The organism is Cognatilysobacter bugurensis (assembly GCF_014652095.1).
Lineage (GTDB): Bacteria > Pseudomonadota > Gammaproteobacteria > Xanthomonadales > Xanthomonadaceae > Cognatilysobacter > Cognatilysobacter bugurensis.
Genome location: NZ_BMYD01000001.1, coordinates 980811 through 1094780, shown reverse-complemented (window position 1 = coordinate 1094780; position 113970 = coordinate 980811). Strand labels below are relative to the sequence as shown.

Here is a 113970-nt window from a genome sequence, read left to right as displayed (position 1 = left end):
GGACTTCGATTTCTCGAGCGCGGACCTGCTGTACCGCAATGCCGACGAAGACGAATCGCTCACTCGCTTCGAAACCACGACGCAGGAGTTTCGGCTGACCGGTTCGACCGATGAGGTCGACTGGATGGTGGGTGCGTTCTATTCGGACGAGGACCTGCGCCGCAACGAGACCTATCGCATCGGCAGCGCCTATGAACCGTATTTCTCGACCGCGCTGCTCGCCCTGATCAACCCGGCGCTGGCCGCGTCGCCGACGGCCGCGACCTTCCTCTCGCAGACGACCGGCCGGCCGTTCGGCACCGCGTTCGTCGGTTTCGGCGCGAACGACCGCTATCTGCAGAACGCGAAGTCGACCGCGCTGTTCACCAACAACACCTGGCGTGCGACCGAGGCGCTCGACGTCACGTTCGGCCTGCGTTACACGATCGAGGACAAGCAACTCGATTCGGCGTACAGCAACCCGAACGGCGGCCTCGGCTGCGCGTCCTACTTCGGCCCGAACGGGCAGGTCAGCCCGGCTGCGATCGGGCGTATCGCGGCGGCGCTCATCGGGCGCGGCGTGCCGTTCACGACTTATCCGGCAGCCCAGCAGCAAGCGATCATCAGCAACATCGTCGGTTTCAGCTGCCTGCCGTGGGCCAACCCGCTGCATAACGGCCGCATGAGCCGGCAGGAGCGCGAGGAAAAGGAGTGGTCAGGCACGCTCAAGGCGGCCTATCGCTGGAACGAGCAGCTGATGACCTACGCCTCGGCCGCGCGCGGTTACAAGGCCGGCGGTTTCAACCTCGATCGCGTCCAGTCCAACAACGGGCTGTCCAGCGGCGGCCAGGGCATCGTGCCGGTCAACGACACCTCGTTCCCAGGTGAGTTCGTCGACAGCTTCGAGCTCGGCGCCAAAACGACCTGGGCCGACGGCGACCTGCTGCTCAACGCCACGCTGTTCCACCAGACCTACTCGGGCTTCCAGCTCAACAGCTTCCTGGGTACGAGCTTCGTCGTTCGTTCGATTCCCGAGGTGGTGTCGAAGGGCATCGACACCGACCTGCTGTGGCAGCCGATGCGCGGGCTGCTCCTGCAGGGCGGCGTGACCTACGCCGACACCCGCTACGGCGACGAAGTGCCGGGCGGGGATTTCGTCGCTCCGGCCGGCAACCTGTACAAGCTGCCCGGCAGCCAGATCAGCTTCGCACCGTACTGGTCGAGCTCGGCATCGGTGACGTACGAGCGCCGCTTCGGCGCCGACCTCCTGGCGCGTTTCAACATCGCCGCGAAGTACATGTCCGAGCACAACACGGGCTCGGACCTCGACGACGAGAAGCGCCAGGAGGCGTACACGCTGGTCAACGCGCGCATCGGCTTCGGGGCGCGCGATCGCAGCTGGGGCGTGGAGTTCTGGGCCCAGAACCTTTTCGACACCGAGTACGTGCAGGTCGGCTTCGATGCGCCGCTCCAGAACGTGTCGCCGGCCCCCGGCAACCCGTTCAATTCGTACAACGCGTTCCTCGGTGCCCCGCGCACCTACGGCGTGACGCTGCGCCTGCGGTATTGAACCGGGTCGAAGGATGCCAGCGGCTATAGTGTCGCGATGACGCTTCCTTCCGATGCCGACCTCCGCCACCTCGCCGAACGCCTCGGCCAGGTGGCTGTGGCCCGCCACGACACCGTCGTAACTGCCGAGAGCTGCACGGGCGGCTGGATCGGCAAGACGCTCACCGATATCACCGGCAGTTCCGTGTGGTTCGACTGCAGCCTCGTTGCGTACAGCTACGAGGCCAAGCAGGCGCTACTGGGCGTCAACCCGCATACGCTCGAGCAGCACGGCGCGGTGAGTCGCGAAACCGCCGTGGAGATGGTCTCGGGAGCGCTCGTGCATTCGGGCGCCACGCTAGCGGTTGCGGTGACCGGCATCGCAGGGCCGGGCGGCGGGACAGCCGACAAGCCGGTCGGGACGGTCTGGGTCGCGTGGAAGCGCCGCGGCGGCTACCCGCGGGCGGAAGTCTTCCACTTCGACGGCGACCGCGAGGCGGTGCGGCGCGCGACGGTCGCGACTGCGCTGGAAGGGCTCATCGAGCTCAGCACCTGACGAAAGCGGTTGCCCGACGACGGCGTTAGTAGTATTACTACTAACATGAGCCTGACAGACACCCAGCGCGCGATTCTCGACCTGATCGCCGAGCGCATCGAGCACGACGGCGCGCCGCCGTCGCAGACCGAGATCGCCGAGGCATTCGGCTTCAGCAGCGTGCGCGCGGCGCAGTACCACCTTCAGGCACTGGAGCATGCGGGCATGATTCGGCGCGTGCCCGGACAGGCGCGCGGCATCCGCCTCGTCCAGTCTCCGGCGCGCGTGGCTGCGAACGACGACGCGCTCCGCCTTCCGGTGCTCGGCCGGGTGGCGGCGGGATTGCCGATCGGCGCAGGGGCGGATGGCATCGACCCCGACGATTACATCCTGCTCGATAAGAACTGCTTCGCGCCGGCGCCGGATTACCTGTTGAAGGTGAAGGGCGACTCGATGCGCGACGAAGGCATCTTCGACGGCGACCTCATCGGCGTTCACCGCACGCGCGACGCGCGCTCGGGGCAGATCGTCGTCGCGCGGATCGACGAGGAAATCACCGTGAAGCTGCTGAAGATCGCGCGCGACCGCATCCGCTTGCTGCCCCGCAACCCCGACTTCGCCCCGATCGAGGTCCAGCCAGGGCAGGAGTTCGAGATCGAAGGGCTGTACTGCGGTCTGGTCCGCCCCAACCGTTGATCGACGGCAAATCCCACGCGCCGCATGGGCTTTTTCCGACCGGCCGATGCGAGTTGGCCGGCTCCCGGCTGAATCGGATTGCCCTTAAGTTAGTCCCCGCACGGCGCGTCTCAGACCTTGCGATATCGGCTCGATAGAGTGCGCTTCGCCAACCCGTTGAACTGAGGAAACACAAGAATGGACGAGAACAAGAAGCGCGCCTTGCAGGCCGCCCTGGGCCAGATCGAGAAGCAGTTCGGCAAGGGTTCGGTCATGCGCATGGGCGATCGCGTCGTCGAGGCCGCCGAGGTCATCGGCACCGGCTCGCTCATGCTCGATATCGCACTCGGCATCGGCGGCCTGCCGAAGGGTCGCGTGGTCGAGATCTACGGACCGGAGTCCTCCGGTAAGACGACCCTGACGCTTCAGGCGATCGCCGAGTGCCAGAAGAATGGCGGCACTGCGGCATTCATCGACGCCGAGCACGCGCTCGACCCGATCTATGCCGCCAAGCTCGGCGTGAACGTCGACGATCTCCTGCTGAGCCAGCCGGACACCGGCGAGCAGGCGCTCGAGATTGCCGACATGCTCGTGCGTTCAGCAGCCGTGGACATGGTCGTGGTCGACTCTGTTGCGGCGCTGACGCCAAAGGCTGAAATCGAAGGCGAGATGGGCGACCAGCTGCCGGGCCTCCAGGCCCGCCTGATGAGCCAGGCACTGCGCAAGCTGACCGGCAACATCAAGCGTTCGAACACGCTGGTGATCTTCATCAATCAGCTGCGCATGAAGATCGGCATCATGATGCCGGGCCAGAGCCCGGAGGTCACCACGGGCGGCAATGCGCTGAAGTTCTATGCCTCGGTGCGCCTCGACATCCGCCGGATCGGTGCGATCAAGAAGGGCGACGAGATCATCGGCAACCAGACCCGCATCAAGGTCGTCAAGAACAAGATGGCGCCTCCGTTCAAGCAGGTCATCACCGAGATCCTGTACGGCGAGGGCATCTCCCGCGAGGGCGAGCTGATCGACATGGGCGTCGATGCCAAGCTCGTCGAGAAGGCGGGTGCGTGGTACAGCTGCGACGGTGAGCGCATCGGTCAGGGTAAGGAGAACGCCCGTCAGTACCTCAAGGACAACCCGGCGATGGCTCAGAAGCTGGAAGCGGCGTTGCGCGAGAAGTTCGTACCGGCCGAGGCGGGCCGTGACGAAGACACCGCGGGCGCTGACGCCTGAGGCATGGCAGCAAAGCGGATGTCGCACGATGACCTCGCGCGATGACAGCAACGGCGACGGTCGGGACAACCCCGGCCGTCGCCGTGTTCGTTCCGAGCCGACGCCGACACAGCGTGCGATTGGCCTGCTGACCCGGCGCGAGCATTCGCGCAAGGAGCTCGCGCGCAAGCTAACCGCGCGCGGCGTCGAGGCCCACGACGCGAAAGCGGCTGTCGATCGGCTGGCCGAGGACGGCTGGCAGGACGATGCCCGCTTTGCCGAAAGCCTGGTGCGCGCGCGCGTGAGTTCCGGCCACGGGCCGATCCGCATCCGTGCCGAACTCGGCACGCACGGGCTCGATCGCGACGCGGTCGCGGCGGCACTCGATACCTTCGAAGGCGACTGGGCCGAGGTCGCTCGTGACCTCGTGCGCCGCCGCTACGGCGCGGCCATTGCCGACGATCCTGCGTTGCGGCGTAAGGCTGCGGACTTCCTGATCCGCCGCGGGTTCGACGGCGACTGCGTGCGGGCAGCCTGCCGCGTCGACGTGGACGCGTAGGGCCGTTTATCGATCCGGAGCGCCGCGCCGGAAGTCGGTCGCGGGGCGCGTCCTGCTAGGCTAGAGGGCCCTTTACGCAGCCCGTGGTGATCCTTGATCGCCGGGGCGCCGCGTCGCCACCGCCTTCGACTTCCGCACGCATGAAAACCACCTCCGAGATCCGTCGCGAATTCCTCGATTTCTTCCGCGACAAGGGGCACACGATCGTGCCGTCCGCGCCGTTGGTCCCGGCAAATGACCCGACCTTGCTGTTCACCAACTCGGGCATGGTGCAGTTCAAGAACGTCTTCCTCGGCAGCGAGAAGCCCGGCTACGTGCGCGCGGCCGACGTGCAGCGCTGCCTGCGGGCCGGGGGCAAGCACAACGACCTCGATCAGGTCGGCTACACCGCGCGCCACCACACGTTCTTCGAGATGCTCGGCAACTGGTCGTTCGGGGATTACTTCAAGAAGGACGCGATCGCCTGGGCCTGGGAGCTGCTGACACAGGTGTGGAAGCTGCCGCCGGAGCGGCTCGTCGTGACGATCTACCAGACGGACGATGAAGCGTTCGATATCTGGCACAACGACATTGGCCTGCCGCCCGAGCGGATCATCCGCATCGGCGACAACAAGGGCGCGCCATTCGCGTCGGACAACTTTTGGCAGATGGCGGACACCGGCCCGTGCGGCCCGTGCACCGAGATCTTCTATGACCACGGCGACCACATCGCCGGCGGCCTGCCCGGCTCGCCCGACGAGGACGGCGACCGTTACATCGAGATCTGGAACAACGTTTTCATGCAGTTCGACCGCCAGCCCGACGGCACGCTGGTGCCGCTGCCGGCGCCGTGCGTCGACACGGGCATGGGCCTCGAGCGTCTTGCGGCGGTGCTGCAGGGCGTGCACGGCAACTACGAGATCGACCTGTTCCGGCACCTCGTTGCGAAGGCCGGCGAGTTCACGTCGACGGCCGACCTCGACAACAAGTCCCTGCGCGTCATCGCAGATCACATCCGTGCCTGCAGCTTCCTGATCGTCGACGGCGTATTGCCGAGCAACGAAGGCCGCGGCTACGTGCTGCGCCGGATCATCCGTCGTGCATTGCGCCACGGCTGGATGCTCGGCCAGAAGCAGCCGTTCTTCCACCGCATGGTCGAGCCCCTCATCGAAGCAATGGGCGACGCCTATCCAGAACTCACGCAGAAGCGTGAGTTCGTCGAGCGCGCGCTGCTCGCGGAGGAGGAGCGCTTCGCCGAGACGCTCGACGCGGGCATGCGCATCTTCGATGAGGTCGCGGCGCGGAGCGGCGAGGTCATCCCTGGCGTTGATGCCTTCCGCCTCTATGACACGTACGGTTTTCCGGTCGACCTCACTGCCGACATCGCGCGCGAGCGCGGGTTGACGGTCGACATGGCCGGGTTCGACGAGGCGATGGCGCGCCAGCGCGAGACCGCGCGGGCGTCGGGCAAGTTCGCGAATGCGACGACGCTGCCAGCCGAACTCGCCGCACAGCTGCCCCCGACGCAGTTCCTCGGTTACGACCGCATCCGCGAGGAGGGGCTTCAGGTGCTCGCGCTGCTCCGCGACGGCCGGCCGGTTGCGCGCATCGAGGCCGGAGACGACGCCGTCGTCATCCTCGACCGCACGCCGTTCTACGCCGAAAGCGGCGGCCAGGTGGGCGACGCGGGCGAGCTTGACGGGCTCGACACCCGGTTCGCCGTGCGCGACACACTGAAGTTTGCCGGCCAGTTCCACGGTCACATTGGCCGTCTCGAGGCCGGCGCGCTGTCGCTTGGCGATCGAGTGCACGGCGACATCGACGATAGGCGCCGCGCCGCGATCGTCCTCAACCATTCGGCGACCCACCTGCTGCACGCGGCCCTGCGCGACGTGCTGGGGACGCACGTGGTCCAGAAGGGCTCGCTCGTTGCACCGGAGCGTCTGCGCTTCGACTTCGCCCACTTCCAGCCCATGACAGACGCGGAGCTTGCCGAAGTCGAGCGACGCGTCAACGAGGAAGTCCGTGCGAACCACGGCGCGGAGGTCCATCACATGGACATGCAGCAGGCGCTCGACTTCGGGGCGCTTGCGCTGTTCGGCGAAAAGTACGGCGATCAGGTGCGCGTGCTGCGCCTCGGCGGCGCATCGACCGAGCTCTGCGGCGGCACGCACGTGTCGCGCACGGGCGACATCGGTCTTTTCAAGATTGTTTCGGAAGGCGGCGTGTCCGCAGGCGTCCGGCGTATAGAAGCCGTAACCGGGCAGGGCGCGCTCGACCATGTCGCAAGCGCTGAGGCGCGCCTTCGCGAGGCCGCGCATCTGGTTGGTGCGAGCCCCGGCGACGTGGCAGACAAGCTGCGCAGCGTGCTCGACCGTCAGAAGAAGCTCGAGCGCGAGCTGGAAGCGCTGAAGGCGAAGGCCGCATCAGGCGCAACGTCGAGCCTCGCGGATTCGGCCGTCGATGTCGGCGGCATGCGGGTGCTCGCAGCGCGCATCGAAGGCCTCGATGCAAAGTCGCTGCGCGACGCACTGGACCGCCTCAAGCAGCAACTCGGTGACGCGGTCGTGGTACTGGCGGGCGCGTCCGACGGAAAAGCGGCGCTGGTCGCTGGCGTGAGTGGATCCGCGCTCGGCAAGGTCAAGGCCGGCGAGCTGCTGGCGCATGTCGCAGGGCAGATCAATGGTAAGAGCGGCGGCCGCCCGGACATGGCCCAGGGAGGAGGCGAAGACAGTCCAGCGCTCGCGCGTGCTCTTTCAGACGTGCCCGGCTGGGTGCGCGACCGCCTCGGCTGAGCGAACGGCCTCTTCAGGCAAGCGAAAGCGCGACGTTTTCGCTTGCGACGTCGGTCCCCGGCTCGTTAAGATGGCAGACGGTCTTTTACCAATCAGGAGACGTCGTCGCAATGCGACGATGTCGCGGCCGGCAGGGGATCCTGTCGGCATCAGGAGGTTGTCATGTTGATCTTGACGCGTCGCGTCGGCGAGACCCTCATGATCGGCGACTCGGTGACCGTCACCGTGCTCGGCGTCAAGGGTAATCAGGTGCGCATCGGCATCACCGCGCCGAAGGACGTCGCCGTCCATCGCGAGGAAATCTATCAGCGTATCCAGCGTGCCGGCGAGGCACCGACTGGGAGCGCGCCGGAAAACGGCGGCGGCTGAAGATAAGGTTTGCCGCGAGTGGGGTGAGCCGTTATGCTTCCCGCCCGCAGTGCTTCGTGCGGAGAGTTGCCCGAGAGGCTGAAGGGGCTCCCCTGCTAAGGGAGTATAGGGTCAAAAGCTCTATCGAGGGTTCGAATCCCTCACTCTCCGCCAGTTGTTCCGGCCGCGTAGAAACGGTTTGCGGCGTTCGATGGAATGTGTCGAATACAACGACACCACGTCGAAAAAAGTAAGAAAGGGATTGACGGATTTTTCTCAGTTCTTCATAATTTTTTGACAACGCGCCCGTAGCTCAGCTGGATAGAGCACCAGGCTACGAACTTGGGGGTCGGAGGTTCGAATCCTTCCGGGCGCGCCAAAATAAGCAGAGAAGCCGACGCTAACCCGTCGGCTTTTTTGTTTTTCACGATCGGTTGTTGGCCGTTGCTTTCTGTAACGGCGGGGAAGCGATTGCGATGCGGTGCCGCGCTCGCTTCGCGCCTTTAACGCGCCGAATCATCGGAAGCGTGCGCGGCGGCGCGCCTGCTCGAGGTGCCTTCGCGACCGAACGGACCGCTGCGACCGCTGCCTCGGCGCGACCCACAGGATTCGCCGCTCGTCGTGCGGCGTCATGGAGACGAGACTCGCGTGGTATCGCCGGGCGTCGTGCGCGGACGACTCGCGACCGCGTCCCGCAGCACACCTCTACGCCGACACTTCACGTGCTGCGCGGTATTTCTGGGGCTTGTTCTGCAATCGGACCGCACAACATGGCGAAGCACGACGGCACCGGCGCAACCTCGGGCGGGAAGCGCTCGTCATCCGGCCGCGCCGAACGCGCACGGGGAGAGAAGCCGACGGTGAAGCATGTGGTACGTCGCGCTGAAGGCAGCCTGCCAAAGGCACTCATGAGCCGCTTCTCAGACGCGAACCTGCTCACCCAATCGGCTGCGCTGGCCTATTACTCGTTACTGTCGCTTGCGCCGTTGCTGCTGCTGGTGTTGTGGATCACCGCGTCCCTGATGCCGAGCGCACAGGAGTCACTCATGCAGCAGATCGGCCAACTCGTGGGCGCCGAGGCGGAGGGGCTCGCTCGCACGATCGTGGACAACGCGGAGAAACAGCCGGGCACGGGCTCGATCGCGGGCATCTGGAGCACTGTGCTGCTCTTTTTGGGCGCGACGGTTGTGTTCGGTCAGCTGCAGGAAGCGCTGAACCGTATTTTCCGCACTGATTCGGACGAGCTCACTGGGATCATGGCGCTGCTTCGCAAGCGCGCGTTTTCGCTGGGCCTTGTGTTCGCGCTGGGCTTCCTGCTGCTCGTTTCGATGACGCTGAACACCGTGTTGCAGGTCGCCTTCTCGCACATGGAGTGGCTGCTTCCGCTAGTTGGCGGCTTGGTCACTTTCGTCGTGTACACGCTCGCGTTCGCGCTGATGTATCACTACGTGCCGGACCGCGAGGTCGGCTGGCGGCACGCGATCGGCGGAGGCGCGGTGACGGCACTGCTGTTCGTGATTGGCCGGGCGGCGATCGGCTGGTACCTCCAGCGCGCGGACCCGGGCTCGGCATACGGCTCGATGGGTACGCTCGTGATCACGATCGTCTGGGTGTACTACGCTGGCCTCATCGTTTTCATCGGCGCCCTTCTGACCGCAGTCGTGGACGAGCGGCTGAACGCGCGACACGAGCATGAGCCCGCGTAAGCGGACGCCTTGAGCCCATTCGGCCCACGGCCCGAGACGCCTAGGGCGACCGCGGCACCTCCGCGACGCGGGGGATGCGGCGTTTCAGAGCGTCGTTCGTGTCCTAATCGCGAGCGACGGTTCATCACGAGCGCTCAGGCTCGGACTGGACTCAACGAATTCGCGTCTCGCAGCTGAATCAACGCCTTCACGGGCGTCCGCCCTGCGAGGCCATTCGCGTTCTCAAGAGTGCAGGCCGTACGTCGAAGTGTATCGATCGCCGCCGCGTGTCTGGAACGTGAATTACGGAGCCGTCGATGAAGTCGCAGGTCGCGAGTCGCAAAGTACATCTGGTTCGAATGCTGTGGATGTCTGAGTTTGTGCTGCTGGTCATCGCAGCGATGCTCGGCGCTTCGCTGCGGTTCCTCAACGACCCCGAGGGCTACGCGGTCTTCTACAACAACACCCCGGCCCGCATGTTGATCCCCGCGATCTTCATCACGGTGTCGATGGCGGCATTCGGCCTGTACCAGGCTCACGACCGGCACAACCGGATCGACTTCTACCTCAGGTTGTTCCTGTCGTTCGCCTTCGGCACCATCGCGCTGCTGGTGCTGTACTACCTCGTTCCACGCGTCTACATCGGCCGCACAGTGCTGGCGCTTTCGCTCGCGATCGGCATGATCGGCGTCATGGCGCTGCGGACGGTCTCGCAGCACTTCCTGCGCAGCGCGGCGTTCAAGCGTCGGGTGCTGGTGTACGGAGCGGGGCGCAATGCCGATCTGATCAACAGCCGCATGCGTCGCCGGTCGGACCGGCAGTCATTCGTGATCGTCGGCTTCGTGCCGGTGTCCGGCCAGGAAGTCTGCGTCCCGGCACATCTGCGGACGAAGGTGACTGAGAGCGTGTGCAAGCTTGCAGACACGCTGCAGATCGACGAGGTTGTTGTGGCCCCCGACGAGCGCCGCGGCGGCTTGCCGATGGACGAGCTGCTGGAATGCGCGCAGAAGGGCGTGTCGGTGGTCGACCTGTCGACCTTTTTCGAGCGCGAGGCCGGCATGGTCACGCTGAGCGTGGCAGACCCGTCCTGGCTCGCGTTTTCGGGCGGCTTCGACCAGTCGGCCGTGCGTCGCCTCACGAAGCGCTTCTTCGATCTGCTGGCCGCTGGCTCCATGCTCCTCGTCGCATGGCCCGCAATGCTCGTCGTCGCGCTGCTCGTAAAGCTCGAATCTAAGGGGCCGGTGTTCTACAAGCAGGTCCGCGTCGGTGAGCAGGGCCAGCATTTCGAGGTCATCAAGTTCCGCAGCATGCGCGTCGACGCTGAAAAAGACGGGGTTGCCCAGTGGGCAACCAAGAACGACGACCGCACGACGCGCGTGGGTCGCGTGATCCGTGCGACGCGCCTTGACGAGCTGCCGCAGTTGTTCAATGTCTTGCGTGGCGACATGAGCTTTGTCGGTCCGCGTCCGGAACGTCCGCAGTTCGTCGAAATGCTCAGTCGTGAGGTGCGTTACTACAACGTGCGCCACTGCGTGAAGCCCGGCCTGACCGGCTGGGCCCAGCTGCGCTACCCGTACGGCGCATCGGTGCGCGACGCAGAAGAAAAGCTCACGTTCGACCTGTTCTACATCAAGAACCGCGGCCTTGTGTTCGACCTGATGATCCTGCTGCAGACGGTCGAGGTGGTGCTCTTCCGGCGCGGTGCTCGCTGAGGGCGGGGCGGATTGCCAGGTGGTAGATACGCAGACGGCGCCTGAGGGCGCCGTCGTCGTTTGAGTTCATCGGAGGTCGTGCCGCACAGGAGTGTCGTGCCGCAGCCGCGATCAAAGCAGGCGGCTGACTTCCCAGAGCGCGAGCAACAGGCCCAGCGTCACGATGATGACCACCAGGCGCAGGGTCACGGTGGACTGGCGCTCGGGCGGCGAAGGATCGCTGGACGGCGCGATCTGAAGCGCCGGCCGCATGGCCGTCATCATCGGATTGTGCGCGTGCGAAATGTGTACGCCCGGGTGCGCCGGGCTCGGGGCGTGGTGATTCCCGGACACCCGCGGCGATGCGCCTGGCATGCGCCCGTAGCGGCGGTGAAACCGTGTGACCGCGACATAGGTCGACACCAGTTCGCGCAGCATGGCCTGACCCTCGACGGTCGCAGGTTCGCGGCCGCTGCGGTCCGGATGCAGCTCGGCGATGCGGCGCATGTATGCGCTGCGGAACTCCTCCAGGCTGCAGTCAGGACGCAGGTCCAGCTGCGAATACACGAGCGAAAAATCGGCCTTCATCAATCGTCCTCAAGCACGCCCATCGTAACCGGGGCCCGTCGTCGGGTTGCTAACCCGAACCCATGGCCGCCTGTTACGAATGCCGCCGTTCATTCAAACGCACGAAGCGGCCAATGCCGGCAGCGGTTGAGACAAGTTGTGTGTTCGACGTGGCTCATCCGGATTGCACATGGATCCAGACAGCCAGCGGATCGCGGTTGGACAGGCGCGGATCGCTGACGCGCGAGCCGCGGTCGCCGTCGAAATGCTTCCGTTCTGGCCTGTACAGGCGGCCATCGACGTCTAGTGGACAGTGTCAAAGAGCCGCCGGCGATCGATGCCTAGGCTCTTCCGTTACACGCTCTGCGGCGGTGTGCGTCGCCTTCCCTTTGCTCTACGACGAATCCCGACTTGAGCCCGATCCAGTACGAACTTCGCACGCGGCCGCATGCGGCCGTCCGCCGTGTGCCCGCTTGCTGGGTGCGCGGAGCTGAGGCAAACCACGCAGCGCGTGCACCGTCGTGGAGAAGTCGCGGGCCTGCTGCGGGCCTGCCCGGCACCCCGGCGATTGCAGATGGGCGTTGGCAGGCCGCGGCTCGGCCAACCCCAGGGGCCTCCCGGTCATCGGTTGCCCAACCGAACTCGCGCGAACGCACTGAGGCGATGCATTCCCGATGAGCATTCCTGAAGAAAAAGCCCGGGTCGCGGCGAGCAGCCAAGCCCCGGGGGCGCCCGCGCGCGAAGCCCGAAAGCCGCCTAGCGTCGGCACCCATTACATGCGGTACTCGGTCGGCAGCCTGCTCGTCATGGTCGCGGGCTTCGTGTCGTTCCCCATTCTGACCCGCCTGCTCGACAACACCGAATACGGTGTCCTCGGCTACTACAACACTTGGGTGCTCATCGCGATCGCGCTCGCGAAGCTCGGTGGGCAGCACGCGATCATCCGCTTCTACCCCCACAACGCGGACCGCGACACCTACACCCACTTCAGCACGAACCTCGTCGTTCTGCCGATGCTGCTCTCGTTCACCCTGTGGGGAACGGTGACGGCGGGACTGCTCTTCTGGGAGTGGAGCGGACGGCACACGTTCTCATCGGTGTTCTGGTGCGTCGTGCTGCTGACGCCGGTCCTCGTCATGGGCAGTTTCGTGCAGATGGTCGTGCGCGCAAGCGAGCGCTCGGGGATCGTGATGGCCACGCGCGTATCGCAGCGCTGGCTCGAACTCGGTTTCGGCGTCGCGTTCGTCATCTTCATCGAGCGCACCGCGCTGTCGGTCTTCCAGGGGCGGCTCGCAGCGGCCGCGCTGCTGCTTGCGTACTTCACTTGGTGGTCGTTCCGGCACCTGCGTTTTTCACGCAGCATGGTCGACCGGGCCGCAATCGTTGGGGCACTGGCGTACGGCATGCCGCTGATGGTCAATGAGTTCGCGGCGATGGGCCTGGCCGCGTCGGACCGCATCCTCATCAAGGAAATCACCGGCGACTTCGCCGCGGTCGGTATCTACACGATCGGCTATGCGCTGGCTCAGCAGATCAACCTCTTCATGCATGCGGCGCTGTCCGAAGCGTTCGTGCCCGTCGCCAATCGCACGTACGGCAGCGGGGGCGACGAGGCAGTTCGCGATCTCAAGGGGCGCATGCTGCTGCCGATTGCGTATGCGTCCATCGGCATCGCCACGATGGTGCTCGCCATCGGGCAGGAGGCGATCGTCGCGCTCGCAGGCGCGGACAAGGCGGCGTCCGGCGCGGTGTTCGTGATTACCGGCACCGTGATGGCGCTCTATCCACTGTTCGACATCTCGAGCTACGGCCTGCTGCTGCAGAAACGCTCGAAGACGGTGTTGATGATCACCGTCGCGGCTGCTTCGTTGAGCATCGCGACGAATCTCGTGCTAATCCCGCGCTTGGGTTACATGGGCGCTGCGTGGGCGACCGTGGTCACGTACGGCGCCCTGTGGAGCTTGAACTTCATCCTCTGCCCGCGCGGGCTGCGGCGCTTGCCGGACGCGCGCACGCTTGTCACGGCGCTAGGCTGCGCCACCGTGCTGCTCGCGCTGATCTGGGCCACGGACCTGTTCGGAGTGCAGAGCGCCTGGGGCCGCGTGTTCGTCGGCGGTGGGCTGTTTATCGCGCTCTATGCGCTGCCCGTGTGGCTGTTCGATTCGCGTCTGCGTGCGATCTTGCCGCGCTTCCGACGCGGCGGCATTTGACCGGTCGCGCTGCGCAATCGCGTCTTTCCGGTCGAGCGGTGCGTAGATCGGCGTCGACGTCGTCGTAACTCCCCTCTGCACATCCTCATCCGATTCACCTGAACTCTTTTGACGGCGACCGCCCGATGCCCTTGCCCCGCCCGATCTCCCGCGTCTACGTGCGCTTCCAATTCGCCATGCGCCGCGTCGTCGGCGTAGGCCGGGTCGAGAAGATCCGCTACCTGCTCAAGCACGGCCACCTGCCGCGCCTGCATGCGCCGCGCACGCTCACCGAGAAAATTTTCGCGCGCAAGCTGCTGCATGGGCATGACCCGCGCTTCCCGATCATTGCCGACAAGGTCGACGCGCGTCAGTGGGTCGCCGAGCGCATTGGCGACGAGTACCTCGTGCCCGCGCACGGTGTGTACGAGTACGACGAGCTCGAAAAGATGGAGATCGTGCCCGGGCAGGTCATCAAGTGCGCAAACCGCAGCGGCGGCGTGTACTTCGCGACCGAAGAGCTCGCACGTGACCGCCAAGCGTTCATTGCCAAACTTCGCAAGGACCTGGACTTCGATTTCGCGAGCTGGACCGGTGAGCCGTGGTACGCGCGCATCCCCAAGCGCGTCCTCATCGAGCAGTCGCTCGTCGACGATCGTGGCCAGGTGCCGGTCGACTACAAGTTCTTCGTGTTCGACGGCGAAGTGAAGAGCGTGCAGATCCACATCGACCGGTTTGGCGACCACAAGCGCGCGATGTTCGACCGCGCGTGGAATCTGATTCCGCTCGGCAACGCGATCCCCGAACAGCTGCCGCCGCCGCCGAAGCGCTATGCCGAGATGGTCAAGATCGCAGAGACGCTCGGGCGCGAATTCGACTTCATCCGCGTCGACCTGTTCGAGATCGAGGGTGAGCGCATCTACTTCGGCGAACTGACGCTGGCACCGGGCTCCGGCCTGACGCAGCTCGATCCGCTCGATTACGACGCGGTGTTCGGCCGGTACTGGAACGTCGACCCGGCGCACGTCGTCGAAGCCGCCGCGAACGGCTCGACCCAGAACGACGAAAGGCAGCTTCAGGTCAAAGCCTGAAGCTGCCTCTGCAGCGTCCGCGAGCGGATCGCTGGCTGAGCGGGCGGTGCGCCCCGCGATTACTTCACCGAGAACGTCGTCGATCCGGAGGCGCTCAGCTCACCGATCGTCGCCGTCGTGCGCAGCTTGTACGTGCCGATCGAGCTCAGGCCCGTGCCGCTGACGAACGACGCCTTGGCGTAGCCTTGGCTGTTGCTCGTGCCCTTGAGCACGATCTCGCTGATCCCGTCGGGCTTGAGGGCGCCGAAGCGCACCGCCGCACCGGAGACCGGCTTGCCGTCCTTGAGCACGCGCGCAGTCATCGAAACCGTCTGGCCGGCCGAGTAGGTCGTCTTGTTCGTGACGACCGAGTTCGTGAGGATGTCGCCGACCTGGAACGTGCTGGTGGCCGAGCTCGTGAGATCGCCGTACGCGGCCTGTGCGGTCAGACGGTACCGGCCGATCCAGGTCGAACCGGTGCCGGAGACGAACGACGCCTTTGCATAGCCGTACGTGTCGGTCGTCGCCCGCAACACGATCTCGCTGATCCCGTCGGGCTTGAGGGTGCCGAAGCGCACCGCCGCGCCGCGCAGCGGCTTGCTGTCGAGCAGCACGCGCGCCGTCATCGTGACCGTCTCACCGGGCAGGTACGCCGTCTTGTTCGTGTTGACCGTGCCGGTCATCGTCGGTGCAACCACCTTCTCGATGACCTTGACGCTGTACACCGACGACGCGCTCGCCGTGTGCACCGCGCCCGCTGCGCTGCTCGAGCCGACGCCGATGCCGTAGGTGCCTGCCGTTGCGGTGCCGGACGAGGTGACTTGCAGCGTAGCCGTCGTGCTGGCACCCGGCGCCAGCGTTACGCTCGTTGCGCTCAGTAGGCCGGTCCAGCCGGTCGGCACCGTGCGGGCGAGGGCAAAGGCCGAGGTCGTGCACGCCGCGCTGTCGTTGTTCTGCAACGAGATCGTGTACGTGTTCGTCGTGCCGGGAACCACTTCGGTCGTCGGGCCGGTGAGGGTCATGGTCGGTGCAGCGGCGACGCAGACCGGTGCCAGAACGTTATAGGCACTCGACGCGGTTGCCACGTGCACCGCGCCAGCGGCGCTGCTCGAGCTGACGGCGACCCCGTAGGCACCGGTCGTGGCTGTCGTCGCGGACGTGACCTGCAGTGTGGCGGTCGTGCTCGCGCCCGGCGCCAGCGTCACGGCCGGGGTGCTGAGCGTGCCCGTCCAACCGGCCGGAACTGTGCCTGCGAGCCCAATTGCCGTGCTCGCGCATGCAGCGCTGTCGTTGTTCTTGACCGACACCGTGTAGGTGCTCGAGGTGCCCGGTGCGACCTGGGCCGTCGGACCGACGAGGGTCATCGTCGGTGCCGCGGCGACGCACACCGGCGCCAGCACTTCGTAGACAGTCGACGCGCTTGCCGTATGCACCGCGCCCGCGGCGCTGCTCGTGCCGACGCCCACGCCGTAGCTGCCGGTCGTCGCCGTACCCGCCGAGGTGACCTGCAACGTGGCGGTCGTGCTCGCGCCCGGCGCCAACGTCACGGCCGCCGCGCTGAGCGTGCCCGTCCAACCGGCCGGCACGGTGCGAGCGAGCGCGAAGTTCGTGTTCGAGCACTCGGCCGAGTCGTTGTTCTTGACGGAGATCGTGTAGGTGTTCGTGGTGCCCGGCGCCACCTGGCCCGTCGGGCCCGCGACCGTCATCGTCGGAGCGACCGGACTGCAGACCGGCGGGGGCGCAACCTGCCATTCGTATGCGCCGATGTCGCTCTTGACGCCGGACGGACGCGGCTGGACGAGGAAGTCGTTGGTGACGTCGGCGAGCTGGCCCACCTTGTCGATCACCGGGCTGCCGTCCAGCGGGGTCGCGTCGAACGCGGCGAGCGTGATGTTCTTGAGCTTCGGATCCTGACCGCAGATCGAGCCCGTCGGGCAGGTGTTGTTCTTGACCTTCCACACGAGGTTGCCGGCCCAGGAGACGACCGCCGGCGCGTTGTTCGCGTAGTAGACCGAGCTCTGCATCGTGGCATCGTCCCAGCGCGGGAAGCCGACGAGGACGTTGTTCTCGATGCGGATCGTCGAGGTGCTGTCGCCCTCGTTCGCGCCGATCAGCACGCCGCCTTCGCCGGTGATCGCGTTGTGGCGCGCGACGATCTTGTCGTTGGAGGTGGGCACGAACTGCAGCGTGTTACCGCTCGCGCGGCAGTTGTCCGCTTCGAGCATGTAGTCACGACCGCGGAAGTACGCGCAGTTGCTGATGAGGACCGAGTTCTCGACGACGACGTTGCCGCGGATCTTGGCCTGGTTGCCGGCGTTGCCGACGGCATGCAGGCGACGCACGACCACGGTGGTGGTGTCTTCGCCGTCCATGTAGCGCAGGTCGAGGCCGTCGGACGTGTTGTGGTGGATGAAGCTGTCCTCGATCAGCCACTGGCCGCCCGTGTAGTAGGTGCCGATGCCGTCGCCATAGCCGCCGGTCTGCTGCGCCCAGCACGCCCAGGTGGCGCCCGTCTGCCAGCGCTCGCCGCAACCGTTCCACGCCACTTCGACGTTACGCAGGACCATGGAGCCGGAGTTGCTGCTCGCGGTGCCGCCGACGCTGCCGTCCCAGCCGGCCTTGCCGTTCTTGTTGATGCGAACGCGTTCGATGAGCCAGTTCGACAGCGCGCCGGTGTTCATGCCCATGTGCGCAAGACCGTGGATGTTGAGGTCGTGCAGCCACACGTTGCTGGAGTTGGTCGCGTACAGGCCGACTCGCGCGTAGTTCGTACCGAGCACGCAGTTGGCTTCGGTCGCGGTGTGCGAGTACACGCAGTCGTTGCGGTCGGTGACCTCGAGGTTGCCGATCTCGATGTTCGAGCGGTCCTGAAGGTTGATGATGCGGCTCGTGTTGACCGCGCCCCACAACACCGGCGTGGTCCCGGCCTTCCCGAGGATGCGCGTCTTGGTCGTGGCCGACGGGCCCGACGGTGGCGCCGCCATGTAGCAGCTCGAGCCGCCGCAGCTGCCGGCGCCCGGTGCACCCTGGCCCATCATGTAGCTGCCGCCGCCGATGATCAGCGTGTCACCGCCGGCAATGCGCGGCGTGCCGCCCGGCGGCAGTGCAAAGAAGGGGTGCTTCCACGCGCAGTTCAGCGCGGTGCCCGTGCCCGGGTAGGCGGCATCGGAGCGGCCGTTGCACTGGTTTGCGTCGCCACCGTCGGCGCGGACGTAGAACGTCGCGGCCGAGGCGGTCGCCGAAGCGGCGAGACCCATCGGGATCAGAAGGGCGGCGAGCAAGGTGTTGCGATGCAGGGGGGACATCGGAAGCTCCACAAGAGTTCGTTCGCAGGGCAGGCGCGGTGGCCTGCGCTGTTGGTGCGACGGACTCTATGGAGCGATGACACGGGCTTTTGTGGGACGGTTCACATATGCCGTCCACCTATGGAGTTTTCATCTTCAAAAGCGGGCGTCGATCAAATAACGCGCCGGGATGGCAAGCATCCGAGTTGTTCGCTGTCACAAAAACGACGTGACGCGCACCTCGAAAAGCCGGGCGGTGCGCGACCAATGCGACAAAACGAAGTTGAAAAGCAGAATGGAGCGGCGGTTTGTGTCGCGCCGCGGCAGGTCTTGACGAACCGAGATTTCAGTCGCCGTGTCGCGGATCAATCACGCGACGTGGAGCCCGCCGTCCCATTCATTCGGCGCTGCAGATCACGCGCGACACGTGACGGTGCTCCCACCTTGTCTGCCCATGCGCTCCCCGCGCGGGGCGTGGCGTCGAACTTCGACAGCGTCGAGTTCGTGAGCTGGGGATCGCGGTTGCACTCGCTGTTGCCCGGGCAGCCGATGCCCTTGACCTGCCAGACGAGGTTGTCGGCCCAGCTCACTTCGGCCGGGGCCTCGTTCGCGTAGTAGGCCGAGCTGCGCACGCCGGGCTTGCGGAACGTGGGCGCGCCCACGAGCACGTTGTTCTGCAAGCGGATGCGCGCACTGGAGTCGCCTTCGTTCGCGCCGATGAGCGCGCCGCCTTCGCCGGTGATCGTGTTGTTACCGACGTAGACGAGATCGCCCGGCGTCAGCACCAGCTGCAGTGCGTTCCCGCCAGCGCGGCAGTGGTCGCCGTCGAGCATGGGATCGCGGCGGCTCTTGAAGAAGGCGCAACGGCCGACCAATACGGAATCCTCGACGCGCGCGTTGCCGCGAATCTTGAGCTGGTTACCTGCATTCGCGATCGCATACAGCCGGCGCACGGTCACGCGCGTGGAATCCGCTCCGTCCATGTAGCGGAAGTCGAGACCGTCGGACGTGTTGTGGTGCACGTGCGCGTCTTCGATGAGCCAGTCGCCGCCGGTGGTCTGGGTGCCCAGCCCGTCGCCGTAGCCGCCGCTCTTCTGCGCCCAGCAGGCCCACGGCTCATCGGTGCGCCAGCGCTCGGCGCAGCCGTTCCAGCCGATCTCGACATCGCGCATCACGATGCGGCCGCTGTTGGAGCTCTTGCCTTTTCCGACGTTGCCGTCCCAGCCCGCGCGCCCATTCGCGTTGATCGCCACACGCTCGAGGGTCCAGTCGCGCAACGCACCAGCATTGATACCGGTGTGCGCGAGACCGTGGATGCGAAGGTCACGTAGAAGAACATTGCGCGAATTGCGCGCGTAGAGGCCGGTGCGCGCCCAGTCGCCGTGCGGGGGCTCGGTGCGGCAGGCCGCCCCCTTGTCCGAATGCCCAGCCGCGCAATCGCTGCGGTCTGTGATTTCGAGGCCCGCGATCTCGACGTTCGCGCTGTTGTCGAGATCGATGACGCGCCGCGCGCCGCCTGAGCCCCACAGGACCGGACGGGCGCCCTTCGCGGCGACGATGCGTGTCGGCCGCTGCGGGGACGGACCGCTCGGCACTGCACTCATGTGGCAGTTCGCGCCGACACAGCCGGCCGTGCCCGGCGCGCCTTCGCCCATCATGTATTCGCCCCGGCCAATCGACAGCGTGTCGCCGCCGTCGATGCGGGCGCGGCCCGCCGGCGGCAATGCGACAAACGGATGGCTCCATGCGCAGGCGCGATCGCGACTCGATCCGCGATGCGGTGCGTCGTGCTTGCCGTCGCACTGGTCAGCGTCGCCGCCATCGGGGCGCACGTAATACGTCGTGCCGCCACGTGCTGCTGCGGTCGCAGCGCGCGCGATCGGGGAATGATCGCGTGCCATGGCCGGGCGCGGCGAGGCGACCGCATCGAACATCCCAGGCGTTGAATCGGCGCGCGTCCAGGCTCGTTCGCCGACGCTCTCGTCGGGAAGCATGCGCGCGGCAACGAGGCCGAGCGCGATCAGCAACGCGAGCGCGCCGATCTCCCACACGGGCGACGGGCTGCAGTCGATGCGGCCGGCACGCAGGCCGCCCAACAGGGCGGCCCACTTCCGGCGCAGGGCGGTCATTCCATCCATGGCGACTCCGCGATCAGTTCTGGGGCAGTCGCGACGGACCGCCCAGACCCGGCATGGTACGCGCAGCCAGCGGGAACCGGTCGACGACTCGCGCCATCGGCCACATCGCGCTCGCGGGCACCGGCTCCTGTGCCGTCACCGCTGCTGCCTTGAGCACGCCGTAGCGCTCAACCAGGCCGCACAGGATCCAGAAGCTCGCCATGATCAGGCCTTCGTAGAACGGGCTGCCGTAGACGTTGCTCAATGCCATCGAGAACACGGTGATCTTGAAGCCCAGCGCGATCGCATGCCCCTCGGAGTCTCCCGGTGGAGATGCGCGCCTGACGAACTTGGAGATCGACCACATCCGCCACAGCAGCCAGAACACCACGAGCACGCCGATAAGGCCGAGTTCCGCCCAGATGAGCACGTAGGCGTTGTGCGCGTCGCGGCCGTGGTACTCGGGTGCGTAGTCCCCAATGTGCGTGGTGAACCGGCCCAGACCGACGCCGCCGGGGTTCTCCTTCCACATCTTGTACGCGCCGTCCCAGATCTCGAGGCGGCTCGAGGTGCTGTTATCGACCGTGGCAGCGCCGGTGGCATCGACGCGACGCGTTTCCTCGACGCGCTGCACCACGCTGGCCGGCAGGTAGCTCACGGTCGCCACGAGCAGAACGCTTGCGAGCAACGCGGCGGCGATGCTGCGATGCATGAGCAGGATCAGCAGGCCCAGCAGCGCGATGAGGTAGGACTGGCGCGAATAGGTCAGCAGGATCGCGCCGGCGAGCAACAGACAGCCGATGACGCACGCGACGCGCACCGCCTTGCGGCGGTCGAAGACCGCGATCGCGGCGAGCATCGGCAGGAACATCGCGTAGAACACGCCGGCACGGTTCGCCATGTTCGCGTCGCCGAACGGACCGGTGGCGCGCTGCGTCTCGACGTACTCGCCGATGCCGTACGACAGGCCCTGCGAGATGGCTTCGACTGCAGCGACGGCTGCGACGATCACGACGAGGGTGATGAGCTGCCGCGTGCGCGTGAGGTCCTGCTTGCAGTGACGGAACACGAAGTACAGAAGCGGATAGAAGATCGCGTTCTTCAGGCGCGTGACGTCCTCGAGCGGCGTCATCATTTCGCTCGGGCCGGCGGTGAAGTAACCGAGCCCGAGGATCGCGAAGAAGACCAGCAGCGGCGCGCCGAGCTTGGACGGCGGCTGGTGCCGGGGCGACGCGCTGCGCGTGCTGAAGAGCAGCACGACCAGCAACACGAGGAACAGCAGGTTGCTGAAGTTGAGGCCGGGAATGCCCGTGTCGAGCGACACGTGCAGGGCGTTCGGCAGCAGGACGATTGCAAGCGCGAGAAGCAGATAAAGCACGGTCACACCCCCTCGCGTGCGGTCGACATCGCCGCGTTCACCGGTATGCGTTTTCCGCGGTACAGCGTCAGGATCCGATCCAGGACGCTGTCGAGCCCGCAGGTTTGTTCAATCGTTGCGCGCGCCTGCACCCCGTACTCGCGCCGCTGCGCGGCGGTCTGGTCGGCCGCGGCGCGCAGGGCGGCGGTGAGGCCGGCCGTGTCCTCAGGGTCGAACAGCCAGCCGTTGACGCCGGGCTTGACCATGTCCTCGCTGCCGCTGATGCGGCTCGCGACCATCGGCAGACCGCTGGCCATGCATTCCAGCAGTGTGTTCGACAGGCCCTCGACGAGCGAAGGCAGCACGCCGATGTCGGCGTCGGCAATCAGCGCCTCGACGTCGTTGCGGTGCCCGGTGAATTCGACGCGGTTCTGCAGGTTCAATCGCGCCGCGTGTTCGCGCAGCGGTGCGTCCTGCGAGCCGCCGCCCACGATGCGCAGCTGCGCGCTTGGATGCGTCTTCAGCAGTTCGGCGAAGGCATCGAGCAGGCGGGGCAGGTTCTTGCAACGGATCAAGCGCCCGACGTACAGGAAACGGATTGGGCCTTCGGATGCGCGCTCGGACGGTCGGAAGCGGGTGACGTCGCAGGCGTTGGGCACGGCGGCGATGCGGTCGGCCGGGATCCCGCGCGCAGCAATGCCGCGGCAGATGCGCTGGCTGATCGCCTGCCAGGCGTTCGCGCGCTTCAGGCAGAAATACTGGAAGCGGCCGATCCAGTTCGGCTTCGGCGAGAGCGTGCCGGTTTCCAGCTCGGTCGCGCTCGCCACTTTCACAACCACCTGCGGTCCACGCAGGCGGCTGCCGAGCAGCGCAGCGACGGCACCGAGGCGACGGGGCGAGTGGACGTGCCAGACGTCGTAGTGATGCCGGTGCGCGTACAAGAACAGCGCAAGCCGGGCCATCAGCCACAGGCCGCCGATGAAGTGGATATTCGGGAACGGCAGCCGGAACGCGGGGGTGCCGTCGACGCGGGCGACGTTGCCGTTGCCGGCGGGCGGCACGACGGGAGCGAAGACCGTCACCCGGTGGCCGCGGGCTCGCAGCCCACGGGCCAGCGTGCGGACCTGCGCCTCGGTTCCGCCGCCCTGCAGCGGCGGGTAGCTGCTGTCGAGGATCATGAGCACATGCAGGCGGGGGCCGTCGGTCATGGACGGACCTCCCGCACGGAGACGGTGGCAACGGTGGTCGCGATCACGTGCGGCTGTCCTCGGCGGTGCGCGACACCAGGCCTGCGGACTGCTGCCAGGAGCGGTTGCGCTGGATGCAGCGCTCGTACACCGCAGTCGTGCGCGCGACGAGTGTCGGGATGCCATAGGTGGCGCTGACGTACTCGCGCCCAGCCTGTGCGATGCGTGCGCGCCGCTCCGGGTCGGCCACGAGTTCGGCAATGCGCTCGGCGAGCGCGGCCTCGTCGTCGCTCGGGAACAGAAGGCCCGTGCGCCCGTGGTCGATCAGCTCCGGGCTGCCGCCGACCGCGGAGGCGATCACGGGGCAGGCGGCCGCCATCGATTCGAGCAGCGAGTTCGACAGGCCTTCGTGGTGCGAGGGGAGCACCAGAAAGTCCGCCGACTGCATCAGGCGCGTCGCGTCGCTGCGCTCGCCCAGGAAGTGCAGGTCGTCGCGCACGCCCGCCGCGGTGGCGAGGCTCTCGACGTGACTGCGCAGCGGACCGTCGCCGGCAAGCGCCACCCACGGGCGGCGCGCCGGCTCGAGCAGCGCAAGCGCACGCACGAGGCAGTCCAGGTTTTTCTGCGGCACGAGGCGGCCGACGTAGAGGCAGAACGCGCGGCCTTCGGGCGCCCCAATCTCAGCGCGTAGGCGCTCCTGGTCGGCCTCTGGCAGTGGCGCCGGGATCTCAACCCCGTTCGGGATCGTGTCGAAAAACGCGTGCGCAACGCCGGTGTGCTTGGCGGTGGTGTGCGCGCCTGCTTCGGAATTCGCGATCACGCCCGCGCTGCGGGTGATCACGAAGCGCTTGATCGGCCAGTACCAACGGGGCTTGCTCACCTGCTGGTTGCGCTCGGAGGCGACGAGTGGCGTCGACACGCGTGCCATGGCCTTCGCGACCACGGCCCACAGCTCCGCCGTCAGCGAGAACGAATGCACGAGATCGTAGTTGCCATTGCGCAGCACCGCGGCGAACTGGCGCAGGAAGCGCGTGTCGATGCGGCCGCGCTTGGGCACCAGGTGGACCGGGATGCCCGCGTCCTTCAACCGCTCGATCAGGAACGAATGGTTGCGGAAGTACAGCAACTCGGGCTGCCAGCGCTCGCGATCGAGGCCGGTCAGGAGATGGACGATCTGGCGTTGGCTGCCGCCGACTTCCATTTCATCGATGACAACGAGCAACTTCTTAGGCGACATCGGCGGCGGCCTTCATCATGAGTCGGTGGAGCTTGCGGGCCTCGGTGCGCGCGTCGAACTGCTGCTCGACGCGGTCACGGGCCGCACGGGAGAAACGTTCGCGCAGCGCGCGATCGGACAGCAGGCGCTGCAATGCGTCGGCGAGCGCGGCGGGATCGCGCTCGCGCACGAGCAGACCGCCTTCGCCGTTCTCGATGAGCTCGGGAATGCCCGACGTCAGGCAGCTCACGACCGGACAGCCCGAGGCCATTGCCTCCATCAGCGCGACCGGGATGCCGTCGCGGCCGCCGTCGTCGGAGACCTGGCTCGGCAACGCGAACACGGCCGCTTCGTCCAACGAAGCGCGCACGACCTCCTGCGGCTGCGCACCGGCCAGCTCAACGCGCTTCTCGAGGCCCAGAGAGCGGATCAGCGTCTCCAACTCATCGCGCAGCGGGCCGTCGCCGATGATCCGGCAGCGGAACGCGGCGCCGCGCTGGTCGAGCAGTGCGAGCGCGCGGATCAGCGTGTCGAAGCCCTTGATCGGGTGCAGGCGCCCAGTAGCGACGATGAGGTCGTCGCTGCGGCCGCCGGGCTTCCAGTCGAGCATGTCGAGATCCACACCGCAGTGGACGACGCGAAGTTTGCGGTTGGCCTCGGACGATACGTGGCGCTGGAACCATTCGACGTTGTGCTGGGAGATGGTGATTGCCAGCGCAGAATCCTCGAGCTTCGTGCGCAGCAGATGGCGGTGCAGGAAGATGTCGTGCGCGTGCGAGGTGAACCCGAACGGCCTGTCGAGCACGCGGCCCAGTGCCCAGGCCACGGTGGACGGGTAGGTGGCCCAGTGCGCGTGGATCAGCTCAGGGTCGAAACTCCGCAGCCAGTGCAGGTGCTCCAGGCCGCGGCCAAACGCCACGAGTGACTTGAGCATCGAAACGGGCTCACGCCAGGTGCCTGCGACGATGCGCGCTGCAGCGCCGAGGATACGGCCCGGTCGCGCAAGCACCTCGCCCAACACGCGGCGCGTGGCCTGCATCGCCGGCTGCGGCCAGTGCACGCGATCAAGCATTGCCGCAGCGTCGGTCTGCACGAGTCCGTCAGAGCGATCCTTGAGCGACAGGATGCGGACGTCGACGCCGTCGTCAATCAGCGTGCGCACCTCGCGAACGATGAACGTCTCCGACCATGCGGGAAACGCGGAGACGATGTACAGCACGCGCCGCGGTGCGGCGGGTGCCACGCGCGGCACTCCGCTCGGCGGCTGGGACGATGGGGTGGAATCGAGCGACGGCTTCAGTTGGGCATTCATTGGGGTCATCAAGAGGGCGCACCGGGCGACGTGTCGTAAACGCCCAACTTTCGAAACGGCCTGCGCGCATGGGCGAGGACACGCAGCGTCGGAACGGAAGGCAGCGCGTTTGCGGAAATTCAGTGCGCCGTGACGCGATTTTCACGACGCAGTGACGATTGACTTGCGTCGGCCGCTGCGGCGGGCCGCACTCGAGATGCGGAATCGCAGGTCTCCGCGACGAACGCGCAGACGAATCGTCTTGCGCACATAACGAAAAACGCCGGGCAGTGCCCGGCGTTGTCGTTGTGCGTCAGGCGGCTCTACTCAACGCACAGGCGTCCAAGTAATGACCTTCTCACCGCGCAGGAAGCGCACGATGCTGATTGCCGATGCGAGGTTCGTCAGCAGGAAGTAGTACGGCTTTGCGAGCACGCGCGAGTGACCGAGCGTTCGCAGCTGCACGAACCCGAGGCCGCCCGCGATGATCGCGGCCACCTGCAATGCCAGCATCCACAGGTACCGGCCTTGCAGCGCCAGCCCGATGGTTGCGAGCAGCGCCGCGGTGCAGAACAGCGGCGACAGATACCGCAGCAGTTTGTGTGACCACAGCTGCCACGCAAACGCGCCGAATCGCATGGGGTTGAGGAACCGGCGCTGGGCGGCGAGGGCGGAGAGGCTTCGCAGCGTGACCCGCACGCGCATCGAGAGCTCCTGGTCAGGCCGGTCGAGCGTGTCCTCATAGCAGGTCGCGTTCGGCTCGAGCACCGTGCGCATGCCCTGTTCACGCACCACCATCGCGATGACGAAATCGCTGATGAGCTCGGGCGCGATCGGTCGATACGCGCTGCGACGCACGCCGTAGAGACACCCGCTCACGCCGATCAGCGAACCGAGCCGGCTTTCGGCCAGTCGGAGCGCCGTTTCGTAGCCCCAGTAGGACGTGCCGCCCTTACCGGTCGCGTCGTCCTGCTTGGCCACGTACGTGAGGCGGCCTGCCACGGCGCCCACTTCCGGATCATGGAAGTTGCGGGCGATCGCACGCAGTGCGTTCGACTCGAGGATCGTCGTCGCGTCGGTAAACACGAGAATTTCGCCAGTCGCGGCGGCGGCCGCCGCGTTCTGCGACCCGGTCTTGCCGACGCGTCCTTCGACGCGCAGCAGGCGGACATTCGGCGCCGTGTACTCGCGCACGATGCGGTCCGTGGCATCCGTCGAGCCGTCGGACGCGACGATGACATCGAGCTGATCGGGCGGGTAATCGAGTTCAAGCACGTTGCGGAGCTTTTCCGCGATGTGCGCTTCCTCGTTGTATGCCGTGATGATCAGCGTGATCGACGGCGTCCAGCCCCCCTGATCGACAGGGCGGCCGAACACCTTCCCGAACGCCATGGCGAGCACGGGGTAACCGGCGTAGATATACGCCAGGATCAGCAGGGAAGCCCAGAGCACGCTCTCGAGCATGGGAAAAACCTCATCAATGCGTAAGCGGCGTCGCCGGCGGAGCCGATGACGCCGTGCGGCGCTTGCGCGTCGCTTAGCGGCGGTAGCTCAAACTCACCATCACCGCGTTCTCGTCGTAGCTGCGGCCCAGCTCGGTGCTCTCGCGGGTGCGATGCTCCAGGTCCACGCGGCCGGTCCATTTGCGGGTGAACCGATGGCTGACGCCGATGCCTGCGGTCCAGTCCTCGTCCTCGCGGCCGCTGATCTGGTACTCGCGGCTCGAGTTCGCCCCGTATACCGACAACGTCGTGCGCGGCTTGAGCCGGTAATCCAGGTCCGCGATCACGCCGCTGCGGCGCTGGTCTTCGACAAAGCCTTCGACGTAGCTCATGCGCCGCTCGAACGGTGCGACGCGCAGATCCAGTCGGGCGCCGTCGTACGCATACCGGGCCCGCACGAGGCGTTCGCGGAACACGTTCGGCTCGACGATCGAATCCGAGGCACGGAAGTCGTTGAAGTCGCGCGTGCGGCGATCAAGACCGAAGTCGAGGTCCCGCGTGTTGATCAGGTAGTCCGCGGCATCGCTGAGCTGATGACGCACCGTGACCCCGAACACACTGCGAGCGGACGCACGCCAGTTGAGCGTGATGCGCCCGAGCGGGTAGGACTCTTCGAACTGTACGCCCGCGACCGGTGCGCGCCGCGACTCGAGCTTCGAATAGCCCAGGTCCACCTCGAGGTCGAGGCGACGACGGTCGGCGGCATACGACACATAGCCGTCGTACCGCCGGTAGTCGGCTGCGCGATTGGGCATGTCGAAGTCGACATCGAGGACTTCGGCGTTGACGCCGACGTTCGATGACGGGCTGAGCTCATGCAGCACACGCAGCGCGCCGCTGTAGCGCTGGCTGTCGAACTCCGGGCTTTCCTCGGCATAGCTGTCGATAAAGCGCAAATCGACCTGGCCGCGGGTGACGGGGCTGAAGCGGGCGTACAGCGTAGGGCCGGCCACGAACACGTTGACCTGTTGTTCGTTCGCAGGCGTGAAAGCCGAGAACTGGTTGACCGGCAGCAGGCTCAGCGAGTCCTGCACGACGAAGTCCAGGCGCTGCGGAATCACGCTCCAGTCCAGGCGGCCGTTGAAACGTCCGCGCACCTGGTCTTCAAACGTGTCGTCGATGTAGGTGCGGTACTCGACGTTGCCCTGAGCCGCCAGCCGCAAGCGGCTGCCAGCTTGTTCGGCGCTGAACCACAGGCGTGGGGCGACGACGGTGTCGCTGACCTCGTCCTGGTCCCGGCGCGCGATGTTGTCGCTGTGCTGTGCGGCCACGCCGACTTCGTAATCGACGTCGAACGCATTCGAGTGGCCCGGTACGACCGAGGCCAAGGCCAGGCACAGCGTGGTTTTCGCCAGGCCGGCGTAACGCCGCCGGCCCTGCGCGATCTCCTGCTTTTTCATTCGGTCACCTCAAACGTCTTCGTTGAAGACGACACCGGCGAACTTGTTGGGGTCGAAGTTCGCCGCGGCGCGCGCGATGTCTTCGGCACTGTCGCGTCCGTAGCCGGCGACGAGCACGACCACGTCGGCAATCTCCGACAGGATCCGCGCGTCCGGCGCGCCGCGGACGGCCGGGCCGTCCAGGAACAGGTAGCGGTCCGGGTAGCGGCTGCGCAGCGAGTCGATCAACAGCCGCATGCGGAACGACGAGAAGTACTCGGCGTGGCGCGTGGGGCGGCCGCCGGCCGGGATCAGGCGCAGGCGCGGCACGCCGGTTTCGTAGAGGATGTCCGACACGAGCGTGGCGGGATTCTCCAGGTAGCTCAGCAGGCCGCCGTTCTTGGCTTCGACGTGCATCGTGGTGTGCTGGCTCGGCTTGCGCAGGTCGCAGTCGACGAGCACGGCGCTCTTGGACTCGTCGAAGGCCACCGAAGCAGCCAGGTTGCGCGCGACGAAGCTCGCGCCGCTGCCGGGGCTCACCGGCACCACGAGGGTGACGATGTTCTGGTCACCGGCAACGGACAGCAGGCGCGTCCGGATGTCGCGGAACGCGTCGACCATCGGCTGCGCCGCTTCGTCGTCGGGCACGAGCAGCGCGTACTCGCGCATCTGCGCCGGCGTCAGCGCGGTGCTTTCCTGCACCTGCACGATGGAGCGGTCGGCCGGATACTGCTCGGCCACGCGGTCTTCGGATTTCGAAAGGGTATCGGGGCTGGTCATGGGCACGGCCTATCGAAGAATCATGGCGAGGGCATAGGCCACCGGCACGGCCAGCAGCAACAGGATCGCGAGCTTGTGCTGTTTGCCCTGCTTGCGCTGCGGCGCGGCCGAGTGGCGAGCCTTGGCGCCGGCCGGGATCGTGCCGAGGACGGGCAAGCCGGCCACCTGCTCGATCTGCGAGGCGGAGCGAACGCGCGGGTCGAAGCGCACCCAGCCGTACAACAGCAGCGCCGGGATCAGAACGGCGAGCAGCAGGCCGCCCGAAGCGAACTGGGTCAGGCTCATGCCCGTGGCTTTCATCGGCAGGTTTGCCGGCTCCTGCACACGGAAGTTGAGACCGCCCTTCTGCGCATCGAGGTTCATCGACAGGCGTGCGTTCTCACGACGCTCGAGGAGATCCTGGTACAGCGTGCGGTTCAGCTCGAAGTTACGGGTGAGATCGGCCAGTTCACCGCCGAGCGCCGCCACTTTCTGCAGGCGTGCGAGCTCTTTCTCGATGAGGTTCCGGCTTGCCGCGACGCGCGAGGCCGACGCCGAGCTCATGCTCTGCGCCTCCGCCATGCGGGTGCGCACGCCGCTGTACTCCGGGCTCGCCGCCATCGACGCGGACGATCCGACGGGAGCACCGCCGCCGCTGCGCATCTGCCGCTGCACATCGGCGATCTGGTTCTGGATGCGGACCATATCGGGATGGCGGTCGGTGACCGTGCCGGAGAGCTTGTCGCGCTCGGCCTGCAGCTCCATGAGGCGACCGCGGAGCGCATTTGGGCGCGCCTGGGTCGTGGCCATGGTGCTCTCACGCGAGAGGTGCGAGTTCCACACGCCCGCGCGGGTCTGCTGGTCGGCCAAGTCGAGCGTGGCGCGGTCCAACTCCGTCTGCAGCATGCTGATGCGCTGCGTGACGTCTTCCTGGTCGCCGAGCATCACTTCCGGATGCGCCTTGCGGTACGCGGCAAGCTTGTTTTCGGCGGACGTCAGGCGCTTGTGGTAGTCGCTCACCTGCGAGTCGAGGAAGCGGAAGGCCGAGCGGCTTTCGCGTTCCTTGGTGCGGTGGCTTTCCTCGATGACGAGGTCCGCGAACTTCTGCGCGATGAGCTGCGCCCGCTGCGGATCGGAATCGCTGTAGCGGATTTCGATCAGCTTGAGGTTCTTCTGCGGATTCTCGATCGACGTGCGCGCGGTGATCTGGTCGACGATCTGCGCACGTTCCTTCGGCGACGGGTTTTCTTCCAGCCAGCCGCCGAACTTGAGGATCTCGTTCATTACGCGGCTGCTGAAAGCGACCTCACGGGCAACCGCAGCGCGGTCGACCATGTTCGTCGGCGTCGTGCGGCCCTTGAGCAGCGGCTCGATGATGTTCGCCTCCTCGACCAGCAGCGTGGTCGAGGAGGTGTACATCTTCGGCGTGCTCAGGCCGATGGCCAGCACCACGAGCGCAATCGCCGCGAACACCGCGGCCAGCCAAACGGAACGGCGCTTGGCCTCCTTGGCGACCACGGGAAGCATCGCGACTGCAGCCGGGAGCCGGTTGTCCGACCCTCTCCATTCGACAAGTTGGGTATTCACGGTCATGCCTTCACTCAGAGGGTGCGTTCGGGAACGACGATCACGTCACCGGGAGCGACCTTGTAGTTCGAACCGAGATCGCCCTGGTTGAGCACGCTGTCGAGCCGGAGCTGATACGTGCCGGTGTTTTCGCCATTCTTGCGATGCAGGCTGGCGCGGTCAGAGGCGGCGAACTCGGTCGGGCCACCGGCAGCGAGCACGGCGTCGAGAACGGTCATGCCCTGGCGGTACGGGATCGACACCGGGGTGCGCACGGCGCCGGTCACGCGAACGCGCGACAGGTATTCGTGGCTGTTGAGCTCGGTGAGGATGACGGCGACCTGCGGGTCGACGACGTAGGTGCCGAGCTTCTTCTCGATGTCGTCGGCGACTTCGGACGGCGAGCGACCGCCGGCCTGGATGTCACCGACGAGCGGGACCGAGATCATGCCGTCCGGACGAACCGGGGCCTTGGTGCTGAGATCGGGATTGCGCCAGACCGAGACCTCAACGACGTCATCGACGCCGATGCGGTAGGCCTCATTCGTCATTGCCGACGAATCCGGCGGCGCCGAGGTATCGCCACCGGTGGTGGCGCATGCGGAAAGCAGAGCGGTAAGCGAGAGAGCGAGCAGGCCGGAGTGTTTCATGATAGGCGGGTCCTTTCCGACATTGGGGTGTGTCCGTTTGTTGAACGGGGCCCAAGCGGAAGGCCGGCCACCGGCCGAGCCTGCTCGTTAACTCAAACGTTATAAAACGCGCGATACCACTCCACGAAACGCGAAATACCCGTTTCGATCGTGGTTTGCGGGGTGTATCCGGTGTCGCGCTGGAGCGCGACCACGTCTGCGCAGGTGTCCGGCACGTCGCCCGGCTGCAGGGGCAGCAGGTTGAGCTCGGCTTTCTTCCCGAGTGCCGATTCGAGCACCTCGATGTAACGCATGAGCTCCACCGGCCGGTGGTTGCCGATGTTGTACACGCGGTACGGCGCGCTCGACGTCGCGGGCGTGGGGTTGAGCGGGTCGAACGTGGGGTCCGGCCCCGGCACGCGGTCCAGCGTGCGGATCACGCCCTCGACGATGTCGTCGATGTACGTGAAGTCACGCGAGTGCTTGCCGTGGTTGAACACGTCGATCGGCTTGCCCGCGATGATGTTGCGGGTGAACAGGAACAGCGCCATGTCCGGCCGGCCCCATGGGCCGTACACCGTGAAAAAGCGCAGGCCCGTCGTGGGCAGCCCGAACAGATGGCTGTACGTGTGCGCCATCAGCTCGTTCGATTTCTTGCTCGCCGCGTACAGGCTGACCGGGTGGTCGACGCTGTCCTCAACCGCAAACGGCAGCTTCTTGTTCGAGCCGTACACGGAACTCGACGATGCGTACACGAGGTGTTCGACGCCGTTGTGCCGGCACGCTTCGAGGATATGCAGGAAGCCGACGATGTTCGCGTCGATGTACGCACGCGGGTTTTCCAGCGAATACCGCACGCCCGCCTGGGCGGCGAGGTTGACCACCCGCTCAGGCTTGAAGTCCGCGAACACGCGATCGACCGCGTCGCGGTCCTCGAGCGACGCACGCTCGAAGCGGAATCGCTCGCGCGGAAGGAGGCGCGCCAGGCGCGCCTCCTTGAGCTTGGGATCGTAATAATCGTTGAGATTATCGAAGCCGAGCACCTCGTCGCCGCGTTCGAGCAGGCGTTCGCTGAGCTTGGATCCGATGAAGCCGGCTGCGCCGGTGACGAGAATGCGCATCGCGCGGGTTTACTCCTGGAAATGGATTACAAGCAGCCGTCGACGGTCTCGCGGCCGAGTGCGTGCTTGACGTCGAACAGCACCGCGTTCTCGGTGCCGAAGCGGCGGATGCCGTCGGAACCGAGCTTGACGAAGTCGCGGTGCGGCACGGCGAGGATGATCGCATCGTAGGCGCCTGCTTCGGGCTTCTCGACGAGGTCGAGGCCGTACTCGTGCTTGGCGAGCTTCGCGCTGACCCACGGGTCGTGCACGTCGACGTCGACGTTGAACGTCTGCAGCTCGTCGATGATGTCCACGACCTTGGTGTTGCGCAGGTCCGGGCAGTTTTCCTTGAACGCGAGGCCCAGGATCAGCACGCGCGCGCCGTTCGTGCGCTTGCCGCCGGCCATCAGCCGGATTACGCGCTGTGCGACGTGGCTGCCCATGCAGTCGTTGATGCGGCGACCGGCGAGGATCATCTCCGGGTGGTGGCCGATCTGCTGCGCCTTGTGGGTCAGGTAGTACGGGTCGACGCCGATGCAGTGACCGCCGACGAGGCCGGGACGGAACGGCAGGAAGTTCCACTTCGTGCCTGCGGCTTCCAGCACTTCATGGGTGTCCATGTCGAGCTTGTGGAAGATCAGCGCGAGCTCGTTGATCAGTGCGATGTTGACGTCGCGCTGGATGTTCTCGATGACCTTGGCCGCCTCGGCGACGCGGATGCTCGACGCCTTGTGGGTGCCGGCCTGGATGATGCGCGCATAGAGCGCATCGACAAACTCCGCAGCTTCCGAAGTCGAACCCGAGGTGACCTTCATGATCGTCTCGAGGCGGTGCTCGTGATCGCCCGGGTTGATGCGCTCCGGGCTGTAACCCGCGAAGAAGTCCTCGTTGAACGTGAGGCCGGACTCGCGCTCGAGGATCGGCACGCAGACTTCTTCGGTCGCGCCCGGGTACACGGTCGATTCGTAGATCGCGATCGCGCCCTTGCTGAGCGCGCGGCCGACAGTGCGGCTCGCGGACTCGAGCGGCGTGAGGTCCGGACGCTTGTACTCGTCGATCGGCGTGGGGACGGTCACGATGAAGACGTTGCACTGCTTGAGTGCTTCGACGTCGTGGGAGAACGTGAGCTTGTCGGCGGCGCGCAGGGCGTCGGGCGTCACTTCGAGCGTGTGGTCCTCGAAGCGCTGCAGCTCGGCGACGCGCTCGGCGTCGATGTCGAAACCGAGCGTCGGCAATTGACGGCCGAACGCGGCGGCGAGGGGAAGGCCGACATAGCCGAGGCCGATGACGGCAATGCGGATCTGGTCTTGCGATGGCAGCTGAGCTGTCATGATGGCGGAGGTCTCCAACGGGGTCGGTCGGGCGTAGGGCGTGCGAAAGCGGGCCGCGCGGCATGGACCGCGGGCGCCGTGCACGCGGCTTTCGCCCCTACAGGCTGTCGATACGTAGAATCCCGCCTCGACCGGCAAGCCCCGCACGATAGCCGGTCTCACCCGCGGCGTACGTTCATCCTGGGAACCTCTCAACGGACCTCGAAATGCGCATTCTCGTGACCGGCGGCGCCGGCTATATCGGCGCCCACACCTGCGTCGAGCTCGTCGAGCGCGGCCACGACGTCGTCATCGTGGACAACTTCGTCAACAGTTCGCGCGGCGTGATGGAGCGCCTGCAGACGCTCACCGGCCGCGATATCCCGGTCCACGAGGTCGACCTGCGGGACACCGATGCACTGCGCGCGATCCTGCAGGGCGGTGGTTTCGACGCCGTGATCCACTTCGCCGCGCTCAAGGCGGTCGGCGAATCGTGCGCGAAGCCGCTGCTGTATTTCGACAACAACATCGGCGGCACGATCTCGCTGTTGCAGGCCATGCAGGACGCCGGCGTGCGCCGCCTGGTCTTCAGCTCATCGGCCACCGTCTATGGCGATCCCGCCACGGTGCCGGTGCAGGAGGATGCGCCGCTGCAGGTCACCAACCCCTACGGCCGCACCAAGCTCGTGATGGAACAGCTGCTCGGCGACCTGTGCGAGTCCGACGAGTCCTTCCGCGTCGCGAACCTGCGCTATTTCAATCCGGTGGGCGCGCACCCGTCGGGCTTGATCGGCGAGGACCCGAGCGGCATTCCGAACAATCTGATGCCGTTCGTATGCCAGGTCGCGGTCGGTCGTCGCGAGAAGCTGCAGGTCTTCGGCGACGATTACCCCACGCCCGATGGCACCGGCGTGCGCGACTACATCCACGTCGTCGACCTCGCGCGTGCGCACGTCGATGCGCTCGAGTACCTGCGCCGCGAGGACCGCAGCGTGACCGTGAACCTGGGCACCGGCCGCGGCGTGAGCGTGCTCGACCTCGTCAATGCGTTCGCCAAGGCGAGCGGGCGCGAGATCCCGTACCAGATCGTGGCGCGTCGCCCGGGCGACGTCGCGGCGGTCTATGCCGACCCCGCGCTTGCGGAGCGGCTGCTCGGCTGGAAGGCGGAACTGGACGTCGATGCCATGTGCCGCGACGCGTGGCGCTGGCAGTCCAGCAACCCGAACGGTTACACCGAAGCGGCCTGAGCCGATGGGTCAAAGCCGGCTGCCGCAGGGGCGGCCGGTGACGCTCAGCGCGCGCCCGTGTCCAGCGACGCGACCAGTGCGCTGGCCACCGCGTCCGGCCGATCCATCCAGCCGAAATGGTCGCTGCGGGTGCCGAGCGCGGCATCGTCGAGCGTTGCCACCCGCGCTCGCGCCTGCGGCATCTTGATGAGAAGTGCCTGCAACGAAGAGCCGGGCGCGAGCCAGTCGCGTTGAAACACCACTCCCGTAGTGCACGCCGAGACGCGCGCGAGCGCCGGTTCCAGGTCCACATCGAGCCCGCGGGCGCCGTAGCGGCCGGACAGCGCGCTGCGCGACCAATCGCGCATCACGCCGCGCGCCTCGCGGCCGCCGAAGCCGATGCGCCGGCCGGGCAGGGCGCCGCACCGGTCCGCAAGCCACGGCAGCAACCGGTACGCAAACGGGAGCAGCCGACGCTGGGGAGCCGGAAACGCCCGCCAGTTCGGCGATCCGCTGGCGACGAGCCACAGCTGCGTCGCTTCGTGCGGCGCGAGGGCCAGCCGGCACGATGCAAGCTGACCGCCGAGACTGTGCCCGCCGATCACATGGACCGGCGATTGGGCTCCACTTCGCGCCAGTGACGCGTCGACAGCGCGCCGGCTCGCAGCGAGGTCGATCGTGAGCAGTTCGCGATAACCCCAGTTGCAGGACCGCCCGGCCCGTAGGCTGCTCGAGCCGTGTCCCCGCCATTCGTGGATAAACGTCACGACGCCTTGCTTCGCAAGCGCCGCAGCAAGCGGGCCGTAGTGCCGCGCTGCAACGCCGAGCGCCGGGAGCCACAGCAGCGCGGCGCGAGGCCGCGACACGTCATGGACGAGCAAATCCCAGCGGTGGCCGTCCGCAGCCTCCACGGGCAGCGGGTGCAGACCCGCGCCTTCAGTCACGTGGCGCCGCGCCGAAATGATCGAGCACGATGACGTCGCCAAGACCGGGGCGGTAACCGGCCAGAAGCGCTTCGTGCACGTAGTCCGCCGCCGAGCGGCAGGAATCGAGTAGGGCGGACCCGCGGCACAGCCGCGCCGCCACCGCTGAGGCGAGCGTGCAGCCAGTGCCGTGCGCGGAGACGTCGAGTCGCGCGTGGCTCATCGGGTGCACATCGCCGCGATCGTCGAGCAGGTCGAGGACATCGTTGCCGTCGTCCAGATGCCCGCCTTTCAGGAGCACTGCAGCCGGCCCCAGCGCACGAAGCGGCTCGAGCGCGGCACGCATGGCTTCGCGCGAATCGATGCGCGCGCCGAGCAACAGCTCCGCCTCGGGCAGGTTCGGCGTTGCAACCGTCGCGAGCGGCAGCAGATAGGTCCGCAGTGCGTCGAGCGCGTCCGCCTGGAGCAGCGCCGCACCGGAGGTCGCCACCATCACCGGGTCGAGCACCACGTGGGCAGGTCGGTATCGCTCGATCGCGTCGGCCACCGCGCGGATGACCTCCGCGTTGGCGAGCATCCCGAGCTTGACCGCGCGCACGTCGAAGTCCTCGAAGCACGCATCGATCTGTGCCCGCAGGAACCCCGTGTCGGGCACGTGCACGGCCGTGACGCCGCGCGTGTGCTGGGCCGTCAGCGCGGCAAGCGCGCTGAGGCCGTGCACGCGGTGTGCGGCGAAGGTCTTGAGGTCGGCCTGGATGCCCGCACCGCCGCCCGAGTCGGAACCCGCGATCGTGAGCGCACTGGCGACCCGTGCCGTCACAGCACTTCCGAAGCGAAATCCGCGAGTCGCGAACGCTCGCCGCGCCGCAGCGTGATGTGCGCGCTGTGCGCCCAGTTCTTGAACCGGTCCACCGCGTACGTCAGGCCTGACGTCGTCTCGGTGAGGTAGGGCGTGTCGATCTGCTCGACGTTGCCGAGGCACACGATCTTCGTGCCTGGACCGGCGCGCGTAATCAGCGTTTTCATCTGCTTCGGCGTGAGGTTCTGCGCCTCGTCGAGGATCAGCCAGCGGGCCAGGAACGTGCGGCCGCGCATGAAGTTCATCGAGCGGATCTTGATGCGGCTCGCGAGCAGGTCGTTCGTCGCTGCGCGGCCCCAGCTGCCGCCCTGCTGATCATGGGTGAGCACTTCGAGGTTGTCGGTCAGCGCGCCCATCCACGGCGTCATCTTTTCTTCCTCCGTGCCGGGCAGGAAGCCGATGTCCTCGCCGACGCTCACCGTCGCGCGGGTCATGATGATCTCGCGGTAACGCTGCTGGTCCATCGTCTGCGCGAGGCCTGCCGCGAGCGCGAGCAGCGTCTTGCCGGTGCCCGCCGTACCGAGCAGGGTCACGAAGTCGATCTCGGGATCCATGAGCGCATTGAGTGCGAAATTTTGTTCGCGGTTACGCGCAAGAACGCCCCACACTGCGTGCTTCTGGTCGCGGAAGTCGTCCACGATCTGCAGCGTCACGCGTGTCTCGGTGACCTTCGAAACCCGCAGTTCGGACTCCCCGTCGCCGGGCAGGTAGAGGAACTGGTTCGGATACCAGTCGTCGTCCTCGCGCGGCGTAATCTCATAGAAGGTGCGGCCGCGCTCCGTCCACGACTTCAGGTCCTTCCCGTAGCGCTGCCAGAAGTCCTCCGGCAGCTCGGTCACGCCGGTGTACAGCAGGCTGAAATCGTCGAGCGCGCGGTCGTTCTCGTAGTCCTCGGACTCGATGCCGGCGATCGTCGCCTTGATGCGCAGGTTGATGTCCTTGGATACGAACACCACCGGCACATCGGGCTGCTGCTCCTTGAGCGCGAGGATGGCGCCCAGGATGTGGTTGTCCGGAATCACCGCACCGAAGTGCTTGCCCGCGTCGAAGTCTTGCATCTGGAAGCGCAGGCGGCCCGCGCTCGGCGCACCGCGCAGCTGGATGCCCTGGGGCCGGTCCAGCGGGATGCCGCCCGCAATCGCGCCGGTGCCCGCCGCCTGCACGAGCTCATTGAGGAAGCGGCTCACCTGGCGGGCGTTGCGGCTCGCCTCCGATGTGCCTTTCTTGCCGTTGTCGAGCTCCTCGATCACCTGCATCGGCAGGTAGACGTCGTGCTCCTCGAAGCGGAACAGAGCGGTCGGGTCGTGCATGAGCACGTTGGTATCGAGGACGTAGATGCGCTTGCTGCGGGTCATGCGGACTCCTGGGTGGACGCACGGACAGACGGACACGGCGGTGCGGCCGCGGCCCGCGATGCGGGTCGGCCTTGCAACAGACAAACGGGGTGCATCACTTCGCGCGGACGCCCTTGAGCGTGTCGAGCACGGCCTGGGCATGTCCCGGGACCCTCACCGGCCGCCAGACATGCGCGATCGCGCCGTCGGGATCGATCAGGAACGTGCTGCGCTCGATGCCGAACACCTTTCGGCCGTACATGTTCTTCTCGCGGATCACGTCGAACGCCTGGCACAGGGACTCGTCCGTGTCGCTCGCCAGCGGAAAGGAAAAGCCCTGCTTCGCGCAGAAGTTCTGGTGCGAGCGCATCGAGTCGCGCGACACGCCGATGACGCTCGCGTCGAGGGCGTTGAACTCATCGAGACGCGCGTTGAAGTCCAGTCCTTCGGTCGTGCAGCCCGGCGTACTGTCCTTCGGATAGAAATACAGCACCAGCCAGCGGCCCCGGAAATCGGACAGGCGCGGCGTGGTGCCGTCGGAAAGGGCCAGCGTGAGGTCGGGGGCAAGCGCGCCGGTTTCGGGCATCGGTCTCGGGTCCAGCCAGCGGATCTGGCCTGTGCGGTCCCAGCTTGAACGCGCGCCCGTGTCGCTTGCAACCGCGCCGCGGCGACGCCGCAGCCCAAACGCCCTCAGAACTTCATCGGATCCATGATCGCGTCGAGGTTCAGGTGGTCGCAGAACTCGAGGAAATCGTCGCGCAGCGCGGCGATGTGCATGCTCGCCGGCACGCCGATCGTGATCTGCGCAGAGAACATGTCAGCGCCGGTCTGCATGGCGCGATACCGCGAGCAGTGCAGGCTTTCGATCGTGATCCCCTGGCGGTCGAAAAAGTCCGCGAGCTGGAAGAGGATCCCCGGCTTGTCGGCCGACACCACCTCGACGATGTAAGGCAACAAGTCCGACTGCAGTTCCTTCGACCCGGTGCGATACCAGTTGAGCTTGATGCCGTCTTCCCGCTCGAGCCGGCCGAGCATCGCCTCGAGCTTCGCGACCGAGTCCCAAGATCCGACCGCGAGCGCGGTGACCGACACGTCGCGGCCCACGGTCGCGAGGCGCGCATCGACGAGGTTGCAGCCGCTATCGGTGATGCGGCGGCTCACGGCGAGCAGCGGCGACGCCGGATGCGTGGTGTACGCATTGATCAGCAGATGGTTTTCGTTCGGCGACGGCCGGGAAGCGGAATCAGTCAAGGCGGCGCCTGCATCGTGATGTCGGCCGCGCGGCGACGCCGCGGCCAGTGAACAGCAGCCGGAGCACAGGCTGCGTGGGGGATGCAGCATACTTGCCGGTGGTTTTACGCCGCAAGTAACATCGGCCGCGCTTCAATGCCCGGCCGCGCGCTGCGCGGTACCTCTATATTTTCAGGATCCTCCCTTGCGAATCACCGGCAGCATCACCGCGCTGGCTACGCCGTTCGACGCCTCGGGCGAGCTCGATCTCGACGCCTGGCACCGCCACATTGCACTGCAACTCGAGCGCGGCACCGAGGCGCTCGTCATTGCCGGGTCGACCGGCGAAGCCGCAGCGCTGTTCGACGCCGAGTACGACACCCTGCTGCGCACGGCGGTCGAGATCGTTGCCGGTCGTGTGCCGGTGCTCGCCGGCACGGGCCTGTCGAGCACGCTCAAGACCATCGAGCTCACACGCCGCGCGGCCGCCCTTGGCGCCGACGCTGCGCTCGTCGTCACGCCACCGTATGTGCGTCCTACGCAGGCGGGGCTCGTGGCGCATTACTGCGCGGTCGCCGACGACGGCGCGTTGCCGGTCGTGCTCTACAACGTGCCCGGCCGTACCGGCACCGACATGCTGCCCGAGACCGTCGGCGCGCTCGCGTCGCATCCGCGCATCGTCGGCATCAAGGAGGCGCACACGGACGAGTCGCGCATGGATGCGCTGCTGGCATTCAAGTCCGCGGATTTCACCGTGCTCAGCGGCGACGATCCGACCGCGTGTCGCGCGATGCTCGCGGGCGCGGACGGCATTGTGTCGGTGGCGTCGAACGTCCTGCCCGCATCGTTCCGCCGCCTGTGCGAACTCGCGCGGGCCGAGCGCGAAGTCGACGCAACCGAATGGGACGCACGACTTGTGCCGGCGTGTACCTTCCTCGGTGTCGAGCCGAACCCGATCCCGGTCAAGGCACTTCTCGAGCGGCAGGGCATCGGCCGCGGCCTCCGCCTGCCGCTGACCTCGCTCTCCGACCGATATGCGGCCGAAGCCGCGCGCATCGACGAACTCGTGCGCGCGCTCGAGCGCGAATGCGTCGAATCCCCCGCGACCTGACGGCCGCCTCAGCAGGAGTTTCCGATGTCCACGACCTCTTCAGTTCCGCGCATCGCGGCGGCCCTCATCCTCGGCGGCCTCGTCGCGACGAGCGGCTGCAGCTGGTTCCGGAAGGGCGATGCGCTGTTCGCGAACGACCCGGCCAACCGCCCGCTCGAAGTCCCGCCCCCGCTGGAGCAGCCGCGCGCCGATGCGAACGTTGCCTCCGTCGGCGCTGTCGCGCCGGCCCGCAGCGCAGCGGTCCCCACCAATTCGGTCGGCTTCACGGTGCCCGGCTCACGTGACGCCGTGTTCGACCGCGTCGGCGAGGAGTTGGCGAAGGTCCCCGGGGTCGTCATCGTGAGCCGAGCGCAGGTGCTCGGCGCCTATGACGTGACGTACGAAGGCGCGAGCTTCCTCGTGCGCATCGCCGGCAGCGAAACCGGCTCGACGGTGAGCGCGGTCGACCCGCGCGGCGTCCCGGTCACCGGCGAGGCCGCGACCCGTCTGCTCGCCCAGCTCAAGGCCACGCTCGGCGGCAACTGACCGCGCCGGCTGCAGAGTGCAAAACGGGCGCTTCGGCGCCCGTTTTTTTGTCTCAGTGCCGGCTCAGCCCGGCGTTAGCGCTCGATGAGGTCGATCTTGCCCGGCTTGCCTTCCCATTCCTTCGCGTCGGGCAGCGGGTCCTTGCGGGTAGTCAGGACCGGCCACGCCTTCGCCAGCTCGGCGTTGAGCTGCACGAACGCCTCCTGGCCCGCGGGCACGTCGTCCTCGGGGTAGATCGCGTTGATCGGGCACTCCGGCTCGCACAAGGTGCAGTCGATGCACTCGTCCGGATCGATCACGAGGAAATTGGGACCCTCGTGGAAGCAATCGACCGGGCACACCTCCACGCAGTCGGTGTACTTGCACTTGACGCAGTTCTCGGTGACGACAAAGGGCATGGGCGCGTCCGGTGATGCAGGGCAATGGATAGTCTAACGGCTGCCTGAGGGCGCCCCAACCGCAAAGGCTGACCGCCCGGGCAACAAAAAAGCCCGCACGGGGTGCGGGCTTTTTGTGCGATCGCGCTTGAGGCGCAACCGCGTCATTGGCGCTCCCTACGGGATTCGAACCCGTGTTTTAGCCTTGAGAGGGCCACGTCCTAGGCCTCTAGACGAAGGGAGCAGGGTGCTGCTGAAAACCGCGCCGGACTCTCAACGTTACGCGGCTTGCTAGTATAGGGAGCGCCGTTGCCGCGAGCAACGGGTTTGACGTGCGCCCTCCACACTAAGAGACCGCGGCGACGCCGCTTCGATGCAGCCCGAACTCCACGACCAGACTCCCGTCCCCGTGCTCCGCGTGATCTCGCGCGACGGCCACAACGTGTCGCGCCGCGACATCAGCCCGAATGCCTTGCGCGTGCTCTATCGCCTGCGCGAGGCGGGCTTCGGCGCCTTCCTCGTCGGCGGCGCCGTTCGCGACCTGCTGATCGGCGGAAACCCGAAGGACTTCGACATCGCGACCGACGCGACGCCGGAGCAGGTGCGCGGGCTGTTCCGCAACTGCCGCCTGATCGGCCGCCGGTTCCGGCTCGCGCACGTTGTCTTCGGGCGCGAGATCATCGAGGTCGCGACGTTCCGGGCGAACACCGACAACGGCAGCGGCGAGCGGGAAACCCACGAGGACGGCCGCGTGTTGCGCGACAACGTCTATGGCTCGATCGAGGAGGACGCGGTCCGCCGCGACTTCACCGCGAACGCCCTTTACTACGCGATCGAGGACTTCTCGGTGCGCGACTTCGTCGGCGGCTTCGAGGACGTGCAGAACCGCCTGATGCGCCTGATCGGCGATCCGGAGACTCGTTACCGCGAGGATCCGGTGCGCATGCTGCGGGCGGTGCGCCTCGCCGCGAAGCTCGACTTCGAGATCGAGGCGGCCACCGCCGAGCCGCTGGTGCGCCTTGCGCCGTTGCTGTCCGAAAGCGCCCCCGCGCGCCTGTTCGAAGAGTGCCTCAAGCTGTTCCTGTCGGGCCATGCCGAAGCGAGCTTCATCGGGCTCGAACGTTTCGGCCTGCTCGGCGCGTTGTTCCCGGAAACCGCGGCTGCGCTGAGGTCGAACCGCAGTGGCGCACTGCGCCGGATGGTGCTCGAAGGGCTCCGCGGTACCGACTCGCGCGTTGCGAACGACGAGCCGGTGTCGCCGGCGTTCCTGTTCGCACTTTTGCTCTGGCCCGCGTACTGCCGCGCGTTGATGGCCTTGCAGGCCGGCGGCATGCAGCCGGTTGAGGCGCAGCGCCGCGCTGCCGACCAGGTCACGTTGCACCAGCTGTCGACGGTCGCGCTGCCGCGCCGCTTCTCGCTGCCGATGCAGGAAATCTGGCTGCTCCAGCCGCGTTTCTCATTGCGCCAGCGCAAGCGAGTGTTCCGCCTGCTGTCCCATCCGCGCTTCCGCGCGGCGTTCGATTTCCTTGTGCTGCGCCAGGCTGCGTCGAACGAGCATGCAGCCGACGTCGAGTTCTGGCGTGAGGCGCAGCTGCACCCGACCGAGACCGTCGCCGCGCACGAGCAGGAACATCCTGACGGGGAGACCGGCGAGGACGGCGCACCCCGTCGCCGCCGTCGCCGACGCCGCAGCAACGCGAAGCCCGCCGCCGAGTGAGCGAGCGCTGCTTCGTCGGGCTCGGCGCGAATCTCGGGAATGCCCCGGAGGCGGTGTTGGCTGCCATCGGCGCCATCGGGCGGCTGCCGGCAACCGCGGTGCTTCGCGCGTCGAGTCTGTACCGCACACCGGCGTGGGGCCTCACGGCGCAACCTGACTTCATCAACGCGGTCGTGATGCTCGACACCGCCCGCGAACCGCTAGCGCTGCTCGAGGACCTGCTCGCGATCGAACGCGACGCCGGTCGCGACCGCAGCTCGGCCACGCGTTGGGGGCCCCGTGCGCTCGACCTGGATCTGCTGCTCTACGGCGATCACACGATCGACGTGCCGGGCCTGCATGTGCCGCATCCCCACCTGCACGAGCGCGCATTCGTGCTGGTGCCGCTCGTCGAAATCGCACCCGATGCGCACATTCCAGGCGTCGGGCCGGCACGCGATTGCGCGGCCGCGATGGAAAGCGCCGGCATGCAGGCGCTAACGTATGGGGCTCCCTCCGCCTGAGCACCGGCGTCCGCGTCGGTGGGACCCATGTACGCCGCAACCCCCCGAGACAAGCCCTGGACGGTTCCAGCGCTCGCCGCCGCGAAGCGCGAAGGCCGCAAGCTCGCAATGCTGACTTGCTACGACGCGAGCTTCGCGCGCGCGCTTGAAGCTGGTGGCGTCGACCTCGTCCTCGTCGGCGATTCGCTGGGCATGGTCGTGCAGGGCCACCACAGCACGCTGCCGGTCACGGTCGATCACATCGCGTATCACGTCGCCTGCGTTGCACGCGGGATGTCGCGGCCCCTCCTGATCGCGGACCTGCCGTTCCAGGCTGACGCGACACCGCAGGTCGCGCTCGAGACCTCGACGCGCCTGCTGCAGGCCGGTGCCGCGATGGTCAAGCTCGAAGGCGCGGGCCATAAGCTCGAGGTGATCCGCTACCTCGTCGAGCGCGAGATTCCCGTTTGCGCCCACCTTGGGCTCACGCCGCAGTCGGTGCTCATGCTGGGCGGGTACAAGGTGCAGGGCCGCGAGGAGCACGCCGCGCAGCGTCTGCGCGACGACGCGCTCGCGGTGGAGCAGGCCGGCGCGGCGATGCTCGTGCTCGAGTGTGTGCCGAGCTCGCTTGCGACGGCCGTGACCTCCGCAGCGGGCATTCCGACAATCGGCATCGGCGCCGGTCCGCAGTGCGACGGGCAGGTGCTGGTGCTGCATGACCTGCTCGGGGTCGACAGCGGCCACCGGCGGCCGAAGTTCGTGAAGAACTTCCTGGACGGCGCGGGTTCCATTGCAGGCGCGGTGGAGGCATTCGTCTCGGCCGTGCACGAAGGGCGCTTCCCTGAGGCCTCACATTCGTATGAGTGAGTCCATGACCGTGCTTTCCATGAGCCGAAAGCCGGCTGTTCGGGCCGAGCAGCCGTGATCGAGATCGTCCGCGAGCTCGACGAGCTGCGTGCACAGGTGGGGGCATGGACCCGCGCCGGACTGCGTGTGGGCTTCGTGCCGACGATGGGCAACTTGCACCCGGGGCACCACTCGCTCGTGCGCATCGCCTGTGAACGAGCTGACCGCGTGGTCGCCAGCGTGTTCGTCAATCCGACCCAGTTCGGACCGCGCGAGGATTTCGCGCGCTACCCGCGCACCCCGCAAGCCGACGCGGACGGACTCGCGGCGGTCGGTTGCGACTTGGTGTGGATGCCGTCGGTTGAGACGATGTACCCCTTCGGGGCCACCGGCGCCGTGCGTGTGCAGGTGCCGGGCGTCACGGACGTGCTCGAAGGAGCGCACCGCCCCGGGCATTTCGATGGCGTGGCCACCGTCGTGGCGCGCCTGTTCAACCAGGTCCGCCCGGACATCGCGGTGTTCGGCCGCAAGGACTACCAGCAGTTCGCGGTGATCCAATACCTCGTGCGCGACCTGGCGTTTCCGGTCGAACTCGTCGGTGCGCAGACGCTGCGCGAAGCTGACGGGCTGGCGATGAGCTCGCGCAACCAGTACCTCACGGCCGACGAGCGTCCGCGCGCCGCGGAGATTCACCGCTGCCTGCAAGCCATGCGCGAGGGCGTCCTGGGCGGCGCGGAGGTCAGCGCGGTCGAGGCCGACGCGCGTCGTCGGCTGGAGTCGGCGGGCTACATCGTCGATTACGCCGCCGTGCGCACCGCGGGGCTGGCCGAGTTCGACGGCGCGCCGTCGGGCACTGCCGTGGCGCTGATCGCCGCTCGGCTGGGCACGACCCGGCTCATCGACAATCTCGAATTCGAGATCTGAACCCCGGTTTTCGCGACGCCGGACCCGATGTTGCACTGCGCCATGCGCTGGTAGACTTCGCGTGCGCGTCCGCATGCCGCGGACAGAGTCATCGACATGCTGCTGAACCTGCTCAAGGCCAAGATCCACCGCGCCACGGTCACCCACGCCGAGCTGCATTACGAAGGCTCGTGCGCAATCGACGGCCGCCTGCTCGACATCTCGGGCATCCGCGAGTACGAGCAGATCCACATCTGGAACGTCAACCAGGGCACGCGCTTCGTCACCTACGCGATCCGCGGTGAGGAAGGCAGCGGCGTGATCTCGGTCAACGGTGCTGCTGCGCACCTCGCGCAGCCGGGCGACCTCGTGATCATTGCCGCGTACGGCCAGTGCACCGAAGCCGAAGCCGCGACGTTCAAGCCGACGTGCGTCTACGTCGATCGGGACAACCGCCTGACGCACACCAATCACTCGATGCCTGCACAGGCCGCGTGATCATGCGCGGCATGGACGCCCGAACCCGTATCGATACCGTTGCCGCCGAGGCCCGCCGCCTCGGCGATTCCCGCATCTCCGACCTGGTTTCCGCCAAGCCGGCGCGCTCGCGCGAGTTCGCGCTTCGCGTCGGTCCGCTGTACGCGAACTTCGCGCGCCAGCGCTACGACCGCCAGGCGCTCGATGCCGTATTCGCCGCGTTCGAGGCCGCCGGTGGAACGCAAGCACTAAATGCGCTGTTCGATGGCGCCCAGGTCAACCCGACCGAGGCGCGCCCGGCTCTGCACACCGCGCTGCGCAGTGATCTTTCATCGAGTGACGTCGCCCGCAACGCGCATGCACAGGCGTGCGACGCACGCGCCGCGATGCGCCGGGTCGTCGAGCAGCTGCACTCGAGCGGCGTCACCGACGTCGTCAGCGTGGGTATCGGAGGCTCGGACCTCGGCCCGCGCCTCGCGGTCGATGCGCTCGCCGAAGCCGGCGCCTCGCCAGTGCGCGTGCACTTCCTGTCGAATGTCGACGGGCACGCTGCCAAGCGCGTGCTTGCCGGGCTCGATCCGGCGCGCACCGCGGTGCTGCTGATCTCGAAGAGCTTCGGCACGCAGGAAACGCTGCTCAACGGCCGCATCCTGCGCGAGTGGCTCGGCGACGGCGCGCGGCTGTACGCGATCTCCGCGAACGTCGAACGCGCCGCGAAGGAATTCTCGATCCCGCCGGAGCGCATCCTGCCGATGTGGGACTGGGTCGGCGGGCGGTACTCATTGTGGTCCGCAGTCGGCCTGCCGATCGCGCTGGCGATCGGCATGGATGGCTTCGAGCAACTGCTCGACGGCGCCGCCGAAATGGACGCGCACGTGCTGCGCACGCCGATGCGCGAGAACCTCGCGGCCTGGCACGCGGCTACCGCGATCTTCAACCGGAATGGCCTCGGCTTCGGCGCGCACGCGGTGCTGCCGTACGACGAGCGCCTGCGCCTGCTGCCGAACTATCTGCAGCAGCTGGTGATGGAAAGCCTCGGCAAGTCCGTGCAGGTCGACGGCTCGCCCGTCGCCGGGGACACCGTGCCGGTGTGGTGGGGCGGGGCAGGCACCGACACGCAGCACAGCTTCTTCCAGGCGCTGCACCAGGGCACCGAACCGGTGCCGTGCGACCTCATCGGCGTCGTGCAGCCCTCGCATGGGCACGAAGTGAACCATCGCGCGCTGCTGTCGAACCTGTTCGCGCAGGCCGAGGCATTCGCGAACGGACAGGCCAGCGACGATCCGCATCGCAGCTACGCCGGCAACCGCCCCAGCACGATGCTGCTGCTCGACGCGCTCACGCCGCACGCATTCGGCGCCTTGCTCGCGCTGTACGAGCACAGCGTCTACCTGCAGGGCGTGTTCTGGGGAATCAACCCGTTCGATCAGTTCGGCGTCGAGCTCGGCAAGCAGCTGGCCTCGACGCTGCTGCCTGTTCTCGAAGGCCGCGACGAAGCGCACGACAACGTAACCCGCGAACTCATTGCGCAGGTCGGCGCACGCAGTTGATCCACGCACGCGGCTTCTACCGCGTGCGTTACGCCTTAGCCGTCAGCCGGTCAGCGTGATCGCGAGGGCATCCTTCCTCGACGCATGCTGCGCGAGCGCCCATTCGACGTGCTCGCGTACGACTTCATCGTCGACGTCGCGACGCGACTTAAGAGCAGCGATGACGTCCGACGTCGTCGGCGCATTGCCGAGCGCGACCGCGATGTTGCGCAGCCAGCGCGCATAGCCACTGCGGCGGATCGCCGAGCCTTCGGTGCGCGAAAGGAACTCGTCCTCCGTCCACGCAAACAGTTCGGCGAGCGTCGCGCGGTCGAGGTCGTTGCGCGCGCGGAAGTCAGGCTCGTCGCTTCGCTTCGCGAACTTGTTCCACGGGCATACGAGTTGGCAGTCGTCACAGCCGAAGATGCGGTTGCCGATCAGCGGCCGCAACTCGGGATCGATCGCGCCTTCATGTTCGATCGTCAGGTACGAGATGCAGCGACGCGCATCGAGCCGATGCGGCGCGACGATCGCCTGGGTGGGGCAGACGTCGATGCAGCGCGCACAGGTGCCGCAATGCGCGGTCGCGGGCGCGTCGACCGGCAGCGGCACGTCCACGTAGATTTCGCCGAGGAAAAACCAGGAGCCGCCATCTCGATCGATGAGGCAGGTGTGCTTGCCGATCCAGCCAAGCCCCGCGTTGCGTGCGAGCGCACGCTCGAGCACGGGTGCGGAGTCGACGAACACGCGGTGCCCGAACGGACCGATCTCCTGGGCGATGCGGTCTGCAAGCCTCTGCAGGCGCTGGCGCATGAGCTTGTGGTAATCGCGGCCGAGTGCATAACGCGCCACATACGCGCGCTCGCCATCGTGCAGCGTATCCCATGCTTCGACGTCGTCGCGGCGCCCGTAATCGAGGCCGACCGAAATCACGCGCACGGTGCCGGGCAACAGTTCGGCGGGGCGGGCGCGCATCACGCCGTGTCGCGCCATCCACTCCATCGAACCGTAGAGGCCGTGCGCAAGCCAGTCGGCGAGGTGCGCTTCGTCATCCCGTAGATCCACGCCGCTGATGCCGCACCGCTGGAAGCCGAACTCGCCCGCAAGCGCGCGAATGCGGTGCGCAAGCGCGTGCGGGTCGGCCGGCGGCGGGTGGGCCGCGGCCGCGGGAGGGGCCGGAAGGTTCACGATCACGCAAGTATAAAATCGCGCGATGCCGTGCACCGCGCTCCCCGACGAGACCCCGCTGTTCGATTCAGCTGCGCTGCGCGCAGTTGAGCAGCGTGCCGCGCAGGCGACCGGTGACGCGTTCGAACTCATGCGTCGGGCGGGTCGCGCCGCATGGCGCGAACTGCTCGAGCACTGGCCGAAGGCGCGTCGCCTGCTCATCGTCTGCGGGCCCGGAAACAATGGCGGCGACGGTTACGTCCTGGCGACGCACGCGCAGCAGTCCGGGCGCGACGTCCGTGTTATCGCGTCAACCGACACGCCGCCGATTTCGGTGTTGGCCCGCGACGCCTGTCGGGCGTACGTCGCCGCAGGTGGGCGCGTTGGACCGTTCGACGGCGCGTTGCCCGAGGCCGATCTCGTCGTCGACGCGCTGTTCGGCATCGGGCTGTCTCGCGTGCCGGAAGGGCCGTCCGCCGCACTGATCGACGCGATGAACGCCCACGATGCGCCGGTGTTCGCACTCGACGTGCCGAGCGGCGTCGACGCCGAGCGCGGCAGTGCGCCTGCTGCGGCGGTCCGCGCGGCATGCACGCTTGAACTCATCGCATCCAAGGCCGGCCTGCGCACTGGCGCAGCGCTCGATTGCACCGGCGCCCTCGGGCTGGCGACGCTGGACACGGAGCCGTTCCTCGAGGGCCTGCTGCCGGTCGGCACCACGCTGGATGCGCGCTCGCTGGTGCGCTGGCTGCAGCCGCGTTCGCGAGACAGCCACAAGGGTCGACACGGCCGCGTCCTGTGCGTGGGCGGCGAGCGTGGTGGCGGTGGCGCGATCATGCTGTGCGCGGAGGCCGCGCTGCGGACCGGCGCGGGCCTTGTCGACGTCGCCACACGCGGCGCGCACATCGCAGCGTTGCTTGCACGCACGCCGGAAGCAATGGCGCATGCGTGCGACGACGTGGGCGCGCTGCGCCCATCCGTCGATGCAGCGGACTGCATTGCGATCGGCCCGGGGCTCGGGCAAGGCGAGTGGGGCCGCGCCCTGCTCGACTGCGCTCTCGACGCAGCGCGCCCGCTCGTGCTCGATGCCGATGCCCTCAATCTCCTCGTAGCGCGGCCGACGCCGTTGCCGCCCGACGCCATCATCACCCCGCATCCCGGCGAGGCCGCGCGCCTGCTCGGCACGGACACCATCGGCGTGCAGCGCGATCGCATTGCAGCAGCGCGCTCGCTCGTACACCGCTTCGGGTGCGTAGTAGTGCTGAAGGGCGCGGGCACGATTGTCGTCGCGCCAGACGCGCGGTTGCATGTGATCGCCGCGGGCAATCCCGGGCTCGCGGTCGGCGGCACCGGGGACGTGCTGACCGGCGTCATTGCGGCCTTGCGCGCGCAGGGGCTCGATGCGTTCGACGCCGCCGCCTGCGGCGCGCTCCTGCACGCCGTGGCGGGTGATTCCGCGGCCGCGGACGGCCAGCGCGGCCTGCGTGCGTCCGACCTGATGCCTTGGCTGCGCCGTCACTCCAACCCGGAACTCGCCCCATGACGTCGTTGTTCTTGGCCGATCCTGACGCCACCGATCGACTCGGCGCGGCCCTTGCCGAATCGCGACCGCCTCGCGCCGTCGTGCACCTGCTGGGCGATCTCGGCGCCGGTAAATCTTCGCTTGCACGCGCGATGCTGCGCGCCCTCGGCGTGGTCGGCACGGTGCGCAGCCCAACTTACACCCTGGTCGAGCGCTACCCGCTTGCAGAGGGGGGCGAAGCCTGGCACCTGGACCTGTACCGCATCGGCGACCCAGGTGAGCTGGAATTCCTCGGCCTCGACAGCGACGACGCAGCACTGTGGCTCGTCGAGTGGCCGGACCGCGGCGCAGGCGCGCTGCCGGTTGCGGACCTTGTCGTGCGCATGGAGGTTGAAGGAGGCGGCCGGCGCGCCACGTTGCACCCCTGTAACGCCTCCTCTGAAGCTTGGCTGACGCACTGTCGCTTTCACATGCCGACTCCTGAATGAGTTTTCAGGAATGCGCGCCAGGTAGCGGATTTGTAAGGAAAACCGCTTGCAATCGGGCAGGCCCGGTGCTTGACTGTGCCGCATGCGTGTGAAGGGGGCCACCGTCCAGAAATTCATGCTCGGCGCCGCGTTGATCGCGGGGCTGGCGTGGAACCTTACGCACGCCGCGGAGATCCGCGGCGTGCGCGTCGATGCGGGCGCGACCGGCACCCGCGCCGAAATCACGCTGGACCGCAGTGCCGAGTTCAAGGTGCTGCGCCTGCAGTCGCCCGACCGGCTCGCGGTCGACCTGCCCGAATCTTCGCTCGCGAAGAACCTGAAGCTGCCATCGGCCGCCGGGATCGTGCAGTCCGTGCGCAGCGGTGCACCTGCGGCAGGCACGGTGCGGATCGTGTTCGACCTTGCGCAGCCGGTCGCGGCACTGAAGCCTCGCATTGAACCTGCCGGCGACGGCGCCACGCTCGTCCTCGAGTGGCCCGGCGATGGAAAGACGGTAGCGATCAGCTCGGCGGTCGCCGCGGCTGCTGCCATATCCAACCAAGCTGTGACCGCGACGTCGGGCGAGCCTGTCCCCGTGCCGGCGCCGGCAGTGTCGGCGGCCTCGTCAATCGATCCAGCTCGCGCGTCGTCCGAAGCCACGAGCCGTTTGATCTCCGAGCTGATGGTGCGCGGTGCGAAGCCGGCCGAGCCTGCGCGTGCTGCGGACGCTGTTTCTTCAACGACTCCCGACGCAAAGCCCGCATCCCCCGAAGCCGGGCCCGCAACCGCGCCCGTCGCGTCCGCAGCCATCGGGGCGGCCTCAGTCGCTGCGTCGCCCGCGGCAGGCAGCGAAGCAACGGCCGCCGCGCAGACAGCGCCGACGGCGTCACCGCCGCCGGTCCCCGCTGTGTCGTCCCGTGCCGTGCGTCCACTCGTCATCGCGATCGACCCCGGCCACGGCGGGCAGGACCCCGGCGCGATCGGGCTGGATGGCAACCGCGAGAAAGACGTCACGCTTGCGATCGCGCGCGAGCTTGCGCGCCAGATCAATGCGACGCCCGGACTGAAGGCGTATCTCACGCGCGACGCCGACATGTTCCTGCCGCTCCCGCGTCGTGCGCAGCTCGCGCGGCAGGCTAAGGCGGACATGTTCATCTCGATCCACGCGGACGCCGCCGAGAACCGCGCGGCGCACGGCTCGTCGGTGTATGTGCTCTCGACGAAGGGCGCGTCCTCCCAGCGCGCGCGCTGGCTCGCCGACAAGGAAAACGCCTCGGACCTCATCGGCGGCGTCCGGCTAGCACAGGCCAGCGGCACGCTTGCCTCGGTGCTGCTCGACCTGACGCAGAGCGGGCACATGAAGGCGTCCGAAGACGCTGCGGCGCAGGTGCTTGCGGGGCTGAAACGGGTGGGTCGTAACCACAAGCCCAGCGTCGAGCGCGCGAACTTCGCGGTGCTGCGCACGTCCGACATGCCCGCGATGCTGGTCGAAACCGCCTTCATCTCGAACCCCGAAGAAGAGAAGCGTCTGGTCAACCCGGCGCACCAGAAAGCCCTTGCCGCTGCGGTGCTCGAAGGCATAAACGGATATTTCACGCGCCAGCCGCCGCCCGGCACGATGTACGCGATGCGTGCGGCCGCGCCGACCGGCGCTGCCGGCGGCAGTCCCTGATCGACGACGCGGGTTGCCGCGGGGGCGGCGGCCCGATTGCCGGCGCCGACCGCTATCATCCCCGCTGATCCTTCGCGACGGCGGCGCGTGCCCGCCGCGTCCGACGTGCCGATTCGTCCGCTTCCCGACACCCTCATCAATCAGATCGCAGCCGGCGAGGTCGTCGAGCGGCCGGCGTCCGTCGTCAAGGAGATCGTCGAGAACGCCCTCGACGCCGGCGCGCGACGCGTCGATATCGACCTCGAAGACGGCGGCACGCGCCTGATTCGCATCCGGGACGACGGCGGCGGGATCCCGCCCGGCGAACTGCCGCTCGCGATCCAACGGCACGCCACGAGCAAGATTGCTTCGCTCGACGACCTCGAGGGCGTCGCGACGCTCGGATTCCGGGGCGAGGCCTTGCCGTCGATCGCGTCGGTGAGTCGGTTCGCCATGACCTCGCGCTGCGACGGCGCCGACCACGGCACGCGCCTCGAGGTCGACGGCGGTCGCGTCGGCGAACTCGCGCCGCATCCGCATCCGCGCGGGACCACGGTCGAAGTGCGGGATTTATTCTTCAACGTGCCGGCGCGCCGCAAGTTCCTGCGCGCCGAGCGCACCGAGTTGGGCCACATCGAGGAGTGGTTGCGGCAGCTCGCGCTCTCGCGCCCCGACGTCGAGCTACGGGTGACGCACAACGGGCGCCCGTCGCGCCGTTGGAAAGGCGAGGGCACGTTGCTGACCGACGTGCGCCTGCACGAGGCGCTCGGCGAGGAGTTTGCGCGCAACGCGCTTGCCGTCGATCACGCCGCGGCCGGGCTGCGCCTGCACGGCTGGATCGGCCGGCCGGTCTACAACCGCGCGAGCGCGGACCAGCAGTACCTGTACGTCAATGGCCGGGCCGTGCGCGATCGAAGCGTGGCGCACGCGGTCAAGCAGGCGTATTCCGATGTGCTCTTCCACGGGCGGCAGCCCGCGTACGTACTGTTTCTGGAGCTCGATCCGCGCCGCGTCGACGTCAACGTGCACCCAGCGAAGCACGAGGTTCGATTCCGCGATGCGCGGCTCATCCACGATTTCGTGTTTCGCACGCTGCACGAGGCGCTCGCGGAGACGCGTGCGGGCATGGCGGGTGGGGAAGCCTTGCCCGCTGCCGTACCGCCGGGGCCCAGCATCTCCGGATCGCGATGGGGCCCGCCCGCACCCCAAGCGCCGCTCGGTCTGCAGGTCGCCGATGCACGCGCCGTTTACTCCGCCCTGTATGGTGCGCGCGAAGCGGAGGAATCGTCACCGAACGCGTTGGCTCCGTCGTGCCGCGTTCCAGAACCTGCCGGCTCGTCCACGACGCCGCCACTCGGCTTTGCGATCGCTCAGTTGCATGGCATCTACATCCTGGCCGAGACGGCGGACGGTCTGATCGTCGTCGACATGCACGCGGCGCATGAGCGGATCGGTTACGAGAAGCTCAAGACGGCTCACGACGGTGAAGGGCTGCGCTTGCAGCCGCTGCTCGTGCCGGCGACGTTGGCGGTGTCGGAACGCGAGGCGGAAACGGCCGAGCGCGAGAGCACGACGCTCGCGGCGCTCGGATTCGAAGTCACGCGCATGGGCCCGCAATCGTTGACGCTCCGGGCGGTTCCCGCGCTGCTCGCGCACGGCGACGTCGAAGCGCTGCTGCGCGATGTCCTCGCGGACCTGCGCGAGCACGGGGAATCGCGGCGGGTGCGTGAGGCGCGCGATGAGCTGCTGGCGACAATGGCGTGCCACGGCGCCGTGCGCGCGAACCGTCGCCTGAGCGTTCCGGAGATGAACGCCCTCCTGCGTGAAATGGAAGCCACTGAGCGGTCCGGTCAGTGCAACCACGGCCGGCCGACCTGGGCTCGTTTCTCGCTTGCGGAGATGGACCGCTGGTTCCTGCGCGGGCGTTGAAGCCATCCGCCGGGTGCGCTCGCGCTGAGGCTGTCCGGGCTCGGGCCATTCGCCGCGCCTATAGCGCGTGGTCGATTCCTTATCACTCCGATGCCCGCAGCGGCCACCGAGCGCCCACGTGTGACCACGCCAGCCCAAAACGAAAACAGGCCGGCATCTGCCGACCTGTTTCGTGTATCTGGTGGGCGGTGCAGGGTTCGAACCTGCGACCCTTGCCGTGTGAAGGCAATGCTCTACCGCTGAGCTAACCGCCCGAATGGGGCGCGAAGTATAGCGCACGCACGGCCGGGGCTGACAAGCGTTTGCAGCTTATGCGTCGTGCGGTGCGCGCGTCGGTTCGAGGGGTCGATCAGGCGCGGCGTCGGAGGCGTCCGGCTCCAGTGCGGGCACGCGCATCTGGAGCCAATGGCGCGGGAGCCCGGAGCGCGCGTTGAATCGGTATGCCGCGCCGAGCGCATCGGCTCGATCGCGAATGCTCTGCAGCCCGTGCCCGAGCCGCTCCGCAGGCACCTGGAGTTCGCCTGCGTGGTCGGTGATGCGCAGCGTCAGCGGGTTGCCGGTGTCGCCGCCTTCAAGCGCGATCTCGATCTGCAGGAATCCGCCGCAACCATGGCGCACGGCATTCGTCGCCGCCTCCTGCGCGATGCGATACAGCATCGTCGCGATGTCCGCAGGCACGCGCGGCACCGGGCCCCGAATCACGCAGTCGTAGCGCACGCCCGCGTTGCGCACCATCTCCGCGACCGGTCCGACGGTGAGTGCACGAACGAGGCCAAAGCGCGTGAGGCTCACCGGATGCAGATGGTTGATTGCGTCGCGCAGGTGGCCGTGCGCGGTGGTCACCAGGTTGCGGAGGTCTTCAAGCTGCTCGTCGATGTGGTCGTTCGACGTGCGCCGCTGAAGCAGACGCAGACGCGTCGCGATGGCTGTCATGTCCTGCCCGAGCGCATCGTGGAGTTCCGCCCCGAGGTGACGCCGTTCTTGCTCCTGCTGGGATGCAAGTCGCGTGGCGGTCGCACGCAACTCCTGAGCCTGCGCCCAGAGGCGCTGGCTCAGCGTGCGCACTGCCGAACTTTGCACGCGCACGGCGTCCGCGTTTGCGGCGACGAGCAGTGCCGCCGCGCCGATGACCGCCGCGAAGAGTTCCAGCTGGCCGCGCGCGAACCTCAACTGCAGCGGTTGCCCGGCCCACCCGAATCCGATCTCAACCAGGCAACGGCCGAGCGCGATGAGCCCCAGCGAAACCGCGCATGCGCGCCAGCCGTGTCGATGCGCGATCCACAGCAGCGGAAGCGACGAGATCAGCACGGGATACCGCATGTCGGCCATCCCGGGCAGTGCCAGGATCAGTACAAGGCAGAGCGCCGGCAGTGCGACCGTGCCGTTGCCGAGGGTGATCGCCCAGTCGCGGGTCGGGTCGATCCAGTGCTCACGGAGCACCAGGAGGAGCGGGGCAACGGTCATGACGCCGATGAGGTCACCGACGGCGTACGCGAACAGGCGGCCGAGGGCGTCGCGGGTGGGAACGCCGTCGAGCATGACCACGAGGGTCACCGCCAGGCCGGTCGCGACTGCCGCGCCTAGGCCGACCGTCAGTTGGCGCCCCATCCATTGCGGGGTCATGACCAGTGTGGTGGTGCGCCCGGCCACGTGCACCAAGCCGGCGTAGATGAGCCACGGCATCGTCACCGCGCAGACCATCGCCAATGGCGAATCCAGTCCCCAACGGGCATGCGCCATAAGCGCTGCGGCTGCCCATTCGATCGCGGCCATCGGCCACCACAGCCGCACCGGGAGAATCGCGAGCGTCGCCAAGCGCAGGCCTGCGGGCAGAAACCAGACGCCCGTCGACAGCATGTACAGGCCTAACCACGCGGGGCCGTACAGCGCAAGCCAGAGATTTTCTGATCGACCGAGCAGGCCCGTCCGGGGTGTACTGTCCGGCAGTTGAGTCGCTCGCATGGGGTCCATGCCGCCTTTAAAGATCGTACTGGTCGACGACCACCCCATTGTACGCGCGGGGTTTCGTCAACTGTTGGACCTCGAGTCCGACCTCACCGTCACGGCAGAAGCCGGCAATGCGAAAGAACTCGCGGCGCTGATGCTGACAACGCCGTTCGATTTGCTGATCCTCGATCTTTCACTGCCCGACGGAGACGGGCTGGTGATGATTCGCCATCTGCTCGCGCAACGCCCGAACCTGCCGATCATCGTGCTCAGCATGCACAGCGGACCGCTGTACATGCACGAGGCGCGCACGGCCGGCGCGCGTGGCTTTGTGAGCAAGAGCTCGCATCCCGACGAGATCCTGCTTGCAATCCAGGCGGTGCGCCGCGGCGATACATACTTCGACGAAGATGGCCACGCGGATGGAGAGGAACCGGGCGAGGCGCTGTTGGCCCGCGTGCCGCAGCTAACCCAGCGGGAAGCCCAAGTGCTGTTGCTGCTCGCACGCGGCCACTCGGTGGCGCGCGTCGCTTCGACGATCGGCATCAACCCGAAGACGGCATATGCCCACCGCGCGAGCATCTACAACAAGCTTGGTTTCAGCACCGATATCGCGCTGCGCCGGTTCGCGATACAGAACGGCTTGATCGAGCCGGATTGAGCGGTGCCGGTCGCGCATGCCTGCGGCCGACGCTTCTCCAATCATTACGCGCGCAGCGCGGTCGCCCGCACAGACGCGATTAGTACGCCCGGCACTGCATGAACCGCACGGGCATCGTGCTGCCCTGCGCGGCCTGAAGCTGCACGCGCGACGCGCGAAGCGCGTCGTAGCGCTCGAGCACGGCGCAGACACCCGCACGCACGTCGGCTGCGTCCGGATCGAGAATGACCAGCAGGGTCGAACGCGTCGACCACACGGACCGGTCGACGCCTGGGACCGCATTGACCGCCTCAAGCACCGCCTGGCGCGTGGCCTCGTCATCGGCCGCGACGCCTGCGGGAGGCGCGGCGGGGCGAGGCTGTGCTGGAACTTCGGGCGCGTTTTGAGCCGAACCGGTGCGCCCCGGCGCCGGCTGCGCAGACGCCGCACTTGTTCGCTCCGGGGCCGACTCATCGCCGCCGCCGACCAGCCCGACGACGAGCGCGACGCCGATTCCCATCGCGGCCGCTGCCAGCCACGCTCCGACCAGCGCGCGGCGGTGCCGGCGCTGCACCTGCTCGTTGACGTGGTCCTGCAGGCCGGCAGGCAGCAGCGGGGCGATGAGCTCCCAAAGCGAAGCACCGTCGAGGAGTTCGACCCGTTCGCGGGTGCGCGCCAGGCCGGGGGCAATGCGGCCCAGCGTGGCGATGACGCCGCCTGCGGCGCCTCGCTGTCGCACGGCGTGGCCCATCTCTTCGACCTGCTTCTCCGTGATGCGATAGTCCGGTGATTGGCGGCAGGTGAGCAGCCAGCTGCGCTGGTCCCGGCGCAGCAGCACGTCGGCCGAGTCACGCGATGCCGCCGACGCGTCTTCCGACAGAGGCGCCGCCTCGAAGCCCTGCGCTTGCAGTGCTGTGACGACAAACTGCGAGAACTCCCGCCAGCGCATTGCGGCGAGTGCACGGATGCCGGCAGCCGCTTCCATCCGCCGCCGCCCGCGGTACCGGAGGGCCATCGTCGCGATGACGCCCAAGGCAAGAGCGACGACAACGGCAATCAGGACGAGACGGCTGATCGGCATTCCAAGGGCACCCGGAGACAGGCCGGCACTATAGCGGTGGCGAAGTGGCGGCGGAGTCTGCCCAACTCAGTGGAACCGCTCGGCAAGCACGCGGCGGATCTCGCTTTCGATCGTGCCCTTCATCGCGGACATCAGGAATCCGAGCTGGGCGCTGACGTGCAGCTGGTGGGGGAGCAGTGCGATGTGGCCGTCGATGCCGCTGCGCTGGAAGCGCAGCACGTCGCCGTCCCATTCGCAGTGCGCGCCGAAGCGGTGCGAGAGCGTCTCGGCGAGTTGCTGCACGGCCTGTCGTGCGTGCGGTGGGTCCAGCGAATGGGCGTGGCGGATGTCGATCTGCGACATGAAACCTCCTCTGCGGTGCCCGCATGCGAGCGTGGGCGGGCCGCGCATCATGCTAGATTGCCCGCGCGTGAATACCCTGAGACTGCGATTTCCCGACGCCGCGCCGTCCGACCTCGTCCTCGAGTCGGGCGTGCACACTGTGGGGCGCGGTAGTGACGGGCGCCTGGCGCCAATCGCGCGTCAGGACGCGATGCTGCAGGTGTCGGTGGACCGCCGCGGCGCGTGGCTCCAGGTGCGTGACGGTGCGCGCGGTGTGCACGTCAACGGGCGGCCGGTGCGCCGCGTGGCATTGCTGCGGGCAGGCGATGTCGTGTTCGCCGAAGGCAGCGAACTGCTGCTGCTCGGCGAGCCGCCGGGGACCCGCAATGACGAGTCGACTGCGTCGTCGGATGCACGCGTGGTGCTCCGCGGCGTGGGAGGCCTCAACCACGGGCGCAGTTTCTTGCTCGATCGCGGCTGCGTGATCGGCCGCGGGCGTGAATGCGAGGTGCGGATCGACGGGCCCACGGTCGCCGAGCGACAAGCCGTCGTCGAGTGCGAGAGCGGCGGAATCGTGCTGCGCGAAACTGGGAGCGTCGAGCTCTGCATGGTCAACGGGCACGCCGTCCGTGAGGCGTGGCTTCGTTCGGGCGATCAGATTCTCATCGGCGCGCACCACCGGTTCGTGCTCGAGTCTTCGAGCCCCGGGCCGGGGCGACGCGTCGAACGCGACACGTCCGAATTCGTCGATACCGAAGAGCCTGAGCCCGAGCCAATGCCCGCGCGGCGCTGGCGCGTGCCCTGGCTGCTGATCGCAGCGCTGATGCTCTCGGCGGCGCTCAGCCTGCTGCTGCTGTACGGCGCGGGCTGACCGGCGGGAGCGGCGATACGGCCGCCAGCCCGGCAGCCCGGCGAGGATCGCCTCGTAGGTTGCCGGCTCGCGAACGTCGGCCTTCACGAGCCACAAGAAACGCAGCACGCGGGCACAGCGGTCGCATAGACGAGCTGGTGCAGGCGCGCCGACTTGCGGCCGAGGCGTCGAATCACGGCTTTCGCCGAGGTTGCGGCGAGCGGCACGAGCAGCAGCCACGCGATGAAACCGACCGGGATGCAGGCCGCTTTACGAACTCTTCGGAGATCGGCCTCCAGTACCCGCGCAGGTCGAGGACAAGCTACGCCGCGGAGTGGAGGGCGGCGTCGGCGAATGGATACAGCCCGAGCATCCGTCGGAAGCGCAGCGGCCACGGCTGTCCGATGAGCCGCCGCAGTAGGCTCATCGCGAGCGTCAGCAGCAGAAAGCGCAGCGCCCACAGGCCGAGGTAGGGCTCGATCGCGGCGCCCGGATCAGCTCCGGGCGCCCCGGCGCGGGTCAGGAATTCGTCGCCCACGAGCAGCGAGAGCACCGCGACGCGAGCCAGCGCGAGCGCAGGATTGGCCGCGAGCGCGCGGAGCAACCGGCGGCGGCAGTACATCGCCTCGTCGGTGATCTTGCTCGCCGGGATCCGCCAGTGCGAAAGGCCGGCATCGGGGCTCCGCGGCGTGCCGCTATTGAGTAGCCCGCAGCCGGCGTGAATCGATCGTGCCCCGAGCAGCCTCATGCGCGACGATCATGTCGAGGTGCCTCCGCGCGATCCACATGCGCGAATGCGCTGCGGCATACTCGCCACCCCCGCCCGGAGCCCCGCCATGGCGCGTGTTTTCAACTTCAGTGCCGGTCCCGCCACGTTGCCCCAGAGCGTGCTCGAGCGGGCACGCGACGAGATGCTCGAGTGGAATGGTGTCGGCGCATCGATCGTCGAACTCAGCCATCGAGGCCCGGAGTTCATGGAAGTCGCTGCGCGCGCGGAAGCCGACCTGCGTGCGTTGCTCTCGATTCCCGACGACTACGCCGTACTGTTCCTCGCTGGCGGGGCCACCACGGCTCAGGCCCTGATCGCGCTGAACTTCGCGCAGCCCGGGCAGCCGGCTGACTACGTCGTCAGCGGCCACTGGGGCAAGACGGCCATCAAGCAGGTCGCGCCGTATGTCGATGCGCGCATCGCGGCAACGAGCGAGGACAACGGGTTCCACGACGTGCCGCCGCCGTCGACCTGGACGCTGACCCCGGACGCCGCGTATGTGCACTACACCGCGAACGAGACCATCCACGGTGTCGAGTACCGAGAGGTGCCGCGCGTCGACGGCGGAACACTGATCGGCGATTTCAGTTCTTCGATCGCATCGGAGCCGCTGGACATCTCCCGCTTCGGCCTGATCTACGCAGGCGCGCAGAAAAACCTCGGCCCCGTCGGCGTGACCGTGCTGATCATCCGGCGCGACCTGCTCGAGCGCGAAGGCCAGCCGCGCGCGGAGATCCTCGACTACCGCGCCCACGTGCGCGGCGAGTCGATGCTCAACACGCCGCCGACCTGGAACTGGTACCTCGCCGGGCTCGTGTTCCGCTGGATGCTGGACGAGGGCGGCGTCGAGGAATTCGCGCGGCGCAACGGACGCAAGGCGGCGTTGCTCTACGACGCGATCGACGGCTCGAGCGGCTTCTATCGAAACGACGTGGCGGCCGCTGCGCGCTCGCGGATGAACGTGCCGTTTTTCCTGCACGACGAGGCGCTGAACGCGGAGTTCCTGGCCGAGTCCAAGGCCGCAGGGCTGCTCGCCTTGAAGGGCCACCGCGTGCTCGGCGGCATGCGCGCGTCGATCTACAACGCGATGCCCGAGGCGGGCGTGCAGGCGCTGGTCGACTTCATGCGCGATTTCGCGCGGCGGCGCGGCTGACATGAACGCTGGCACCGATGGGGCGACGTCTTCGCCGCTCGACGAGGCCGCGCTGGCCTCCGCCGACCTTGCGACGCTCCGCGAGCGCATCGACGGCATCGACCGGCATATTCAACAGCTGATCTCGGAGCGTGCGCAGTACGCGGCGCACGTCGGCCGTGCGAAGGGTCCGCTCGCTGCGGCTGTCGACTACTACCGGCCCGAGCGCGAGTCGCAGGTGCTTCGGCGCGTGGTGGATCGCAATGACGGGCCGCTCGGCGACGACGTGCTCGTGCGGCTGTTCCGCGAAATCATGTCCGCTTGCCTCGCGCAGCAGGAGCCGTTGAAGATCGGTTTCCTAGGCCCTGAAGGCACGCATTCGCAGCAGGCGGTGTTCAGGCACTTTGGTCACTCGGTGCACGGCCTGCCGCTTGCGAGCATCGAAGAGGTGTTTCAGGAAGTCGCCAGCCGCAGCGCCGACTTCGGCATCGTGCCGGTCGAGAACTCCACGCAGGGCACGATCCAGTCGACACTCGACATGTTCCTGACCTCGCCCCTGAAGATCTGCGGCGAAGTCGAACTGCGGATCCACCAGCACCTGCTCTCCCGCAGCGGCCGCATCGAGGACATCGAGCGGGTGTACTCGCATCCGCAATCGTTCGCGCAGTGCAAGGCCTGGCTGCGCGAACACCTGCCGCGCGCGGAAGCCGTTCCGGTGTCGAGCAATGCCGAAGCCGCACGTCGCGCACGAAACGCCGACGACGCGGCAGCGATCGCGGGCGAGAGTGCCGGCACGGTGTACGGCCTCAAGCGCGTTGCCGGCCCGATTGAGGACCGGCCCGACAACACCACGCGGTTTCTCGTGCTCGGGCGGGAGCTGTTTCCGTCCTCGGGCCACGACCGCACCTCGCTGCTCGTGTTCGTCAACGACCAGCCAGGCGCGCTGCACCACGTGCTCGCACCGTTTGCGCGACACGGGCTGAGCATGAGCCGCATTGAGTCGCGGCCGGGGCACACCGGACGCTGGCAGTACGCGTTCTTCATCGACATCGCCGGCCACGTTGACGAGCCCGCAATGCGCGCAGCGCTCGACGAGCTTGCGCCGTACGCGCGCGAGGTCAAGGTGCTCGGCTCGTATCCGGTTGCGATCGCATGATGGACGCGGCACCCGATCCGAACGCCCAGCCCGCCTATGACGAAGCATGGTTCGCATCGCGTGCCACGGCCGGCGTACGACGCCTGAAGGCCTACGACCCCGGCCACGACCTGGTCGCGCTCCGGGAACGCTTCGGCGAGCTCGCGCTCGTCGAGTTGGGTTCAAACGAGAATCCCTACGGCGCGTCTCCGGCGGCGCGCGGCGCGATCCTCGACGAGCTGCACGCGCTGCACCGTTACCCCGACCCACGCGGCGGGGTGTTGAAACGCGCACTCGCGGAGAAGCACGGCGTCGACGCATGCCGCATCGTGCTCGGCAACGGTTCGCACGAACTGCTGATGCAGCTCGCACAGGTCTTTGCGGGACCTGGAGACGAGGTGGTGTTCTCGCAGTTCGGTTTCGCGGTGTTCGCGCTTGCGACGCAGGCGGCAGGCGCGAGCGCATGCGTCGTCCCCGCGCTCGGCGTCGATGACCCGATGCCGCTTGGTCATGACCTCGACGCGATTGCCGCTGCGATCACGCCTGCTACGAAGCTCGTCTACGTCGCGAACCCGAACAACCCGACCGGCACCTGGTTTGCGCGCGAGCGCTTTGCCCGCTTCATGGCCGCTGTGCCGCCCGACGTCATCGTCGTGATGGACGAGGCATATGCGGAGATGGCCGACGCCGCAGCGCAGACCGATGCGCGGCCGCTGCTGGAGCAACACGCGAACCTCGTGATCACGCGCACCTTCAGCAAGGGCTACGCGCTCGCGGGTATGCGTGTCGGCTATGCAATGGCGGCGCCCGAGCTGGTCGCGGTGATGGAGCGCGTGCGCGAGAGCTTCAACGTCAATGGCCCAGCACTGGCGGCATGCGCCGCAGCGCTGGGCGATGAAGCGCATCTGGCCTGGTCGTGCGAACGCAACGCCGAGCAACGCGTGGCGCTGTCGGAGGCCCTTCGTTCGCGCGGCCTGCGCGTGCCGCCGTCGCAAACGAACTTCGTGCTCGTCGAACTCGGTGAGCGCACGTCCAAGATTGAAGCGGCCCTGCTGGAACGCGGCGTAGTGCTCCGCCCGATGCGCGGCTACGGGCTGCCGACGTACTCGCGCATCACGATCGGCACGCGCGATGAAAACCGGCGGCTGCTCGCCGCGTTGGACGAGGTGCTGGCATGAGCGGCAGTTCCCAGCATTGGATCGCATCGGCGGGCGCGCCATTGCGCGGCCGCGTGCGCGTGCCGGGGGACAAGTCGATCTCGCACCGCGCGGTGATGCTCGGTGCGCTCGCGGACGGTGTCACGCGAGTGTCCGGTTTTCTCGAGGGCGAGGACACCCGGGCCACCGCGCGCGTGTTCGAGCAACTCGGCGTCCTCATCGAAACGCCGAGTGCGAGCGAACGCATCGTGCATGGCGTCGGGCTGCATGGCTTGCGCGCGCCGGGTGCGCCGTTGGACTGCGGCAACGCCGGCACCGGCATGCGGCTGCTCGCGGGTGTGCTCGCCGCGCAGGCGTTCGACAGCGTGCTCGTCGGCGACGCGTCTTTGTCGAAGCGGCCAATGAAGCGCGTCATCGAGCCGCTCGAACGCATGGGCGCTCTGATCGAGTCGCACGACGGGCTCCCGCCACTGCAGGTGCGCGGCGGTCGCGCGTTGCATGGCGTCGAGTACGCGCTCCCTGTTGCGAGCGCGCAGGTGAAGTCGGCGATCCTGCTTGCAGGGCTGTACGCGCAGGGCACCACGCGCGTCGTAGAGCCGCATCCAACGCGCGATTACACCGAGCGCATGCTCGCCGCGTTCGGCTGGCCGGTGGATTTTTCGCCCGGGCGCGCACAACTGGAGGGCGGCCACCGCTTGCGTGCGACGGACGTGGACGTGCCTGCGGACTTTTCGTCGGCCGCGTTTTTCCTCGTCGCCGCGAGCGTGGTGCCGGGCTCGGAGCTCTGCGTCGACGCGGTCGGCATGAACCCCCGGCGCACCGGTCTGTTACGCGCGTTGCGCGCGATGGGCGCAGATATCGACGTCCGCAACGAGCGCGAACAGGGCGGTGAAGGCGTCGCGGATCTCCACGTCCGATACGCGCCGCTGCGCGGCATCGACGTGCCGGTCGAGCTCGTGCCCGACATGATCGACGAGTTTCCGGCGCTGTTCGTCGCCGCCGCGTGCGCACAGGGGCGCACCGTCGTGCGCGGCGCGGCCGAGCTGCGCGTCAAGGAGTCCGATCGCATCGCGACGATGGCGGTCGGCTTACGCGCACTGGGGGCACGCATCGAGGAAACCCCGGACGGCGCGATTATCGAGGGCAGCACGCTGCACGGCGGCGCGGTCGATAGCCACGGCGACCATCGCATTGCGATGAGCCTCGCCATTGCGGCGCAGCGCGTGGGCGGGCCGGTCCGCATCGACGACGTCGCGAATGTCGCCACGTCGTTCCCGGGCTTCGTTGCGCTTGCACGCGGTTGCGGTTTCGGACTCGACGACGCCGGGGAGCCGGCGTCAGACCAGCTCGTCTAGGCGCCATGCGCGCCAGTACGCGCGCATGCGGCGCTCGAACGCCTTCGGCTTCTCGGCAAACAGGCGCGCCGCCGGTGCGAGCGCGCGACGCTCGAGCTCGCGCATGCGCGCCTCGAGCAGCGGGATCGCACGTGCGGCGGCGTCACGGATTGCATCGTCGTCGATGTGCGCGCGCAACGCGTCGACGAGGACCGCAGCGTCGTGATGGTCGCCGAGCACCTCGGCGAGCGCCCCAGCCTCGTCCGACGCTGCCGACAGCGGACCTCGCCACAGGCCGCGCAGCAGATCCAGTTGGAAGCGGTGGTATTTCACCCGCTTGCGCAGCTCGTGCAGGCCGTCCGGCGTGGGCGTCGAAGCGCAGGCGCGCGCGCCGTCGCGACCGCGGCGGTACGTTCGCGACAGGCCGTCGCGGATCGCGCTGAAGCTGGTGTCGTCGAGAGTCCAGCTCGCGACGCGTTCGCGCTGCTCGCGAAGGGCAATCCGGACTTCGGCCCGGACTTCCTCATGGGCGAGCGCATGCAGCGCATTCGTGCGCGACGCATCCAGCCAGTTGCGCAGAGTTTCGGCATCCGATTGATTCAGCCCGTCGTGACCGTCGGTGAGCCGGTCGAGCGTATCGAGCCGCACGGCGGCGTCGCGCACGGGGGCCAGCCGTCGTGCGACGTCGCGGGCGGCCCGTTGCTCGCGACCGTAGCCGTCGAGTGAACCGCGCACGAGGCGCAGCAGGGCACGCAGTTTCTTGCAGCGTTTGCGGATCGCGTGGGCGACGTCGCCGGGCGCACCGTCACTGTCGGCGGACTTGAGCATCGCGTCGATCTGCTCCAGTGCAATCCGGCGCAGCGCGATCTCGATGGATTCCTTGCGTCGAATTCGGTAGCTCATGCGGGCGCGCCTCCTGTGACTCGCCATGCGAAGCCTGAGTACCTCGTGTTCGCGCGCGCTTTCGACGCGCTCATTGCCGCGAGAACTCGATCGGCACGACGACGTTGCCGACCGTCGGGCGGCCGTTCTCGCTCGCCGGACGAAACCGCCAGCGTTTGACCGCATCAAGCGCTGCGCGGTCCAGATCACGCGAGCCACTGCCGCTGACCAGGCTCACCGACGTCGGCACCCCGTCGGGCCCTATCGCGGCGCGCACGTTGACGACGCCCTGCTCGCCGCGGCGCAGCGCACGGACGGGGTATTCGGGCGCGGGTGACTGGTTCGCGATCGGCTGCGGGTCGACATAGCCGGCCGTCGCGGGCGCGGGGCGCTGCGCCGCGCGCGGCATCGTCGGCACCGGCGGCGGCCGGGTTTCGACCAGCTGGGCGTCGCCATCAGGGCCCTCGGGTGCATCGACCGGGCGCGACAGACCCACCGCGCCGTCGCCGGGCAGCGGGGCGGGCAGCGGCGCGTAGTCGGGCGAGGCGGCCTCTGAGTCGGGCGCCTCCGCGCGATAGAAGTCGTTGCCGTCCTTATCGCGCATCAGCACGAAGGCGAACAGCGCAAGGCCCGCAAAGAACGCAAGGGCGATCCACAGCCACGGACGGCCACGCAACCCCATTGCACGGCGCGCGGACGAATCGTGGACGGCTTCGGGTTCTCGGGGCATCGGCAATCTCCGTAAGGCATCGACATCGTGCCGGGGGGCGCGTCAACGTGTCGAAACGCACCACGCCGCACCTCACATGCACGAGGCTGCGATAATCGCCGCTTCCCCACGCCGGTGCGCGCCATGCTCGATCCGACCCTCCTGCGGCAGAACCCCGCCGACCTCGCCGAACGCCTGCGCACGACGCGGGGCTTCGAGCTCGACGCGTCGTCGCTCGAGGCACTGGAGGCCGAGCGCAAGCAGATCCAGATGCGCACGCAGGAGCTGCAGAACCTGCGCAACACGCGCAGCAAGGCGATCGGGCAGGCCAAGGCGAAGGGCGAGGACGCAAGCGCGCTGCTCGCCGAAGTCGCGGGTTTCGGCGACGAGCTCAAGGCGAGCGAGGCGCGCCTGGACACGATCAAGGCCGAGCTCGAGGCCATCGCGCTCGGCATCCCGAACCTCCCGCACGAGTCAGTGCCGGTCGGCGCCGACGAGAGCGACAACGTCGAGCAGCACCGCTGGGGCACGCCGCGCGAGTTCGACTTCGAGGTCAAGGACCACGTCGAACTGGGTGCGCGCCACGGTTGGCTCGATGGCGATGCCGGCGCGAAGCTCTCCGGCGCGCGCTTCACCGTGCTGCGCGGCGGCCTGGCGCGCCTGCATCGCGCGCTTGCGCAGTTCATGCTCGACCTGCACACGGGCGAGCACGGCTATGTCGAAACGAACGTGCCGCTCGTCGTCAACGCCGACAGCATGCGCGGCACCGGGCAGCTGCCGAAGTTCGAGGACGACCTGTTCAAGACCGAGGTCGGCGAAACCACGCGCTACCTGATTCCGACCTCGGAAGTGCCGCTGACGAACCTCGTGCGCGACGAAATCGTCGACGCCGACGCGTTGCCGCTGCGCATGACCGCGCACTCGATGTGCTTCCGCGCCGAGGCGGGCGCACACGGCCGCGACACGCGCGGGATGATCCGACAGCACCAGTTCGAGAAGGTCGAACTGGTGACGATCGCCACGCCGGACACGAGCCACGACGAGCACGAGCGCATGACGCGCTGCGCCGAGGTCGTGCTCGAACGCCTCGGCCTGCCGTACCGCCGCATGCTGCTGTGCACGGGCGACATGGGCTTCGCGGCGGCGAAGACGTTTGACCTCGAAGTCTGGCTGCCGTCGCAGCAGACTTATCGCGAAATCTCCTCGTGCTCGAACTGCGAGTCGTTCCAGGCGCGCCGCATGCAGGCGCGCTGGCGCAACCCGGCCACCGGCAAGCCCGAGCCCGCACACACGCTCAACGGCTCGGGCGTCGCGGTGGGCCGCGCGATGATCGCTGTCATGGAGAACAACCAGAACGCCGACGGTTCGATCACCGTTCCGGACGCGCTGCGTCCCTACATGGGCGGGCTCGAGCGACTCGACTGAGGCGTCCCCACGCGCCTTCGCAAGCGGCGGTCAGGCCGCCCGTGCAAGCGGCGTGTCGAGTGCAGCCAGGGCGGAGGCGATGGCCTGTTCGCGGTGTTCGGCCGACAACGCGACCCCGTCGGCGCGGATAACGGTGACGCGGTCGACGCCGAGAAAGCGGAAAACCTGCCGCAGATAAGGTTCGACGAAATCAGTGGGCTTCCCCGCGTGCAGCCCGCCCGCCGCCGTTACGACAATCACGTGCTTTCCACCGGCCAGACCCTGCGGGCCGTCTGCTGTGTATCGAAACGTCCGACCGGCGACGGCAATACGGTCGATCCAGGCCTTGAGCGTCGAGGGAACGCCGAAGTTGTACATCGGCGCGCCGATGACGACTGCGTCGGCGTCCAGAAACTGCACGAGCGCGCGCTCGGCCTCGGCTGCCGCTGCCGAATCAGCCCCGCCGAGCGATGCGCCGCTCAGATGGGGCAGGGGCTCGGCATCGAGATCACGTTGCTCGACCACCGCAGTCGGCGAATCCGCTCGAATGCGCGCGACGGCGGCTGCAGTGAGGACGCGTGTCGCCGAGCGGTCGGCAAGGATGCTGCTGTCGAGGTGCAGGATTTTCATGGTGGCGCTCCGAGCGAGGGTGCCTCCAAGGTATGGCGTTGCACAGGCGGGATAAACCTGATGAAATGCCACGCATCGTTGCGCTGGGGAAACGGCCGTGTACGACCTGAATGACTTGTACTACTTCGCGGTGGTCGTCGAGCACTCCGGCTTCGCCGCCGCGGAGCGGGCGCTCGGCATCCCGAAATCGCGCCTGAGCCGGCGTATCAGCCAGCTCGAAACCGATCTCGGCGTGCGACTTCTGCAGCGCTCCACGCGCCGTTTCGCCGTAACCGAAGTGGGCAACAGCGTCTATCGCCATGCGCAGTCGATGCTTGCCGAGGCGCAAGCCGCGCGCGAGGTCGTCGACCGGCTCAGCGCCGAGCCCCGCGGTGTGGTCCGGGTGAGCGTGCCCGTCAGCATCGCGCAGCAGCAGATGGCGCATCTGCTGCCCGAGTTCCTCGCGCGCTATCCGCAGGTGCGAGTCCAGCTCACGGTGAGCAACCGCCGGGTCGACATCATCAACGAAGGCGTCGACGTCGCAATGCGCGTCCGCACCAAACTCGATGACGACGGCAGCCTCGTGATGCGCAGCTTCGGCCAGATCCAGCAGCTGCTCGTCGCGAGCCCGGCATACCTCAAACGCGCGGGTCATCCGCAAGCGCCCGAGGACCTCATGTCGCACGTGACGCTGAGCATCAGCGAAGAAGATGCGCGTCAGCGCTGGGAGCTGCATGGCCCCGACGGCGAGGTGAAGCGCGTCGACCTGACGCCCCGTGTGATGGGGTTCGACTTCCCGATGCTGATGTCGCTCGCCGAGCAGGGCCTCGGCGTCACGCTGATCCCTGAAACCGTCTGCGCCGAAGCCGTGCGCACGGGACGCTTGGTCGTCGTGCTGCCGCAGTGGCGCCTGCCGCAGGGCATCTTCCACGCCGTGTTCGCCTCGCGCCGCGGCTTGTTGCCCGCGGTCCGCGTCTTCATCGACTTTCTCGCCGAGAAGGCGCCCGCGCTGGTTGAAGAGGCGCGCCTGAGCTGCTCGGAGATCCATGGCCGCCCGTGTTCCGAAGTCGAACTCGCACGCGCCTAGCTGTCGCAGCGCCACCGGCATGCGAGAATGCCGCGCTCCGGAGAGATGGCCGAGCGGTTTAAGGCAGCGGTCTTGAAAACCGCCGTGGTAGCGATACCACCGTGGGTTCGAATCCCACTCTCTCCGCCATCTTCGAAACGCGACCGGCCTCGTTTTTGTGACGCCGGTTGCGGTTGCGCCGTGACCGTCGTAGCCTGCCCGTGGGGACAACCAGGGAAGGGGTGAACGATGACGATCCGCGTCTTTATCGTGGATGACCACGCGCTCGTGCGCGCGGGCATGCGCATGATCCTGTCGGCTGAAGTCGACATCGAAGTGATTGGCGAGGCCGACTCCGGCGAACTCGCGTTGCCGATGATCCGCAAGCTGCAGCCCGACGTCGTGCTGTGCGACCTGCACTTGCCCGGCGTCAGCGGGCTCGAGGTTACTGAGCGCATCGTGCGCGGGCAGCAAGGCACGCGCGTGATTGCGGTGTCGGTGCTCGAGGACGGGCCGCTGCCGCGCAGGTTGATCGAGGCCGGCGCTTCAGGCTACGTAGGAAAGGGCGGCGACGCCGCCGAACTCGTGCGCGCCGTGCGCGATGTGGCCCGCGGTAAACGCTATCTCGCAAGCGGCGTCGCCCAGCACTTGGCGCTCGCCGGGATCGGCGGAGACGCTTCGCCATTCGATGCGCTTTCGCCTCGTGAGATGGAGATCGCGCTGCTGCTCGTGCAGGGCATGCGGCAGGAGGAAATCGCGCGCCGGCTGAGCCTCAGCGCGAAGACGGTCAACACGCACAAGAGCCGGCTGTTTGAGAAGCTCGGCATCGTCGACACGATCGCGCTGGCGCGCATGGTGCGGCAGTACGGCGTGACGGATCCGGCGTGCGCGGTGTAATGGCTGCGACCTCGCTTGCCGCGCGCGAAGCGCACCGACCGGTGTCACGAGCGCCCACGGCGGCTCGTCGGTAACTTTCATCGTCGGGAGAGGTCGGTCGGGTGGCCGGCCTCTGAAACTTTTCATACGCCGGCGGGTCGTGCGCGCGTCTGAGCGCGTGCGAGGCGTTCCGGCCTGCCGTTGGGCATGCAAGTGCCGCCCTTCGAGCGCGCAATCGCAGCCGTCGTTGAGTCCACTGCCTCAGTAAAAAAGAAAGGCCGCGATCGCCCGCGGCCTTTCTTCGTTCCGTGCGGCGGTCAGTCGCGCCGGACGGACTCGCCTTCGCTCGCCGAATCTGCTGGCGCCGCATGCTCCGCGGCGGTCGACGTCGACGGCGTGTTGCCGGCGCTGCCGTCCGGTCCCGTCGCGGACGGCGAAGCGGCGTGGTCATCCGCTGCGTCGAGCGTGGTGGGCGACGTTGGCTCAACCGCAGCTGGGGCAGGGGACGCAATCACTTCCGGCTCGGACGACGACACTTCGCCCGCTGCCTGCGCCGGTTTCTGGCGGGAGGCTGCAGCGGCTCGGGACGCGTCGGGGCCGCTGTCGGCGGTCCCGCTGTTCGAGCGGGCGGCCTCCGGTGCGTGCGCAGGCTCGTCAATCACGGCCGACGTCGCGGTTGGCTCGGACTCCGTCGTCGCTGCGGACGCATCAGCATCGCCGGACTTCGCGGCCGTGAGGGGCGCGTCAGGCGCCGGATCGCTTGACGGCGCCTCATGCGCAGCATCCGCCGCGTTTTCAGCCGGCGAGGCGGGAGCGGGCGAGGCTGCAGCGACCTCTGGCGACGTGTCCGCAGGGGTGGCTTCGACCGACTCGACTGTGCGCGCTGCGACGGCTGCCGGCTGCGGCGTCGGTCGTGCGGTCGCGTCCGACGTCGACGCGGGCAGCTCGTCGAAATCGAACTCCGGCTGCGACCGCTCGCCGTGCGGCGCTGTGGTGGCTGCGCCGCTGTCGGCATCGTCGAAATCGTCAGCGCCGAAGTCGTCGTTCAGCCCTTCGCCAGCGCCACCTGCATCCGCACCGTTGCCGTCACCGGCACCGCGGCGACGGCGGCGTCCGCCGCGACGTCCGCGACGACGACGGCTGCCGTTTTCACCGGCGTCGCCGTTGGCATCAACAGCAGCATCGGCCGCGGGGTCGGCGGAGGTCAGGGGCGCCGCTTCGACTGCCGGCTCGCGGACTGCTTCTGCCGCTGGAGCGATCGGCGTGGGAGCCGGCGTCACCGGTGCCTCGGCACGCTCGGGATCCGACCGTGCGCCATCGATGCGGGGCACTTCAGCCCGTGCAGATCCGCCGTCGTTGCGCGGGGCATCGGTGCGCGGCGCATCGCTCCGGGGCGATTCGCTACGCACCTTCTCGGGCTTCGGCGTCTTCGGCTCAGCTGCTTGCTGGGCCTGCGGGGCGCGTTCCTCACGCGGCGGCTTCGGCGGGCGCGAGGCCTGCTGCGCGGTCGGCTGCGTCGCAGCGCCGCCCTTCGCGGCCTTGCCGTTCGGCGAAGGCCCACGACCCTGCGGCTGCGGCTGCTGCTGCGTGCTCGGCTTCGCCGGTGCGGCGTCGCGTCGAGGTTCGTCGCGGCGCGCTCCCTTGGCGGGGCGGCCGTCGCGGCGGGCGCTATTGCCTCGGTCGCGCTGGGTGGGTTCGGCGGCGGCCGGGGTGGCGGTCGGCGTGCCGCGGAAATACCGCAGGATGCGCTCGACCAGACCCACCGAGTGCGTCGGCATCGCCACCGGCGCTGACGCAGCGACTGGGGCTGCGGCCGGCGCGGCCTCGCGCGGTTCGCGCATCGGCGCCGGCTGCGTCGGCTTCACGTTGGTGACGATCGGCGCCGGCGGGACGTTGAGGTTCGCCTTCGTCAGCGAGTACGTCGGCAGCTTGCGCGGCGTGCCGCGCTGGTAGCTCGGCTTGCTCGTTTCCTCGCCCAGCTCGTTCTCACGAACGCGCGTGACTTCGAAGTGCGGTGTATGCAGCTGCTCATCGCCGACGATGACGATCGGCGAGTCATGGCGCTTTTCGATTTCGCTGAGCGCGCGACGCTTCTCGTTGAGCAGGTAGTTCGCGATCTCGACCGGGGCCTGCACCAGCACCTGGCCGGTGTTGTCCTTCATCGCGTGCTCCTCGGCGAGGCGCAGGATCGACAGCGACAGCGATTCAACCGACCGCATGCGGCCGTGACCGTCACAGCGCGGGCAGACGAGCTGGCTCGACTCGCCCAGGCTCGGGCGCAGGCGCTGGCGGCTCATCTCGAGCAGGCCGAAGCGCGAGATGCGCCCGATCTGGACGCGCGCGCGATCCTGTTTGAGTGCATGCGACAGGCGGTTTTCGACCTCGCGCTGGTGCTTGCTCGAGCTCATGTCGATGAAGTCGATCACGACCAGTCCGCCGAGATCGCGCAGGCGCATTTGCCGCGCGACTTCCTCGGCAGCTTCGAGGTTCGTGTTGAACGCCGTTTCCTCGATGTCGCCGCCCTTGGTAGCTCGCGCCGAGTTCACGTCGACCGCGGTCAACGCCTCGGTCTGGTCAATCACGAGCGCGCCGCCCGAGGGGAGGCGCACCGTGCGCTCGTAAGCGTTCTCGATCTGCGACTCGATCTGGAAGCGATTGAAGAGCGGGGTGTCGTCGGTGTAGTGCTTGAGCTTGCGCAGGTTGTGCGGCATCACCTGCTCGACGAATTGCTTCGCCTCCGTGTACATCTCGGGGGTGTCGACGAGGATCTCGCCGATGTCCGGGCGCATGTAGTCGCGCAGCGCGCGGATGATCAGGCGCGACTCCTGATAGATCAGGAACGGGACCTTGCGCTCCTTGTCGAGCGCGGCCTCGGCGATCGCGCGCCAGACGCCGATCAGGTAGTCGAGGTCCCACTGCAACTCTTCGGCGTCGCGGCCGACGCCGGCGGTGCGGATGATCACGCCCATTTCCGGCGGAATGTTGAGGCTGTCCATCGCCTTCTTGAGCTCGGCGCGGTCCTCGCCCTCGATGCGACGCGACACGCCGCCCGCGGTCGGCGAGTTCGGCATCAGCACCATGTAGCGGCCGGCGAGAGAGATGAACGTCGTCAGCGCCGCGCCCTTATTGCCGCGCTCTTCCTTGTCGACCTGGACGACGACTTCCTGTCCCTCGCGCAGCAGCTCCTTCAGGCCGGCCTTGTTGGGGTCGACGCCGGGCTGGAAGTAATCGCGGGAGATTTCCTTGAGCGGCAGGAAGCCGTGGCGTTCACCGCCGTATTCCACGAACGCCGCCTCGAGGGACGGCTCGAGCCGCGTGATGCGGCCTTTGTAGATGTTGGACTTCTTCTGTTCCTTCGACGGCTGTTCGATGTCGATGTCGTACAGGTTCTGCCCATCGACGATCGCGACGCGTAGCTCTTCGGCCTGCGTCGCATTGATCAGCATGCGCTTCATTGGATTGCGTTCCTCGTGCGCTTCACCCTGCCCAGAGGCAGGCGCGCGGAACGCCATGGCGTTTCGCTTCTGGGAACTGAGGCGCCGTCGCGGCGCGCGGGCGATGTCGCCACTGCGCGCACGCGTTGGAGCCTCCACTACCAGCGCTTCTACACCACGGCATGCCGCGGGAGCGCTTGTTCGTTTTGTTTCCTGTTGGCAGGCCGACGGCGGCCTCGGCCAGAGCCCAGACCGCCGCGCGGGGCGTGTTCATCTCGGTGGTTTGACCCGCCGGGCCAGAACCGGTTCCGCCGGGCCGTCGCTGCTAACATGGCTGCCCCGCGGGCAGTGGTCAGGCGCGGACCAGAATCGCAGGAATGGCTTTCGGCCGACAACTTCCTGCGAAATCAAAACCTTATCTCGCGTCGCGAGTGTAGCAGAAACCCTAGCGGATGACGGATTCAGCTTCCCCCGGTTCCGGCGGCGGCGCGCGCACTGTGCGCGTGCCGGACGACCGCGATGGCCAGCGCCTCGACAACTTCCTGCTCGGTCAGCTGAAGGGCGCGCCACGCTCTTTGATCTACAAGCTCGTGCGCTCGGGGCAGGTGCGCGTGAACGGCGGCCGCGCCAAGGCCGAGCGCAAGCTCGAGGGCGGCGACGAAGTGCGCATCCCGCCCGTGCGCGTGACCGAGCCCGGCGAGAAGGCCGCGCCGCCGCAGGGCTTCATGGCCGCACTCGACGCGGCGATTGTCTTTGAGGATCCGCGGCTGCTCGCGCTGAACAAGCCATCGGGCGTCGCCAGCCACGGCGGCAGCGGGATCAGCTTCGGCGCCATCGAAACCCTGCGCGCGCTCCGGCCCGGGCAGACGCTCGAACTCGTCCACCGACTCGACCGCGACACCTCCGGGCTGCTCATCGTCGCGAAGAAGCGGTCCGCGCTGACTGAGCTGCAGGCCCTGATGCGCGAGGAGCGCGGCATCGCCAAGCGCTACTTGGCGCTGCTCGCCGGGCGCATGCCGGACGGCGTGATGAGCGTCGACGCTCCGCTGCACATCGGACTGCGCCAGGGCGGGGAGCGGCATGTGCAGGTGCACCCGGCCGGTAAGGCGTCGCTGAGCCACATCCGGGCGCTCGAGCGCCGCGGCGGGCATTCCTACTGCGAGGTGCGCATCGAGACGGGGCGCACCCATCAGATTCGCGTCCACGCCCAGCACATTGCGCATCCGGTGGCAGGCGACGACAAGTACGGCGATCCGGCAGTCAACAAGCGGCTGCGGGAGCAGGCCGGGCTCAAGCGGCTGTTCCTGCACGCATCGACGCTGCAGTTCGCGCTCGATGCAGGGCGCGCACCTTATTTGCTCAACGCGCCGCTCGCGCCCGAGCTCGTCGACGTGCTCGACCGCCTCGCCTGAGGATCAAGGATCGGCCGGGCCGGCCGATTCCGTCTGCATCCGACCGACTGCGCGACGTGCCCCGTGGCGATGGCAGAACTCGAACTCGCCGAACTGATTGGCTCGCTGAGCCATGCGCTCGATCTCACCGAAGGCCAGCCGGCCGGCCACTGCGTGCGCAGTTGCTGGATCGGCATGCATGTCGGCCAGCGGCTCGGGCTCGACGACGAGGCGCTGTGGTCCCTCTATTACGCGCTGCTGCTCAAAGACCTCGGCTGCAGCAGCAACGCGGCCCGGATCTGCGAGCTGTACGCGGCCGATGACCGTGTGTTCAAACGCGACTTCAAACTCGTCGGCACCAGGCCACTCGACACCTTGCGTTCGTCGCCGCGAAGACGGGCGAGCACGCCGGTTGGGGCCGCCGGCTGTCGTCGCTGCTGCACATCGTCCGCAACGGCGACGAAATCGCGCAGGAGCCGATCCAGACCCGCTGCAGCCGTGGAGCGGACATTGCCCGGCGCCTCAGGTTTCCGGAAGCCGTCGCGCGGGCGATCCATTCGCTCGACGAGCACCACGACGGCAGCGGCCGACCCGACGGCCTGGTCGGCGACGCGATCCCGCTTGAATCGCGGATCGCGTTGCTCGCTCAAGTCGTCGACGTCTTTCACTTTTCCAGTGGTCGCGATGCCGCGTGGACCGAGGTGCGCGCGCGCTGGCCGGTGGTTCGACCCGCGGATCGTCGCCGCGTTCGAGCCCTGCGCCGAGGATGACGCGTTCTGGGCCGTACTCGAAAACGGCGAGGCCGAGCGCGCGGTGCTCGCCCTCGAGCCGGCCGCACGCCGCGTGCCGCTCGACAAGGAGTATCTCGACGCAATCGCTGATGCGTTCGGCTCGGTCGTGGATGCGAAGAGCCCGTACACGGCGGGCCACAGCGCACGGGTAGGCCACTACTCCGATGCGCTCGAATGGGCCGCGGTGCGACAGCACGCCGAGTTCACGGAGCAGATCCTGGGCCGCATCTCGCACTTTGCCGAGCTCGCCCGCATCGCGGCTGCGAACCATGAGAAGCTCGACGGCACCGGCTATCCGCGAGGTGTCGGCGAGGCCGAGATTGCACTCGAAACGCGAATCATCACGACAGCCGACATCTTCGACGCGATCACCGCCGAGCGGCCGTACCGCGGCGCCACGCCGGTCGAACAGGCGCTTGCAACCATGCGCGGCCACGTAGGGACCGCGATCGACCCCACGTGCTTTGCCGCGCTGGAGGCGATCGCCCTCGACGAGGCCGTCAGTTCAAGCTGCTAGCGCGTTGCTCGTCGAGCACGAAGCAGCGCTCTGGCCGCGGCGTCGGCGGCGTGAACGTCACGGGCACCTGGATCCGCGACGTCACGGGCTGACCGTTGCGGGTCGCCGGTGCGAACTCCCAGCCACGCACGGCTGCGATCGCGGCGTCGTCGAGCTGGCTTTCGCCGCTGGACGTGAGGAGGCGCATCGATGCCGGGCGGCCGTCTGCGCCGATTTCGAGCTGCAGCACCACCTGGCCGCCGACGTCTTCGCATGCGAGCGCTTCGGGGTAGGCCGGCGGAGGCGTGTTGCGCGCGAGCGGCTGCGTCGGTGAGATCGACGGCGCCGGTGGCGGTGCCTCGAAGCACGCGGTGAGGCCGGCGATTGCAGCGACTGCGGCGAGGCGAAGCGAGATGCGGATCATCGGTCAGCCTCCGACCAGTCGATCGGCTCGGGCCGCGCAGATGAAATCGTTCTCGCTGAGACCGCCCGCATCGTGCGTCGAGTAACGCACCACGCAGCGGTCGTAGTGCACGCCGAGATCAGGGTGGTGGTCCTCACGATGCGCCATGAACGCGAGTGCGTTCACGAACGCCATCGTGCGGTAGTAATCCGGGAACGAGAACGTCTTCGTGAGCGCGCGGCCCTGTTCGGCGAGTTCCCAGCCGGGGATCTCGGGCATCAGCTCGCGCACGCGCGCTTCGCTGAGCCGGTGCTCGCTGCCGTGTCGGACGATGCAGTGGGCTTCTGCAAGCGGAATCAGATCGTTCATGGCGGGTCCTGTGCGGTCGGGGCGAGGACTGAACCTTTCGCATCGACGAGGGTCGAAGCCGGACCGCGCGCCGTCGCGCGATCATCTCCTCGCTAGAATAGCCCGATGATCCAGATTTCCGAATCCGCGCAGGCTCACTTCCGGCGCCTCATCGAACGCGAGTCGCTTCCCGGACTCGGCGTAAAACTGTCCGCGCTCCACGCGGGGACGCCGAAGGCCGACGTGCGCCTCGAGTTCGCGGAACCCGCGGACCTCGCGGGCGACGAGTGGGCGATCGACTGCGAAGGCTTCACGGTCTGGCTCGACGCCGCGAGCGTGAAGTACCTCGACGGCGCGGAGATCGACTTCGAAACCGGCGCGACGGGTGGGCAGCTTCAGATCCGCGCGCCGAAGATCAAGGGCGAGGCGCCGGGCACGGCGGCTTCGCTGGTCGAGCGCGTGCAGTGGGTCGTCGAGCACGAGATCAATCCGCAGCTTGCGCAACATCGCGGCCACGTCTCGGTGCAGGAAGTCACCGCGGACGGCGTCGTACTGCTGCGCTTCGGCGGTGGTTGCCACGGCTGCGGCATGGCCGATGTCACTCTCAAGCAGGGCATCGAGAAGACGCTGCTGGAGAAGGTGCCGGGCGTGACGGCCGTGCGGGACGCCACCGATCACGACACGGGCGCCACGCCGTACATGCCCCGCGATTCGGTCGCCTGATCGAGGCGCGGCGCTGTCGATGTTCTCGGCCGCCGATCTCATCCAGACCCTGCAGCGCCGCGGCCAGACGCGCGCGCATCGGCTGCCGGCGCCCGGCGAGTACCCGCCCGGTTGGGACGGATGGTTCGCTGACATGGCGCGTCGGCCGGGGCGCGTGTTCGGCGCGCCGGCTGGCGAGTACGTGGACGTGCTCATGGAGCGCGAGCCGCGGCTGCCGTCCGGCCGCAGCGCAGATCTGACGCGATGGCAGGCGTTCTCGACGCTGTGGCGGCAGGAGTGGCAGCCGGCACCGCGCGAGGAGCGTCGCGTCCGTTGGTTCGCCGGCGGTGTGACTGCGGTGTGGCATGTCACGCTCGGAGCGCTTCTGCTCTGGCTGATGTACGTGCAGTACCTCCCGTCGAGCGCCGCGCCGTCGGGTGAGCACGTCGTTCAGGTCGAATACGTCGGCATCGGCACGCCTGCCGAGCCGGGCGGCGGGGCGCCGACGTCATCGCCTGCGCCTGTCGAGCCTCCAGTATCGGAGCCCCCGCCCACGTCAGCGGCAGCCTCGGCCTCGGCGACGCCCGAAATGACGATTCCCGAGCTGCAGCCGCCGCTGCCCGACGTGCCGCAGCGCGACGTTCCGGAGCCGCAGGTGCCGCCGGCGGTCGTCGAGCAGGCGGTCGCGGTCAGCGAGCCGACGCCGTCATCGCAGCCGGACGACTTCGTGCTGCCGCCGCCGCAGCCGCGCTCGGTGGAGGTCCCACTTGCGACGCCTCGATTGACGCCGCCGCCGCGCGAGCTGCAGGCCGTCGAGGTGCCCGAGCCCGTGCAGCCCCGGCAGCGCGCATTCCCCGAGGTGGCGGTCGCGCCCCGGCCGCTTGACGCTCGCGTGCCCGAGGTCGAAACACGCGAGGTGCCGGCGCCGCTGCCGCAGGTGGCGCTGCGTCGGCCTGATATCCGGACCCCCACGGCTACGCCGCGCCCGCTCGCGGACGCCGTGCCGCGCGTGCGGGAGCGAGCCGTGCCGACGCCTTCGCAGCCCCCGGCTGAGATCGCCGAAGCCGCGCGGCCGACCCCGGCGGCGGCTGCCAGCGCGGCTGAGCCCGCGCCACGCGCGGCGATCGCTGCCGGTGCCGCGCCGCCCGCGCCGCAAGCAGGCGCCCCTTCACGCACTGCGGGCACAGGGCCGGCGGCGCAGCCCAGGCCCGGCGGCTGGCCGTCGCCGCGACGTTCTGACGATTGGGGCGATGCGGCGCGCAGCGTCGAGGGCGGGGACGCCGGGCGAGCGCCAGGGGTCTTCGACGATGACGGCTCGGTGCGGCTTGCCGAGCGCCCGGGTTCTGCATCCCCCGGCCAGCCCCCGGGCACGGTCACCGAAGAAATCGCGAACCTCGATCGCGCCGGCACCTGGCTCAAGCGCGCACCGAACGACTACGAGGCGACGGCGTTCGACCGGTACTGGCGGCCCAACGAAACCCTGCTCCAGGAATGGGTGCGGAAAAGCATCAAGCGCGTGATGATCCCGATCCCCGGCACATCCAAGCGCATTGCGTGCGACGTGGCACTGCTCGCGCTCGGCGGCGGCTGCGGCATCATCGATCCGAACCTCAACGAGCAGCCGGCCGTTGCGCGCCCGCCCCCGGACATCCCGTTCAAGCCGCACCTGCAGGAAGACAACGGCAGCGTGCGTCCGGGTGGATGACGCCGCTCGCGCGCACGTCCTAGGCCGGACCGGCGTAAACAGAAAGGCCCGCTTTCGCGGGCCTTCCGAGGTGCTCGAGCGGGCTGCAAGCCCGCCGTTACTCGCTGTCGACGTTCGTGAAGTTGCCGTCCGTGTTCGTCAGCGTGCGCAGCTCCGACGGCTGCGAGCCGAAGTACGCGGAGAGGTCGGCGATCTGTTGGTCCGACAGCGTCTCGGCCTGGCTCTTCATCAGCGCGTTGTCGCGACGCCCGATGCGGTAGCTCGCAAGCGCGTGGGCGAGGTAGTCCGAATACTGACCACCGATTTTCGGATAAGCGCCGTCGATCGGTGCGTTGCCGCCAGGACCGTGGCAGTCGATGCAGGACTGGCCGGTCGCTTCGCGCTTCAGGTTGGCAAGCTTCTCGCCCCGTTCGACGCTGCCCTTCGGCAGGCCCGCGGACGACTCGCTCATGCCGCTGACGCGGTTGTGCGTTTCGGTGTGGCCTTCGGCCTCGGCTTCGTTGTTGTTGCAGCCGGTGGCGAGCAGGGTGAGCAGGGCGATGGCGAGGATCGAGCGATTCGTCATGGTCGTGCTCACTTCACGTTCGACAGGTAAGCGGCGATGTCGGCGATGTCCTGCTGCGAGAAGCTCAGGGCCTGCGCCTGCATCGTCGGGTGCTTGCGCGCCCCGTTCTTGTAATCCGTCAACGCGCCGACCAGGTACTGCTCGGACTGCCCGACGATCAGCGGGACGCGGTAGTTCGGATACGCATTGCGATACCCGATCACGCCGTGGCAGCCGTGGCAGGTGTAGGTCAGTTCGAGGCCACGCGCGCGATCGCCCTTGACCGGCGCCGGAGCAGCGGCAGCAGCGGCAGTCGGGGCGGCGGCAGGGGCCGGGGCCGGCGCGGCGTCCTGGGCTGCGGTCGCAAAGGCGATCGAAGCAAGGGCGAGGCAGGCGGCGATCGTCAGCGGTCGCGTCATGTCGTATTCCGCAAATTTCGAAAGGTCGGGCAGAGCCGAGCCGGGCGTCCCGGCACAAGCGCGCAAGTATAGCGTGCGCTTGCGGTACGGCCAGCACCGTGAACGGCGTGGATTGCGAGCCGGCAACTGCGCGGCGCATGGACTGTGTGCGCATCGCCCGGAGCGCATCAACCCGCAGTGCGACCCGGACGCGACCGAGACACCGTAGAGCCGCGTGACGCTGGTCACCATGACCTTCGGGAGAGGGCGCGCCTTCACGCCGGTGATATACCTAGATACAACACCGGCATACAGCCGTCTTAATCTCTATCTGGGGCCCCAAGATGCAACCGTCTTCCGCTTTCCGCCGCCGTGGACCACTGCTTTCGGCTGTTGCGCTTGCCTGCCTCGTTGCCCTCTCGGGCTGCAAGGGCAATGGCGACGCGGAAGCCAAGGCGGCCGAACAGAAGGGCCCGGAAGCGATTCCGGTCGAGGCCGTCCCGGCCTCGCACCGGGCGATCGCGGCCAGTTACACGGGCACGGCGCCGCTCGAGGCGCGGGCGGAGTCGCAGGTCGTCGCGAAGACCTCGGGCGTCGCGCTCGACGTGCTCGTCGAGGAAGGGCAGCCGGTGCGTGCCGGGCAGACGCTTGTCCGGCTCGACGCCGCGCGCGCGGCGCTGCAGACGGCACAGACCAACGCGCAGATGCGCAAACTCGAAAACAACTTCGCACGCGCCCGCCAGCTCGCCGACCAGCAGCTGATGAGCGCCAGCGACCACGACCAGATCAAGTACGACCTCGAGAACGCGCGCGCTGCAAACCGGCTTGCGAACCTCGAACTGTCCTACGCGAACGTTACCGCTCCAATCTCCGGCGTCATCGCATCGCGCTCGATCAAGCCCGGCAACTTCGTGCAGATCAACACGCCGATCTTCCGCATCGTTGACACCTCGAAGCTCGAGGCGGTGCTCAACGTGCCCGAGCGCGAACTGGCCACGCTCAAGGCCGGCCTGCCGGTGGAGCTCAGCGTCGACGCGCTGCCGGGCCAGACCTTCAAGGGCACGGTGGACCGCGTGGCGCCCGTCGTGGACTCGGGCAGTGGCACGTTCCGCGTCGTGACCGCGTTCGAGGGCGGCGGGCTGCTGCAGCCGGGTATGTTCGGACGCGTCCGCATCGATTACGACAACCGCGCCAATGCGCTCGTCGTGCCGCGCGTTGCGCTGCTCGAGGACGAGGGTGACCCAGCGGTGTTCGTCGTGCGCGACGGCAAGGCGGCCCGCGTGCCGGTCAAGCTCGGGTACACCGACGGCGCCTGGGCCGAAGTGCGCTCCGGCCTCAAGGCGGGCGAGCGCGTCGTCGTGGCCGGCAAAGCCGCGTTGCGCGACGGCACCAAGGTGCAGCTGATCGGGCAGGGTGCTGAGGCGTCGGCCGCCGCAAAACCCGCCACCTCGACGCAGTAAGCGCGGAGACATCTCGTGAATCCTTCTTCGGACGATCTGCGTTCGACGCCTTCCCCTGCGCCCCGTGACGGCATCGTCGAGTTCTCGACACGCCGCCGCGTGACGGTGGCGATGGTGACGATCACGTTCCTGCTGTTCGGGTTGCTCGCGCTGCGCGAACTGAAGGTCAACCTGCTGCCCGACCTCAGCTATCCGACGTTGACCGTGCGCACCGAGTACACCGGCGCTGCGCCTGCCGAGATCGAGACATTGATCTCCGAGCCCGTCGAAGAGGCGGTCGGTGTCGTCAAGAATCTGCGCAAGTTGAGGTCCGTGTCGCGCACGGGTCAGAGCGACGTCGTGCTGGAGTTCGCGTGGGGCACGGACATGGACCAGGCCAGCCTGGAGGTCCGCGACAAGATGGAAGTGCTGCAGCTGCCGCTGGAGGCGAAAGCCCCGGTGCTGCTGCGCTTCAATCCGTCCACGGAGGCGATCATGCGCCTTGCGCTCTCGGCAAAGGGCGAGGGCGGTGACGCGCAGGCACAGCAACGGCTGACGGAGCTGCGCCGCTACGCAGACGATGATCTGAAGAAGAAATTGGAGCCCGTCGATGGCGTCGCGGCGGTGAAGGTCGGCGGCGGTCTCGAAGATGAGATCCAAGTCGACATCGACCAGCACAAGCTCGCGCAACTCGGCCTGCCGATCGAAACGGTCATCAACCGGCTGAGGCAGGAGAACATCAACATCTCCGGCGGTCGGCTCGAAGAGGGCTCGCAGCGTTACCTGGTGCGCACGGTCAACCAGTTTGCGACCGTCGACGAGATGCGCGAAATGCTGGTGACCACGCAGTCCGGCGGCGGTGGCGCCGCGGAAAGCGCGGCCGAGCAGATGGCGCGCGTCGCCGCCGCGACCGGGGACGCGAGTGCAATGGCCGCGGCCGCGTCCGTGCAGAGCGCATCGTCCAGCGGCCAGTCGACAGCCGCGGGCGGAATGCCGATCCGGCTCAAGGACATCGCGGACGTCCGCCAGGGCTTCAAGGAGCGCGAATCAATCATCCGCCTCGCGGGACGCGAAGCGGTGGAACTGGCGATCTACAAGGAAGGCGATGCGAACACCGTCTCCACGGCCGATGCAGTGCAGGCGCGGCTCGAGGAAGTGCGCAAGCAGATGCCGGACGACATCGAACTGACCGTCATCGACGACCAGTCGCAGTTCATCCGCAATGCGATCAGCGACGTGAAGTTCGACGCAGTGATTGGCGGCCTGCTGGCCGTCCTGGTGATCTTCCTGTTCCTGCGCGACGGCTGGAGCACGTTCGTGATCGCGCTGTCGTTGCCGGTGTCGATCATCACCACGTTCTTCTTCATGGACCAGATCGGCCTGAGCCTCAATGTGATGTCGCTCGGCGGCCTCGCGCTTGCGACCGGACTCGTCGTCGACGACTCGATCGTGGTGCTCGAAAGCATCGCAAAGGCGCGCGAGCGCGGCCTCGGCGTGCTGGAAGCCGCGGTCGAGGGCACGCGTGAAGTCAGCATGGCCGTCGTCGCGTCGACGCTAACGACGATCGCGGTGTTCTTGCCGCTGGTGTTCGTGGAAGGCATCGCGGGCCAACTTTTCCGTGACCAAGCGATGACGGTGGCGATCGCGATTGCGATGTCGCTCGTCGTGTCGATGACCCTGATTCCGATGCTGAGCGCGCTTAAGGGCCGTCCGGGCGCGCAGTTCCCGTCCGAGCCCGAGCACCCGCGCTGGGAGCCGGCGTCCCGCTGGCAGAAGCCACTCGCGATGAGCGGCCGAGGCTTCAAGGCGGCGGTGCGGTTCGGCTTCTTCGCGATCGCGTGGCTGGTCGTGCGCGCGTGGCGCGCGGTCAGTGCCGTCGTCGGGCCGGTGATGCGCAAGGCCAGCGACGTCGCCATGGCCCCCTACGGCGGCGCCGAACGCGCGTACCTGAAGCTCCTCCCCAGCGCGCTGCGGCGGCCCGGGCTGGTGCTCGGGGCGGCCGGGCTGGCGTTCGTAGGCACGCTGGCGATCGTTCCCATGCTTGGGGCCGACCTGATCCCGCAGCTCGCGCAGGACCGCTTCGAGATGACGGTCAAGCTGCCGCCCGGCACGCCCTTGCGCGAGACCGATGCGCTGGTTCGCAAGCTACAAGAGAAGCACGCAGGCGATGAGGGGATCCGCGCGATCTTCGGCGTCAGCGGCAGCGGCACCCGCCTGGATGCCAATCCGACGGAGAGCGGCGAGAACATCGGCAAGCTGTCTATCGTGATGGCCGACGGCGGCAGCAAGGAACTCGAAGCGGCCGAGACCGATCGACTGCGCGAAACGATGCAGGCGCATCCGAATGCGCAGGTCAACTTCAGCCGGCCGGAGCTCTTCAGCTTTGCGACCCCGCTGGAGATCGAGCTGCGCGGCCAGGACCTGGACACGATCCGCACCGCGGGACAGCGCATGGCGCAGCTGCTGCGCGCGAACCCGCACTACGTGGACGTGAAGTCGACGGTCGAGGAAGGGTTCCCCGAGATCCAGATCCGCTTCGATCAGGAGCGCGCGGCGGCCCTCGGAATGACGACGCGGCAAATCGCGGACGTCGTAGTGCAGAAGGTCCGCGGCGACGTCGCCACCCGCTACAGCTTTCGCGATCGCAAGATCGACGTGCTCGTGCGGGCGCAGGAGAGCGACCGTGAGTCGCTCGAGAGCATTCGTCGGCTGATCGTCAACCCCGGCAGCGCGCGGCCCGTGACGCTCGACGCGGTGGCCGATGTGGTGTCCACGATGGGCCCGAGCGAGATCCACCGCGCCGATCAGGTGCGCGTGGCGATCGTCTCGGCGAACCTGCGCGATATCGACCTGGGCACCGCCGTCGAGGAGGTCCGCGACATGGTCGAGGAAAATCCGCTCGGCGCGGGCGTCGGTATGCACATCGGCGGCCAGGGCGAGGAGCTGGCCGAGTCGGTGAGCTCGTTGCTGTTTGCATTCGGGCTGGCCGTGTTCCTCGTCTACCTCGTGATGGCGTCGCAGTTCGAATCCTTGCTCCACCCGTTCGTCATCTTGTTCACGATTCCCCTCGCACTTGTCGGCGCGGTGCTCGCATTGCTCCTGACGCGCTCGCCGATTTCGGTGGTCGTGTTCATCGGCCTGATCCTGCTCGTCGGCTTGGTGACGAAGAACGCGATCATCCTGATCGACAAGGTAAACCAGCTGCGCGAAGCCGGCGTGGCAAAGCGCGAAGCGCTGGTCGAGGGCGCGCGATCCCGCCTGCGCCCGATCGTCATGACCACGCTGTGCACGTTGTTCGGCTTCCTGCCGCTCGCGCTCGCATTCGGGGAAGGCGCCGAAGTGCGCTCACCCATGGCGATCACGGTCATCGGCGGCCTGTTGGTCTCGACCCTGCTGACGCTCGTGGTGATTCCGGTTGTGTACGACCTGTTGGACCGGCGCGCCGACGAGTACTACCGCGAGCGCGGTCGCGTAGCAGGCAGCCAGAGCGCTGAAAACGCGGCTGCGATCCAGGCCGACGCGGGAGCCGCCGGATGAGCGTCGCCGAGCTCAGCATCAAGCGGCCGGTTACGACCGTCATGTTCTTCGTGACCATGGTCGTGGTCGGCCTGATCGCGGCATTCCGGCTGCCGCTCGAAGCGATGCCATCGGTGTCGTTCCCGGTCGTGTTCGTGCAGATGCCGTACGCCGGCTCGACCCCCGAGGAAGTCGAGCGTACGGTGCTGCGCCCGGCCGAGGAAGCGCTGGCCACCCTGTCAGGGGTCAAGAGCATCCAGGGCACCGCGCGCGCCGACGGCGCCAGCGTGATGGTGCTATTCAGCGATTGGGAGCGCGACGTACAGATCGCGGCGTCCGAAGCGCGCGAACGCATCGATGCGATCCGCGGCGAACTGCCCGACGAGCTGCAGCGCATCTTCATCGGTAACTTCAGCACCGATGACGAGCCGGTGCTCGCGATCCGGCTGGCCAGTCAAACGATCAACCTCGCGAACTCGTACGAGCTGATCGATCGCGAGCTCAAGCGCCGCCTCGAGCGCGTACCCGGCATCGCCGAGGTGCGCGTCTCGGGCGCGACGCCTAACGAGGTCGAGGTCGCGGTGCTGCCGGATCGGCTTGTCGCGCACGACGTCAGCCTCAACGACCTCACGCGTCGTCTTCAGAGCTTGAACTTCTCGATCTCGGCCGGCCAGATCACCGACGGCGGGCAGCGATTGCGCGTGCAGCCCGTTGGCGAGCTGACGGACCTCGACGAGTTGCGAAACGTCGTCATCGGCAATGGCGTGCGGCTGGGCGACATTGCCGTTGTGCGCCTGAAGCCCGCGCGCATGGACATGGGCCGGCGCCTGGACGGGCGCCCGGCAGTCGGTCTGGACATCTTCAAGGAGCGCAGCGCAAACCTCGTTGAGGTCGCGCGGCTGACGCTTGAAGAGGTGGAGCGCATTCGCGCCGAGCCCGCAATGCGCGGCATCCAGGTCAAGGTGATCGAGAACCAGGGCGAAAGCGTCACGAGTTCGCTCGCCGAACTCGCCGAAGCCGGCGCGATCGGCCTGCTGCTGTCGATCGCGGTGCTGTTCTTCTTCCTGCGCCATTGGCCGTCGACGCTGATGGTGACGCTTGCGATCCCGATCTGCTTCGTGATGACGCTTGGCTTCATGTATTTCGCCGGGGTCACGCTCAACATCTTGTCGATGATGGGCCTGCTGCTGGCCGTCGGCATGCTCGTCGACAACGCGGTTGTCGTCGTTGAAAGCATCTACCAGGAGCGCGAGCGCAACCCGGGCAATCCGCGACTGGCGTCCATCCTCGGCACGCGGCACGTCGCGATCGCCTTGTCCGCCGGCACGCTGTGCCATTGCATCGTGTTCGTGCCGAACCTGTTCGGCGAGCGCAACGTGCTGGCGATCTACCTCTCGCAGATCGCGATCACGATCTCCGTGTCGCTGCTCGCGTCATGGCTCGTCGCCGTGAGCCTGATCCCGATGCTCTCGGCGCGTATGAAGACACCGCCGGCCGTCAGCCGGAACGGAGGCTTCATCCAAAACCTCCAAGAGCGCTACTCGCGCCTGCTGCGCTGGACACTGGCGCATCGCGGCAAGAGCGTGCTCGGCATCGTCTTGATCGTGGCCGTCAGCATCGCGCCGATGATGATGACCAAATACAACATGTTCGGCGGAGACGAAGGCAACGAGACGGAAGTGCGCTACCAATGGAACGGCAGCTATACGCTCGACCAGGTATCGGACGAGGTCGGCCGGGTCGAGGCGTTCCTTGACGCCAATCGGGAGCGCTTCCACATCACCCAGATCTATTCCTACTTCAGTGAAGAGGGCTGGGCGGGCACGCGCGTCACCTTCGACCCGGAGTACGACGGCCCGACCAAAGCACTCGCGGACGCGATCAGCGAGGCCCTGCCGAAGTCGGCGCGCGCCAAGCTCGTCGTCGGCCAGCAGGAGGGCGGTGGTGGCGGGGGCGGCGCACCCAAGACCGTGAAGCTGCAGCTGGTCGGCGACTCGACCCAGACGCTTCACGAGCTGGGCCGCGACATCCTGCCAGTTCTCAACGCACGCAAGGAATTGCGCGACGTCCGCATCGACGCGGGCGATCGCAACAGCGAGCTCCAGGTCCGGGTGGACCGGGAGCGCGCGGCTGCGTTTGGTTTCAGCTCGGAAGAAGTGGCGTCGTTCGTCGGTCTGGCTCTTCGTGGCGCCAAGCTCAAGGACTTCCGCCGTGGCGAAACCGAGGTGCCGGTCTGGGTCCGGTTCGACGGCGCCGAGCAGTTCGATGCGCGTGACCTCTCCACGTTCAACGTCCGCGCTCCGGATGGCCGCAGCGTGCCGCTGCTGTCGATGGTCGACGTGTCGATCCGGCCCGCGTCGACCCAGGTGGAGCGGACCAATCGCCAGACCACGCTGACGATCGAGGCCGCACCGATGGGCGAGACCACGCTGCCCGACGCGCGCAAAGCGGTGGAGCAAGCACTGGATTCGATCGCGTTCCCGCCGGGCTACAGCTACACGTTCGACAGCATCCAGTTCTTCGACGAGAGCGCGATGGTCCAGCAGATGATGTTCAACCTGCTGATCGCGCTGGTGATGATCTACGTGGTGATGGCCGCGGTGTTCGAATCGCTGCTGTTCCCGTCGGCGATCATGTCCGGCGTGGTGTTCTCGGTGTTCGGCGTGTTCTGGCTGTTCTGGCTCACCGGCACCGAGTTCAACATCATGGCCTTCATCGGCATCCTGGTGCTGATGGGCGTGGTGGTGAACAACGGCATCGTCATGATCGAGCACATCAACAACCTGCGGCGCCGTGGCATGTCGCGCACAGACGCGCTGGTGGAGGGCAGCCGTGAACGCCTGCGGCCGATCCTGATGACGATGGGCACGGCGATCCTGGCGATGATCCCGATCGCGCTGTCCACCGGCGGCAGCAGCGACGAGATCTCGTACTTCCCGATGGCGCGTGCGATCGCAGGCGGTCTCGCGTTCTCGACCGTCGTCAGCCTGCTGTTCCTGCCGACGATCTACGCGATCCTCGACGACCTGCGCCACTCGACGTCGCGCACGGTCGCGCGGGCACGGGGCCGAAAGACGCCGGCACTCGGATCGTCCGTCGTCGCGTCCGCTGCGCCGTAATCGCAGCGCGGAAAGCCGTGGCCCGCATCCATCCGGTGCGGGCCACGGCAATCAGCCGACGAGGCGGCCGAGCATCCGCAGCCCGCCGGTCCACACGCCGATCGCGGTGCCGAGGCTGGTCAGGAAGAAGTTGAGCAGCACGCGTGCGACACGATTGCGCCACCAGCCGCGCACCGTCTGCACGTCGTCGCGCAGCGCCATGAAATCCGCGTAGGTCGGCTTGCGCACCCACGCTTCGACGAGTGCGCTCAGCGTGCCTGACGCCAGCGCCGGATGCAGCGGCGTGATCGGCGATGCAAGGAACGCGACCAGGATGCTGAGCGGGTGGCCGCCGGCCAGCGCGCAGCCGATGGCGCCCAGCACGCCCGTTGCGAGCACCCATTGCAGCAACAGGTCCGAGCCGACGTCCAGGCCGCCGCGCCAGAACCCCCAGAAGAACCCGCCCACGACGAACGCCGCAAGCACGATCGTGAACCACGGCACGTCGCTCTTGTGGGGCAGCGACTCGAGTTGCTCGCAGACCTCGCCGGGCGCGTCCTGGTCGTGTTCGAGGTGCCGCGCCATGCCCTGGAGGTGGCCGGCGCCGATGACCGCCAGGACGTTGCGCGGTGACGAGCCGTCGTGCGCGAGTGCGCGCAGCCGGGCCGCCATGTACCGATCGCGCTCGGCGATCACGGAGTCGTACAGGGCGGGGCTTTCGCTTGCGAACTCGCCGAAGCTGGCTTCGAGTAGGTCGCCCTGTTTGAGTTTCTCGATCTCGTCCGAGCCGACCGCGTCGTCGGCAAGCAGCGAGCCGAGCATGCCGGCAACGAGCTTCGCGCGGCCCCACAGGCCCAGGCGCACCGAGGCGCGCTTGAACGTGAGCCCGACATCGCGGTCGATCAGCCGCATCTCGAGGCCGCGTTCCTGTGCAAGTTGCGCCGCCCGCTTGAGCTCCGCGCCAGGTTCGATGCCGAGCTGCTCCGCCAGACGGCGCTGGTACGCGGACAGCGCGAGGTTCGCTGCGAACATCGCGGTGCGCCCGGTGCGGATCACCTGCACGAGGTCGAGCCGCGCAAGCGCATCCGGGTCGGTCAACGACTGCAGGCGCGGCGCATCGAGCTCGATCGCAATCGTGTCGTACTTGCCGGTGCCGATCGCCGCTTCGACGGCGTCGACGCTGGCGCGCGACACGTGCGCGGTGCCAAGCAGGGTGTAGCGCACGCCGTCGCGCTCGATCACCAGGTGCGGCTGTCCCTGCAGCGCATCCAGGGGGTCGTGTAGAGCATTCATGCGTTCGGCTCGCAGTCGGGCCGGCACGTCCGGCCGGGTGGGGCGGGGTCACGCGCCGAACAGGACGGCGCGCGCGGCGTGCCGCCCGGCAAAGCCCAGGCGCAATTCGTAGGTGTTATGCGACAAACGCAGGAGCCGGCCGCAGGCGGTCGCGCTGGACCGCCGCGCGAACGGCCGCGCCGCTACAGCCGTCAAAACGACCGGCTGACGTGATCAGTCGCGGTACCGACGCAGCAGGTCGCCATAGGCGTCGATGCGGCGGTCGCGCAGGAACGGCCAGATCCGGCGCACGTCCTCGCTGCGGCGCAGGTCGACCTCCGCCATGAGGATCTCCGGCTCCTCGGTGCCGGCTTCCGCAATCACCTCGCCCTGCGGTCCGAGCACGTGGCTCGATCCCCAGAAATCGATGCCCGAGCGACCGATGGGCGAGGGCTCGTGCCCCACGCGGTTGCAGCTGAGCACTGGCAGGCCGTTTGCAACCGCGTGCCCACGGTGGCTGAGGATCCACGCATTGCGCTGGCGATCCTTCTCGTCCTGCGCATCGTCCGGGTCCCAGCCAATCGCAGTTGGATAGAGCAGCAGCTCCGCGCCGGCCAGCGCCATCAGGCGCGCGCCCTCGGGGTACCACTGGTCCCAGCACACCATCACGCCCAGCCGGCCGACCGATGTGTCGATTGGATGGAAACCCGTGTCGCCCGGCGTGAAATAGAACTTTTCGTTGAAGCCGGGATCGTCAGGGATGTGCATCTTGCGGTACTTGCCCGCGATGGAGCCGTCCTTTTCGAGCACCACGGCCGTGTTGTGGTACAGCCCCGCGCCACGGCGTTCGAACAGCGACGCCACGATGACGATGCCGTGTTCGCGGGCCAGCCGGCCCAGTCGCTCGGTGCTAGGGCCGGGGATCGGCTCAGCGAGTTCAAACTGCGACACGCACTGCTGCTGGCAGAAGTACAGGCCGTTGTGCAGTTCCTGAAGCAGCACGAGCTTCGCGCCGCGGCGCGCGGCCTCGGCGACGTGAGCGTCGATGCGGGCGAGGTTGGCCTCGGCATCGCCCTGGTTGCGCTCCTGGATCAGCGCGACGGGAAGGGTCTTGTTCATCGGATCCTCGTACGTATTCGAACAGGCCGCCGGCGTGCGATCACTCGATCGCGTTAACGTCGACGAGACCGGCGGGAAGCTGCATCGTGATGCAGTGCAGGCTGCCGTTCTGCCAGATCAGCGGGCGGCACCGCACCGGTACGATCTCGCGGTCCGGGAACGCCTCGCGCAGCACGCTCTGCGCGCGCTCATCGGCCCCGTCGCCGTACACCGGCATCAGGACGGCACCGTTGACGATCAGGAAGTTCGCGTAGCTCGCGGCGAGCCGGCGACCGTCGTCGAGGATCGGCTGCGCCCACGGCAGTTCGAACAGGCGGTACGGGCGACCGTCGCGGGTGCGCAGCGCAGCGAGCTCGGCCCCCATCGCCTGCAATTCAGCGTAGTGGCTGTCGGTCGGGTCGTCGCAGCCTTGGTAGACGATCGAGTCGGGCGAGGCGAACCGCGCAAGCGTGTCGACATGCGCGTCCGTGTCGTCACCCTCGAGGTAGCCGTGATCCAGCCAGAGCACGCGGTCCTGCTGCAGCCAGTTCGCAAGCTTGGTCGACAGCGTGTCCCGATCGACACCAGGATGGCGCTCATGCAGGCAGCGCCATGTCGTCAGCAGCGTGCCCGCGCCGTCCGTGTCGATCGCGCCGCCTTCGAGTGCGAAATCGATCGGCTGCCGCTCGGCACCCTCGAAGAGCGACGCCTGCTCCAGCCCTTCAACCAGGCGGTCGTCGAGGCTCGCCTCGAACTTCCCGCCCCAGCCGGTGAAGCGGAAATCCAGAAGGCGGAATCCGCGCCCCATACGCAGCGAGATCGGCCCCGAGTCGCGCAGCCACGTGTCGTCGTAGGGCAGCGCAACGAAGCGAACCCGGTCCATATCGACGCGCGCCGACGACAGCCGTGCCCGCGCATAAGCCTGCACGTCGTCATCGGCGACGCAAACGACAGCCGGCTCGAATCGTGTGATCGCCGCGACGAGCGCAATGTAGGTCTCCTCGATCTCACCGAGCCGGTCGGCCCAATCGGTGTCGGCATGCGGCCAGGCGATCAGGACCGCAGACTGGGGCTCCCACTCGGCGGGAAAACGCAGGGTGTTGGACATCGGCCTCTCGTGACAGGGCGCGCAACGGTGCGCGCGGGCAGAACGCGATGCGATCTCAGCGGATCGCAGGCTTCGGGCCGATCTCATCGGCGTCGGCGCGGTTGAGCACGGCGTCGATGACGCGGCTCTTCTCGAAATACACGGTGAAGTTCGGATACATCCAGCGATGGATGACCGGCCACTTCGCATTTTGACCGCCGCGTGGCTCGAGGCGCTCCGAAGGCGCGCCAAAGCGCGACTCGACCTGCGCCATCGTAAGCCCACGCGACGGCAGAGCGGTGCGCGCCTCCTCGGCGACGCGCTGTACGAGCAGGGTCTCGGCGGCAGCCGGCATGGAACCGCAGAGGGCGAGCAGCGAGCAGGCGAGGGCGACACGCAACTTCATGGCGGGCATCCGGAGCAATGGAACGCGGATTGTAAGCATTCGGTTGCGGCGCCCGTCCGGCACCGCGGACTCATAACGCAGAAGGCCGCCTCGCGGCGGCCTTCTGGCGGCTCGATGCGCCGAGCGGCGCATCATCGAACGCTCAGCGCTGGCGCGCCTTGAACCGCGGGTTCGACTTGCAAATCACGAAGACCTTGCCGCGACGGCGGACGACCTTGCAGTCGCGGTGGCGGGCCTTCGCCGACTTCAGGGAGGACAGGACCTTCATGACGACCTCGAAATTGGGGCGGGTAGAGACAAGCCCGCAATTCTAACGGGCGCGTGATCGCTTCGGCAAGCCCGATGCGCCGTCGCATTCAGCCGGGGCCTGAAGCTTCCAGTCGGGCAATAATATTGACATGACCGCATCCACTCCCATTTTGACTATCGACGGCCCCTCGGGGTCCGGCAAGGGCACGATCAGCCGGCTCGTCGCCCAGCAACTCGGATGGCATTACCTCGACTCCGGCGCGCTGTACCGTGCGGTCGGCGTCGCCGCCGGCTGGGCGGACATCGACCTCGCTGACCCGGCCGCGCTGGTGCGCTGTGCGTTCGACACCAATATCCGGTTCCGCGACGCGGCGGACGGCGAGCTGCGGGTGATCGTCAATGACGTCGACGCGACCGACGAGCTGCGCACGGAGACCGCCGGCGCCGCGGCCTCGGCCATCGCCGCGATCCCGGAGGTTCGGGCCGCGCTGAAGGATCGCCAACGTCACTTCTGCGAGCCGCCCGGCCTCGTCGCCGACGGCCGGGACATGGGCACCGTGATCTTCCCGGGCGCCGACTGGAAGGTGTTCCTGACCGCCAGTGCCGAAGAACGTGCTGAGCGTCGCTATAAGCAGTTGAATAGCAAGGGGGTCTCGGTTACCTTGGCCGGTCTGCTGCGGGAGATTCTCGCCCGCGACGCCCGCGACGCCCAGCGCGCGGTGGCGCCCCTGAGGCCGGCCGACGACGCCGTCCGCATCGACACCACCGGCCTCGGCATCGAGGACGTGGTCAAGCAAGTGTTGGCGCTCGTAAAGCGCTAGCACACAACGAATTCCGTCATCCGACGGATGCCCCGGTCAAAAGCCGGGGAACAGGCCCCGCCACGGCGGGATTTTCACGATGCGCACGCATCACACATGGGTGGGCCGGCATTTCCAATGCGTCGGGCCCGAGTGTTCAACTGAGTAACCTTTCAATGACCGAATCATTTGCCGAACTGTTCGAGCAGAGCCAGCAGAACCTTTCGAAGCTGAAGCCCGGCTCCATCGTCACCGGTATCGTCGTGGATGTCCGCGGCGACGTGGTGGTGATCAACGCCGGCCTCAAGTCCGAAGGCATCGTGCCGATCGAACAGTTCCGGAACGACGCCGGTGAAATCGACGTCGGCATCGGCGACGAAGTCAAGGTCGCGCTCGACTCGCTCGAGAACGGCTTCGGCGAAACCGTCCTTTCGCGCGAGAAGGCCAAGCGCGCGATGGTGTGGGACGAACTCGAGCAGGCGCTCGAGAAGAACGAGACCATCACCGGTCGCATCAGCGGCAAGGTCAAGGGCGGCTTCACGGTCGACATCAAGGACGTGCGCGGCTTCCTGCCGGGCTCGCTGGTCGACGTGCGCCCGGTCCGCGACTCCGCGTACCTCGAGGGCAAGGAACTCGAGTTCAAGCTCATCAAGCTTGACCGCAAGCGCAACAACATCGTCGTCTCCCGCCGTGCGGTGGTCGAGAGCGAGTACAGCGCTGAGCGCGAGCAGCTGATGGAGAAGCTGCAGGAAGGCGCGATCCTCAAGGGCGTCGTCAAGAACCTCACCGATTACGGTGCGTTCGTCGACCTCGGCGGCATCGACGGCCTGCTGCACATCACGGACATGGCGTGGAAGCGCGTGCGTCACCCGTCGGAAGTCGTGGAAGTCGGCCAGGAGCTCGACGTCCGCGTGCTCAAGTACGACCGCGAGCGCAACCGCGTCAGCCTCGGCCTCAAGCAGCTGGGCGAGGATCCGTGGGACAACATCTCGCGCCGCTACCCGTCGAACACCCGCGTGTTCGGCAAGGTCAGCAACGTCACCGATTACGGCGCGTTCGTCGAGATCGAGCCGGGCGTCGAAGGCCTCGTGCACGTGTCCGAGATGGACTGGACCAATAAGAACGTCAACCCGTCCAAGATCGTGCAGGTCGGTGACGAGGTCCAGGTCATGGTGCTCGACGTCGATGAAGAGCGTCGCCGCATCTCGCTCGGCATGAAGCAGGTCACGTCGAACCCGTGGGAGACGTTCTCGGTCCTCCACAAGAAGGGCGACAAGGTCGAGGGTCAGATCAAGTCGATCACCGACTTCGGCATCTTCATCGGCCTGGACGGCGGCATCGATGGCCTGGTGCACCTGTCCGACATCTCGTGGAACACCACGGGCGAAGACGTCGTGCGCAACTTCAAGAAGGGCGACACGGTGCAGGCCGTGGTGCTGGCGGTGGATCCGGAGCGTGAGCGCATCTCGCTTGGCATCAAGCAGATGGAACAGGACCCGATGGGCCAGTACGTCGCCTCGAACTCGAAGGGTTCGATCGTGCGTGGCACCGTGAAGGAAGTCGATGCACGCGGCGCGACCGTCGAGCTCGACAACGGCATCGAGGGCTACATCGCCGCACGCGATATCTCCCGCGACCGCGTCGACGACGCTTCGCAGGTGCTCAAGGTTGGCCAGGAAATCGAAGCCAAGATCATCGGCAACGATCGCAAGGGCCGCACCATGCAGCTGTCGATCAAGGCGAAGGACTACGCAGAAGAGAGCGAGGCGATGGCGGATTACAACCGTCAGGCAGCCGAGGCTTCGAGCGGCACCACGCGCCTCGGCGCGCTGCTGCGCGAGCAGCTGGGCAATAAGGGCGAGTAATCGCCTCGCCACTCCGGTGGCCTCGGGACGGCCCGGCTTCGGCCGGGTCGTCCTGCGTCCGGACTTCGGATTTCTTGCAATCGCCTCACGTCCGCTTCCGACATGACCAAGTCCGAGCTCATCGAGATCCTTGTCCAGCGCCAGTCGCATCTCAAGAGCGACGACGTGGACCTCGCGGTCAAGTCGCTGCTGGAGATGATGGGCGGTGCGCTTGCGAGTGGAGAGCGGATCGAGATCCGCGGTTTCGGCAGTTTTTCGTTGCACTACCGTCCGCCGCGCCTCGGGCGCAACCCGAAGACGGGTGAGTCGGTAGCGCTCGCGGGCAAGCACGTCCCGCATTTCAAACCCGGCAAGGAACTGCGCGAGCGGGTGAGCGACGTAATGCCGCTCGACGACGTCGACGGCGCATAACCTGCGAACACGAGGGCGCGTCCGATAAGCTTCGGGCGTCGAGCGCAGCTTGTTTGCTCGACCCAAGCGCGGTCGAACCGGCCGCTTACTGGGAGCACGACATGCGCGTACTGCGCTCTTTGTTCGCTGCATTGGGACTTATCGCGGGCGCGGCCGTCGGAGCACTCAATCGCGAGGCCATTGCCATCGACTTTGGGCCGGTTGCGCTCGTTACGACGCTCGGCATCGCGTTGATCGGCGCCGTGCTGCTCGGCACGCTGATCGGCGGCGCAGCGGTTGCGCTCGGCACTCCCGGCCGCAGGCCCAAGCATGGGGCCGACTTGCGCGATGCGTCGCGCCCTGAGGTTTGAGCATGGAATTCATCAGCGAGTGGTTCTGGTTCTTCCTGCTGCTGCCCGTCGCGGCGGCCAGCGGCTGGATCATTGGTCGACGCGGCGGTGAGCGCCACAGCGACACGCAGGTCAGTCGCCTGTCGACGACCTATTTTCGCGGCCTCAATTACCTGCTCAACGAGCAGCAGGACAAGGCGATCGAACTGTTCCTGCAGATCGCGGAGCTCGACAAGGACACGTTCGAGACGCAGGTCGCGCTGGGTCACCTGTTCCGTCGTCGGGGTGAAGTGGACCGTGCGATCCGTTTGCACCAATCGCTCGCACAGCGGCCCGGACTTAACGACGCGCAGAAAGTGCAGGCATTGCTCGCGCTCGGCGAGGACTACATGAAGTCGGGGCTGCTCGACCGCGCCGAAACGGTGTTCTCGGATCTCGTCGCGCTCGATCTTTCGCCACTGGCGCTGAAGCACCTGATCGGCATCTACCAAGCCGAGCGGGACTGGGTCAAAGCAATCGAGAACGCGCGCCGATACGAGCTGGCGACAGGGGAGCCCATGGGTCGGCTCATCGCGCAGTACGAGTGCGAACTGGCTGATCGCTACCGTGCGTCCGGGGACACCGCCGCGGCGCGCGCTGCTGTTGTGCGCGCGTACGAGGCGGATGCGAATTCGGTGCGGGCCGGCATGCTCGAGGGGCGCATTGAAGTTGAAGCTGGCCAGACGACCGCGGCAATCCGGGCGTTCGAGCGTGTGGCCCGAAGCGACCCGGATTACCTGCCCGAGATCCTGCCGCCCTTGCTCACCTGCTATGACGCGGTAGGCGACAGCACCGGTGCGCGCGCGTTTCTGGCCGAGATGTGCGAGCACTACCGCGGCATCGCGCCGGTGCTTGCCCTGACCCGCATGGTCGAGACGCAGGACGGCGTGGCCGCTGCGCGAGCGTATCTTGCGCGCCAGCTGAAGGATCGCCCGTCTGTGCGCGGCGAAGCAGCGCTGATCGACCTTACGCTAGCGGAAAGCGCTGACCCGTTGGCGACACTGCACGATCTTAAGCACATCACCGACCAGCTGCTGGTGCGTAATCCGAGTTATCGCTGCACGCGTTGCGGTTTCGGCGCGCGCAGCCATCACTGGCAATGCCCGAGTTGCAAGGAGTGGGGCAGCGTCAAGCCGTTGCTCAACTACGCTGTGGTCTAACGCGTGATCGTCGAGTTCTTATTGTTCGCTGTGCTCGCCGCACTGGGCACGTGGCGGGCGCGACGCTACGCGCTGTCGCGCGCGCTCGTCGATGAGCCGGGTGAGCGTCGTAGCCATTCAGTCGCTACCCCGCGCGGCGGCGGCATTGCGATCGTCGCGGTCGTCGTGCTCGGGTGCGTTCTCGCTCTCTTCCGCGGGCAGGCGCCCGTGCTGCCGTTGCTCGCGTTTGCAGCGGGGATGGTGGCGATCGCGCTCGTCGGATGGTTGGACGACCACCGTCCGCTCTCCGCGCGCGCGCGCTTCGCAGTGCATGTGCTCGCGTCCGCGCTGTTCGCTGCCGCGTGGCTTGCTGAAACGGGCTCGTGGGCAGCGGCGACGGTGGCGTTTGGCGCGGGTATCGCGCTGACCAACGTCTGGAACTTCATGGACGGCATCAACGGCATCGCGGCGAGTCAGGCTGCGTGCGTCGCGGCTGCGGTGCTTGTGGTCGGCGTGGACGGATGGGCCCTCGTCGCCCTCGCGGTTGCAGCCGGTTGCGTTGGGTTTCTCCCCTTCAATTTTCCCGGCGCTCAAATTTTCATGGGCGACGTGGGCAGCGGAGCACTGGGGTTCGCGCTTGCGATGCTGACCGCCGTTGCAGTCTCGGATCGGGACTCCGCGTCGACCGCAATGCTCGCGCTCGCGCTGTCGGCCTTCCTCATCGATGCTGCACTCACGCTGCTCCGCCGCGTAATCAGGGGCGAGCAATGGTGGACACCGCACACTCAGCACGCCTACCAGGTGTGCGCGCGGCGCTGGGGCCACGCCCCCGTGACAATCTCCTATTGCGCCTGGGCGGTGCTATCGGTTCTCATCGCGCGCCGCGTAGGAGCTGGTCCCCCGGCAGTGATGGGGGGCGTCATAGCGGCGTGGTATATCTCCGGCGTTGTGCTGTGGCTCTGGCTCCAGCGTGCTGGAGCCGGACGGTTACGGATGGACCCGACCGTGACGAAGGATTGAAGGCAGGCTCACATGAAGTACTTGCGCGACCGTTTGAATTGGCGGTCGACCGTTCCCCGGCTGTCGATCGCCGCGCACGACCTGTTCATGGTGTGGGCGGTCTGGCATGCCCTGCACCGGCTGCGCTTCGGGATCATGCCCGATCCGCCCGAGATGGCGCTGTGGTCGACTCCCGTCGCGCTTGTGCTTGCGGCGCAGGGACTGGTGTTCTGGTACATGGGCCTCTACCGCGGCCTCTGGCGCTTCGCGAGCGTCCCTGACCTCGGCAACATCTTCAAGGCCTGTGCGCTGGGGCTCGTTGCGATCGTCGTCGCGCTGTCGCTATACAACCGCATGGAGGGCGTGTCGCGCATCGCGCTGGCGCTTTACCCGGTGGCGCTGATGGGCATGCTGGGGGCCCCCCGGTTGCTGTATCGCAGCTGGAAGGACGTCCGGTTCGAGCAGAGCGCGACCTCGGTCCGTACGTTGATCCTCGGCGCCGGCGGCGCCGGCGAGGCGCTTGTTCGCGATCTGCGCCGCGTGGGCACGCATGCCCCGGTGGGCTTTCTCGACGACGCGGCCAAGCTGCGCGGCAGCAAGGTGCAGGGCGTGCCGGTCATTGGGCGGATCCAGGACGTCGCCGAGATCGCGCGCGAGACGGCGGCGCAACTGCTCGTTATTGCCATGCCGTCGGCGGATGCGCAGGCCTTGCAGCGGGTAGTGGCTGCCTGCGAGCGCAGCGGCGTGCCGTTTCGCATGGTGCCGCGACTGCAGGACGTCCTCGAGGGGCGTTCGCTGCCCGGCGAGCTCAAGGAAGTGGCCATCGAAGACCTGCTCGGCCGCAAGCCGGTGCTTCCGGACTGGAAGGCGATTCGCAGCTGGCTCGGCGGACGGTCCGTCCTCGTGACCGGTGCGGGCGGCTCGATTGGGTCCGAGCTGTGCCGCCAGTGCGCGCACCACGGAGCGCGTCGCGTCGCGCTGGTCGAGATCGACGAACTCGCTCTCATCACGACGCAAGCCGCGCTGCACCGCGACTTCCCGGATCTCGAGTTTGTGTCCGTGCTCGGCGATTGCGGTGACCCCGCGGTCATCGCGCACGCGCTCCGTCTGTCGTCTCCGGAAGCCGTCTTCCATGCGGCTGCCTACAAGCAGGTGCCTTTGCTCGAGGCGCAGCTGCGCGAAGCGGTACGCAACAACGTCATCGCCACGCACACCGTGGCGTCCGCGGCGCGCGAGGCGGGCGTCGGCACCGTGGTCCTGATTTCGACCGACAAGGCCGTTGATCCTGCAAATGTGCTTGGTGCGACGAAGCGCCTCGCCGAGATGGTGTGCCAGGCGCAGGCGCATCACCGCACGACACGGTTCGTGACCGTGCGCTTCGGAAACGTGCTGGATTCAGCCGGCAGTGTCGTGCCGTTGTTCCGTGAGCAGATCCGCCGCGGCGGGCCGGTGACCGTCACCGACCCGGAAGTGACCCGTTTTTTCATGACGATTCCCGAGGCCTGCCAGCTGATCCTGCAGGCCTCGGCGATCGGATCGCACGAGGCGCTGTACACGCTCGACATGGGCGAGCCGGTGCCGATCCGCGTGCTTGCCGAGCAGATGATCCGGCTCGCCGGCAAGCACCCGGGCCGGGACATTGCGATCGTCTACACGGGCCTGCGTCCCGGAGAAAAACTGCACGAAACGCTGTTCCACGCGGACGAGCGATATCGTCCCACGCTGCACCCGAAAATCCTTCAGGCCGAGCCCCGGGCCGTCGCGGCGAGTGATCTCGAGCACGCGATTACACAGCTTCGTGACGCGACCACTCGCTACGATTGCGCCGCGCTCGCGACGCTGCTCCAGTCAGCGGTGCCTGAATTCCAGCCTCAAGGGCGGACATCGGTGCCGTCGGACTCCTCGACCGTCGTTGCGTTTCCCGCCCGCCACGCCAGGAAGGTCTGATGTCCATTCAATTCCGCTCGCGCCGCCGCATCCGTAAGGCGGTGTTCCCTGTCGCCGGTCTCGGCACCCGCTTTCTCCCGGCCACGAAGACCGTGCCCAAGGAAATGCTGCCGATCGTCGACAGGCCGCTGATTCAATACGCGGTGGACGAGGCGATCGATGCCGGTTGCGACACCCTCGTGTTCGTTACGAACCGCTACAAGCATTCCGTTGCCGACTACTTCGACAAGGCGTACGAGCTCGAGGAAAAGCTCGAGCGCGCTGGCAAGATCGAGCAACTCGAACTGATCCGCAACGTCGTTCCCGCCGGAATCCAGGTGATCTTCGTAACGCAGACCGAGGCCCTCGGGCTCGGCCACGCAGTGCTGTGCGCGAAGCCGGTGATCGGTGATGAACCGTTCGCAGTGCTTCTTCCCGACGACCTCATCTGGAACCGCGGACCGGGCGCACTGCGCCAGATGGCGGACGCCGCCGAATTCAGCGGCGCGAGCGTCATCGCCGTGCAGGACGTTCCGCGCGAGAAGACCAGCAGCTACGGCATCGTCGCCACCGAGTCCTTCGCGAACCGCCAGGGCCGCATCAGCGCGATCGTCGAGAAGCCCAAGCCCGACCAGGCGCCGAGCACGCTCGCGGTCGTGGGCCGGTACATCCTCAACCCGGCGATCTTCGACCTGCTCGAATCCACGCGGGTCGGCGCCGGCGGCGAGATCCAGCTGACCGACGGCATCGCCGAGCTCATGAAGTACGAAGCGGTCGATGCGTACCGCTTCCAGGGCGCGCGTTTCGATTGCGGTACGCACCTGGGTCTGATCGAAGCCACGATCCGCTATGCGCTCGATCATGAGACGCTGAGCGACGCCGCACGCGATCTGATGCAGAACGCGCTGTCGGAAATGGGCTTCGCCGAAGTCGCCTGATCCAGAGTTGCCTGATCCAGACGGTATCCTCCGGCTCGATGGCCGGAGGACCGCATGCGTGAAATCAATTACTACCGCGCGACATCGCGCGGCGCGGCCCCTCAACCGGCGCTCACTGCGCGTGTAGACGCCGCGGTCTGCGTAGTCGGCGGCGGTTTCGCCGGCCTCAACACCGCGCTCGGGCTTGCTGAACGCGGTATTCGCGACGTGGTGCTGATCGACGCGCACGAAGTCGGCCACGGCGCATCGGGCCGCAACGGCGGCTTCGTATTCGGTGGCTTCTCGCGCGGCGAAGACGCGCTGCTGCGCGACGTGGGTCCACGCGACGCACGCGCGCTTTACAGCGGCACCACCAGTGCGATCGAGCTTATTCGCACGAGGGCGAGCCGGTACGAGATCGACTGCGACCTCAACACGGCCGGCGTGATTTGGGCGAACTGGTTTCGCGATCCTAACGTGCTGCTGGAACGGCAGTCGCTGCTCGCCGAACGCTACGGTGTCCAGTGGCAGTGGCTCAGCCGCGATGACGTCCGACGTCGAATCCACTCGGAGCGCTACCACGACGCGTTGTTCGAACCCGACGCGTTCCATTTCCACCCGCTCAAATACGCCCGCGGTCTGCGACGGGTTGCGATGTCGGCTGGGGTCCGGGTTTTCGAGAACAGCCCGGCCGCCTCGCTCGAACCGCTCGGCGCTGGCTGGCGCGTGCGCACGCCGGAGGGCGAGATCACCGCCGAGCGCGTCGTGCTCGCGTGCGGCGGCTACCTCGCGCGACTGCGGCGGCGCGTCGATGCCTCGGTGTTGCCGATCGCGACGTACGTGATGGTGACCGAGCCGCTCGGTGCACGATTGCGAGAGGTGCTATCGACCGACGCCGCGATCTACGACACGCGCTTCGCGTTCGACTACTACCGGCCCTTGCCCGACACCCGACTGCTCTGGGGTGGCCGTATTTCGGTGCGCGACCGCAGCCCGGCTGCCGTCGAGACGCTGCTGCGGCGCGACCTCCTCAAGGTGTTTCCGCAACTCGATGGCGTGCGCATCGATTACGCGTGGTCGGGCCTCATGAGTTATGCGCGACACCAGATGCCGCAGGTGGGCGAAATCGAGCCCGGGCTGTGGGTGGCGCAGGCGTTTGGCGGGCACGGTGTTGCGCCGACGACGTTTGCAGGCGAACTCATCGCATCGGCGATTGCGGAGGGTGACACGCGGTGGCAGGCCCTCGCATCGGCTTACGGTTTGACGTCGGCGATGAAACCGGCCGGCTTCATCGCGGCCCAGCTCAGCTACTGGTGGGCCGAAGCGAAAGATGCGCTCAAGGAAACGTCCGAAGCGAGGCCGGGCACGCGGCACAGCTGATCCCGCGGGCATAAAAAAGGCCCGCGATTGCGGGCCTTCTTCGGGCGATCACGCAGCGACGGTTACAGCGCTTCGAACACGCCGGCGGCGCCCATGCCCGTGCCGATGCACATCGTCACCATGCCGTACTTCTGCTGACGACGACGCAGCCCGTGCACGACGGTCGCGGTGCGGATCGCACCTGTCGCGCCGAGCGGATGGCCGAGGGCGATCGCGCCGCCCAGCGGGTTGACCTTGGCCATGTCGAGCTCGGAGTCACGGATCACCGCGAGCGCCTGCGCGGCGAACGCTTCGTTGAGCTCGATCCAGTCGAGGTCTTCCTTGCGCAGGCCGGCCTGCTTGAGCGCCTTCGGGATCGCCGCGTTCGGGCCGATGCCCATGATGTGGGGCGGTACGCCGGCAACCGAGAAGCTCACGAAGCGCGCGAGCGGCGTCAGGCCGTAGTCCTTGATCGCCTGTGCCGAGGCCAGCAGGATCCCGGCTGCGCCATCGCTCATCTGCGACGCGTTGCCGGCCGTGACGCTGCCGCCGACCTGGCCGTTGCGGAACACCGGGCGCAGCTTCGCGAGGCTTTCCATTGACGTGTCCGGGCGAGGACCTTCGTCGGTGTCGACCGTCCGCGTTTTCGTCTTGATCGAGCCGCTGCGGGTATCCGGAACATGCGAGACGATTTCGTACGGCGTGATCTCGTCCCTGAATTCACCGGCCTGGATCGCCGCGAGCGCCTTGCGATGCGACTCGAGCGCGAACGCGTCCTGATCCTCGCGCGAAACATTCCATTCCTTCGCGACGTTCTCGGCGGTGACGCCCATGCCGTACGCGATCGCGATGTGCTCGTTGTCATTCGCGAACACGCTCGGGCTCAGCGCGACCTTGTTGCCCATCATCGGCACCATCGACATCGACTCGGTGCCCCCGGCCAGCATGAGGTCGGCGTGGCCGAGGCGGATTTGGTCGGCCGCCATCGCGACCGCCTGCAGCCCCGACGAACAGAAGCGGTTGATGGTCTGTGCGGCGGTGATGTGCGGCAGGCCGGCGAGCAGCGCGCCGATGCGCGCGACGTTCATGCCTTGCTCGGCCTCGGGCATCGCGCAGCCGATGATGACGTCGTCGATGCGCTCGAGGTCGATCGACGGCGCCTGGGCGACGACGCTGCGCAGCACGTGCGCGAGCATGTCGTCCGGGCGGGTGTTGCGGAACATGCCACGCGCCTTGCCGACGGGCGTGCGCGTGGCGGCGACGATGTATGCGTCCTGGACTTGCTTGGTCATGGTGGTTGTCCTGTGTCGTCGCTTAGTTGCGGAGCGGCTTGCCGGTCTTGAGCATGTGCGCGATGCGCTCCTGCGTCTTCGGCATCTGGGCGAGCGCGACGAAATGCTCGCGCTCAAGGCGCAGCAGCCATTCCTCGTCCACGACCGAACCGCGGTCGACGTCGCCGCCGCAGACCACCGTCGCGATGCGCGTGGCGATCTCGTAGTCGTGCTCGGAGATAAAGCGGCCTTCAAGCATGTTGACGAGCATCATCTTGAACGTCGCAATGCCCACGTCGCCCGCGACCTGGATGCGCCGCGCGGGCAGCGGCGGGCGGTAGCCGCCTTCCGCAAGCGCGCGCGCTTCGGCGCGTGCGACGTGCAGCAGCTCGTGCGTGTTGAACGTGATGCGATCGGACTCGCGCGCGAGCTTCAGGGAGCGAGCCTCGAACGCGGACGTCGACACCTTCGCCATCGCAACGCTCTCGAACGCCGTCTTGAGCTGGGCGAACACGTCGCCGCCCGGGCCAGCCGCGTCCGACGCACGCACCGCGAACTCCTTGAGACCGCCGCCTGCGGGCAGCAGGCCCACGCCCGCCTCGACGAGGCCGACGTAGCTTTCGAGCGCAAACACCGTTCGCGCCGAATGCATTTGGAACTCGCAGCCGCCGCCCAGCGCGAGGCCCCGCACTGCAGCCACGACCGGCACGAGCGCGTACTTGATGCGCTGGCTCGTCGCCTGGAAGTTCGCGACCATTGCCTCGAAGCCCTTTACGTCCCCGGCCTGGAGCAGGCCGAGTGCGCCCGACAGGTCGGCGCCAGCCGAGAACGGCTCCTTCGGCTGCCAGATCACGAGGCCGCGGAAGTCGCGTTCCGCAATCGCGATCGCCTCCTGCAGGCCGTCGAGCACCTTGTCCGACACCGTGTGCATCTTGGTCTTGAAGCTGACGACGGCGATGTCGTCGCCCTCGTCGGCCCACATGCGGACGCCATCGTTCTCGTACACGGTGCGGCCGGGCTCGAACGCCTCGCCGAGCAGCGCGTCCGGGAACCGCTGGCGCGCATACACGGGGTTGTCCGAGCGCGGCACCTGCGCGTCGCGCGCCGGGCTGTAGCTGCCGCCCTGGCCGTGAACGCCGTTGCGACCGTCGAACACCCAGTCGGGCAGCGACGCCGTGCTCATCGCCTTGCCGGCGACGATGTCCTCGGCGAGCCACTCCGCCACCTGCTTCCAACCCGCCGCCTGCCACGTCTCGAACGGGCCGACCGACCAGCCGTAACCCCAGCGCATCGCGAAGTCCACGTCGCGCGCGGTCTCGGCGATGTCGGCAAGGTGGTACGCGCTGTAATGGAACGTGTCGCGGAAACACGCCCACAGGAACTGCGCCTGCGGGTGCTGGCTGCCGCGCAGCGCGGCAAACTTCTTCGCGGGATCGCGCTCCTTGAGCATCGCCGCCACTTCGGTATCGAGCTCGCCGGCGGACGGGCGATAGTCGCGCGCCTCACGGTCTAGCACGAGGATTTCCTTGCCGCGCTTGGTGTAGAAGCCGGCGCCGGACTTCTGGCCGAGCGCGCCCTTCTCAACGAGGCCCGACAGCCACGCAGGCGCCTTGAAGTGCGCATGCCACGGATCGTTCGGCAGCGTGTCGGCCATCGTCTTGATCACGTGGATCATCGTGTCGAGGCCGACGACGTCCGCCGTGCGGTAGGTCGCCGACTTCGGCCGTCCGATCGCAGGGCCGGTGAGCGCATCAACCGTGTCGAAGCCGAGATCGAACTGCTGCGTATGGTGCATCGCCGCGAGCATCGAGAACACGCCAATGCGGTTGCCGATGAAGTTCGGCGTGTCCTTCGCGATCACGACGCCCTTGCCGAGCGTCGTGGTCAGGAAAGCCTCGAGGCCTTCGAGCACGTCGCGGTTCGTCGCGCGCGCCGGGATCAGCTCGGCGAGGTGCATGTAGCGCGGCGGATTGAAGAAATGCACGCCAAGGAAGCGCGGGCGCAGCGCTTCGGGCAGCACGTCGGCGAGCGCGTTGATGCCCAGGCCCGACGTGTTGCTCGCAAACACCGCGTGGTCCGCGACGAACGGCGCGACCTTGCGGTAGAGGTCCTGCTTCCAGTCCATCCGCTCGGCGATCGCCTCGACGATGAGGTCGCAGCCGCGCAGCAACTCGAGGCCGGTGTCGTAATTCGCGGGCACGATGCGCTCGGCGAGCGACTTGTCCGCGAGCGGCGCCGGGCTGAGCTTGGTCAGGTTCGCGATCGCCTTGGTGACGACGCCGTTCGGGTCGCCTTCGCGCGCGGGCAAGTCGAACAGAACGGTGTCGACGCCTGCATTGGTGAGATGCGCGGCGATCTGCGCGCCCATCACGCCGGCGCCGAGCACGGCGGCGCGACGCACGAGGAGGGTATTGGCCATGGAAAATCCCTGTGCTGGAGTGGGAGGAGGGAAGGGCTTAGCTCTTGAAGCCGGCCGCTGCGAACCGGATAAGCTCGCGTGCGGCGCGTTCGCGGTGCGCGGCTTCGTTCACACCGCTCGGGCGCTTGATCAGCCCGAAGTCGGCCATTGCGTAGGTCAGTGCGCCGGCGAGGAAGTCGAGACGCCAGTACAGCTCTTCCTTGCTGAGGTTCGGCACGACTGCAGCGATTGCCTTGGCGAACTCACGCAGCACGTGGCCGTAGTGGTCGGACAGGAACTTGCGCAGCCGGTCGTTCTTCTCGGCGTATGCGCGCGCGACCACGCGCACGAACGCGCCGCCGCCGTGGCGGTCCTGCGCCATCGCGAGGGCCGGCTCGACGAACGCGGCCAGGATCGGCTCGAGCTCGCCCGGGTGCTGCTCGACCGCAGCCTTCAGCGCGGCGATGCGGCGCTCGCTCATTTCGTCCATACGCCGGCGGAAGACCTCGTTGACGAGGTTCTCCTTGCTGCCGAAGTGGTAGTTCACCGCCGCGATGTTGACGTCGGCGCGGCTCGTGACCTGCCGCAGTGAGGTGCCGGCGAAGCCGAACTGGGCGAACAGCTCTTCGGCAGCGCCGAGGATGCGGTCCTTCGTCGAGAAGTGGGCGGAACTGGACATCGGATGAGCCTGAATCAAACGCTTGTTTGATAGTAGGCGCATGGCTTCATGGGCGTCAACCGGGCTTGCCGGTAGTCGCCGCGCGTCCGAGCTCGGCCACAAACGGCTGCATGCAACGGTCGCGTTCGTACCCAACTACTTTTGCGATCGCCATGCCAAACCGCGTAGAATCCGCGCAGCCACATCGGCTAAACCCGCGTTCGTACGCGGGTTTTCTGTTAGCTTCGGGCGCAGGGATCGCTTCTGCTGCCGCCCGCCCACCGGAGAATTTCCATGGCGCTCGAGCGCACTCTTTCCATCATCAAGCCCGACGCGGTCGCCAAGAACGTCGTCGGCGAGATCTACAGCCGCTTCGAGAAGGCCGGCCTTCAGGTCGTTGCCGCGAAAATGAAGCACCTCTCGCGCCAGGAAGCGGAAGGTTTCTACGCGGTGCACCGTGAGCGTCCCTTCTTCAATGCGCTCGTCGAGTTCATGGTGTCGGGCCCGGTGATGATCCAGGTTCTGCAGGGCGAAGGCGCTGTGCTCAAGAACCGCGAGCTCATGGGCGCGACGAACCCGAAGGACGCGGCGTCGGGCACGATCCGCGCCGATTTCGCCGACAGCATCGACGCGAACGCGGTGCACGGCTCGGACAGCCTGGAGAACGCCGCGATCGAGATCGCGTATTTCTTCCCCGCGACGGACGTCTATCCGCGCTGATTGACAGCTTCAACTTCTGCAAATGACCGAACGCGACACCCGCATCGATATCGCCCTGACCGCATCGGCTCCGGCCGCCGCGGGCGACGGCGCGCGTGTCCCAACGGCCGCGGGGTCGAACGGGCGCAACCTGTTCGACCTCTCGCGCGTCGAGCTCGAGGATTTCTTCGAGCAGACGCTCGGCGAGAAGCGCTACCGCGCGCACCAGGTCATGAAATGGATTCACCACCGCTACGTCACCGACTTCGGGCAGATGACCGACCTCGGCAAGGCGCTGCGCGGAAAGCTCGAGGCGCATGCCCATGTGCATGCGCCCTCGGTGGTGTTCGACAAGGCGTCCGAAGACGGCACCCACAAGTGGCTGCTCGGCATGGACGCGAAGAACGCGATCGAGACGGTGTACATCCCTGACAAGGGACGCGGCACGCTCTGCGTGTCGTCGCAGGTGGGCTGCGCGTTGAACTGCCAGTTCTGCTCCACCGCGACGCAGGGTTTCAACCGCAACCTGACGACTGCCGAGATCATCGGCCAGGTGTGGGTCGCGGCGCGCCATCTGGGCAACGTGCCGCACCAGCAGCGCAAGCTCACGAATGTCGTGATGATGGGCATGGGCGAGCCGCTGGCGAACTTCGACAACGTCGTGCGCGCGATGAGCATCATGCGCGACGACCTCGGATACGGCCTCGCCAACAAGCGCGTGACGCTCTCGACGGCAGGCATGGTCCCGCAGATCGACAAGCTTGGTGAACTCAGCGACGTGTCGCTCGCGGTGTCGTTGCATGCGCCGGTCGACGAGCTGCGCAGTGAGCTCGTGCCACTCAACAAGAAGTATCCGATCGACGTGCTCATGGACGCCTGCGTGCGCTACGCGCTGCGCAAGCCGGGCACGTCGGTAACGTTTGAATACACGCTCATGAAGGGCGTGAACGATCAGCCGCAGCATGCGCGCGATCTCGTCCGCCTCATGAAGGCGTTCGACCGCGCGGTGCAGATGAAGGGCGCGGCGAAGATCAACCTGATCCCGTTCAATCCGTTCCCGGGCACGCGCTTCGAGCGCCCGAGCGATGCGGCGATCCGGGGCTTCCAGAAGCTGCTCAACGAAGCCGGCATGATTGCGCCGGTACGCCGCACGCGTGGCGACGATATCGACGCGGCCTGCGGGCAGCTCAAGGGCCAGGTGGCGGATCGCACGCGCCGGCAGGCCGATTTCCGTCGTCGGCTCGATACCCAGGGCGTCGATGATGCCGCGTAAGCGGCGACTTCCGTTTCCGCCCGGTGCGGCCGCCTCCCGGCGCGTCGTCGTTCTTGTCCTTCTGGCCTGCTTTGCGTCCGCGAGCTGCAGCCGCGTTGCCTTCCTGAAGCCGGACGCGTCACGTGGCGATTACCGCCGGGTGGCGCCGACGGTCGATGTGTCGACTGATGCCCGATCTGCCGGCGCTCTGCCGCTCGTGCTCGAGGCGCGGACTCACCTCCAGGCGGGCCGCTCCGCAGAGGCGTTGACCGTTGCCAAGAAGGCTGTGCGGGGCGATGCGAAGTCCGCGGACGCCCACACGGTGCTCGCACACGCGCTGGAACGCGCGGGACGTTCCGCTGGCGCCGGTGTGCACTTTCGCAAGGCCGCAGAGCTTGCACCGACCCGGGGCGAGACCCTCAATAACTACGGCGTTTGGCTGTGCACGCAAGGGCGCGCGGCGGAATCGCTTGAGTGGTTTGCGAATGCAGCCCGAATTCCCGGTTACGCCACGCGCTCCGGCTCGCTCGCGAACGCCGGTGCCTGCGCGCGCGACGCCGGAGACGCTGCGTCCGCCGAGGCATTTTCGCGCGAGGCTCTGCGGGGCGATGCGACCCAGGTCGTCGCGCTTGGGACGCTGGCGCGTGTGATGTTCGAGCAGGGACGATGGTTCGAAGCGCGCGCGTTCTCGGAGCGTCGTCTGGCTGCTGCGCCGGAGGATGCTGCTTCGCTGCAGCTTGCGTCACAAATTGAACAGAAACTGGGCGACAGTGACGCAGCGCGGCGCTATTTTGAACGCATGAGGAAGTTGGAGTCGGCGGATGGGGACGCTGACCCGGGGAAACTGGAAGGGCGATGACGCAGGTGACGGAGTTCGGATCGGACGATGGCACGGCCTTCGGTGCGCGCCTTCAGCAGTCGCGTGAGGCAGCGGGGCTGTCGATCGAGGAGGTATGCCGGCAGCTCAGGATGCCGGCGCGCGTGGTGGCCTCGCTTGAATCCGGGCACTGGGCCGCGCTCGGTGCGCCGATCTTTGTACGCGGGCAGCTGCGCAGTTACGCGCGGTTGCTCGAGATCGAGTTGCCCGAGTCCATCGATTCTGCTCTGCAGCCGAAGGTCGCGGCCGCGCCGCTGGTGAGCTACACCCACACGCCTCGTTACCGCCGGCTCGCTGAGCAGGCCGGGCGCCGCGCGATCTACATCGTCCTGACCGTCACGCTGGTCGCGCCGGTGTGGATGGCCACGCGCCCGCATCTCTCCAAGTCACTCGCCCCGACACAGTCGCTGGATCTTCCATCGCAGCTGACCTCCGAGCCGACGGCACGCCCGTCCCAGCGGGGGCCGGTCGAACGGCGGCCGCTGGTCGCATCCATGGCCGCGCTGCCTGATACGCGCGCACCTGCGCCCGCGATGCTTTCGCTGCGTCTGACGGGCGACAGTTGGGTCGAGGTGCTCGCGCACGACGGCAGCCTGATCGAGCGCGCGCTGCTCGTGGGCGGGCAGTCGCGCAGCTATGAACTGCAGCGCGTCGGCCGCGTGCTGCTGGGCAACACGAAGGCCGTCGAGGTCCTCCACGCGGGCGAGGCGGTCGACCTCGCACCGTTCAGCCGAGCGAATGTCGCGCGCTTTGCGCTATCCTCTGACGGCTCGCTCGCGCCGGTCGCCCACTGACCCGCGGGTCAGCACCGATCTGCCGGCTTCTGGCCGGCGAACTTCTTTCGGGTCTCCGTGATCGGCGGGGCGACACTGCGGACTGCCACTGAATGGCGTTGGACGACGTTCTCGACGAGCACGAACAAAGCGAGCGCGTGCTCGCCTGGCTGCGGCGCAACGGTGCTGGACTCATTGGCGGCATCCTGCTGGGGCTTGCCGCCATCTTTGGGTGGAAATGGTGGCAGGCGCGGCAGGCTGCCGAGCAAGCCGCAGCCTCGCTTCGCTACCGCACGGCGGTTGAAGCCATTTCCGCCGGAAATCTCGCCGAGCAGTCGAAGCTGCAGTCGCTCGAGCCGGGCTTGTACCGGACGCTCGGCAGCCTGGCCGTTGCGAAAGCCCAGCTCGCGCAGAACAAGCGCGATGATGCGATTGCAACCCTCCGCACGATCCGGGCGGAAGATCCTGCGCTCGCGGCGATCGTCAACGAGCGCCTTGCGCGCCTGCTCATCGACGCCGGCAAAGGCGCCGATGCGCTCAAGGTGATCGGCACGTCGGAATCGCCCGCGATGCTGGAAGTGCAGGGCGATGCGCATCTCGCGGTCGGCCAGAAGGACCGCGCTCGTGACAGCTACGAGCGCGCGCTCAAGCGCCTCGAGGTCGACGCTCCGCAGCGTCGCCTCATCGAACTCAAGCTGACCCAGGTCGGCGGCACCCCCACCACGCCCGAGGCCCGCAGTTGATGACCTCCCGTTTTGAATTTGGCGTGCATGCGCGCCCGAATCCGCGCGTCGCGCTGCGCGCCGCGGCCGCTCTTGCATGCGTCGCAGTGCTCGGCGGCTGCACGACTGTTCGTGGCTGGTTCTCCAGCGACGACGACGAGCCGAACGAGCCGGTCGCGCTGAAGGATTTCGCGCCTTCCGCTGCCGTTGCCCAGCTGTGGTCGGCGAATGTCGGCAAGGGTGAGGGGCGACTCGGCGCGCGTCAGGCCCCTGCGGTAGCGGATGGACGCGTTTATGCCGCAGCGGTCGAGGGCGGCGTCCACGCGCTGGACCTGCAGACCGGGCGCGTCCTGTGGCATTACAAGACGGAGCTGCCGCTTGCCGGCGGTCCCGCCGTCGGGGACGGGCTCGTGGTTGTCGGCGGGCTTGACGGAACCGTGATCGCCCTCGATGCGTCGACGGGCACCGAGAAGTGGCGGTCCAAGCTCAAGGCCGAAATCATCTCGGCGCCGTCGATCGGATTGGGCTCCGTGTTCGTCCGCTCGAACGACGGGCGTGTCACGGCGTTCGACGCGTCGAACGGCGAGCGCCGCTGGTTTTGGAACCGCGACACGCCGACGCTGTCGCTGCGCGGCACGAGCTCACCTGTGCTGGGCCCCGGCTTTGTCTTTATCGGCAATGACGATGGCACCGTCGCGGCGCTGTCGGCTGAGGACGGACGACCGCTTTGGGAGCTGCCGGTTGCTCAGCCGGAAGGCCGCACCGAGCTCGACCGCATGTCGGACGTCGACGGCACGCCCGTGCTCGACGGCGCCACTCTGGTGGCGACCAGCTTCAAGAACCGCACGATCGCGGTCGATGCGCCGACCGGGCGTCCGATGTGGTCCAGCGACAACGGCGGCCCGGGCCGCGTCGCCGTTGGCAGCGACCGCGTTGTGGTCACGGCGCCGACCGGCATCGTCTTTGGGCTCGACAAGGCCGGCGGCAGCGCGCTTTGGCAGCAGCCGGGTCTCGCGCGCCGCGGTGTGACCTCTCCCGCGATTCACGGCGACTACGCAGTCGTCGGCGACCAGGACGGCTACCTGCACTGGCTCAAGCTCGACAATGGCGAGTTTGCTGCGCGCGCGCGCGCAGGCCGGGATGCGCTTCGTGCGCCGCCGGTCGTGGCGGACGGCATTGCGGTCGTCCAGAACGTCGACGGCAAAGTCATCGCATTCCGCCTGAATCCCTGAGCGGTCCGCGCCGCGCGCCGGCCGGACCACGCGGCGCCGCCTCACCGGGCGGCGCAGTCGTTTTAAGCTCCTGATCGTCCACCGAACCGGCCGCCCCTATGCTCCCTCTCGTCGCCCTCGTCGGCCGGCCCAACGTCGGCAAATCCACGCTTTTCAACGCGCTCACGCGCAGTCGCGACGCGCTCGTGCACGACCAGCCCGGCGTGACACGCGACCGTCATTACGGTGTCTGCCGCCCGGAGGGGCAACGGCCCTTCGCTGTGGTTGACACCGGCGGCATCGCGGGCGAAGACGAGGGCCTGGCCGGCGCGACCGCGCGACAGGCGCGCGCCGCCGCTGAGGAAGCCGACCTCGTGCTCTTCGTGGTCGACGGCCGGGAAGGCGCGAGCGCGCTCGACGACGAAATCCTCGCGTGGTTGCGCAAGGCGGCGCGGCCGACCCTGCTCGTCGTCAACAAGACCGACGGTCTCGATGTGCAGGCCGCCGTCAACGAGTTCGCGCGCTATGGCATTGCCGATCGCGTTGCGGTGTCGTCGGCGCACCGGCAGGGCATCGACACGCTCATCGACGAGGTGCTCGAGCGCGTGCCGGAAGAAGGGGCGGGCACCGAGCTCGACACCGACCCCGACCGCATCCGAGTGGCCTTCATCGGCCGCCCGAACGTCGGCAAGTCCACCCTCGTGAACCGCGTGCTCGGCGAGGAGCGAATGATTGCGTCCGAGGTCCCGGGCACGACGCGCGATTCCGTGTCGATCGACATGGAGCGCGACGGCCGGTTGTACCGCCTGATCGACACGGCGGGGCTGCGTCGTAAGGCGCGCGTCGATGAAGCGGTCGAGAAGTTTTCGATCGTCAAGACGCTGCAGGCGATCGAGCACTGCCAGGTCGCCGTCGTACTCATCGACGCGAGCGAAGGCGTGACCGACCAGGACGCGAGCGTGCTGGGCTATGCGCTCGACGCGGGCCGCGCGCTCGTCGTCGCCGTCAACAAGTGGGACGGACTCACGGATTATCAGCGGCAGCAGGCCGAGGCGATGCTCGAACGTAAACTCGGCTTCGTCGAATGGGCCGAGGCGGTGCGCATCAGTGCGAAGCACGGTTCCGGCCTGCGGGAGCTGTTCCGCGCCGTCCACCGCGCCCATGCGTCGGCGACGACCGAGATCGGTACCAGCGAGGTCACGCGGGCGCTCGAGATTGCGTACGAGACCAATCCGCCGCCGGTCGTGCGCGGCCACGTCGCAAAGTTGCGTTTCGCCCATCCGGCGGGCACGAATCCGCCGACGTTCGTCGTGCACGGCACGCGCCTGCGCACGCTCAGCGACACGTACAAGCGCTACCTCGAGAACTTCTTCCGCAAGCGCTTCAAGCTTGTCGGGACGCCCGTCCGATTCGTGTTCAAGGAAGGCACGAACCCGTATGAGGGCCGAAAGAACGTGCTCAACGAGCGTCAGATCGCGAAGAAGCGGCGCCTGATCAGGCACGTCAAGCGCGGAAAGTGAAGCGCGGGATGTCGGGCACGTGGCGTGCACGCCGACTGCGTCCGTCGCGCGCAACGCGACTCACGGTCGCGTAGTGCACCCGTTAGGCGCCGGCACCACGTTGGGCGTCCTCGCTGGCGGCCGGGCGACGCGGCTCGGGGGCCTCGACAAGGCCTGGCTCGAACGAGACGGCGTGCCGCAGGTGCTGCGGTTGGTGGACGCGCTTGCCGGCAACGTTGACGACGTCATTGTCAGCGCGAACCGTAACCTGTCGCGCTACGAGGGCCGCGGCCTGCGTGTCGTCGCTGATCGCCTGATGCGCGCGGGCCAGGGCCCGGTCGCCGCGCTCGACGCGTTGGCGTCGGCCTGCACGACCGAATGGCTGGTCACGGTGCCGGTCGATCTTGTCCGAGTGCCTGCGGACTTGGTCGCGCTGCTGCGCGGCGGCTGCGCACCCGACGCGGCCTACCTTCATGACGCCGACCGGCCGCAGCCTCTCGTCGCGCGGTGGCGCGTGCACGCGTTGCGCGCTGCGCTGGGCTCGGGCCCGGCTGGCGCGATGTCGGTACATGCGCTGCACGCGCGCATCGGCTCAGCCTGCGTGCGTGCGGAGGCGATTGCGCTGGGCAACCTCAACACGCCGGAGGACCTCGCGGCCGCGGGCGTCATCGTGGCACCCTGATGGGATGAACCTGACAGACGCCCTCGAAACGGTGCGCCGCGTCGGCGC

General features: G+C 67.6%; 99 protein-coding genes, 5 tRNA genes and 3 pseudogenes (2 of these 107 running past the window's edge). 63 read left to right on the top strand and 44 right to left on the bottom strand.

What is annotated here, in order from left to right; genetic code table 11:
- The 11 genes from IE075_RS04975 to IE075_RS04925 all read left to right on the top strand — a co-directional run.
- Nucleotides 1–1549: the 3' portion of a TonB-dependent receptor gene (locus IE075_RS04975; RefSeq protein ID WP_189453860.1), read on the top strand. 1076 nt of this gene lie to the left of the window's left edge; only the last 1549 of its 2625 coding nucleotides appear in the window; the start codon falls outside the window, past its left edge; its stop codon occupies nucleotides 1547–1549.
- A 36-nt stretch (nucleotides 1550–1585) separates the two neighbouring features.
- Nucleotides 1586–2083 carry a CinA family protein gene (locus IE075_RS04970; protein ID WP_189453858.1) on the top strand — a complete coding sequence of 166 codons (498 nt, stop codon included), beginning with the start codon at nucleotides 1586–1588 and terminating at the stop codon, nucleotides 2081–2083.
- Nucleotides 2084–2128: 45 nt separating this feature from the next.
- Nucleotides 2129–2758 (top strand): transcriptional repressor LexA, encoded by a 630-nt coding sequence (lexA, locus tag IE075_RS04965; RefSeq protein ID WP_189453857.1) that lies wholly within the window; start codon nucleotides 2129–2131, stop codon nucleotides 2756–2758.
- A 177-nt stretch (nucleotides 2759–2935) separates the two neighbouring features.
- Complete coding sequence (recA, locus tag IE075_RS04960) at nucleotides 2936–3970, top strand: recombinase RecA (protein ID WP_189453855.1); 1035 nt, start codon at nucleotides 2936–2938, stop codon at nucleotides 3968–3970.
- Between the two features lie 28 nt (nucleotides 3971–3998).
- On the top strand, nucleotides 3999–4508 hold the full coding sequence (gene recX, locus IE075_RS04955) for a recombination regulator RecX (RefSeq protein ID WP_189453853.1): 510 nt from the start codon (nucleotides 3999–4001) through the stop codon (nucleotides 4506–4508).
- A 140-nt stretch (nucleotides 4509–4648) separates the two neighbouring features.
- Nucleotides 4649–7282: an alanine--tRNA ligase gene (alaS, locus tag IE075_RS04950; RefSeq protein WP_189453852.1), complete on the top strand. Its 2634-nt coding sequence runs from the start codon at nucleotides 4649–4651 to the stop codon at nucleotides 7280–7282.
- Nucleotides 7283–7444: 162 nt separating this feature from the next.
- Nucleotides 7445–7651 (top strand): carbon storage regulator CsrA, encoded by a 207-nt coding sequence (gene csrA, locus IE075_RS04945; RefSeq protein WP_189453850.1) that lies wholly within the window; start codon nucleotides 7445–7447, stop codon nucleotides 7649–7651.
- Nucleotides 7652–7711: 60 nt separating this feature from the next.
- Nucleotides 7712–7804 (top strand) — tRNA-Ser (locus IE075_RS04940).
- Nucleotides 7805–7932: 128 nt separating this feature from the next.
- A tRNA-Arg gene (locus IE075_RS04935) sits at nucleotides 7933–8009 on the top strand.
- 391 nt (nucleotides 8010–8400) lie between these two features.
- Nucleotides 8401–9336 carry a YihY/virulence factor BrkB family protein gene (locus tag IE075_RS04930; RefSeq protein WP_189454815.1) on the top strand — a complete coding sequence of 312 codons (936 nt, stop codon included), beginning with the start codon at nucleotides 8401–8403 and terminating at the stop codon, nucleotides 9334–9336.
- 347 nt (nucleotides 9337–9683) lie between these two features.
- Nucleotides 9684–11027: a TIGR03013 family XrtA/PEP-CTERM system glycosyltransferase gene (locus IE075_RS04925; RefSeq protein WP_229792320.1), complete on the top strand. Its 1344-nt coding sequence runs from the start codon at nucleotides 9684–9686 to the stop codon at nucleotides 11025–11027.
- A gap of 111 nt (nucleotides 11028–11138) precedes the next feature.
- Here the strand turns inward: IE075_RS04925 and IE075_RS04920 are convergent, their stop codons facing one another.
- Complete coding sequence (locus IE075_RS04920) at nucleotides 11139–11594, bottom strand: J domain-containing protein (RefSeq protein WP_189453847.1); 456 nt, start codon at nucleotides 11592–11594, stop codon at nucleotides 11139–11141.
- A 755-nt stretch (nucleotides 11595–12349) separates the two neighbouring features.
- On the opposite strand from IE075_RS04920, the gene IE075_RS04915 reads away from it, so the two are divergent.
- Complete coding sequence (locus IE075_RS04915) at nucleotides 12350–13783, top strand: lipopolysaccharide biosynthesis protein (RefSeq protein WP_229792319.1); 1434 nt, start codon at nucleotides 12350–12352, stop codon at nucleotides 13781–13783.
- A 125-nt stretch (nucleotides 13784–13908) separates the two neighbouring features.
- On the top strand, nucleotides 13909–14853 hold the full coding sequence (locus IE075_RS04910; RefSeq protein WP_189453844.1) for an ATP-grasp fold amidoligase family protein: 945 nt from the start codon (nucleotides 13909–13911) through the stop codon (nucleotides 14851–14853).
- A 59-nt stretch (nucleotides 14854–14912) separates the two neighbouring features.
- On the opposite strand, the gene IE075_RS04905 is transcribed toward IE075_RS04910, so the two are convergent.
- The 13 genes from IE075_RS04905 to IE075_RS04845 form a co-directional block, all read right to left on the bottom strand.
- The gene (locus IE075_RS04905) at nucleotides 14913–18137 is read right to left on the bottom strand and encodes an NEW3 domain-containing protein (protein WP_189453842.1); all 3225 of its coding nucleotides are present in this window, start codon (nucleotides 18135–18137) and stop codon (nucleotides 14913–14915) included.
- Nucleotides 18138–18481: 344 nt separating this feature from the next.
- Complete coding sequence (locus IE075_RS04900; RefSeq protein WP_189453840.1) at nucleotides 18482–20254, bottom strand: hypothetical protein; 1773 nt, start codon at nucleotides 20252–20254, stop codon at nucleotides 18482–18484.
- Nucleotides 20255–20267: 13 nt separating this feature from the next.
- Complete coding sequence (locus tag IE075_RS04895; protein ID WP_189453838.1) at nucleotides 20268–21611, bottom strand: O-antigen ligase family protein; 1344 nt, start codon at nucleotides 21609–21611, stop codon at nucleotides 20268–20270.
- A 2-nt stretch (nucleotides 21612–21613) separates the two neighbouring features.
- Complete coding sequence (locus tag IE075_RS04890; protein ID WP_189453837.1) at nucleotides 21614–22798, bottom strand: glycosyltransferase family 4 protein; 1185 nt, start codon at nucleotides 22796–22798, stop codon at nucleotides 21614–21616.
- 43 nt (nucleotides 22799–22841) lie between these two features.
- Nucleotides 22842–24014, bottom strand: coding sequence for a glycosyltransferase (locus IE075_RS04885; protein WP_189453835.1), 1173 nt, complete (start codon nucleotides 24012–24014; stop codon nucleotides 22842–22844).
- Nucleotides 24004–25305, bottom strand: coding sequence for a glycosyltransferase (locus tag IE075_RS04880; RefSeq protein ID WP_189453833.1), 1302 nt, complete (start codon nucleotides 25303–25305; stop codon nucleotides 24004–24006). Before IE075_RS04880 ends, IE075_RS04885 begins: the two co-directional genes overlap by 11 nt.
- A 306-nt stretch (nucleotides 25306–25611) precedes the next feature.
- Nucleotides 25612–26748, bottom strand: a complete 1137-nt coding sequence (locus tag IE075_RS04875) for a glycosyltransferase family 2 protein (protein ID WP_189453831.1) — start codon at nucleotides 26746–26748, stop codon at nucleotides 25612–25614.
- A gap of 73 nt (nucleotides 26749–26821) precedes the next feature.
- On the bottom strand, nucleotides 26822–28186 hold the full coding sequence (locus tag IE075_RS04870; RefSeq protein ID WP_189453829.1) for an outer membrane beta-barrel protein: 1365 nt from the start codon (nucleotides 28184–28186) through the stop codon (nucleotides 26822–26824).
- A 9-nt stretch (nucleotides 28187–28195) separates the two neighbouring features.
- Nucleotides 28196–28945 carry a P-loop NTPase family protein gene (locus tag IE075_RS04865; protein ID WP_189453827.1) on the bottom strand — a complete coding sequence of 250 codons (750 nt, stop codon included), beginning with the start codon at nucleotides 28943–28945 and terminating at the stop codon, nucleotides 28196–28198.
- A gap of 9 nt (nucleotides 28946–28954) precedes the next feature.
- Nucleotides 28955–30517, bottom strand: a complete 1563-nt coding sequence (locus tag IE075_RS04860) for an XrtA system polysaccharide chain length determinant (protein WP_189453825.1) — start codon at nucleotides 30515–30517, stop codon at nucleotides 28955–28957.
- A gap of 8 nt (nucleotides 30518–30525) precedes the next feature.
- Nucleotides 30526–31140 (bottom strand): XrtA/PEP-CTERM system exopolysaccharide export protein, encoded by a 615-nt coding sequence (locus tag IE075_RS04855; RefSeq protein ID WP_189453823.1) that lies wholly within the window; start codon nucleotides 31138–31140, stop codon nucleotides 30526–30528.
- Between the two features lie 92 nt (nucleotides 31141–31232).
- The gene (locus IE075_RS04850) at nucleotides 31233–32240 is read right to left on the bottom strand and encodes an NAD-dependent epimerase (protein ID WP_189453821.1); all 1008 of its coding nucleotides are present in this window, start codon (nucleotides 32238–32240) and stop codon (nucleotides 31233–31235) included.
- A 26-nt stretch (nucleotides 32241–32266) separates the two neighbouring features.
- Nucleotides 32267–33553, bottom strand: coding sequence for a nucleotide sugar dehydrogenase (locus IE075_RS04845; protein WP_308427807.1), 1287 nt, complete (start codon nucleotides 33551–33553; stop codon nucleotides 32267–32269).
- A 206-nt stretch (nucleotides 33554–33759) separates the two neighbouring features.
- Here IE075_RS04845 and galE point away from each other — a divergent pair, with 206 nt between their 5' ends.
- Nucleotides 33760–34779, top strand: a complete 1020-nt coding sequence (gene galE, locus IE075_RS04840; protein WP_189453818.1) for a UDP-glucose 4-epimerase GalE — start codon at nucleotides 33760–33762, stop codon at nucleotides 34777–34779.
- Nucleotides 34780–34823: 44 nt separating this feature from the next.
- On the opposite strand, the gene IE075_RS04835 is transcribed toward galE, so the two are convergent.
- From IE075_RS04835 to IE075_RS04815, 5 genes are all read right to left on the bottom strand, one after another.
- On the bottom strand, nucleotides 34824–35702 hold the full coding sequence (locus IE075_RS04835; RefSeq protein ID WP_229792318.1) for an alpha/beta hydrolase family protein: 879 nt from the start codon (nucleotides 35700–35702) through the stop codon (nucleotides 34824–34826).
- Nucleotides 35695–36501: a bifunctional hydroxymethylpyrimidine kinase/phosphomethylpyrimidine kinase gene (thiD, locus tag IE075_RS04830; protein ID WP_189453816.1), complete on the bottom strand. Its 807-nt coding sequence runs from the start codon at nucleotides 36499–36501 to the stop codon at nucleotides 35695–35697. Before thiD ends, IE075_RS04835 begins: the two co-directional genes overlap by 8 nt.
- Nucleotides 36498–37895, bottom strand: coding sequence for a PhoH family protein (locus IE075_RS04825; protein ID WP_189453814.1), 1398 nt, complete (start codon nucleotides 37893–37895; stop codon nucleotides 36498–36500). The genes thiD and IE075_RS04825 overlap by 4 nt, the downstream gene beginning before the upstream one ends.
- A gap of 94 nt (nucleotides 37896–37989) precedes the next feature.
- Nucleotides 37990–38460 carry a peroxiredoxin gene (locus IE075_RS04820; RefSeq protein WP_189453811.1) on the bottom strand — a complete coding sequence of 157 codons (471 nt, stop codon included), beginning with the start codon at nucleotides 38458–38460 and terminating at the stop codon, nucleotides 37990–37992.
- 104 nt (nucleotides 38461–38564) lie between these two features.
- Nucleotides 38565–39125: a glycine cleavage system transcriptional repressor gene (locus IE075_RS04815; protein ID WP_229792317.1), complete on the bottom strand. Its 561-nt coding sequence runs from the start codon at nucleotides 39123–39125 to the stop codon at nucleotides 38565–38567.
- Between the two features lie 184 nt (nucleotides 39126–39309).
- Here IE075_RS04815 and dapA point away from each other — a divergent pair, with 184 nt between their 5' ends.
- Nucleotides 39310–40215, top strand: coding sequence for a 4-hydroxy-tetrahydrodipicolinate synthase (gene dapA / locus IE075_RS04810; RefSeq protein ID WP_189453807.1), 906 nt, complete (start codon nucleotides 39310–39312; stop codon nucleotides 40213–40215).
- 24 nt (nucleotides 40216–40239) lie between these two features.
- Nucleotides 40240–40740, top strand: a complete 501-nt coding sequence (locus IE075_RS04805) for a hypothetical protein (protein WP_189453804.1) — start codon at nucleotides 40240–40242, stop codon at nucleotides 40738–40740.
- Between the two features lie 74 nt (nucleotides 40741–40814).
- Here IE075_RS04805 and fdxA read toward each other — a convergent pair whose 3' ends face one another.
- Nucleotides 40815–41138, bottom strand: a complete 324-nt coding sequence (gene fdxA / locus IE075_RS04800) for a ferredoxin FdxA (RefSeq protein WP_189453802.1) — start codon at nucleotides 41136–41138, stop codon at nucleotides 40815–40817.
- A gap of 147 nt (nucleotides 41139–41285) precedes the next feature.
- Nucleotides 41286–41361, bottom strand: a tRNA-Glu gene (locus IE075_RS04795).
- 129 nt (nucleotides 41362–41490) lie between these two features.
- Here IE075_RS04795 and pcnB point away from each other — a divergent pair.
- The 6 genes from pcnB (at nucleotide 41491) to pgi (ending at nucleotide 47092) form a co-directional block, all read left to right on the top strand.
- Complete coding sequence (pcnB, locus tag IE075_RS04790) at nucleotides 41491–42834, top strand: polynucleotide adenylyltransferase PcnB (RefSeq protein WP_189453800.1); 1344 nt, start codon at nucleotides 41491–41493, stop codon at nucleotides 42832–42834.
- Nucleotides 42831–43337 carry a 2-amino-4-hydroxy-6-hydroxymethyldihydropteridine diphosphokinase gene (gene folK, locus IE075_RS04785; protein ID WP_189453798.1) on the top strand — a complete coding sequence of 169 codons (507 nt, stop codon included), beginning with the start codon at nucleotides 42831–42833 and terminating at the stop codon, nucleotides 43335–43337. Before pcnB ends, folK begins: the two co-directional genes overlap by 4 nt.
- A 27-nt stretch (nucleotides 43338–43364) precedes the next feature.
- Complete coding sequence (gene panB / locus IE075_RS04780; RefSeq protein ID WP_189453795.1) at nucleotides 43365–44183, top strand: 3-methyl-2-oxobutanoate hydroxymethyltransferase; 819 nt, start codon at nucleotides 43365–43367, stop codon at nucleotides 44181–44183.
- A gap of 54 nt (nucleotides 44184–44237) precedes the next feature.
- Nucleotides 44238–45086, top strand: a complete 849-nt coding sequence (gene panC, locus IE075_RS04775) for a pantoate--beta-alanine ligase (protein ID WP_189453793.1) — start codon at nucleotides 44238–44240, stop codon at nucleotides 45084–45086.
- A gap of 96 nt (nucleotides 45087–45182) precedes the next feature.
- Entirely contained in the window at nucleotides 45183–45563 is a 381-nt protein-coding gene (panD, locus tag IE075_RS04770) for an aspartate 1-decarboxylase (protein WP_189453791.1), read from the top strand.
- Between the two features lie 11 nt (nucleotides 45564–45574).
- The gene (pgi, locus tag IE075_RS04765) at nucleotides 45575–47092 is read left to right on the top strand and encodes a glucose-6-phosphate isomerase (RefSeq protein ID WP_189453789.1); all 1518 of its coding nucleotides are present in this window, start codon (nucleotides 45575–45577) and stop codon (nucleotides 47090–47092) included.
- Between the two features lie 42 nt (nucleotides 47093–47134).
- Here the strand turns inward: pgi and queG are convergent, their stop codons facing one another.
- On the bottom strand, nucleotides 47135–48259 hold the full coding sequence (gene queG / locus IE075_RS04760; protein ID WP_189453787.1) for a tRNA epoxyqueuosine(34) reductase QueG: 1125 nt from the start codon (nucleotides 48257–48259) through the stop codon (nucleotides 47135–47137).
- Between the two features lie 25 nt (nucleotides 48260–48284).
- Here queG and IE075_RS04755 point away from each other — a divergent pair, with 25 nt between their 5' ends.
- The 5 genes and pseudogenes from IE075_RS04755 to IE075_RS15945 form a co-directional block, all read left to right on the top strand.
- Nucleotides 48285–49781, top strand: coding sequence for an NAD(P)H-hydrate dehydratase (locus tag IE075_RS04755; protein WP_189453784.1), 1497 nt, complete (start codon nucleotides 48285–48287; stop codon nucleotides 49779–49781).
- Nucleotides 49778–50248, top strand: a complete 471-nt coding sequence (tsaE, locus tag IE075_RS04750; protein ID WP_189453782.1) for a tRNA (adenosine(37)-N6)-threonylcarbamoyltransferase complex ATPase subunit type 1 TsaE — start codon at nucleotides 49778–49780, stop codon at nucleotides 50246–50248. Before IE075_RS04755 ends, tsaE begins: the two co-directional genes overlap by 4 nt.
- A gap of 82 nt (nucleotides 50249–50330) precedes the next feature.
- On the top strand, nucleotides 50331–51899 hold the full coding sequence (locus IE075_RS04745; RefSeq protein WP_425489336.1) for an N-acetylmuramoyl-L-alanine amidase: 1569 nt from the start codon (nucleotides 50331–50333) through the stop codon (nucleotides 51897–51899).
- Nucleotides 51900–52004: 105 nt separating this feature from the next.
- Nucleotides 52005–53144: pseudogene (gene mutL, locus IE075_RS15950) on the top strand (DNA mismatch repair endonuclease MutL); the annotation flags it as partial.
- A 72-nt stretch (nucleotides 53145–53216) separates the two neighbouring features.
- A pseudogene (locus IE075_RS15945) lies at nucleotides 53217–53807 on the top strand (DNA mismatch repair MutL family protein); the annotation flags it as partial.
- Nucleotides 53808–53986: 179 nt separating this feature from the next.
- On the opposite strand, the gene IE075_RS04735 reads toward IE075_RS15945, so the two are convergent.
- Nucleotides 53987–54061, bottom strand: a tRNA-Val gene (locus IE075_RS04735).
- A 55-nt stretch (nucleotides 54062–54116) separates the two neighbouring features.
- Nucleotides 54117–55769 (bottom strand): MASE1 domain-containing protein, encoded by a 1653-nt coding sequence (locus IE075_RS04730; protein ID WP_229792316.1) that lies wholly within the window; start codon nucleotides 55767–55769, stop codon nucleotides 54117–54119.
- Here IE075_RS04730 and IE075_RS04725 point away from each other — a divergent pair.
- A complete protein-coding gene (locus tag IE075_RS04725) occupies nucleotides 55768–56415 on the top strand; it encodes a response regulator transcription factor (protein WP_189453778.1) in 648 nt (215 codons plus the stop codon). The two genes, IE075_RS04730 and IE075_RS04725, sit on opposite strands and share 2 nt — an antisense overlap.
- 79 nt (nucleotides 56416–56494) lie before the next feature.
- On the opposite strand, the gene IE075_RS04720 is transcribed toward IE075_RS04725, so the two are convergent.
- Entirely contained in the window at nucleotides 56495–57475 is a 981-nt protein-coding gene (locus IE075_RS04720; RefSeq protein WP_189453776.1) for a restriction endonuclease, read from the bottom strand.
- A 66-nt stretch (nucleotides 57476–57541) separates the two neighbouring features.
- Nucleotides 57542–57817 (bottom strand): polyhydroxyalkanoic acid system family protein, encoded by a 276-nt coding sequence (locus IE075_RS04715; RefSeq protein WP_189453775.1) that lies wholly within the window; start codon nucleotides 57815–57817, stop codon nucleotides 57542–57544.
- A gap of 67 nt (nucleotides 57818–57884) precedes the next feature.
- On the opposite strand from IE075_RS04715, the gene IE075_RS04710 reads away from it, so the two are divergent.
- Complete coding sequence (locus IE075_RS04710; protein WP_189453773.1) at nucleotides 57885–58667, top strand: FHA domain-containing protein; 783 nt, start codon at nucleotides 57885–57887, stop codon at nucleotides 58665–58667.
- Between the two features lie 9 nt (nucleotides 58668–58676).
- Here the strand turns inward: IE075_RS04710 and IE075_RS15940 are convergent.
- A pseudogene (locus tag IE075_RS15940) lies at nucleotides 58677–59268 on the bottom strand (protein-methionine-sulfoxide reductase heme-binding subunit MsrQ); the annotation flags it as partial.
- Nucleotides 59269–59482: 214 nt separating this feature from the next.
- On the opposite strand from IE075_RS15940, the gene serC reads away from it, so the two are divergent.
- The 4 genes from serC to aroA are packed head-to-tail and all read left to right on the top strand — an operon-like array spanning nucleotide 59483 to nucleotide 64194.
- Nucleotides 59483–60568 (top strand): 3-phosphoserine/phosphohydroxythreonine transaminase, encoded by a 1086-nt coding sequence (gene serC / locus IE075_RS04700; RefSeq protein ID WP_189453771.1) that lies wholly within the window; start codon nucleotides 59483–59485, stop codon nucleotides 60566–60568.
- Nucleotide 60569: 1 nt separating this feature from the next.
- Nucleotides 60570–61703 (top strand): prephenate dehydratase, encoded by a 1134-nt coding sequence (pheA, locus tag IE075_RS04695; protein ID WP_189453769.1) that lies wholly within the window; start codon nucleotides 60570–60572, stop codon nucleotides 61701–61703.
- The gene (gene hisC / locus IE075_RS04690) at nucleotides 61703–62860 is read left to right on the top strand and encodes a histidinol-phosphate transaminase (RefSeq protein ID WP_229792314.1); all 1158 of its coding nucleotides are present in this window, start codon (nucleotides 61703–61705) and stop codon (nucleotides 62858–62860) included. The genes pheA and hisC overlap by 1 nt, the downstream gene beginning before the upstream one ends.
- Nucleotides 62857–64194, top strand: coding sequence for a 3-phosphoshikimate 1-carboxyvinyltransferase (gene aroA, locus IE075_RS04685; RefSeq protein ID WP_189453766.1), 1338 nt, complete (start codon nucleotides 62857–62859; stop codon nucleotides 64192–64194). The genes hisC and aroA overlap by 4 nt, the downstream gene beginning before the upstream one ends.
- On the opposite strand, the gene IE075_RS04680 is transcribed toward aroA, so the two are convergent.
- Both IE075_RS04680 and IE075_RS04675 read right to left on the bottom strand, forming a co-directional pair.
- Complete coding sequence (locus IE075_RS04680; RefSeq protein ID WP_189453764.1) at nucleotides 64177–65076, bottom strand: CHAD domain-containing protein; 900 nt, start codon at nucleotides 65074–65076, stop codon at nucleotides 64177–64179. The two genes, aroA and IE075_RS04680, sit on opposite strands and share 18 nt — an antisense overlap.
- Before the next feature lie 70 nt (nucleotides 65077–65146).
- Nucleotides 65147–65785 (bottom strand): energy transducer TonB, encoded by a 639-nt coding sequence (locus tag IE075_RS04675; protein ID WP_189453762.1) that lies wholly within the window; start codon nucleotides 65783–65785, stop codon nucleotides 65147–65149.
- Nucleotides 65786–65908: 123 nt separating this feature from the next.
- Between IE075_RS04675 and serS the strand changes: the two genes are divergently transcribed.
- On the top strand, nucleotides 65909–67189 hold the full coding sequence (gene serS, locus IE075_RS04670; RefSeq protein ID WP_189453760.1) for a serine--tRNA ligase: 1281 nt from the start codon (nucleotides 65909–65911) through the stop codon (nucleotides 67187–67189).
- 30 nt (nucleotides 67190–67219) lie between these two features.
- Here serS and IE075_RS04665 read toward each other — a convergent pair whose 3' ends face one another.
- Nucleotides 67220–67798, bottom strand: a complete 579-nt coding sequence (locus IE075_RS04665; protein ID WP_189454803.1) for an FMN-dependent NADH-azoreductase — start codon at nucleotides 67796–67798, stop codon at nucleotides 67220–67222.
- A gap of 97 nt (nucleotides 67799–67895) precedes the next feature.
- Between IE075_RS04665 and IE075_RS04660 the strand changes: the two genes are divergently transcribed.
- The 3 genes from IE075_RS04660 to IE075_RS04650 all read left to right on the top strand — a co-directional run bounded on the left by IE075_RS04660 (nucleotide 67896) and on the right by IE075_RS04650 (nucleotide 69740).
- Nucleotides 67896–68864: a LysR family transcriptional regulator gene (locus IE075_RS04660; RefSeq protein WP_189453758.1), complete on the top strand. Its 969-nt coding sequence runs from the start codon at nucleotides 67896–67898 to the stop codon at nucleotides 68862–68864.
- Nucleotides 68865–68903: 39 nt separating this feature from the next.
- Nucleotides 68904–68993: transfer RNA gene (locus IE075_RS04655), tRNA-Ser, on the top strand.
- 99 nt (nucleotides 68994–69092) lie between these two features.
- Nucleotides 69093–69740 (top strand): response regulator, encoded by a 648-nt coding sequence (locus IE075_RS04650; protein WP_189453756.1) that lies wholly within the window; start codon nucleotides 69093–69095, stop codon nucleotides 69738–69740.
- Nucleotides 69741–70036: 296 nt separating this feature from the next.
- Here IE075_RS04650 and IE075_RS04645 read toward each other — a convergent pair whose 3' ends face one another.
- Nucleotides 70037–73165 carry a ribonuclease E/G gene (locus IE075_RS04645; RefSeq protein WP_189454801.1) on the bottom strand — a complete coding sequence of 1043 codons (3129 nt, stop codon included), beginning with the start codon at nucleotides 73163–73165 and terminating at the stop codon, nucleotides 70037–70039.
- 440 nt (nucleotides 73166–73605) lie between these two features.
- Here IE075_RS04645 and IE075_RS04640 point away from each other — a divergent pair, with 440 nt between their 5' ends.
- Nucleotides 73606–74565: an RluA family pseudouridine synthase gene (locus IE075_RS04640; protein ID WP_189453754.1), complete on the top strand. Its 960-nt coding sequence runs from the start codon at nucleotides 73606–73608 to the stop codon at nucleotides 74563–74565.
- Nucleotides 74566–74792: 227 nt separating this feature from the next.
- On the opposite strand, the gene IE075_RS15935 is transcribed toward IE075_RS04640, so the two are convergent.
- A complete protein-coding gene (locus IE075_RS15935) occupies nucleotides 74793–75119 on the bottom strand; it encodes a hypothetical protein (protein ID WP_425489335.1) in 327 nt (108 codons plus the stop codon).
- Here IE075_RS15935 and IE075_RS15930 point away from each other — a divergent pair.
- A complete protein-coding gene (locus IE075_RS15930) occupies nucleotides 75009–75314 on the top strand; it encodes an HD domain-containing phosphohydrolase (RefSeq protein ID WP_425489354.1) in 306 nt (101 codons plus the stop codon). The two genes, IE075_RS15935 and IE075_RS15930, sit on opposite strands and share 111 nt — an antisense overlap.
- Nucleotides 75229–75852, top strand: coding sequence for an HD-GYP domain-containing protein (locus tag IE075_RS15580; protein WP_229792313.1), 624 nt, complete (start codon nucleotides 75229–75231; stop codon nucleotides 75850–75852). The genes IE075_RS15930 and IE075_RS15580 overlap by 86 nt, the downstream gene beginning before the upstream one ends.
- Here IE075_RS15580 and IE075_RS04630 read toward each other — a convergent pair.
- The gene (locus tag IE075_RS04630) at nucleotides 75836–76255 is read right to left on the bottom strand and encodes an energy transducer TonB (RefSeq protein ID WP_189453752.1); all 420 of its coding nucleotides are present in this window, start codon (nucleotides 76253–76255) and stop codon (nucleotides 75836–75838) included. The two genes, IE075_RS15580 and IE075_RS04630, sit on opposite strands and share 17 nt — an antisense overlap.
- Before the next feature lie 3 nt (nucleotides 76256–76258).
- Complete coding sequence (locus IE075_RS04625; RefSeq protein WP_189453751.1) at nucleotides 76259–76603, bottom strand: 4a-hydroxytetrahydrobiopterin dehydratase; 345 nt, start codon at nucleotides 76601–76603, stop codon at nucleotides 76259–76261.
- A 105-nt stretch (nucleotides 76604–76708) separates the two neighbouring features.
- Here IE075_RS04625 and IE075_RS04620 point away from each other — a divergent pair, with 105 nt between their 5' ends.
- Both IE075_RS04620 and IE075_RS04615 read left to right on the top strand, forming a co-directional pair.
- A complete protein-coding gene (locus IE075_RS04620; protein ID WP_189453749.1) occupies nucleotides 76709–77305 on the top strand; it encodes an NfuA family Fe-S biogenesis protein in 597 nt (198 codons plus the stop codon).
- 19 nt (nucleotides 77306–77324) lie between these two features.
- Entirely contained in the window at nucleotides 77325–78989 is a 1665-nt protein-coding gene (locus IE075_RS04615) for a hypothetical protein (RefSeq protein ID WP_189453747.1), read from the top strand.
- Between the two features lie 97 nt (nucleotides 78990–79086).
- On the opposite strand, the gene IE075_RS04610 is transcribed toward IE075_RS04615, so the two are convergent.
- Nucleotides 79087–79554, bottom strand: coding sequence for a c-type cytochrome (locus IE075_RS04610; RefSeq protein ID WP_189453744.1), 468 nt, complete (start codon nucleotides 79552–79554; stop codon nucleotides 79087–79089).
- An 8-nt stretch (nucleotides 79555–79562) separates the two neighbouring features.
- Nucleotides 79563–79952, bottom strand: coding sequence for a c-type cytochrome (locus tag IE075_RS04605; RefSeq protein WP_189453742.1), 390 nt, complete (start codon nucleotides 79950–79952; stop codon nucleotides 79563–79565).
- Between the two features lie 323 nt (nucleotides 79953–80275).
- Here IE075_RS04605 and IE075_RS04600 point away from each other — a divergent pair, with 323 nt between their 5' ends.
- The 3 genes from IE075_RS04600 (at nucleotide 80276) to IE075_RS04590 (ending at nucleotide 88005) form a co-directional block, all read left to right on the top strand.
- Nucleotides 80276–81391 carry an efflux RND transporter periplasmic adaptor subunit gene (locus tag IE075_RS04600; RefSeq protein ID WP_189453740.1) on the top strand — a complete coding sequence of 372 codons (1116 nt, stop codon included), beginning with the start codon at nucleotides 80276–80278 and terminating at the stop codon, nucleotides 81389–81391.
- Between the two features lie 111 nt (nucleotides 81392–81502).
- A complete protein-coding gene (locus IE075_RS04595; RefSeq protein WP_189454800.1) occupies nucleotides 81503–84907 on the top strand; it encodes an efflux RND transporter permease subunit in 3405 nt (1134 codons plus the stop codon).
- Complete coding sequence (locus IE075_RS04590; protein ID WP_189453738.1) at nucleotides 84904–88005, top strand: efflux RND transporter permease subunit; 3102 nt, start codon at nucleotides 84904–84906, stop codon at nucleotides 88003–88005. The genes IE075_RS04595 and IE075_RS04590 overlap by 4 nt, the downstream gene beginning before the upstream one ends.
- 51 nt (nucleotides 88006–88056) lie before the next feature.
- Here IE075_RS04590 and IE075_RS04585 read toward each other — a convergent pair whose 3' ends face one another.
- The 5 genes from IE075_RS04585 to ykgO all read right to left on the bottom strand — a co-directional run bounded on the left by IE075_RS04585 (nucleotide 88057) and on the right by ykgO (nucleotide 92115).
- Nucleotides 88057–89277 (bottom strand): TraB/GumN family protein, encoded by a 1221-nt coding sequence (locus tag IE075_RS04585; RefSeq protein WP_189453736.1) that lies wholly within the window; start codon nucleotides 89275–89277, stop codon nucleotides 88057–88059.
- A 213-nt stretch (nucleotides 89278–89490) separates the two neighbouring features.
- The gene (locus tag IE075_RS04580) at nucleotides 89491–90375 is read right to left on the bottom strand and encodes a carbon-nitrogen hydrolase (protein ID WP_189453734.1); all 885 of its coding nucleotides are present in this window, start codon (nucleotides 90373–90375) and stop codon (nucleotides 89491–89493) included.
- 40 nt (nucleotides 90376–90415) lie between these two features.
- Entirely contained in the window at nucleotides 90416–91462 is a 1047-nt protein-coding gene (locus tag IE075_RS04575) for an agmatine deiminase family protein (RefSeq protein ID WP_189453732.1), read from the bottom strand.
- Between the two features lie 55 nt (nucleotides 91463–91517).
- Nucleotides 91518–91877 (bottom strand): hypothetical protein, encoded by a 360-nt coding sequence (locus tag IE075_RS04570; protein ID WP_425489353.1) that lies wholly within the window; start codon nucleotides 91875–91877, stop codon nucleotides 91518–91520.
- A gap of 112 nt (nucleotides 91878–91989) precedes the next feature.
- The gene (ykgO, locus tag IE075_RS04565; protein ID WP_010342887.1) at nucleotides 91990–92115 is read right to left on the bottom strand and encodes a type B 50S ribosomal protein L36; all 126 of its coding nucleotides are present in this window, start codon (nucleotides 92113–92115) and stop codon (nucleotides 91990–91992) included.
- Nucleotides 92116–92245: 130 nt separating this feature from the next.
- Here ykgO and cmk point away from each other — a divergent pair, with 130 nt between their 5' ends.
- The 9 genes from cmk to IE075_RS04520 all read left to right on the top strand — a co-directional run bounded on the left by cmk (nucleotide 92246) and on the right by IE075_RS04520 (nucleotide 101901).
- Nucleotides 92246–92917 (top strand): (d)CMP kinase, encoded by a 672-nt coding sequence (cmk, locus tag IE075_RS04560; protein ID WP_189453728.1) that lies wholly within the window; start codon nucleotides 92246–92248, stop codon nucleotides 92915–92917.
- Between the two features lie 155 nt (nucleotides 92918–93072).
- A complete protein-coding gene (gene rpsA, locus IE075_RS04555) occupies nucleotides 93073–94761 on the top strand; it encodes a 30S ribosomal protein S1 (protein ID WP_189453726.1) in 1689 nt (562 codons plus the stop codon).
- Between the two features lie 102 nt (nucleotides 94762–94863).
- A complete protein-coding gene (locus IE075_RS04550) occupies nucleotides 94864–95172 on the top strand; it encodes an integration host factor subunit beta (protein WP_189453724.1) in 309 nt (102 codons plus the stop codon).
- A 101-nt stretch (nucleotides 95173–95273) separates the two neighbouring features.
- Complete coding sequence (locus IE075_RS04545; protein ID WP_189453722.1) at nucleotides 95274–95522, top strand: hypothetical protein; 249 nt, start codon at nucleotides 95274–95276, stop codon at nucleotides 95520–95522.
- A gap of 2 nt (nucleotides 95523–95524) precedes the next feature.
- A complete protein-coding gene (gene lapB, locus IE075_RS04540; protein WP_189453720.1) occupies nucleotides 95525–96700 on the top strand; it encodes a lipopolysaccharide assembly protein LapB in 1176 nt (391 codons plus the stop codon).
- Between the two features lie 207 nt (nucleotides 96701–96907).
- The gene (locus IE075_RS04535) at nucleotides 96908–97699 is read left to right on the top strand and encodes an MraY family glycosyltransferase (protein ID WP_189453718.1); all 792 of its coding nucleotides are present in this window, start codon (nucleotides 96908–96910) and stop codon (nucleotides 97697–97699) included.
- A gap of 12 nt (nucleotides 97700–97711) precedes the next feature.
- On the top strand, nucleotides 97712–99625 hold the full coding sequence (locus IE075_RS04530; protein ID WP_189453716.1) for a polysaccharide biosynthesis protein: 1914 nt from the start codon (nucleotides 97712–97714) through the stop codon (nucleotides 99623–99625).
- A complete protein-coding gene (gene galU, locus IE075_RS04525) occupies nucleotides 99625–100542 on the top strand; it encodes a UTP--glucose-1-phosphate uridylyltransferase GalU (protein WP_189453714.1) in 918 nt (305 codons plus the stop codon). The genes IE075_RS04530 and galU overlap by 1 nt, the downstream gene beginning before the upstream one ends.
- 54 nt (nucleotides 100543–100596) lie before the next feature.
- Nucleotides 100597–101901, top strand: a complete 1305-nt coding sequence (locus tag IE075_RS04520) for an NAD(P)/FAD-dependent oxidoreductase (protein ID WP_189453712.1) — start codon at nucleotides 100597–100599, stop codon at nucleotides 101899–101901.
- A 62-nt stretch (nucleotides 101902–101963) separates the two neighbouring features.
- Here IE075_RS04520 and IE075_RS04515 read toward each other — a convergent pair whose 3' ends face one another.
- The 3 genes from IE075_RS04515 to IE075_RS04505 are packed head-to-tail and all read right to left on the bottom strand — an operon-like array spanning nucleotide 101964 to nucleotide 106228.
- Entirely contained in the window at nucleotides 101964–103172 is a 1209-nt protein-coding gene (locus IE075_RS04515) for an acetyl-CoA C-acyltransferase (protein ID WP_189453710.1), read from the bottom strand.
- A 22-nt stretch (nucleotides 103173–103194) separates the two neighbouring features.
- Entirely contained in the window at nucleotides 103195–105570 is a 2376-nt protein-coding gene (locus IE075_RS04510) for a 3-hydroxyacyl-CoA dehydrogenase/enoyl-CoA hydratase family protein (protein WP_189453708.1), read from the bottom strand.
- Nucleotides 105571–105607: 37 nt separating this feature from the next.
- Complete coding sequence (locus IE075_RS04505; RefSeq protein WP_189453706.1) at nucleotides 105608–106228, bottom strand: TetR/AcrR family transcriptional regulator; 621 nt, start codon at nucleotides 106226–106228, stop codon at nucleotides 105608–105610.
- A 273-nt stretch (nucleotides 106229–106501) separates the two neighbouring features.
- Between IE075_RS04505 and ndk the strand changes: the two genes are divergently transcribed.
- The 9 genes from ndk to IE075_RS04460 form a co-directional block, all read left to right on the top strand.
- Entirely contained in the window at nucleotides 106502–106927 is a 426-nt protein-coding gene (ndk, locus tag IE075_RS04500) for a nucleoside-diphosphate kinase (RefSeq protein WP_189453705.1), read from the top strand.
- Nucleotides 106928–106949: 22 nt separating this feature from the next.
- A complete protein-coding gene (rlmN, locus tag IE075_RS04495; RefSeq protein ID WP_189453702.1) occupies nucleotides 106950–108179 on the top strand; it encodes a dual-specificity RNA methyltransferase RlmN in 1230 nt (409 codons plus the stop codon).
- The gene (locus IE075_RS04490; protein ID WP_189453700.1) at nucleotides 108166–109017 is read left to right on the top strand and encodes a tetratricopeptide repeat protein; all 852 of its coding nucleotides are present in this window, start codon (nucleotides 108166–108168) and stop codon (nucleotides 109015–109017) included. Before rlmN ends, IE075_RS04490 begins: the two co-directional genes overlap by 14 nt.
- A complete protein-coding gene (locus IE075_RS04485; protein WP_189453697.1) occupies nucleotides 109014–109829 on the top strand; it encodes a helix-turn-helix domain-containing protein in 816 nt (271 codons plus the stop codon). Before IE075_RS04490 ends, IE075_RS04485 begins: the two co-directional genes overlap by 4 nt.
- Nucleotides 109830–109921: 92 nt before the next feature.
- Nucleotides 109922–110551 (top strand): YfgM family protein, encoded by a 630-nt coding sequence (locus IE075_RS04480; protein WP_189453696.1) that lies wholly within the window; start codon nucleotides 109922–109924, stop codon nucleotides 110549–110551.
- The gene (gene bamB, locus IE075_RS04475; RefSeq protein WP_189453693.1) at nucleotides 110551–111762 is read left to right on the top strand and encodes an outer membrane protein assembly factor BamB; all 1212 of its coding nucleotides are present in this window, start codon (nucleotides 110551–110553) and stop codon (nucleotides 111760–111762) included. The genes IE075_RS04480 and bamB overlap by 1 nt, the downstream gene beginning before the upstream one ends.
- Before the next feature lie 98 nt (nucleotides 111763–111860).
- Nucleotides 111861–113261 (top strand): ribosome biogenesis GTPase Der, encoded by a 1401-nt coding sequence (gene der, locus IE075_RS04470; RefSeq protein WP_189453691.1) that lies wholly within the window; start codon nucleotides 111861–111863, stop codon nucleotides 113259–113261.
- A gap of 73 nt (nucleotides 113262–113334) precedes the next feature.
- Nucleotides 113335–113922 (top strand): molybdenum cofactor guanylyltransferase, encoded by a 588-nt coding sequence (gene mobA / locus IE075_RS04465; protein WP_189453689.1) that lies wholly within the window; start codon nucleotides 113335–113337, stop codon nucleotides 113920–113922.
- A gap of 4 nt (nucleotides 113923–113926) precedes the next feature.
- On the top strand, nucleotides 113927–113970 hold the 5' portion of the coding sequence (locus IE075_RS04460; RefSeq protein ID WP_189453686.1) for a MoeA family protein. 814 nt of this gene lie beyond the right edge of the window; the window shows 44 of its 858 coding nt (coding positions 1–44); it begins with the start codon at nucleotides 113927–113929; its stop codon lies beyond the right edge, outside the window.

What these genes read in the sequence shown, in the direction of transcription:
- aroA (WP_189453766.1), top strand. Translation starts at nt 62,857, where the DNA reads ATGAGCGGCAGTTCCCAGCATTGGATCGCATCGGCGGGCGCGCCATTG.
- tsaE (WP_189453782.1), top strand. Translation starts at nt 49,778, where the DNA reads ATGACGTCGTTGTTCTTGGCCGATCCTGACGCCACCGATCGACTCGGC.
- recA (WP_189453855.1), top strand. Translation starts at nt 2,936, where the DNA reads ATGGACGAGAACAAGAAGCGCGCCTTGCAGGCCGCCCTGGGCCAGATC.
- IE075_RS04490 (WP_189453700.1), top strand. Translation starts at nt 108,166, where the DNA reads ATGATGCCGCGTAAGCGGCGACTTCCGTTTCCGCCCGGTGCGGCCGCC.
- IE075_RS04485 (WP_189453697.1), top strand. Translation starts at nt 109,014, where the DNA reads ATGACGCAGGTGACGGAGTTCGGATCGGACGATGGCACGGCCTTCGGT.
- IE075_RS04625 (WP_189453751.1), bottom strand. Translation starts at nt 76,603, where the DNA reads ATGAACGATCTGATTCCGCTTGCAGAAGCCCACTGCATCGTCCGACAC.
- der (WP_189453691.1), top strand. Translation starts at nt 111,861, where the DNA reads ATGCTCCCTCTCGTCGCCCTCGTCGGCCGGCCCAACGTCGGCAAATCC.
- IE075_RS04850 (WP_189453821.1), bottom strand. Translation starts at nt 32,240, where the DNA reads ATGCGCATTCTCGTCACCGGCGCAGCCGGCTTCATCGGATCCAAGCTC.
- IE075_RS04615 (WP_189453747.1), top strand. Translation starts at nt 77,325, where the DNA reads ATGTTCTCGGCCGCCGATCTCATCCAGACCCTGCAGCGCCGCGGCCAG.
- IE075_RS04715 (WP_189453775.1), bottom strand. Translation starts at nt 57,817, where the DNA reads ATGTCGCAGATCGACATCCGCCACGCCCATTCGCTGGACCCACCGCAC.
- lapB (WP_189453720.1), top strand. Translation starts at nt 95,525, where the DNA reads ATGGAATTCATCAGCGAGTGGTTCTGGTTCTTCCTGCTGCTGCCCGTC.
- IE075_RS04680 (WP_189453764.1), bottom strand. Translation starts at nt 65,076, where the DNA reads ATGAGCTACCGAATTCGACGCAAGGAATCCATCGAGATCGCGCTGCGC.
- IE075_RS04930 (WP_189454815.1), top strand. Translation starts at nt 8,401, where the DNA reads ATGGCGAAGCACGACGGCACCGGCGCAACCTCGGGCGGGAAGCGCTCG.
- IE075_RS04725 (WP_189453778.1), top strand. Translation starts at nt 55,768, where the DNA reads ATGGGGTCCATGCCGCCTTTAAAGATCGTACTGGTCGACGACCACCCC.
- IE075_RS04510 (WP_189453708.1), bottom strand. Translation starts at nt 105,570, where the DNA reads ATGGCCAATACCCTCCTCGTGCGTCGCGCCGCCGTGCTCGGCGCCGGC.
- IE075_RS04730 (WP_229792316.1), bottom strand. Translation starts at nt 55,769, where the DNA reads ATGCGAGCGACTCAACTGCCGGACAGTACACCCCGGACGGGCCTGCTC.
- IE075_RS04640 (WP_189453754.1), top strand. Translation starts at nt 73,606, where the DNA reads ATGACGGATTCAGCTTCCCCCGGTTCCGGCGGCGGCGCGCGCACTGTG.
- ndk (WP_189453705.1), top strand. Translation starts at nt 106,502, where the DNA reads ATGGCGCTCGAGCGCACTCTTTCCATCATCAAGCCCGACGCGGTCGCC.
- IE075_RS04530 (WP_189453716.1), top strand. Translation starts at nt 97,712, where the DNA reads ATGAAGTACTTGCGCGACCGTTTGAATTGGCGGTCGACCGTTCCCCGG.
- pheA (WP_189453769.1), top strand. Translation starts at nt 60,570, where the DNA reads ATGAACGCTGGCACCGATGGGGCGACGTCTTCGCCGCTCGACGAGGCC.
- IE075_RS04550 (WP_189453724.1), top strand. Translation starts at nt 94,864, where the DNA reads ATGACCAAGTCCGAGCTCATCGAGATCCTTGTCCAGCGCCAGTCGCAT.
- rpsA (WP_189453726.1), top strand. Translation starts at nt 93,073, where the DNA reads ATGACCGAATCATTTGCCGAACTGTTCGAGCAGAGCCAGCAGAACCTT.
- IE075_RS04910 (WP_189453844.1), top strand. Translation starts at nt 13,909, where the DNA reads ATGCCCTTGCCCCGCCCGATCTCCCGCGTCTACGTGCGCTTCCAATTC.
- hisC (WP_229792314.1), top strand. Translation starts at nt 61,703, where the DNA reads ATGGACGCGGCACCCGATCCGAACGCCCAGCCCGCCTATGACGAAGCA.
- IE075_RS04620 (WP_189453749.1), top strand. Translation starts at nt 76,709, where the DNA reads ATGATCCAGATTTCCGAATCCGCGCAGGCTCACTTCCGGCGCCTCATC.
- bamB (WP_189453693.1), top strand. Translation starts at nt 110,551, where the DNA reads ATGACCTCCCGTTTTGAATTTGGCGTGCATGCGCGCCCGAATCCGCGC.
- IE075_RS04890 (WP_189453837.1), bottom strand. Translation starts at nt 22,798, where the DNA reads ATGACCGACGGCCCCCGCCTGCATGTGCTCATGATCCTCGACAGCAGC.
- IE075_RS04915 (WP_229792319.1), top strand. Translation starts at nt 12,350, where the DNA reads ATGCGGTACTCGGTCGGCAGCCTGCTCGTCATGGTCGCGGGCTTCGTG.
- IE075_RS04885 (WP_189453835.1), bottom strand. Translation starts at nt 24,014, where the DNA reads ATGTCGCCTAAGAAGTTGCTCGTTGTCATCGATGAAATGGAAGTCGGC.
- IE075_RS04575 (WP_189453732.1), bottom strand. Translation starts at nt 91,462, where the DNA reads ATGTCCAACACCCTGCGTTTTCCCGCCGAGTGGGAGCCCCAGTCTGCG.
- fdxA (WP_189453802.1), bottom strand. Translation starts at nt 41,138, where the DNA reads ATGCCCTTTGTCGTCACCGAGAACTGCGTCAAGTGCAAGTACACCGAC.
- IE075_RS04595 (WP_189454800.1), top strand. Translation starts at nt 81,503, where the DNA reads ATGGTGACGATCACGTTCCTGCTGTTCGGGTTGCTCGCGCTGCGCGAA.
- IE075_RS04600 (WP_189453740.1), top strand. Translation starts at nt 80,276, where the DNA reads ATGCAACCGTCTTCCGCTTTCCGCCGCCGTGGACCACTGCTTTCGGCT.
- IE075_RS04520 (WP_189453712.1), top strand. Translation starts at nt 100,597, where the DNA reads ATGCGTGAAATCAATTACTACCGCGCGACATCGCGCGGCGCGGCCCCT.
- IE075_RS04905 (WP_189453842.1), bottom strand. Translation starts at nt 18,137, where the DNA reads ATGTCCCCCCTGCATCGCAACACCTTGCTCGCCGCCCTTCTGATCCCG.
- IE075_RS04820 (WP_189453811.1), bottom strand. Translation starts at nt 38,460, where the DNA reads ATGCCCGAAACCGGCGCGCTTGCCCCCGACCTCACGCTGGCCCTTTCC.
- IE075_RS04590 (WP_189453738.1), top strand. Translation starts at nt 84,904, where the DNA reads ATGAGCGTCGCCGAGCTCAGCATCAAGCGGCCGGTTACGACCGTCATG.
- IE075_RS04925 (WP_229792320.1), top strand. Translation starts at nt 9,684, where the DNA reads ATGTCTGAGTTTGTGCTGCTGGTCATCGCAGCGATGCTCGGCGCTTCG.
- IE075_RS04630 (WP_189453752.1), bottom strand. Translation starts at nt 76,255, where the DNA reads ATGATCCGCATCTCGCTTCGCCTCGCCGCAGTCGCTGCAATCGCCGGC.
- pcnB (WP_189453800.1), top strand. Translation starts at nt 41,491, where the DNA reads ATGCAGCCCGAACTCCACGACCAGACTCCCGTCCCCGTGCTCCGCGTG.
- IE075_RS04585 (WP_189453736.1), bottom strand. Translation starts at nt 89,277, where the DNA reads ATGAATGCTCTACACGACCCCCTGGATGCGCTGCAGGGACAGCCGCAC.
- IE075_RS04665 (WP_189454803.1), bottom strand. Translation starts at nt 67,798, where the DNA reads ATGAAAATCCTGCACCTCGACAGCAGCATCCTTGCCGACCGCTCGGCG.
- ykgO (WP_010342887.1), bottom strand. Translation starts at nt 92,115, where the DNA reads ATGAAGGTCCTGTCCTCCCTGAAGTCGGCGAAGGCCCGCCACCGCGAC.
- alaS (WP_189453852.1), top strand. Translation starts at nt 4,649, where the DNA reads ATGAAAACCACCTCCGAGATCCGTCGCGAATTCCTCGATTTCTTCCGC.
- IE075_RS04880 (WP_189453833.1), bottom strand. Translation starts at nt 25,305, where the DNA reads ATGAATGCCCAACTGAAGCCGTCGCTCGATTCCACCCCATCGTCCCAG.
- IE075_RS15580 (WP_229792313.1), top strand. Translation starts at nt 75,229, where the DNA reads ATGCCGCGTGGACCGAGGTGCGCGCGCGCTGGCCGGTGGTTCGACCCG.
- cmk (WP_189453728.1), top strand. Translation starts at nt 92,246, where the DNA reads ATGACCGCATCCACTCCCATTTTGACTATCGACGGCCCCTCGGGGTCC.
- IE075_RS04920 (WP_189453847.1), bottom strand. Translation starts at nt 11,594, where the DNA reads ATGAAGGCCGATTTTTCGCTCGTGTATTCGCAGCTGGACCTGCGTCCT.
- rlmN (WP_189453702.1), top strand. Translation starts at nt 106,950, where the DNA reads ATGACCGAACGCGACACCCGCATCGATATCGCCCTGACCGCATCGGCT.
- IE075_RS04545 (WP_189453722.1), top strand. Translation starts at nt 95,274, where the DNA reads ATGCGCGTACTGCGCTCTTTGTTCGCTGCATTGGGACTTATCGCGGGC.
- IE075_RS04875 (WP_189453831.1), bottom strand. Translation starts at nt 26,748, where the DNA reads ATGCTCGAGAGCGTGCTCTGGGCTTCCCTGCTGATCCTGGCGTATATC.
- IE075_RS04755 (WP_189453784.1), top strand. Translation starts at nt 48,285, where the DNA reads ATGCCGTGCACCGCGCTCCCCGACGAGACCCCGCTGTTCGATTCAGCT.
- IE075_RS04745 (WP_425489336.1), top strand. Translation starts at nt 50,331, where the DNA reads ATGCGTGTGAAGGGGGCCACCGTCCAGAAATTCATGCTCGGCGCCGCG.
- IE075_RS04860 (WP_189453825.1), bottom strand. Translation starts at nt 30,517, where the DNA reads ATGACCGTGAATACCCAACTTGTCGAATGGAGAGGGTCGGACAACCGG.
- IE075_RS04675 (WP_189453762.1), bottom strand. Translation starts at nt 65,785, where the DNA reads ATGCCCCGAGAACCCGAAGCCGTCCACGATTCGTCCGCGCGCCGTGCA.
- IE075_RS04605 (WP_189453742.1), bottom strand. Translation starts at nt 79,952, where the DNA reads ATGACGCGACCGCTGACGATCGCCGCCTGCCTCGCCCTTGCTTCGATC.
- lexA (WP_189453857.1), top strand. Translation starts at nt 2,129, where the DNA reads ATGAGCCTGACAGACACCCAGCGCGCGATTCTCGACCTGATCGCCGAG.
- IE075_RS04645 (WP_189454801.1), bottom strand. Translation starts at nt 73,165, where the DNA reads ATGCTGATCAATGCGACGCAGGCCGAAGAGCTACGCGTCGCGATCGTC.
- IE075_RS04825 (WP_189453814.1), bottom strand. Translation starts at nt 37,895, where the DNA reads ATGACCCGCAGCAAGCGCATCTACGTCCTCGATACCAACGTGCTCATG.
- IE075_RS04480 (WP_189453696.1), top strand. Translation starts at nt 109,922, where the DNA reads ATGGCGTTGGACGACGTTCTCGACGAGCACGAACAAAGCGAGCGCGTG.
- panB (WP_189453795.1), top strand. Translation starts at nt 43,365, where the DNA reads ATGTACGCCGCAACCCCCCGAGACAAGCCCTGGACGGTTCCAGCGCTC.
- galU (WP_189453714.1), top strand. Translation starts at nt 99,625, where the DNA reads ATGTCCATTCAATTCCGCTCGCGCCGCCGCATCCGTAAGGCGGTGTTC.
- IE075_RS04865 (WP_189453827.1), bottom strand. Translation starts at nt 28,945, where the DNA reads ATGACCAGCCCCGATACCCTTTCGAAATCCGAAGACCGCGTGGCCGAG.
- IE075_RS04505 (WP_189453706.1), bottom strand. Translation starts at nt 106,228, where the DNA reads ATGTCCAGTTCCGCCCACTTCTCGACGAAGGACCGCATCCTCGGCGCT.
- serS (WP_189453760.1), top strand. Translation starts at nt 65,909, where the DNA reads ATGCTCGATCCGACCCTCCTGCGGCAGAACCCCGCCGACCTCGCCGAA.
- serC (WP_189453771.1), top strand. Translation starts at nt 59,483, where the DNA reads ATGGCGCGTGTTTTCAACTTCAGTGCCGGTCCCGCCACGTTGCCCCAG.
- IE075_RS04515 (WP_189453710.1), bottom strand. Translation starts at nt 103,172, where the DNA reads ATGACCAAGCAAGTCCAGGACGCATACATCGTCGCCGCCACGCGCACG.
- IE075_RS04805 (WP_189453804.1), top strand. Translation starts at nt 40,240, where the DNA reads ATGTCCACGACCTCTTCAGTTCCGCGCATCGCGGCGGCCCTCATCCTC.
- pgi (WP_189453789.1), top strand. Translation starts at nt 45,575, where the DNA reads ATGGACGCCCGAACCCGTATCGATACCGTTGCCGCCGAGGCCCGCCGC.
- panD (WP_189453791.1), top strand. Translation starts at nt 45,183, where the DNA reads ATGCTGCTGAACCTGCTCAAGGCCAAGATCCACCGCGCCACGGTCACC.
- galE (WP_189453818.1), top strand. Translation starts at nt 33,760, where the DNA reads ATGCGCATTCTCGTGACCGGCGGCGCCGGCTATATCGGCGCCCACACC.
- IE075_RS04870 (WP_189453829.1), bottom strand. Translation starts at nt 28,186, where the DNA reads ATGAAAAAGCAGGAGATCGCGCAGGGCCGGCGGCGTTACGCCGGCCTG.
- IE075_RS04580 (WP_189453734.1), bottom strand. Translation starts at nt 90,375, where the DNA reads ATGAACAAGACCCTTCCCGTCGCGCTGATCCAGGAGCGCAACCAGGGC.
- IE075_RS04845 (WP_308427807.1), bottom strand. Translation starts at nt 33,553, where the DNA reads ATGACAGCTCAGCTGCCATCGCAAGACCAGATCCGCATTGCCGTCATC.
- IE075_RS04900 (WP_189453840.1), bottom strand. Translation starts at nt 20,254, where the DNA reads ATGGATGGAATGACCGCCCTGCGCCGGAAGTGGGCCGCCCTGTTGGGC.
- recX (WP_189453853.1), top strand. Translation starts at nt 3,999, where the DNA reads ATGACCTCGCGCGATGACAGCAACGGCGACGGTCGGGACAACCCCGGC.
- IE075_RS04970 (WP_189453858.1), top strand. Translation starts at nt 1,586, where the DNA reads ATGACGCTTCCTTCCGATGCCGACCTCCGCCACCTCGCCGAACGCCTC.
- IE075_RS04855 (WP_189453823.1), bottom strand. Translation starts at nt 31,140, where the DNA reads ATGAAACACTCCGGCCTGCTCGCTCTCTCGCTTACCGCTCTGCTTTCC.
- csrA (WP_189453850.1), top strand. Translation starts at nt 7,445, where the DNA reads ATGTTGATCTTGACGCGTCGCGTCGGCGAGACCCTCATGATCGGCGAC.
- IE075_RS04650 (WP_189453756.1), top strand. Translation starts at nt 69,093, where the DNA reads ATGACGATCCGCGTCTTTATCGTGGATGACCACGCGCTCGTGCGCGCG.
- IE075_RS04610 (WP_189453744.1), bottom strand. Translation starts at nt 79,554, where the DNA reads ATGACGAATCGCTCGATCCTCGCCATCGCCCTGCTCACCCTGCTCGCC.
- IE075_RS04720 (WP_189453776.1), bottom strand. Translation starts at nt 57,475, where the DNA reads ATGCCGATCAGCCGTCTCGTCCTGATTGCCGTTGTCGTCGCTCTTGCC.